The following is a 115343-nucleotide window of genomic DNA, read 5'->3' as shown; positions in this document are numbered from 1 at the left end:
TAATACGTCGGTTTTCTTTAAGCCTTCGTAATGGAGTGCAGCTTCAAACCTTTCAAGTAATTTTTCTTCAATTCGAAAATGAATATCTTTTCGCTTTGTCACTGAAATCTCTCCCCTTTGTATCGGTTAGTGAGACTATAACACGCCTGAAAAATTTGTGTAAATCATTTGTGTACACAAATGGAGGAGATGAAAAAATTGTTTGAATGTGAGTTTAAACTATTGACGATTTAACCGTTTTCATATATTCTTAAATTAAGAAATATTCAAATAATTAAAAGAAATGAGAGAGTCACATGCTTCTTCAAGGAACACATCGAATTGGTCGTATGGCCATGCTGTTGGCACTTGCGGATGAGAATGAAAGCCCTGTATTATCTATCCCAAAAGGTTGGAAGTATTGTACGGGGAAAGTGGGTTCGATGAATTCGCAAAAGGTTGTCGCAGCAATGGAAACAGCGGCTAAGAGCAACCAAGTTATTGAAACAGACGTTTACAGAGAAACACATGCACTTTATCACGCAATTATGGAAGCTTTGTACGGAGTGACGAGAGGTCAAATTCAGTTAGCAGACGTTCTTCGTACAGTGGGACTTCGCTTTGCGATTGTGCGCGGTACACCATACGACGGAAAAAAAGAGGGCGAATGGGTTGCTGTTGCATTATATGGAACGATTGGTGCACCTGTAAAAGGATCTGAGCATGAGGCGATTGGTTTAGGAATTAATCACATATGATTTGCCCATAGTCTATTAGTTAGAAGGGGGCCTTACTTTTTTAGGACAGAAGTCTGTCTTAAAAAGATAAGGTCCCCTTTTGCCTTTTTAAGGAGGAAAAACAATGATTACGTTAACAGGACACACATTGACAATTGAAGAAATGAAGAGGTTGTTACTTGAAGGAGAAGGTGTAACAGCTTGTCCAACTAGTATGCAAAAGGTGGCGGAGTGCCGCGAAGTAGTTGAGAAAATTGTAGAGGACGGAAAAGTCGTTTACGGTATTACAACTGGATTTGGAAAGTTTAGTGATGTGCTAATTCAAAAAGATGATGTAAAGGCACTTCAACATAATTTAATTCAGTCACATGCATGTGGGATAGGCGAGCCATTCCCTGAAGAAGTATCACGCGGTATGTTAATTTTACGAGCAAACACGATGCTTAAAGGAGTATCTGGTGTTAGACCGCTCGTTGTAAATATGCTTCTTGAGTTTGTAAATCGTAAAATTCACCCAGTTGTTCCACAACAAGGCTCACTTGGTGCGAGTGGCGATTTAGCACCTTTATCTCATCTTGCGCTCGTATTATTAGGTGAAGGTGAAGTGTTCTATAAAGGAAAACGCGTTCATGCAATGGTCGCTCTTACAGAAGAAGGTCTTGAGCCAATTGAACTTGAAGCGAAAGAAGGTCTAGCGTTAATTAATGGCACGCAGGCGATGACAGCGCAAGGAGTTCTTTCTTATATAGAAGCAGAAGCAACGGCTTATCAAGCTGAATTAATTGCATCTATGACAATTGAAGGTTTACAAGGCATTATTGATGCATTTGATGAAAATGTTCATAAAGCACGTGGTTATAAAGAGCAAGTGGAAGTAGCGAGCAGAATTCGTGACATCCTTCATGATAGTAAATTAACAACAAAACAAGGAGAACTACGTGTGCAGGATGCATATTCACTTCGCTGTATTCCGCAAGTACACGGTGCTTCTTGGCAAGTTTTAAATTATGTGAAAGAAAAATTAGAAATTGAAATGAATGCAGCAACGGATAATCCGCTAATCTTTGATGGCGGGGAAAAAGTAATTTCAGGTGGTAATTTCCACGGTCAACCAATTGCATTTGCGATGGACTTCTTAAAAGTAGGGATGGCAGAACTTGCAAATATTTCAGAGCGTCGTATTGAGCGTTTAGTGAATCCGCAATTAAACGATTTACCACCATTTTTAAGTCCAGAACCAGGACTTCAGTCTGGTGCAATGATTATGCAATATGCTGCAGCGTCACTAGTTTCTGAAAATAAAACGTTAGCACATCCGGCGAGTGTTGATTCAATCCCGTCATCAGCTAACCAAGAAGATCACGTAAGTATGGGAACAATCGCTTCACGCCATGCACATCAAATTATTCAAAACGTAAGACGTGTTCTTTCAATTGAGATGATTTGTGCGATGCAAGCTGCAGAATATCGCGGTATTGAAAACATGAGTACAGTGACGAAAAGTTTCTATCATCAAGGTCGTCAGCAAGTGCCTTCTATTACAAATGACCGTATATTCTCAACGGATATTGAAAATATTGCGCATTGGTTAAAAACGAATTATTCGATCAAAGAAAGATTAGATGTAAACGCAGCACTATAAAATGAGAAAAGGGAGAGATTGAAATGGAAAAAGTTAAACAAACAATTCGCGCGCCAAGAGGTACGGAGTTACAAACGAAAGGGTGGGTGCAAGAAGCTGCACTTCGTATGTTAATGAACAATTTAGATCCGGAAGTTGCTGAAAAGCCAGAAGAATTAGTTGTATATGGTGGGATCGGCCGTGCAGCTCGTAACTGGGAAAGCTACAATGCAATTGTAGATTCATTAAAAACGTTAGAAAGCGATGAAACTTTACTTGTTCAATCAGGAAAACCAGTTGCAATCTTTAAATCACATGAAGATGCACCTCGCGTTCTTTTAGCGAACTCAAACTTAGTACCGAAGTGGGCGAACTGGAATCACTTCCGTGAACTAGAGAAAAAAGGTCTTATGATGTATGGACAAATGACAGCAGGTAGCTGGATTTACATTGGAACACAAGGTATTTTACAAGGAACATATGAAACGTTTGGTGAAGCGGCACGTCAACATTTCGGTGGTTCATTAAAAGGTACATTAACACTTACTGCTGGTTTAGGTGGTATGGGAGGTGCACAACCTCTTGCTGTAACGATGAATGGCGGTGTTGTTATCGCTATTGATGTTGATAAGCGCAGCATTGATCGTCGTATTGAAAAGAGATACTGTGATATGTATACAGAATCATTAGAAGAAGCATTAACGGTTGCGAACGAGTATAAAGAGAAGAAAGAACCGATTTCTATTGGTTTATTAGGAAATGCGGCAGAGATTTTACCAGAGCTAGTGAAGCGTAATATTACGCCAGATTTAGTTACAGATCAAACATCTGCTCATGATCCATTAAACGGTTATATTCCAGTAGGTTACACGTTAGAAGAAGCAGCAAAACTTCGTGAAGAAGATCCGGAGCGCTACGTACAATTATCAAAAGAAAGCATGACAAAACATGTAGAAGCCATGCTTGCTATGCAAGCAAAAGGCGCAATTACATTTGATTACGGAAATAACATTCGCCAAGTTGCTTTTGATGAAGGTTTGAAAAATGCATTCGATTTCCCAGGATTCGTTCCAGCATTTATCCGTCCATTATTCTGCGAAGGAAAAGGACCATTCCGCTGGGTAGCACTTTCTGGTGACCCAGAAGATATTTATAAAACAGACGAAGTAATTTTACGTGAGTTTGCTGATAATGAGCATTTATGTAACTGGATCCGTATGGCTCGTCAGCAAGTTGAGTTCCAAGGTCTTCCGTCACGTATTTGTTGGCTTGGTTACGGTGAGCGCGCGAAATTTGGTCGCATTATTAATGAAATGGTTGCAAATGGTGAATTATCAGCACCAATCGTTATCGGTCGTGACCATTTAGATTGCGGATCAGTAGCATCTCCAAACCGTGAAACAGAAGCGATGAAAGATGGTAGTGATGCAGTAGCTGACTGGCCAATTTTGAATGCATTAATTAACAGTGTAAACGGTGCAAGCTGGGTATCTGTTCACCACGGTGGCGGCGTTGGTATGGGTTATTCACTTCACGCTGGAATGGTTATCGTTGCAGATGGAACAGAAGCAGCAGCAAAACGTATTGAGCGCGTATTAACTTCTGACCCTGGTATGGGTGTTGTTCGTCACGTGGATGCAGGGTATGACTTAGCTGTGGAAACTGCGAAAGAAAAAGGCGTTAACATTCCAATGATGAAATAAGGAGGAGAAAAACATGCTGGACACTTTACTAATAAATATCGGTCAATTACTAACAATGGATCAAGAAGATGGCTTGTTAAGACGGGAAGCGATGAACACGCTTCCTGTTATCGAAAACGGTGCGGTTGGAATTGAAAATGGTGTAATCACTTTCGTTGGGACAGCAGAAGAAGCAAAAGGACTTCAGGCAAAAGAAGTTATTGATTGTGGCGGGAAAATGGTTTCTCCTGGTCTTGTTGATCCGCATACCCACCTTGTATTTGGTGGATCTCGTGAAAATGAAATCGCGCTAAAATTACAAGGAGTTCCATACTTAGAAATTTTAGAACAAGGCGGAGGTATTCTTTCAACTGTAAATGCAACGAAACAATCGTCGAAAGAAGAGCTTGTTCAAAAGGCGAAATTCCATTTAGACCGTATGCTATCTTTCGGAGTTACAACTGTAGAAGCGAAGAGTGGTTACGGATTAGATGATGAGACGGAATGGAAACAATTAGAGGCAACGGCACAATTACAAAAAGAACATCCAATTGATTTAGTTTCCACATTTTTAGGTGCTCATGCAGTTCCAAAAGAGTATAAAGGTAGATCGAAAGAATTTTTACAATGGATGTTAGATTTATTACCAGAAATGAAAGAGAAGCAATTAGCGGAATTCGTTGATATTTTCTGTGAAACAGGTGTGTTCTCTGTTGAAGAGTCAAAAGAGTTTTTATTAAAAGCGAAAGAGCTTGGATTTGATGTGAAAATTCATGCGGATGAAATTGACCCTCTTGGTGGTGCGGAAGCAGCGGCTGAAATTGGTGCAGCATCAGCGGACCATTTAGTTGGTGCTTCTGATAAAGGAATTGAAATGCTTGCAAACTCTAATACAGTAGCGACTTTATTACCAGGAACAACTTTCTATTTAAATAAAGAAAGCTTTGCACGCGGCCGAAAAATGATTGATGAAGGTGTTGCAGTTGCGTTAGCTACAGACTTTAACCCGGGCAGCTGTCCAACGGAAAACATTCAGCTTATTATGAGCATCGCAATGCTGAAGTTGAAAATGACACCAGAAGAAGTTTGGAATGCGGTAACAGTTAACTCTTCTTACGCAATTAATCGTGGCGATGTAGCTGGGAAAATTAGAGTAGGTCGCAAGGCAGATCTAGTGCTATGGGATGCTTACAATTATGCTTACGTACCGTATCATTACGGCGTAAGTCATGTAAATACAGTATGGAAGAATGGTAATATCGCATATACAAGAGGTGAACAATCGTGGAGCACGGCCACTATTTAAAGAAAAATGCCAAGTTTATCGATCGTGAAGTGACAAAATGGAGTGAAATGATTAAAGATTGGGAGGAAGGCGTGGAAATATTCGGTGCGGCCTTAATTGGAGCACCCCTTTCTAAACCATCTATTAGTCATTCAGGAGCAAGTTTTGCTCCAAAAACAATTCGTGCGATGTTAGATGCATATAGCACGTACGCAATTACAGAAGAACATGATATGAAAGAAAGTGTCTTATATGATTGCGGAGATATTACGATGCATGTGACGGATATAAAAGAAAGTCATAACCGAATTGCGAAAACAGTTGGTCATGTAACGAAAGTAAATCCGAACATGATACCAATCGTTCTTGGTGGGGATCATTCGATTAGTTTTCCGAGTATAACAGGATTTGCAAATAGTAAAGGGAAGGTCGGTATTATTCAATTTGATGCCCATCATGATTTGCGCAACTTAGAAGATGGTGGTCCGTCAAATGGTACACCGTTCCGTAGTTTACTAGAAAATGGTGTTATTACAGGAAAACAACTCGTTCAAATCGGTATTCGTAATTTTTCAAATGCACGAGCGTACCATGAATATGCAAAAGAACATGGCGTGACAGTGTATACAATGAAAGATGTACGAGAGCGAGAAATAAAAGATATTATGACGGAAAGTATCGAAGTATTAAGAAAGCAAGGCGTGACTTCTATTTATATTTCTCTTGATATGGATGTACTAGATCAAGCATTTGCGCCAGGTTGTCCAGCGATTGGTCCTGGGGGAATGGATAGCGCGACTTTACTGGATGCGATTGAATTTCTTGGCAAAGAACCTCTCGTTCAAGGGATGGATATTGTAGAAATTGATCCAACTCTTGATTTCAGAGATATGACGAGCCGAGTAGCTGCGCAAGTGATTATGAGTTTTCTTTTAGCGAGAGAGACAGTCCGTAAGCAGGTTAGTATATAGGCGTGAAATTAATAGGGAATGTTTAACGATTCCGTATAAAAAACACATTACTACTTATATGTAGTAATGTGTTTTTATGTAAAAAGAGAAGGTGAAATTAGAATGTATATATGGGTGGAAAAGTTAATAAGATTGCGGGTTTTTAGTGATGTTTTACGAATTTATTTTCTTAGTTCGAAAGGATTGACATGAAAAATAATTTTATGATAAAATAAAAACTTTGCTAAAAAAGTAATTGTGTGATAAGATTGAGAAGGTTACCATATATGGAGGTGGATTATTTGTTTCAAATTGGCGATAACATTGTTTATCCAATGCACGGAGCAGGTATAATTAAGGCCATAGAAGAGAAGGAAATCGCAGGAGAAAAACAACAGTATTATGTTATAAAAATGTCGGGTAGTAATATGGAATTAATGATTCCTGCAGGGAGAATATTGAGCTCAAATATACGGCCAGTCACGGATATAACGGCGATAGCACACATATTGGATGTTTTTCAACATGGAGAATCAGATAGATTACTTACGTGGAAACAAAGGTATAAATTGAACACTGATAAAATAAAGACGGGTAAAATACAAGAAGGTGCTGAAGTTGTACGTGATTTATTACGTATGCAGAAAGAAAAAGCCCTTAATGCAAGCGAAAAGAAAATGTTAGATAATGCACACGAATTTTTGATTAGTGAACTAGGATTAATTGAAGGTATCACAGAAAGTCAAATAAAAAGCTTTTGTTAAGATTCATTACAAATAATGTATTAGATCCCAAAAAAGGTTTTGAATTTTTTGGGAACATAATTATAGAAAATTAATCATTTCAAAGACATTCAACTCTTTCAAACCACTTTTAGAGCATTAACCTCTTTTGTTATTACTACAATCAACTCCATTTTTATTTTTTAATTCTTTATGAATTTTCGAAGTTTAATTACACACTTCGATAGAATAGTTACTTGATTTTTGCAATCCTGATTCACACTGGCACGGACGAGGAGCCGTAAGGATGAAAGAGAGGTAGGGCTTTCATTGTTTTAGGTTTATAAGTTATTATTTTTAGAAGAATACTGAACCACTCTCACTTCTGCTGCTAAGGAATTTTTTATATGTGAAGAGATAATAATTGTTTATTTTCTTTATATAAAAGAGATAAACGAATTGTTAGCCATATATGGTCAATTCAAAAAGGTTTCCTGCCTAGGAAATCTTTTTTTTATTTGTATCATTCTATTTTTTAATATTCGAATGTTCGATGGTAAAGGCGTATAAATTGACGTTACTATCTAAAAGTAAGTATGATGCGATTATAGTAAGAATTTTTTAGGGGGAAGAAAAATGACAAGTTCAAATAATAAAGCAGCAAGTATTTATGAAGGAACAAATATAAACGCTGGGGGATCTTTTGAAAATATTGAAGAAACAAAGTTGTTTAATCCGATTCAAATTGGATCTTGGTCTCTTCGTAATCGCATAGCAATGGCACCGATGACGAGATGTTTCGCAAATCATGAAACGGGAGTAGTTGGTACTGATGTAGTTGAGTACTATAGAAAGCGTGCAGCTGATGGAGTTGGATTAATTATTACAGAGGGAATCGTCATTAGCCCAAGAGCAAAAGGTAATCCGGGAGTACCAGGGATTTATACACAAGAACAAATCGACTCGTGGAAGCCTGTTACAGAAGCAGTACATAAAGAAGGCGGAACGATTATTGCTCAAATATGGCATGTTGGCCGTATGAGTCATCACGAGATAATTGGTGGACAAATGCCGCAAGCACCGTCTGCTATCGCTGCAGAGGGAAATGTTCCCCGTTTTCGTAAACCATTTGATACGCCAGAAGCAATGACGTTAGAAGAAATACAAGCAGTGATTGGTCAATACGCACAAGCTGCAAAGAATGCAATCGAAGCTGGGTTTGATGGAGTAGAAATTCACGGTGCACATGGATATTTAATTGATCAATTTACTTATGAGTTTGCAAATAAGCGTACTGATAAATACGGCGGAGACTTAAAGGAGAGGTTAACGTTTATGAAAGAAGTAACGGCGGCTGTAATAGAAGCTGTTGGAGCTAATAAAACACTTCTTCGTTTCTCTGCTTTCAAAGGTGATAATCCTACTTATATGTGGGAAAACCCTGAGCTTGCAATTGAAACGTTTGTAAATATGTTCAAAGAAGTTGGATTAACGATGATTCACCCTTCAACGATGAATTATACGGCAGTTATTGCTGACGGAAAGAATTTTCATCAATTAGTAAGAAAATATTGGGATGGTACGATCGTAGGAGTAGGGAATTTAAATCCGAAAGAGGCTGAAGAAGCGTTGCAAGAAGGAATAATTGATGTAGCGGCATTTGGAAGACCTTTAATTGCTAATCCAGATTTTGTTCATCGAATTAAAAATGCTGAAAGTTTAGTTGAATATGATGCGAAAGAGCATCTTGCTACATTAGTTTGAATAAAGATAAAAGGAGAACACATCGAGTGTTCTCCTTTTATTATGGATTTTCATAGGAGGAAGCGGGATGAGTGAAACGCTACTCGTTATTATTAGTATATTGCTCTTATTAATGCTACTATTAATCATTTTTTTTATTATTACATTTTTTATTAAAAAACGGACGCATCATTCTATATTAAAGCTACATCCATACTTAGGAAGGATGCGTTATTTACTTGAAAAGATAGGACCGGAATTTAGACAATATTGGTTTGATCATGATACGGATGGAAAGCCTTTTTCACGTTATGATTTTCAAAGTGTAATGTTTTTAGCAAAGTACCGTTCTGAAATACTTGGCTTTGGATCAAAACGAGATTTTGATACATCTGGTTACTATATTGCTAATACATTATTTCCGATATTAACAGAAGAATTAAGTGTGAATGTAGCGCAAGAACGTGAAGGAAAAAAGTATGTGATTCATAAAGAAGGGTTATTTTCACGAAGAGAAAAATTGACAGCGGATACAACGAATCTTTGGTTATATGAAGAAGATGATGCGGTTATCGTCGGTGAAAATCGTAAATATCCATGGAAACTGTATGGCATGTTTGGAGCATCGGCAACTTCTTACGGTGCGATTGGCGAAAATTATATTTTAGCGAGTGGGTTTGGCGCGAAGATGGCTGGCGGTTCGTGGATTAATACGGGAGAAGGTGGTGTAATACCAGAACATTTACATACAGGTGCAAATATCGTTGCGCAAATTGGTCCAGGATTATTTGGTTACCGTGATGAGGATGGTAAGTTTTCAATGGAGAAATTTATGGAGAAAGCAAAAGAAAGAAATATTAAAGCATTCGAATTGAAATTTGGGCAAGGTGCGAAAATACGTGGTGGTCATCTAGAGGGACAAAAAGTAAATGAGAAAATTGCTTCTGTTCGAAATGTACGAGAAGGAGAAACGATTAATTCACCGAATCGATTTTCATTTTTAAATAATGCAGCAGATACACTTTATTTTATTCAGCAGTTGCAAGAAAACGGCGGTAAACCTGTCGGTATGAAAATTGTAATTGGACAGCAGGAGCCGTTGGAAGATTTATTCAAATCGATGAAAGAGTTAAATATCTATCCAGATTTCATTACAATAGATGGTTCAGAAGGTGGATCAGGTGCGACGTATAAATCGATGGCAGATAGTATGGGGATGCCGCTTATTCCAGCGTTACTGACATGTATTGATACAGCGAATCATTATGGTGTTCGGGACAAATTCAAAGTGTTTGCCTCGGGGAAATTAATTACACCAGATAAAGTGGCAATTGCTTTAGCTATTGGTGCAGATGCTATAAATTCAGCACGTGGGTTTATGATGGCAAGTGGCTGTATTATGGCGCTCCAATGTAATTCGGGGCAATGTCCGTCTGGTGTGGCGACGACGAATCCTCATTATCAAAAAGCGTTAGATCCGTATGAGAAGAAATGGCGCGTAATGAATTATGTTGTTAGTATGAGATATAGTTTGTTCTCACTTGCGGCAGCAGCGGGGGTAAAGAGCCCGCGTCATTTAACGAGAGAGCATATTGTGTTTAAAGATGAGGTGGGGCGGATAGTTCCTCTTTCAGAATTGTTTCCTACTAGTAAATAGAAGATAAGCTATGTTTAATAGACTAAAAGTCATACATTTGTATGGCTTTTTTCTTTTAAAATTCAACTAATAAACGAATGAAAATAAGGTGTGAAAAAACGTCTTTTTATTTTCTGAATATTTTTACTTTAATTTATTTTGAAACCCGGGTAATCCACTGGGATAAAGGCGTTTATGAAGGTTTTCACATGCAGTAAAAAACACCTGTTTACTTGAAAGAACAAAAAATGTTTGTTAAGGTAGGGAACCATAAGCGAAAACAAGAAAATAGAAAAAGTCATTTTTCGAAATTTTGAATGGCTTATGTAACTAAGGGAGAGATTTGGTGAAGATTGAGATTATGGTTTCGCTTGCTATTTATATGGCAGGTATGTTGTATATCGGTTATTGGTCTTATAAGAAGACATCCGATTTATCAGATTATATGTTAGGCGGAAGGGGACTCGGTCCAGCAGTTACAGCTTTATCAGCTGGTGCTTCTGACATGAGTGGTTGGATGCTAATGGGATTACCTGGTGCGATGTATGCGACAGGGTTATCAAGTGTGTGGATTGCGATAGGTTTATTAATAGGTGCTTATGCAAACTATTTAATTCTTGCCCCGCGTTTGCGAACGTATACAGAAGTGGCTAATGATTCAATTACGATTCCAGACTTTTTAGAGAATCGATTTAAAGATCGTACGAAAATACTTCGTTTTGTCTCCGCTATCGTCATTTTAGTATTTTTCACATTTTATGCGTCGGCTGGTTTAGTATCAGGTGGACGTTTGTTTGAAAATTCTTTCAACCTTGATTATAAAATTGGTTTATTTGTAACTGTCGGTGTCGTAGTTGCTTATACACTATTCGGTGGTTTTTTAGCAGTAAGTTGGACCGACTTTGTGCAAGGGTGTATTATGTTTATTGCTCTCGTATTAGTACCAATTGTTGCTTTTACAGATGTCGGTGGTGTAACAGAGACATACAATACGATTAAGCAAGTTGATGCATCGCATTTAGATATGTTTAAAGGGACCACAATTCTTGGTATTATTTCCTTTTTAGCATGGGGTCTTGGGTATTTTGGTCAACCACATATTATTGTCCGCTTTATGGCAATTACCTCTATTAAAGATTTGAAAACTTCTCGTAGAATCGGTATCGGTTGGATGGCGATTTCCATTATAGGTGCAATGCTTACTGGCTTGGTTGGTATCGCCTACTATGCTAAAAATAATGGGACATTACAAGACCCAGAAATGGTCTTTGTAACATTCTCAAACATTTTATTCCATCCGTACATTACCGGGTTTTTATTGTCAGCTATATTAGCTTCTATAATGAGTAGTATTTCCTCGCAATTACTTGTTATTTCAAGTGCAGTAACGGAAGATTTCTATAAAACATTTTTCCGTCGTAACGCAAGTGATAAAGAACTTGTATTTATCGGTAGACTGTCAGTTTTAGTAGTAGCTATGATCGCAGTTGTTTTAGCGTATCATCCAAGTGATACAATTTTAACACTCGTCGGTTATGCTTGGGCAGGATTTGGTTCAGCATTCGGACCTGCCATTTTATTAAGTTTATATTGGAAAAGAACGAACAAATGGGGCGTTCTTGCTGGGATGATTGTTGGTGCAGTAGTTGTAATTACTTGGGTACAAATTCCAAGTTTAAAAGCGACTATGTATGAAATGGTACCTGGATTCTTCTGTAGCTTATTAGCTGTGATTGTTGTAAGTTTAGTAACGAAAGAACCAGTTAAAGCAATTCATCTTGAATTTAATGAGATGGAAGCAGTGCTGGAAGAAGAAACGAAATGATTTGAAAAGGGAGTAAACGGTGAATAGCGTTTACTCCCTTTTCATTTTAAATGAAATAAGTAACTTGTTGACAAAGAAAAGTAAGTAACTTATAATAAGTGTTAAGTTTGAGGTAAATGATATTCTAAATCACGTTTTATCCCACTTTAATGGGCAGTAAAACCCCCACTGATTATGGTATTAAAGTGAGTAAATGTTTTTTGGAAACTATCTTGAAATCGAGATAATTTCGATAAGTTAAACGTTAATGTGTAATTTTATAATTAATATCTCGAATTCAAGATAAAATTATCATGACGGATTTTACTTTCTAGTATGGACAAAATGAATAATGAATTTTAATGTAAATTAATTTTTATAATGAATTAAAAAGGAGTGGACGAAATGGAAAAGAAAACAATGGGGATACATCACATTACAGCAATTGTAGGACATCCACAAGAAAATGTAGATTTTTATGCTGGTGTATTAGGTTTACGTTTAGTGAAACAAACAGTAAATTTTGATGATCCGGGTACGTACCATCTTTATTTTGGTAATGAAGGAGGAAAGCCTGGAACAATTATTACGTTTTTCCCATGGGCAGGTGCTCGTCAAGGAGTTATTGGTGACGGTCAAGTAGGGATCACTTCTTATGTTGTACCAAAAGGTGCAATGGAGTTTTGGGAGAATAGATTAGAAAAATTCGATGTTTCATATACAAAAATGACTCGATTTGGAGAGCAGTATTTAGAATTTGATGATCCACATGGTTTGCATATAGAATTAGTAGAAAGAGAAGAGGGTGAATTAAATAATTGGACTTTTGGAGAAGTTACGCCAGAAGTAGCAATTAAAGGATTTGGTGGTGCGGTTCTATTATCGGCACAGCCTCAAAAAACTGCTGAACTGTTAGAACATATTATGGGTCTTGAGAAAATTGGAGAAGAAGGCGAATTTGTTCGATTCCGTTCTTCTGCTAAGATTGGAAATATTATCGACTTGAGGTTATCAACAATCGGTCGTGGCCAAATGGGCGTTGGTACAGTGCATCATATTGCTTGGAGAGCGAGTGACGACGCTGATCAGCTAGACTGGAAAGAGCATGTGTCCCGTTTTGGATACCACGTAACTCCTGTACAAGATCGTAATTATTTTAACGCAATTTATTTTAGAGAACATGGTGAAATTTTATTTGAAATTGCAACAGATCCTCCTGGTTTCGCTCATGATGAATCGTTAGAGACGATGGGTGAGGAATTAAAATTACCGGAACAATATGAACAGCATAGAAAACAGATTGAACAAACGCTTTTGCCGTTTGAAGTGAGACATTTAGATTAAAGTGATTGAAAGGGGAAAAGGATTATGATGAAACATGTTTTTCAAAAAGGAAAAGATACGTCAAAACCAGTGTTGTTATTACTTCATGGTACAGGAGGAAACGAATTAGATTTATTACCACTTGCAGAAATAGTTGATCCGGAAGCATCTGTATTAAGTGTTAGAGGAAATGTATTAGAAAATGGCATGCCACGTTTCTTCCGTAGATTGGCAGAAGGCATTTTTGATGAAGAAGATTTGATTTTCCGTACGAAGGAATTAAATGAGTTTTTAGATGAAGCTTCAAAAGCATATGAATTTGATAGAAATAACATTGTAGCTATCGGGTATTCAAATGGAGCAAACATTGCGGCAAGCTTATTATTCCATTACGAAAATGCATTAAAAGGTGCTGTGCTTCATCACCCAATGGTGCCTAGAAGAGGAACACAATTGCCTAATTTAGCTGGGAAATCCGTGTTTATTGCTGCTGGGACAAATGATCCAATTTGTTCATCTTCTGAGTCAGAGGAATTGAAGCTACTATTAGAAAATGCAAACGCTAATGTAACAATGCATTGGGAAAATAGAGGACATCAATTAACGATGGGTGAAGTAGAAAAAGCAAAAGAATGGTATGGAAAAACAGTTCTATAAGTATAAATAATAAAAGAAGCATCTGCTAATCGTGAGCAGATGCTTCTTTTATTATTTAAGACTGGATTGCAAGGTGGGGTGAAGAAAGTGGTAGGTGAATATCGACGACCGTACCTTTATTTAATTCACTTGAAATGTGTAATTTACCATGATGTTCTTCAATTATTTTGTAACACATCATTAATCCTAGCCCTGTGCCTTTTTCTTTTAAACTATAAAACGGTTCGCCTAAACGGGAGATACGATCTTCTGGGATACCGCAACCTTCATCGATAATCCGTATTAAGATGAAATTCCCCTCTAATGGTTTTGTTTGGATGAAAATATTTCCGCCATTTGGCATTGCTTCAATCGCATTTTTTAATATATTTATAAAAACTTGTTTTAATTGGTTACCGTCACATTGAATGTCATATACGTAATCAAAATGATCCATAATGATATGAACGCTATGCATAATTGCGGTTGGTAAAATAAATGTAACTACCTCTTCAATTAAAGTTTGTATGTTACAAGTTTGGATTGCTAATACTTGTGGTTTAGACATCGCCATAAATTGACTCGTGATAGATTCCATCTGTGAAATTTCACTTAACATAACATCGATATACCACTTCTGCTCCTCATTTATTTCAGGGAGTAGCAATGTTAGAAAACCTTTTAGAGAAGTGAGTGGATTTCGAATTTCATGAGCGATTCCAGCTGTCAGTTGTCCGACTACTGCGAGCTTTTCAGATTTTCGTAATAACTTTTCCGTTTCCTTTAGCTCAGTAATATCTCTTCCCATTACGATAAGACCTTTACGGGAGCCGTCAGGGTGATAGAGAGGAACTTTCGATATACTTAAGATTAGGTCGAAATCATCTCTATGAATAATAAATTCTTCACCATGAAGAATTTGTCTTTGTTGCCATGCTAATTCATCGACTTCTTCACAATGTAAAAAAGCTTCTCGGTACGCTTCATTATATTGAATGAGTTCACTATCTTTTTTTCCGTGGTAAGGTACATGATGGAAATTGAAGCAAGAAAGTGCGTAGTCATTTGCCTCAAGCCAGCGCCCTTCATGATCTTTAAATATAACAAACGCAGGCATGGAGTTTACTAATGTACGTAACCTCTTCTCACTTTCTTTAAGCTTTTTCTCAATTCTTTCTGATTTTTCAAGAGGCTTCATAATGGCATATACGCCAGTTAGACGATTTTGGACAAAAATAGGAACTAGTTTTGTCACGACATCTAATAAGAATCCATCTTTATGATAAATAGATAAAATATACTCTTGTTGATTATCCGCTTCCGTATTCTTTATATTTTGTAATACTTGCTCAGAAATATGAGCTTCTAAAATCGAGGTAATGCTTTTCCGCTCTAACTCTGAAGAAGTGTAACCTAGTATTCTTTCGGCAGAAGGATTAGTGTGTATAATAATTCCCTCTAAATTTAATGAAATAATACCATCAGGGTTGTGTTCGAACAGAGATGCGTACATTTCTGTTAATGAACAATCTTGTATATGGTTGCGTAAACGTCTAGAAATGTTCGGATGACGTTTTCTTTGAGTTGATGAATATTTTTTACGACTCATAATAGTTCCTCCGTACAAATAGCATCTAAAAAGATTTGTCTATTCATAACTATAATATAGATGTAATGTGTATTTCTATAAAAAATGGAAGTTATAGAATAAATTTTGTTTTCTTTATTTTTCGCAAAGTGAATGTAGGGTAGTAATAAGGGGAGCTTATATTGTTTTATAAACCTTTTGTAAGTTACAGGAGTAGGTTTTCCTTATAATATTAGGATAGAGGAGGGGGAGAGAAAATGAAAAATTATATTCAAGGGATCGATCATGTACAAGTAGCTGCGCCTGTAGGGTGTGAAGAAGAAGCACGAGAATTTTATGGTGAAAAAATAGGTATGGAGGAAATTCCGAAGCCAGAGGAATTAAAGAAACGTGGTGGATGTTGGTTTAAGTGTGGAAATCAAGAGATTCATATCGGAGTTGAGCAAAACTTCAAGCCAGCAAAAAAGGCGCATCCAGCTTTTTATGTTTTAAAAATTGATGAATTTAAACAAGAGTTAATAAAGCAAGGTATGGAAGTAATAGATGACCATGCACGTCCAGATGTAATTAGATTTTACGTATCAGATCCGTTCGGAAATCGAATTGAATTTATGGAAAATAAAAACTAGGTGGAAATCCACCTAGTTTTTTAACCTTTTCTAAACAATCCTAATACTTCAACCGTTTCGGTAATGTTAACGAATGCATGAGGGTCAATTTCAGAAATTGTTAATTTCATACTTGCTAATTCTTCTCGAGAAACAACGGTCATAAGTACACGTTTCTTTTCGCTAGAATAAGCACCTTCGCCATCAAGTAATGTAATGCCACGTACAACAGTTGAAAGAAGTTGTTTTTTCATTTTTTCCGCTTCATTTGTTACAATCATAAGTGTAACCTTTCGATGTTTCGTATGAATAGCATCGATAACTTTACCAGTTACATAAATGGAAAGTAAGCTTGTAAGGGCAACATCCCAAGTGAAGAAGAATCCTGCAATAATAACAACGACTGCATTTAAAATAATAAGGAATCCACCAAGTTTAATGTCTCTTTTGCGAGACAACAACATACCGATAATATCAAATCCACCAGTTGATCCATTACAGTTAAAAACAAGACCGATACCAGCTCCGGCAATGACACCACCAAAGATGGAAGATAAAAGTGGATCTGTTGCTACGACTTTTACTGGAACGTAGTATAATGCAACAGATAATACAATAACAGAGACAATCGTGTTAAAAATTACTTTTTTTCCAAGGCCTATGTATCCTAAAATAAGGATAGGTAAGTTTAATACAAAGTTAATAATACCTGTGTTTACAGGAGTTACAATCCCTAAAATAATAGCAATTCCGCCAATTCCACTACTTAAAATTTTGTGGGGGATAAGGAAAAGATTAAAGGCAATCGCAATAATAATAGAACCAATAATAACACCAAGAAATCTGACCATCTCTTTCCCGTCCTTCACTAAAAAATTCATATTATTTCAAGATTATATATGATATTGAAAGTTTTGGGTAAAAACAGTTTATTTCGGTAAATTTGATTAATCAAAAGAATTTGAGTATTTTATCATTTGAAAGGGGATACAGTTGTGAAGATAAAAACATATCAACAGAAAAGCCCGTTGAAGCAAGAATGTGAGGATTCTTATTTTTGTAATGAAGAAAATAAGATATATGGTGTATGTGACGGTGCAACACCTCTCGTCCCGTTTCGTGATGAACAGGGACATAATGGAGCATACATCGCTTCGCATTTATTTGCAAGTTATTTTGCTTCATTACGTGAAAATCATAGTTTACCAGTTGCAGTTGCAAAAGCAAATGAAGCATTGCAAAGAAAAATGTTAGAATATAAGGTAGATACGAGAAAAAAAGAGCATTTGTGGTGCACATGTATTGCGGCAGTTCAAATAGGTGGAGAGAAAATTGAATACGCACAGTTAGGGGACTGTATGATTGTCGCAATACTTCGAAATGGAACAATACAAGTATTAACGAAAGACACAGTTGAAGGAATTAGCAAACGAGCAAAAAAGAAGAGAGAAGAAGATCGTAAACAAGGGTTATCTGTACTAGAAGAACATGTTTTTCAAGATGTGCGAGAACAGTTAAAATATAATCGTTATCTTGCAAATATGCAGGGCGGGTATTCCGTTGCAAACGGAATGAAAGAAGCGATACATTATTTACAGCATGGTGAATTACATATAGATGAAGTGAGCGGCATTTTTATTTGTTCAGACGGATTATTCCACCCAGATTGGTCGCTCGAACAAGCTGTTGCATATATAAGAAAGAATAGTATAAGTGAATATGTAGCAATTATCGAAAAGCTAGAAGGAGAAAAGAGAATAAGACCAGATGATAAAACAATGATGATGATTGATTTTTAAGGGAGGATGTTCAAATGGAAATTAAATGTGTTAATTTAACCTTTCAAGATGAATTAGTTCCTTTAGAAAAAGTGAATAAACTGATTATCCACCATACATCCGAAGATGGATGGGATGTATATCAAACACATGAGTTTCATCAAAAAGTAAGAGGATGGAGCGGGATTGGTTACAATTATTTTATTGAAGAAGATGGAACCATAGTTGAAGGACGAGGTTTACATATTGGAGCACATGCGAAAGATAATAATAGGGATACAATTGGAATATGTATGACAGGTAATTTTGATAAATACGATCCAACTCCTGCACAAATGAATGCATTATATTCTTTATGTAAAATGTTTATGAAGCAGTTTGCTATAAAGAAAGAAAATATACTTGGTCATAGAGAGCTAGAAGGGGTTACAAAAACTTGTCCTGGAAAGCGTTTTTCTATGGTAGAGTTAAGAAACGTACTATCATAAATATAGAGGAGTAACAAATGATGATGAATATAAAAATACCAAATGATAAAAAAGAAGAGCTAGTAGCACAAATTCAGCAATTTTTCGTTGAAGAAGATTTAGATGAAATTGGACGCTTCCAAGCAGAGCGTTTAATAGAAGAAATGATTAAATTAGTAGGACCATTTGCATACAATCAAGCAATTGGAGATGCTAGAAAGCTTGTAATAGAGAAATTATCTAATATTGAAGAAGACTTGTATGTGTTAGAGAAGAATGAAGGGAAATAAAAAAGACTAGAAATTCTAGTCTTTTTTTATTTGATTGATAGAAAAAACATGGAGAAAACACGGGAAGGACATTGAAAATACACCTTTTGTTTTTAGAATATTCTTAGTTTTAAAATACTTCAGAAAGGGAGAGCGTAATGAGATTAACGCCAAGAGAAATTGATAAACTGCTAGTAGTTGTTGCGGCTGATTTAGCTTATCGACGAAAGGAGAGGGGGCTTAAGTTAAACTATCCAGAAAGTATCGCTATTATTACGTATGAAATTTTGGAAGGAGCAAGAGATGGTAAAAATGTGGCGGAATTAATGGAGCTTGGAAAAAATATTTTAAGTGCTGAAGATGTTATGGATGGTATTGCAGACATGATATCAGATATTCAAGTCGAGGCAACTTTTCCTGATGGAACAAAATTAGTAACTATTCATCAACCAATTCATTAAAGGAAGTGAATGTTATGATTCCAGGGCAATATATTCTTGCGAAAGAAGACATAGTATGTAATGGAGATAAAAAAGTAACGAAAGTTAAGGTGTTAAATCAGGGAGATAGACCTATTCAAATTGGATCTCATTACCATTTTTATGAAGTGAATGAGGCATTAAAATTCGATCGTAGTGTAGTAATTGGACAACACTTAAATATTCCAGCGGGTACAGCTGTAAGATTTGAACCTGGAGATGAAAAAACGATTGAATTAGTTCCATATTCCGGGGAACAAAAAGTGTATGGATTTAAAAATAAAGTGGATGGCGATATTCAATCTTACACAAAAAGAGGGAGATAGCATGAGTTTTAAGATGTCACGTAAACAATATGCTGATTTATACGGTCCAACTACAGGAGATTCTATTCGTTTAGCGGATACACAATTATTCGCACACATTGAGCGAAATGCCACTGTATATGGTGATGAAGCTGTCTTTGGCGGAGGAAAATCAATTAGGGATGGTATGGGACAAAATTCACAACTTACAAGGGAACAGGGGGTTGTGGATGTTGTTATTACGAATGCAATTATTATTGATTATACGGGAATATATAAAGCGGATATTGGTATAAAAGATGGGAAAATTTCAGCAATTGGTAAGAGTGGTAATCCTTCGGTTATGGATAATATTGATATCATCATTGGAACATCGACGGAAGTAATTTCTGGTGAGCGAAAAATCGTTACAGCTGGAGGTATCGATACACATGTACATTTCATATCCCCACAACAAATTGATACAGCATTAGCTTCAGGTATAACAACTTTAATTGGTGGGGGAACAGGACCGGCAGAAGGGACTAAGGCAACTACAATAACACCTGGATCTTGGAACTTAAGAAAAATGCTAGAAGCAGCAGAAGCTTTTCCAATAAACCTTGGATTTTTAGGGAAAGGAAATAGTTCAAGTCTACCTGCCTTGGAAGAACAAATATTTGCAGGGGCTATCGGATTGAAAATTCATGAAGATTGGGGAGCGACTTCTTCCGCAATTAATCACTCGTTACAGATTGCTGATAAATATGATATTCAAGTCGCTATTCATACCGATACGTTAAATGAATGTGGTTTTGTGGAAGAAACGATAAAAGCTATTGATAATCGTGTTATTCATACGTACCATACTGAAGGGGCTGGAGGTGGGCATGCACCAGATATTATAAAGATTGCTGCACTAAATAATATTTTACCATCTTCAACGAACCCGACCTTGCCATATACAGTGAATACGCTGGATGAACATTTAGATATGCTTATGGTATGTCATCATTTAAAAGCCAATATTCCAGAAGATGTAATGTTTGCAGATTCAAGAATTCGAAAAGAAACAATTGCGGCAGAGGATATTTTGCAAGATTTAGGGGTTTTCAGCATGATTAGCTCTGACTCACAGGCGATGGGAAGGGTTGGAGAGGTTATTATTCGCAATTGGCAAACCGCCGATAAAATGAAAAAGCAGATTGGTAGTTTAGAGGGAGATAAAGAATATAACGATAATAATAGAATTCAACGCTATATAGCGAAGTATACAATTAATCCAGCTATTACACATGGGATTTCAGAATATGTCGGCTCTATTGAAGTAGGAAAGTACGCTGACCTTGTAATATGGGATCCGCAATTTTTTGGTGTTAAGCCAGATATGGTTTTGAAAAACGGGATGGTGGTGATGGCATTAATGGGAGACGAGAATGCTTCGATTCCTACACCACAACCATATTATGAAAAAAAGATGTTTGGTGCATATGGAAAAGCAGTACAGTCCAGTTCGATTACATTTGTATCGAAAGTAGCTTATGAGAATAATATTAAAGACAAATTAGGTTTAAATAAAGTTGTATTACCTGTTAAAAATACGAGAGAGATTTCGAAGCAAGATATGAAGCTAAATAATGCAACACCAGAAATTGAAGTGGATCCGCAGACATATGAAGTTAAAGTTGGTGGAAAAGTAATCACGTGTGAAGCAGTAGATGTACTACCTATGGCTCAAAGATATTTTTTATTTTGATATAACGGGGGAGATAAAATGATTATTGAAAAAATTAATAACAACGTATGCAATATGGATGATTTTTCAAATACAAAAAAGCATCTTGATAAAATATTGATTTCTAGTGAGCTTTTACTGAAGAGGGTTCAGAAACTATATTCAGAATCTGGTTTTGAAATTGGGGTGTCTTTAGGTAGTGGAGAAACATTAAAGAACGGTGATATTTTATATGAAGATGAAAATCGAATTGTATATATTGAAGTATTACCAGAAGAAGTAATTGTAATTACTCCAACATCAATAAAAGAAATGGGAATCATTGCTCATAACTTAGGCAATAGACATTTACCAGCACAATTCGATGAAGGGTGCATGATTTTGGCGAATGACTACTTAGTAGAAGATTTACTTAAAAAGGAAGGTGTTCCTTATCAAAAAGAAAATAGAGTATTACCAAAACCGTTCAAGCATGCTTCACACAAACATATTTAACCTACTTAACCTACTCCAAATTAGTGATTCTAACTTCCCAACAGGAAGTTTTAGTCACTCTTTTGGATTAGAAACGTTTATTCAAGAGGGACAAGTTACAAATAAAGCCGGATTTTTCAAATGGATGAATCGATATATAAAAGTGCAATTAACATACACGGACGGCTTAATTTGCAAATATACTTACGAAGCAATTAAGAATAATGAGGGAGAACAAATTACATTTTTAGATGATTTAATAACAGCACAAACATTGCCTTTTGAATGTAGAAAAGCAAATAGAATGATTAGTAAAAGTACTTCTAAATTATTGTGTGAATTGTTTTCATTTGTAAATTTAAATATATATAAAGAAAATATTATAGGTAATAAATTACAAGGTCATCCGAGTATCGTATATGGAATATTAGGAGCGGAATTGAAAATGACAATAGAAGAAACCCTCTTAGTTTTCTTATACTCAAGTGTTGGAAGTATAATTCAAAACGGTGTGAGAGCCATTCCTCTTGGACAAACAGACGGTCAAAAACTATTACAAGAATGTCATGGATTAATCTGTGAATCTATTGATAGAATTCAAATACTTTCATTAGATGATTTTGGATTGAATGATCCTGAATTCGAAATAAATCAAATGCAACATGAAGATGTAAATGTAAGGGTCTTCATGTCATAGGGAGGAAAAATAAAATGATAAAGCCTATTAAAATTGGTATCGGTGGCCCGGTAGGTGCTGGGAAAACAATGTTAGTTGAAAAGTTAACAAAACATCTAAATACAGATTATGAAATTGCAGCAATTACAAACGATATTTATACGAAAGAAGATGCAAAGATTTTATTGAAAACAGGTGTTTTACCAGAAGATAGAATTATTGGTGTAGAGACAGGAGGGTGTCCACATACAGCAATTCGAGAGGACGCTTCTATGAATTTTGAAGCAATTGAAGAACTCATGATTAGACATAATAATTTAGATATTATTTTTATTGAAAGTGGGGGTGATAATTTAGCTGCCACATTTAGTCCGGAGCTAGTGGATTTTTCAATTTATATTATTGATGTGGCGCAGGGAGAAAAGATTCCACGGAAAGGTGGGCAAGGAATGATTAAATCTGATGTATTTGTAATTAATAAAACGGATTTGGCACCTTATGTAGGGGCAGATCTTGGAGTTATGGAGCAGGATACAAAACATTACCGACATAATAAACCATACTTTTTTACAAATTTGAAGGATGAGGAAGGTTTACAAGAATTAATAAATTGGATGCGACAAAACATTATGTTAGAAGGATTGAAAAAATGAAATCTCCTACAGGTGTCTTAAACATTGATGTGATGGAAAAGAGAGATAAAACCGTACCTATTAAGGTTTATCATAAAGATGCCTTAAAAGTAACGCAGCCGATATATTTGGACAAGTATGGTAGAGCATATTACTATATTATGAATTCTGGTGGAGGCTATTTAAAAGGAGATTTCTATTCTATAAATATAAATGTTGGTAAAGATGCGAAAACATATATAACAAGCCAATCCGCAACGAAAGTTTACAAGACTCCAAATAGTTATGCTTTGCAAGAATTGAATTTTTATATTGGTCAGAATGCTGCTATGGAATATCTACCAGACCCGTTAATTATGTACAAGGACGCAGCATATAAGCAAAAAACAAATATATATATGCAAAATAATTCTACATTGATTTTATGTGATTCAGTTACGCCTGGCTGGTCGCCGAATATGGAGAAGTTCACATACCAATATTTTGATTCGCTAACAAAAATATATATGGAAAATAAACTTGTAGTATATGATCATTTATTGCTAAACCCTTTTAAAGAGTCATTAGATCAAATGGGAATATTAAATCAATATTCCCATTATGGTACTTTCATAGTTATTAATGAGAACGTTACAAATGACTTAATTGCAGCATTAAAAACATCGTTTTCTAACACTAACAATATGAAGATTGGAATAGCTTCTACGACATGTAAAGGCTTTGTCATACGCATACTTAGTCATAATACAGAGGATATGGAGTCTATATTTTTTCAGTGTCATCGTTTTGTTAGAGAAAATTGTCTGCATGAAGAATTAACATCCTATCGAAAATATTAAGTAGGAGAAGGGGATACTATGACTAATGTGGGATTATTATTTGTTGGTGCAGTTCTATTTATGAATTCACTAGCAGCTTTTAAACTCATTGATAGCAAAAGTGTAGGGTACTTTAATTTATTTGTAGGGGCACTACAAACTTTGACACCATTATATTTATTATTTACAGGAAGTCAATCCGATGAGTGGACTATCCTATCTAATGGAACTATCTTTTTATTTGGTTTTACTTATTTATATGTTGGTCTTACAAATATACTAAAACTTGATTCTTCAGGTGTAGGTTACTATTCTCTTTGGGTTGCTATCATTGCAACGGTTATGGGAATAGTGAATCAATTACATGAGAGTGGAGGCCTACAAAGTACAATAATTTGGTTCTTTTGGGCATTCCTTTGGTTTTTATTTTTCCTGCAAGATGGGTTGAAAAAGAAGATTCATATTTATGTAGGAATTGTATGCTTCGTTGAATCTTGGATTACTGCAACAGTACCAGCTCTGTTAACACTTACAAATCATACAGATGTGTTAAATAATTTTGTAATTATTTTAGCGACTATTATAACGATCGTAGTTTTTATTATGGCACTTTTCGTTTTCAAAAGTATTCAATTTAAAGTAGAAAGGGCTAGTAACTATGTGGAAAAGTGAACTGAAGAAGGCAACTAAATTTTTTGTTATTATTATATTTCTTCATGTGCTTGGGATTCTCTTATTATTACCAGCACTGTATAAAGGTAATAGCATAATTGGAATGGCTATTATTGCATATTCTTTAGGATTGCGTCATGCGTTTGATAGTGATCATATTGTCGCAATTGATAATACTGTTCGGAAATTAATTGAAAAAGGTAAAAACTCACAGGGGGTGGGATTTTACTTCTCATTAGGACACTCTACAGTAGTATTTGTGATGATTGTATTAATTGCTTTAATTGGAAAAACGGCAAAACATGGAATGGAGAGTTTTTCTACTATAGGCGGTATTATTGGTACAATCGTTTCTAGCACATTCCTTATTATTATCGGTCTTACCAATCTGTTGTATCTTATTAAAGTGTTACGGAGCCAAGAAGATAAGCAACCAGAAAACTTAGGGTTTATATATCGTTTCGCACAACGTTTATTTAGTTTTATTAATAGTCAGAAGCAATTGTATATGATCGGTTTTTTATTTGGGCTCGGTTTTGATACAGCAAGTGAAATTGGATTAATTGCTCTTTCTACAGTAACTGCAACAAGTCAATCTATTCCACTTGTAAGTATATTTGCTTTCCCCATTTTATTTGCTGCAGGAATGTCATTGATGGATACATTAGATAGTACATTCATGAATACGAATTATAAGTGGGCAATGGAAAATAATCGAATAAGAAATTCGTATAATGTATTAATTACCTTAATATCTGTTATAACGGCTTTTTTAATAGGGGGATATCAACTATTATCTTTGCTTATTGAAAGCTATAATTTACAGGGACCGTTTTGGAATCTCATACAGGTAGTTAATTTTGATTATTTGGGTATATGTCTTGTTGTATTCTTTATTATTTCTCTTATTGTTTTTGTTGTATGGAATAGAAATGCCTTTAAAGAGCCACTTACAAAAAGTATAGAGAAATAAAAATATATCATATGTTATGTGGTTCATTATGTATATAAAGTAAAACACGTTAGATGAAAATACATCTAACGTGTTTTTATTATTTATGCTCTTTATATTCATGTACTTTTTCTTTCACATTGCCAACCGTATCTTTAGCAGTGCCTTTTACTTTATCCCATTTTCCTTCAGCTTGTAATTTTTTATTGTCAGTTACTTTCCCGACAACTTCTTTTACTTCGCCTTTTACTTTATCAATAGCACCTTCTACTTTTTCTTTTAAACCATGGTCATGTTTAGTCATACATTTCTCCTCCTTGTAGTTTGATTAGAGTTCTCTTTTCATATTGCAAGTTGAATGATGTATCTAGTAATAGCTTAACAAATATAGTTTGAATATTCAAATGATTAATGGTATAGAAAAGGAATTGTCATAGAATGTATAAGATTGTAATGGAAGGAGAAGGAATGTTAATTACATGTCTTTTGCAGTCCATATTGATTTTGTATAAGCAATTTTCATATGGGCACGTTCCATATTATTTTGACTGCTGCTACCGAATTTTGCTTGTCCGACTATTAAATGACAATTGGATTCAATAGCTGTCTCAATTCGTTTTTGAATTAAGGCAGTATGACAGCCTTTACGCTGAAATTCTGGCAAAGTAGCAGAAGCAGCTAATGAAGCAATCCCATTATTTATGTACAGAACACCAATGCCTGCAGGGGTATTTTGAACTTCAGCTATGAAAAAATGCCATCCTGGTTTATTATAAAGAATTTCGTTATTTTGGCGCACACCATCTTTTGTAAAGGATGGCATGTTAAATCCACGCACATATATGTCTGCAAAAATATGAAATTCATTTTCTTTTAGTTGGCGTACTGAAATGTTAGAAGGAAGAAGGGATGGATCTTTTCTCGGTATACTATATAAAGCGGTATGGAAGCTAGATTGATAAAAACCTTTTTCAGATAAGTAATGAAATAGTTCAGCTGTACCTTGAGCGGGTGTAATTTCAAAACGACAAGGGATTTGTAGTGATTGATAATAAGAGATAATTTCATCTAACTCATCTGTATTTGTAAATGTAATACCTTTTACCGTATTAAAAGCCGGACCAGCAATTACTTTTGATGAAAAAGCAGTGGCACTACCGAACTTTTTCATTTGTACTTGCATTGGATTTTCGTTTATTGCTTGTAATAGCGTTAATCTAGAAGAGAGCATATGTATTTCTGCGTTTTCAATTTCTTGAGCTGTATTAAACGTCATAATCGTACTCATAAAGTTCCTCCGTCAATAAATATATTTCATAGTACATATACGATGTTTATTCTGAGATTCCTGTTGAAATGTAAGAGAATAAGAGGTTTTTTGGAAGGGAAATGGAAGTGAACTGTCGAAGGGAGTAGAAACAGATTAAAGGTGGTGCTCTCATGAAACAGAAAGACGTGCAGACATGCTCTAATTGTGGTTCTCAAAATATAGGAGAAGGTGAGTTTGTCGGTTATGCACAAATACGGAAAAAGGAGACGATGTTCACATCTTCACCGGTAGATGCTTATATTTGTACAGATTGCGGGAATGTCCTTTTATTAAAAGTACGACATTATGAAAAGTTTAAGCAGAAGCCGTTATGATTATTGAGAAGTGGTTTTATTAGAGAAATTAATAGGAGTAATATTTTATATATATATGAATACGCCTTATATAAAGAGATGACAACATATACTGTGTGGGATGCTTATTAATCGTTGCACAACATGCAAAAATGTATAGAAGAAATTGTGAATTAATATGAGAAAGAAAATTAGCCCTTCTTGGAATATTTCATATCGAAAACTCCTTTAAATGAATAAGGGAGTTTTTATTTTTTTATAACAGTAATTACCTTTAATTGTTATAATTGGTTATTGAGGGAGAATGATTTATTAACGCCACAATCTTAGAAGAAAAATAGCTAAATCGTATATAAAACCGCTATATAACACAATCGCAACCGTAAGTTGACAAAGTGCAACCACAGGAAGATAGAGATAAGTGCAATGTTTACATACAATTTAGGTAAGAAAACAAAGGGGGACACACATATGGGATTTGGTGAAAAGCTTTTTAAATTAAGAAAGGAAAAGGGCCTTTCTCAAGAAGCATTAGCTGAAAAATTAAACACAACAAGGCAAGCCGTGAGTAAATGGGAAAACGGTCAAGGTTTTCCTGAAACTGAAAAGTTAATAATGATTGGAAATGTATTTGAAGTATCACTCGACTATTTATTAAAAGAAACTGCTGAGCAAAGTAATGAAAATGTGGATGGCTATTATGTAAGTCAGGAAATGGCAGAAGGGTATATAGTGTACGGGCAAAAGATTTCAAAATATATAGCGTTAGGGTTTAGTTTACTTATTTTGTCTACAATTCCGTATTTATTATTTAAAGAAAATGCAACAATGTCGACATTCCTTGTCATTATCATTGCTGTCCTTGGAATTGGAGCAATGATGGTACCTGTAACGATAGAAGAGAGTCGATACAATGTATTGAAAAAGGAAGAACTACTATTTGATCAAAACTTTCTAAAAGAATTGACAAACAGATATGCGATTATTAAGAAAAAGTATGCAGCAGTAATAATCATTGGATTTTGTTTTATAGCTGCAGGCGCAATCCCGTTTTTGTTTGAGAAAAAGCATATCACTTCAGGAGAATTAGTACAGTATTATCCGTACTGTGTTGTACTTATTGCAATTGGAGTCTATCTTTTTGTTCGTGTGTTAGGAGTATTAGAGGTGTATCGAATTTTAGTAGAAAATAAAGAATATAGTAATCGTCTTATTTTTAAACTGAAAAAGAAAGTGAGAGAAAAAGTGGATAATTTTTAATAGGAAAAAACATACTTTTATGAAAAATTAAGATAGGAGTGTAATGATGTCAAATCTTCTAGAAATTGAAAATTTAAGTAAATCATTTGGAAACAAAGTTGTTTTAAGAGATGTTTCTTTCAATGTGCCGTCTGGATCAATTGTTGGATTCATTGGTGACAATGGGGCAGGGAAATCAACAACTTTTAAAACAGTACTACAATTAATTTCTAAAGATAGTGGTACAGTCAAAATATTTGGTAAAGAAAATATAAATAAAGATGCCAAGAATAAGGGGAAGATTGGAGTCGTATTTGATGCTATGAATCTCCCGGCTCATCTTACAATAAAACAACTAAATAAGGTTTTTGAAAAGATGTTTGACTCTTGGGATAGAGAAAATTTTTACCGATTAGTTCATTCTTTCTCTTTACCTACTTATGAAAAAGTAGGTAGGTTTTCCCGTGGAATGTCGATGAAACTATCTATAGCTGTTGCATTATCACATAATGCCAAATTATTAATTCTAGATGAAGCGACGGGAGGTCTTGATCCTTCATCTAGGGAGCAGGTGTTAGAGGAATTAAAAAGTTTTGTGAATAAAAGTAATGGTGGTATATTACTTTCTTCACATATTATGAGTGATGTAGAAAAAATAGCTAGTCACCTTATTGTGATAAAAGATGGAGAAATTTTATTGAATGAAGAAAAGGATAAGGTTTTAGACAATTATGCCATTGTAGATGTTGATGAGGAACAACTAACTTTAATCAACAAAGATATAGTTGTGGTGAAAAGGAATAATGGTTCTTATTTCAATGTACTTGTATCAGATGTGCATAAACTACCAAATGGGATTGCTCATAGAACCATTTCGATAGAAGAAATAAGTGTTTTATTAACAAGGAGTGAAAAATAAATGAAAGGTTTATTATTGACAAACTATTATCTAGTGTATCGAACTTTCTTTACGTTCATGGGAATAGCGATATTAGGATCGGGATTTGTTTTTTATTTTGGTAATGCTTCAATGTACCGTTTAATTGCTACATTCATTATCTTATTTGCTGCAATTCCTGCACTTGAAGTTATTAAGTATGAGAGTAAGTCGGGTTATGAAAAATATGTACTTACTTTACCGGTTACTAGAAATAACATTGTGCAAAGTCACTACCTTTTCTATTTTATAGTTGTAATTATTGGTACTTTATTATCGTATAGCATATTTTACGTACATGCTTCAGTTTCAGATACGCTAATTGATGATGATATATTTAAGAGTGTTTCTTTAGGGACGTTCATCATCCTTAATGCCGGAGCAATAGCCTATCCACTCCTCTATATTTTTGGAGCAGAAAAATCTGATGCTATTACAATTGGAGGCGCATGTGGGGGACTTGTTATTTATTTTGGATTACAAAGTGTAATTGGCTATTTAATAGGACAATTTCCAATATCAAATTTAAATTTATCTGTATACGTTTCAATTCTATATACAATATTTGGCGTTATCATATATATCTTTTCTTTTGTTATTTCGGTATTTATATATCGTAAGAAGGAATTTTAGTATATTTTCTCTTAGTATTTTCTGAATTATTTCCAAAGAAATAATTCAGAAAATACAGAAAAATGTCGTAATTATTTACGAGAGTCTGTTATAATAAACGAAAAATGAAAACGCTTTAAAGGGGGATATAACCAATATGATGATGAATGTACCGCTAACAATTAGTTCTATGATGGAAAGAGCAGAAAAATTGTTTTCAAAGAAAGAAATTGTTTCACGGACACATGATACAATTACGACGTTAACGTATAAGCAGTTAGGTGAAAGGACGAGAAGGCTTTCCAGTGCGTTAAAAAAGTTAGGAATTAAGGAAGGCGAGCGTATAGGAACGTTAGCGTGGAATCATCATCGACATGTGGAAGCGTATTTTGCTATTCCAGGTATTGCTTCTGTTTTGCACACAATTAATATTCGTTTATCTCCTCAACATATTTCATATATTATTCAGCACGCAGAAGATCGCATTCTACTTATAGATGAAGATCTCGTACCGCTCGTTGAAAATATTCAATCACAACTATCAGCTGTACAAGCTTACATTATTATGACTGATAAAGATGAACTTCCAAATACTACGCTAGAACCTGTATATCATTATGAAAAGCTATTAGAAGAAGGCGATCCAAATTTCCAATTTGTAAAAGATATTGATGAAAACACACCTGCTGGTATGTGTTATACGTCGGCGACTACAGGAAATCCAAAAGGTGTTGTATATACGCATCGTAGTACTGTATTGCATTGTATGGCACTTGGTTTAGCGGATACAGCTGCTTTATCGGAAAGTGATGCAGCAATGGCGATTGTACCGATGTTCCATGTGAATGCTTGGGGACTTCCTTTCGCTGCTACGTGGTTTGGATCAAAACAAGTTCTTCCAGGACCGATGTTTACACCAAAAATTTTATTAGAAATGATCCAATCTGAAAAAGTGACGTTAGCTGCTGGTGTGCCGACAATTTGGCTCGGTGTATTACAAGAGTTAGAAAATAATAGTTACGATTTATCTAGTATGACGAGAATACTATGTGGTGGTGCAGCTGCACCGAAAAGTGTTATTAAAGCATTTGAACAGAAACATAATGTTCCTTTCATCCATGCATATGGTATGACGGAAACGAGCCCACTCGTAACACTTGCGCGTTTAAAAAGTTATGAAACAGAATTATCGTATGAAGAGCAATTAGAAATTCGATCAAAACAAGGGTATCTTGTACCTGGTGTAGAGATGAAAGTAGTCGGTACAAATGGTGAAGTGAAGTGGGATGGTACAGAGATGGGAGAACTTTGTTTACGAGCACCATGGATCGCTGAAAGCTATTATAACGATGAGCGTACTGTCGAAGGTTTTCGTGATGGATGGTTATATACAGGAGATGTTGTCACAGTCGATGAGGAAGGTTGCGTGAAAATTGTTGACCGTACGAAAGATGTTATTAAAAGTGGGGGAGAATGGATTTCCTCAGTGGACCTTGAAAATGCTTTAATGGCACATGATGCTATATTTGAAGCAGCTGTCGTTGCCGTTCCTCATCCGCAGTGGCAAGAGCGACCAGTTGCCTGCGTTGTTCAAAAGAAAAATAGTACAGTAACAAAAGAAGAAATATATGCGTTTTTAAAACCGCAGTTTGCAAAGTGGTGGTTGCCAGACGATATTGTATTTATGGAAGAAATACCGAAAACATCTGTTGGGAAGTTTTTAAAACAAGCGCTTCGGAAAGAACTTGAGCATTTGCGTAAAGGGGAATAATGGAATTCATATTTGTAAACCTATTATGAAAACAAGTTGACAAATTCTAGATAGAAATATAATATAACTTCTATAATATGTTATCCGAAAATTATTTTCAGTTTACAAATGGGAGAAGCAAATATGAATACAAAAAACTTAGTTTTCGTCGCTTTATTTAGTTCTATTATGGGAGTGTTAGGGTTAATACCTCCGATTGCTCTTTCTATTACACCAGTTCCAATTACATTACAATCACTTGGTGTTATGCTTGCTGGTGGGCTGTTAGGATCACGTCTTGGTGCATTAAGTCAACTTGTTTTCTTACTTATAGTAGGAGTTGGAGCACCATTACTTGCTGGTGGACGCGGTGGTCTTAGTGTATTTGTTGGGCCAAGTGCAGGATATTTACTTGGTTATATTGCTGGAGCGTTTGTCATTGGTTATTTAATTGAGTGTTTACGTGAAGTTTCTATAATAAAAGTATTATGCATTAATATAATTGGTGGTATTTTCGTAGTTTATGTATTTGGTATTATTGTACAAGCTTTCGTAATGGATATTTCTATATGGCAGACGATGAAAGTAAGTGCTGTGTTCTTACCAGGGGATTGTATAAAAGCAATTATTGCAGCAGTTCTTGTAACAAAATTACACCGTTCATTGAAACATATTATTACGCCTGCTTTAAAGAGTGGGAAATATACAAATGCGGGATGAAAAAGAGAAGAAACACGCTCATTGCGTGTTTCTTTTTATTATTTTTAAGAGAAAGGACGTCTCATATGGGGATTACAAAAGAATATAAAAAGCATGCTTCCTTACAACCGAATAAAATAGCAATAAAGGAAAATGATCGAGTTTTAACATATAAAGAGTGGTTTGAGTCAGTGTGTAAAGTAGCAAGCTGGTTGGATGAAAAAAAGTCAAAGAATAAAACGATAGCAATTGTATTAGAAAATCGTATCGAGTTTTTACAACTATTTGCTGGTGCTGCTATGGCCGGATGGGTTTGTGTGCCATTAGATATAAAATGGAAAAAGGATGAGCTAAAGGAAAGACTAGTAATCAGTAATCCGGATATGATTGTGACGGAACGATATAAGTTGAATGATATATCGGGAGAGGAAGGAAGAGTAATAGAAATTGATGAGTGGAAAAGAATGATAGAGAACAAACTGCCTGCATATTATCCTGTAGAAAATGTACAACATGCTCCTTTTTATATGGGGTTTACATCAGGATCGACTGGAAAGGCAAAAGCATTTTTACGTGCACAACAATCGTGGATTCATAGCTTTGATTGTAATGTACATGACTTTCATATGAAAAAGGAAGATTCTATTTTAATAGCTGGAACGCTCGTTCATTCTCTTTTTTTATACGGGGCAATAAGTGCATTATATATAGGACAAACGGTGCATATTATGAGAAAGTTTATTCCAAATCAAGTGTTGGATAAGTTAGAAACGGAAAAAAATTCGGTCATGTATACAGTTCCGACAATGCTAGAATCTTTATATAAAGAAAAAAGAGTAATAGAAAATACATTGAAAATTATTTCGTCAGGAGCGAAATGGGAAGCTGAGGCGAAAGAAAAAATAAAGAGTATATTTCCTTATGCGCAAAAATATGAATTTTACGGTGCATCGGAACTAAGTTTTGTAACAGCATTAGTTGATGAAGAGAGTGAAAGAAGGCCAAATTCAGTAGGGAAACCTTGTCACAATGTGCAAGTTCGAATATGTAATGGAGCAGGTGAAGAAGTACAGAAAGGTGAGGTAGGAACTGTTTATGTGAAAAGTGATCAGTTTTTTATGGGTTACATATTAAGTGGGATTGTAGTTCCAGAATTGAATGTAGATGGCTGGATGACAGTGCGAGATGTAGGCTATGAAGATGAAGAAGGCTTTATATATATTGTAGGTAGAGAAAAGAATATGATTTTATTTGGAGGAATTAATATTTTTCCAGAAGAAATAGAAAGTGTATTACATGAACATCCAGCTGTAGATGAAATAGTTATAGTTGGTGTGAATGATAGTTATTGGGGTGAAAAGCCTGTCGCCATCGTCAAAGGAAGTGCTACGAGGCAACAATTAAAGAGTTTTTGCTTACAACGATTATCCTCGTTTAAAATACCGAAAGAATGGCATTTTGTAGATGAAATACCTTATACAAATAGTGGAAAGATTGCTCGTATGGTAGCAAAAAGTATGATTGAAAAACGGGAGAAAATATATGAATAGGGCAGTTATTGTAGAGGCGAAAAGAACACCCATTGGCAAGGAGAATGGGATGTTAAAAGATTATGAAGTTCAGCAATTAGCAGCACCACTCCTTACGTTTTTAAGTAAAGGGATTGAGAGAGAAATAGACGATGTTATATTAGGGAATGTTGTGGGACCAGGAGGGAATATTGCGAGATTATCTGCTTTAGAAGCAGGACTTGGTTATCATATTCCGGGAGTAACAATTGATCGGCAATGTGGTGCCGGATTGGAAGCGATTCGCACCGCATGTCATTTCATTCAAGGCGGGGCAGGTAATTGTTATATTGCAGGAGGAGTAGAGAGTACAAGTACGTCACCTTTTCAAAATAGAGCGCGATTCTCACCGGAAACAATTGGCGATCCTAGTATGGGGGTAGCGGCTGAATATGTTGCAGAACGTGATAACATTACGAGAGAAATGCAAGACGAGTATGCTTGCCTCAGTTATAAACGAACACTGCAAGCGTTAGAAAAAGGATATATACATGATGAAATAACGTCTTTTAATGGATTATTAGATGAATCTATAAAGCTAGAAATGAATTATGAACGAATGATTAAAAGAACAAAACCTGCATTTTTACAAAATGGTACAGTAACGGCAGGGAATTCATGTGGTGTAAATGATGGGGCATGTGCAGTTCTTGTAATGGAAGAGCGGCAAGCTCGAAAATTAGGATACAAGCCTGTTCTTCGTTTTGTTCGCAGTGCTGTAGTTGGAGTAGATCCCAACCTTCCGGGGACTGGTCCAATATTTGCGGTGAACAAATTACTAAACGAAATGAATATGAAAGTAGAGGACATTGATTATTTTGAAATAAATGAAGCATTTGCTTCAAAAGTTGTTGCTTGTGCAAAGACGTTACAAATTCCGTACGAGAAATTAAATGTAAATGGTGGTGCAATTGCGCTCGGTCATCCGTACGGTGCATCTGGGGCTATGCTTGTAACACGTTTGTTTTATCAAGCGCAAAGAGAGTATATGAAGTATGGAATTACGACGTTAGGAATTGGGGGCGGAATAGGGCTTGCTTTATTATTTGAGAAAGTAGAAGACTAGAAAGGAACTAGTTTTCTACTTTTTGAGGAACATAAGCATTGCTACCAGGTTTTGCTTTTATTTCATTCCAAGCAGCGATAACATCAGCTTTTGTTTTCCCTTTGTTATTTGGATCTTCGAAAAAGTCGCGAGTAAAGCGATTGTATTCAAACTGCGGGCTGATAGTTGTTTTATAAGTAGGATCTTTTTTTCGTTCGTTCTCTTCATACCAAAACGTTATCGCGTCTTCATATGTTTTGCCAACATTTTCTTTAAAAAACTTTTGAAGAGCTACTGTAAAGCGGAAGTTTGCTCCGATTTTTTCTTTGAAAAAAGCACGAACACCTTCGCTACAGCGGTGATTGTTAGTAATAATTGTTTGAAGAGAAAGGTCTTTATAAGGGAGGGAAGCTTTACTCACCTTTTGAACAGAGCTGTTTTTTAATATTTTACCAGTATGTAAATAATGTGAGATACGCTCGGTTATTTCAATCTTAGAGCCACTAGCTGGCAAACCATGCTCACGACAAAATGTTTGGAGTTCTGCTTTTAACCAATAATAGTTTTGGAAATCTTCAAGTGATATAAACTTTGTTAAAGGTGGACGCATGAATGTAACAACTTCTTTCTTCCATAATTTTCTTTAATTATAAAACGTATGTTCTTTTTGTGGAAGGATTAATTTGTAAATATAACGGGAAGAGGAGATTATATATGGAAAATGTAATGCAAGTTCGTGTAACTGGAATTTTAATTGAAGATGAAAAGTTATTGCTAGTAAACCAAAAAGTAGCTAATCGCAATTGGTCTTTACCTGGGGGAAGGGTAGAGAATAGTGAAACGTTAGAAGTAGCGATGATTCGAGAAATGAGAGAAGAAACAGGGTTAGAAGTTAAAATTAAGAAGCTACTCTATGTTTGTGATAAACCAGATGTTAGGCCATCTTTATTACATATTACGTTTCTGCTTGAAAGGATCGAGGGAGAAATTACGCTACCTTCTAATGAGTTTGATCATAATCCAATTCATGATGTGCAAATGGTACCGATTAACGAATTAAGTCATTATGGTTTTTCGGAAACTTTTATAAAATTGGTAAATGAAGGGTTTGCAAATGCAGGGAGTTATCAAGGCTTGAAACAAAATGTAGGCCTGTAAATATAGTTGAAGGATAGCCGTTAGCTATCCTTCATAAACATGTTTTACACTGCTGACTGTAAAGAAGAAACAAGTTGATTTAAAAACTCATCCCCAGTCATAACCGCTTTTCCGCCGCCGCGCGCACTCTTTTTATTTCCGCCGCCTTTTCCTTCGATTGTAGGAAGTGCCTTTTTTAACAGAGCATTCATATCGAGCGTGACTGTTTTTCCGCAAGCAAGGATGCATTGTAGTTTGTCATCATTTTCAATGACAAAGTATGTAATGGCGTGCTCTTGTTGTTCTGTAATAATAGCAGAAAGCTTTGAGACTTCTTGCATAGAACGATTTGTAAACATTTTAGAAATAAGTATGCCAGCATGTATTTCGGTAGGGTGTTGAAGTAGTTCGTTTGCCTCTGCATATAATAATTTTTCAGTCATTGTTTGTATTGTTTTTTCGTTTTCTTTTTGAGAAGTAAGCAGTTGTGCTACTTTTGCTGAAATATCACTTTCGCTACTGTTTAATTGTTTGGAAACATCCTTCATAATTTGTTGCTGTTGCCCCACAAGTTTTAGTGTGCGCCAGCCAGCGATAAACATTAGTCGTATGCCACCTTTATTGCGTTCCCAGCTAAGAACTTGAATAGGACCTACTTCACCAGTACGTTTCGGGTGTGTTCCGCCACAGCCGTTATAATCAAAGTTTTCGATCATAACAACGCGTATATTTTCAGTCATAGTCGGTTCTTTACGAAGGGGTAACGTTTTCGCTTCTTTTAAGTTCATCCACTCTATACGGATTGGATGGTTTTCAAAAACTATATTGTTTGCAATTTGTACTGCTTTTTCAACTGTTTCTGTATGCAGATTTTCTGTTTCTAAATCAATTGTTACCGTTTCTCTACCAAGATGGAATCCAATCGTAGGTATGTTAAAATGATCCCAAAAAGCAGCAGATAAAATGTGTTGAGCTGCATGTTGTTGCATATGATCAAAACGACGCTCCCAATTAATTTTACCTTCTACTTCTTCTGTATGTAATTGTTCTGTAATGAAGTGGCGGATTTCTTCATCGACTTCTTCAACATCGAGTACAGCAATACCATTTAAAGTTCCAGTGTCATGTGGTTGTCCGCCGCCTGTCGGATAAAATGCCGTTTCGTTTAAAACAACGTATAAGTTACCGTCTTTATCATAATCTTGCTTTATAACTTTTGTAGTAAAGTCTTGTTTATAAGCGTCAGTGTAATATAATTTTTGCTCCAATTTTCTTTCCCCTTTCGTGTTCACTAGTTTCATTGTAAAGCAATCGAAATTAGTTTCCTAATATTTCAGAAGAAAGAAGCTTTTTTTAGAATTTTCTTGCTATAATAAGAAAAAGAAAATGCGGGGGTGGAATGAATATGTTATATGAAAATGGCGTAGATAAACTGCTTAGTTTAAGCAAAAATATTTCTGAATTGTATCGAGAATTAAATGAAATGACCCGGATTTTAACGGATTGTAATCGAGAAAGTGTGAAGTTTGATCGGTTATATGTAAAAGAGGTAATGTGGAAGAAAGAAGATGTAATCGAGAAATATGACCAGCTGCTTGTGCAACTTTGTATAAATGAATGCTTTGATCTAAAAAGTGTTATTACAGGAGAATATAAGTATACATATGAAGAAGTAGAAAACATCGTTTTACAATTTAATGAAAAGTATAATGTAGCAATTTTAATTAAAGATGTTTGTAAAGAATTACAGTTTACATATGGCATAGATATGGATATAACGAGAACAGCTCGGGTATCAACAACTCAAGTATAAAAAGGGAAAAGAGAGCAGATCCTTTGCTTTCTTTTTTTATGTGATAACAGGGAGAGTAGGTTTTTAAGATGAAGGGGAAGTTACAAAATATTCATCCGTTAGGAATGACAATTATAATAGGGACTTTATTTGCGAGGTTCGCCACGTCAATGAGTATCCCTTTTTTAGCGATTTATTTAACGACTGTTAAAGGTGTATCAGCTGGAATGACTGGTGCTATTATTGGAACGAGTGCACTTGTTGGTGTTTTTGCTAGTTTTATCGGAGGGAATTTATCAGATCGATTTGGCCGGAAAATGATTATGCTCTGGTCCATGATTGTTTGGATGTTTGTGTTTATAGGTTTTTCACTTGCAGATCATGTTTTAAGTTTCTTTTTATTAAACGCTTTAAATGGATTATGTAGGTCGTTTTTTGAGCCAACATCAAGAGCATTATTATCAGATTTAACAAAGCCTGAGTATCGGTTACTCGTCTATAACTTGCGATATGGTGCAATAAATGTTGGAGTTGCAATTGGACCAATTGTTGGACTACAGATTGGAAGTGCAAAATCAACAATTCCTTTTTTAGTAGCAGCTGGGGTATATATTCTATATACAGCTATACTAGCGTTCCAATTTAAGAAGTATCCAATGGAAAAAAAGAAAGTGAGTACAGAAAAACCTGTTACAATGCTAAATGCAATGCGTATATTGCGAAAAGATATAGTATTTTTAGTTGCTTTAGTCGGTATTATTTTGAGTAATTGTGGTTTTTCACATTTGACGACGACGGTATCTCAATATTTTGCAAATGCACATATATTCCAGGATGGAGTGAAAGTATTTTCATATATGTTAGCTTTAAATGCGATTGTTGTAGTCGTAATTCAATACCCTGTTATTCAAATATGTAAAAAGTATACACCGTTAGTATCCATTATGGTTGGAACTTTATTTGTGAGCGGAGGATTGTTTGGATTTGGAATAATAGAATCTACGCTAGGTGCTGCCATTTGCACAATTATTTTTACAATTGGAGAAGTCTTAATGTTTTCAATGACGGATGTATTTATTGATGATATTGCTGTCGCGCATCTAAAAGGAACATATTTCGGGGCGATGGGCTTTTCGGGAATTGGAGCAGTAATTGGTCCGTGGTTTGGGGGCGTACTTCTCGATTATTACGGGTACCAAAATGGGTTTGTAGTATTTTCAGCGCTAGCTATATTTTCAACTGTAGCGTTTCCAGTGCTGTTAGTTACGAAAAGTTTATTGAAAAAAAGATATGATGGAAATTCTAATATAGAATTACATGCGAAATAAAATAAGCCCCAGTCACCTGCTGGGGCTTATTTTTGTATTTATCCCGCTATTAACGGGCAGTAAAACTCCTGTTGGTTAAAGTTTTACTTTATTTTAATTCTCAATTTGAAAAAGAACTTTTTCCTCATGTTTATGAGCAACTTCATTTTTGGAAATATGAATGGCTAAATATCCATTCTCTAAGCAGGCTAGCATCTTTTTATAAATAATATTATCGGGTAAAGGAATGATTCTCTGCAAAGAAATATTTTTATGAAGTATGCAAATGTTTAGGCCTGTCTTCATCTTTTTAATGACTACATTTTGTTCTTTTACATTTGGTACATCTGTTTCCAAAATGTATTCTTGTTCCGTTTCACAAAGGTCAATATGAATTTGATTTGGGAAACTAAAGTTGCTACAAGAATCAGAACAAAACTGATCCATCCATTCTTCGAAACCATCAACATGAAAAAGACAATCCTTCTTTTTCTTGCCCATGTAAGACACCCTCCGTAAAATCTCAATTCATACTATGTTATGCATGAATGAAGTAGGGGTGAAGAATAAATGGAAAAATATAAACATTGTATGTGGAAAAGGTAGCTAGTGTGCATTTTGTGTTTTACATATCATGATGTGCATGATGTTTTTGGCGTGAATGGTTACGGTTTTTTACTTTATGAGATCCGCTTAATGGTTCGGGTTGTCCTTTTTTTTCTTTCGCTTCACGATTGTTTTTGCTCATTGTCTGTGACACCTCCTCTTTCTTTTTAGAATGAGAGAAGTTTGCAAATTTATACGAGAATGTTTTTAGAAAAAAAGGTAAAGATAAGTGGGACTAACTATTATGGAAAGGGGATTGTATAATGCCATATCATAAAGATAAGCAACAAGCTTTTCAAGCAGCGCAGCAAGGCGTTACACAAGCAGAAAATGCATTTAACAACATTGTGAAAAATGATCCAAACTACGGTCATGATTTAAAAGAATTACGCCAAGAGGTTCAGGAAGCATATGAACAAATTCAAAATGCACTAGAGGTAGCTTCAGAAACACAACGTCCACAACTTGAGCAATATGAAAGTAATCTCCAAAACATTATGCGAAATGTAGATCAATTAGAAAAGTAAATGAGATTGTTGGTATTCGACAATCTCTTACTTTAATGAATATTATGCTAAAACAGAAAGTTTTTTTAGTAATTTTTTCTTTACTATGCGCAGTACATATATTTCAAGTGGAAAAAGTGGAAGCGAAAATGTTGCTCAGAAAAGAGCTAGAACCAACTGGCTATGTAACGTGGGAAGTACCTAATAATGAAAAGGTTATTGCCATTACATTTGATGATGGACCAGATCCAACTTATACAACACAAGTTTTACATTTATTACGTCAATATAAAGCGGAAGCAACATTTTTTATGATCGGATTTCGAGTTCAGCGAAATCCATATTTAGTAAAACAAGTGTTGAAAGAGGGACATGAAATTGGAAATCATACGATGAATCATTTATATGCGAATAGTTCATCAGATGAAAAATTAAAAAAAGATATTTTAGATGGAAAGAAATATTTTGAAAAATGGGTAAAAGAACCTTTGTTATTCCGTCCACCTGGTGGATATATTAACGATGCTGTATTTAAAACAGCGAAAGAAGCTGGGTATCAAACTGTACTATGGTCATGGCACCAAGACCCACGTGATTGGGCAAATCCAGGTGTTGAATCCATTGTAAATCATGTAGTGAAAAATGCTAAAAGCGGAGATATTGTATTGTTACATGATGGAGGAAATGATCGTAGTCAAACAGTAGCAGCGCTAGCAAAAATTTTACCGGAGCTTCAAAAGCAAGGCTATCGATTTGTAAAGGTTTCGGAATTGTTACGTTATAAACATTAGAAAAAATCCCAAAAGGTGAATGTTCCTTTTGGGATTTTTCGTTACTGGTTCTTTTTGCGTTTCTTATTATTTTGTCGTTCTGCAGGAGTTAAGTTTTCATTTGCAAACTCTTCGTTATAACCAGCACCTTGTCCTTGTGCAGATGCCGCATTCATTCCTGAAATAGTATGATTTGCTTTTCTTTTACCCATTTTATTTCACCTCTATAACTTTTTTTGTAAGTTGAATGATGAGCAGTTCATAGTATGTATGAACTGTAAGTAAAGCGCTAATAGAGCACTTTACTTTATGGTAATAGTATTCATAAGGAGCATGAACACTATTCAAATTTAGAAACATAAAGAAAACTTATGATAATCTATAAGTTTCTTATTATTTACTTATTTAGAAAGTTGTAATAAGATATTATCGTAAGGTATTGAAAAGTTTGTCTACATTTTATATTCAGACAACTTAGTCACGTTTAACAGGGGGGAAACATAATGGTCAAACATAATCCATTTCAATCACGCGCAACTTTTGAAGTAGATGGAAAAACGTATCATTATTATGATTTGAAAGCGCTTGAAAACGCAGGGGTTGGCAACGTATCTCAATTACCATATTCCGTGAAAGTTTTACTTGAGTCAGTACTTCGTCAAGTAGACGGACGTGTAATTACAGAAGAGCATGTTACAAATTTAGCGAAATGGGGAACGAAAGATGTGCAAGATATCGATGTTCCATTTAAACCATCTCGTGTAATTTTACAAGATTTCACTGGTGTTCCAGCTGTTGTTGATTTGGCTTCGCTTCGTAAAGCAATGGCAGACATGGGTGGGGATCCTGATAAAATTAATCCAGAAATTACTGTAGACCTTGTAATTGATCACTCTGTACAGGTTGATAGAGCGGGTACGGCAGACGCGCTTGCATTCAACATGGACTTAGAGTTTAAACGTAATGAAGAACGTTATAAATTTTTAAGCTGGGCACAAAAATCATTTGATAACTATCGTGCAGTTCCACCAGCTACAGGTATTGTACACCAAGTAAACCTTGAATATTTAGCACCAGTTGTTCACGCTGTGAAAAATGAGGAAGGTGACTTAGTTGCATATCCAGATTCATTAGTTGGAACAGACTCACATACAACAATGATTAACGGTATCGGTGTTCTTGGATGGGGCGTTGGTGGTATTGAAGCAGAAGCAGGAATGCTTGGACAGCCTTCATACTTCCCAGTACCTGAAGTAATCGGTGTGAAATTAACTGGTACACTTCCAAGTGGTACTACAGCAACTGACGTTGCATTAAAAGTAACGCAAGTATTACGTCAAAAAGGTGTAGTTGGTAAATTCGTTGAGTTCTTCGGTAATGGACTAAAGAGCATGCCTTTAGCTGACCGTGCAACAATTTCAAACATGGCACCAGAATACGGCGCAACTTGTGGATTCTTCCCAATCGATGATATTTCATTAGAATACTTACGTTTAACAGGTAGAGATGAAGAGCAAATTCGAGTTGTTGAAGAATACTGTAAAGCAAACGGTTTATTCTATACAGCAGACAGCAAAGATCCAATTTACACTGATCTTGTTGAAATTGATTTAAATACAATTGAATCTAACCTTTCTGGACCGAAACGCCCACAAGATTTAATTCCACTTTCAGATATGAAAGATGCGTTCCACAAAGCTGTTGTAGCACCAGTTGGAACACAAGGACTTGGATTTAATGAGCAAGAGTTCGATAAAGAGGTGAAGGTTACATTAGAAGATAAAGAAGTAACGATGAAAACAGGTGCAATTGCAATCGCTGCAATTACAAGCTGTACAAATACATCAAACCCGTACGTATTAATTGGAGCAGGTCTAGTTGCGAAGAAAGCAATTGAAAAAGGACTTAAAGTACCTGAATACGTAAAAACATCATTAGCACCAGGATCTAAAGTTGTTACAGAGTACTTAGATAAGTCTGGTTTAACAACATATTTAGATCAATTAGGTTTCCAAACAGTTGGTTACGGCTGTACGACTTGTATCGGTAACTCTGGTCCATTAGCGCCAGAATTAGAAGAAGCAATCGCAGCAAACGACTTATTAGTAACATCTGTTTTATCTGGTAACCGTAACTTTGAAGGTCGTATTCATCCACTTGTAAAAGCGAACTACTTAGCATCACCACCACTTGTTGTGGCATATGCACTTGCAGGTACTGTTGATATTGACCTGAAAAATGATGAAATCGGTAAAGATGCAAATGGCAATGCTGTTTACTTCAACGATATTTGGCCATCAGCTAAAGAAATTGAAGATGTAGTTCAAAGCGTTGTTACATCTGAACTGTTCAAAAAAGAATATGCACAAGTATTTAATAGCAATGAGCGTTGGAATGAAATCCAAACTTCAAACGAAGCTTTATATACTTGGGATAATGATTCAACATACATTCAAAATCCACCATTCTTTGAAGGTTTATCTAAAGAGCCAGGTGAAGTTGAAACGTTATCAGGCTTACGCGTAGTTGGTAAATTTGGTGACTCTGTAACGACAGACCATATTTCACCAGCAGGTTCAATCGGTAAGCATACACCAGCTGGACGCTACTTATTAGAAAACGGCGTACAACCAGTTGACTTTAACTCTTACGGTTCTCGTCGTGGTAACCATGAAGTGATGATGCGTGGTACATTCGCGAACATCCGTATTAAAAACCAAATTGCACCAGGCACAGAAGGCGGATATACAACATACTGGCCAACTGGTGAAGTAACATCAATCTATGATGCTGCTATGAAATATAAAGAAGACGGCACAGGCCTTCTAGTTGTTGCAGGTAAAGATTACGGTATGGGAAGTTCTCGTGACTGGGCTGCAAAAGGTACAAACTTATTAGGTATTAAAGCAGTAATCGCAGAAAGCTTCGAGCGTATTCACCGCAGTAACTTAGTGTTAATGGGCGTATTACCGCTTCAATTTAAAGATGGTGAAAGCGCTGAAACATTAGGTCTTGTTGGTAACGAGTCATTTGAAATTCAAATCGACAAAACAGTTAAACCACGCGATCTTGTAAAAGTAGTTGCAACTGATGCAGATGGCAACGAAAAACAATTTGAAGTAGTAGCTCGTTTCGATAGTGAAGTTGAAATTGACTACTACCGTCACGGTGGTATCTTACAAATGGTTCTTCGTGAGAAAATTGAAGAGTCTAAAGTGTCAAACTAAACAATTGAAATGAATGATAAGGAAGCTAACAACTGTTAGCTTCCTTATTTTATCCGACTTTAATGGGCAGTAAGACCCCCACCTCAAAATGCAGCGAAAGCAAAGAAGTTAGGTGGGGGGCGGGCTGCCCATAAAAGTCCGATTGGTGAGGGCTGATAATCAGTGGGGGATGAAGAAAACCCCCACTGATTAAAGTTTCACTTTATGGAAAGGGATGAAACCATTTGGTTTCATCCCTTTCTTTTTACTATAAAAATGGAGGGGATATTATGAAAGAATATAAAAGAATTTTGTTACCGTTACAGAAAGAAAAAATATTAGTAATAGCAGCTGTATGCAGTGGGATTTTTGCAGCTATTTTAAATCTATCTCGTCCACTATTCATGGGACTAATTGTAGATAACCTAATTCAACGAGAGCTGAAGGGAGCGTATCTTTACATTACTTTGTTTACAGTTAGCCGCTTGTTGATGTGGGTGAACAATCTTTCATTTGATTATGTAAGCTCAAAAGCAAGTCAACGAATATTGCAAAAGAAGCGTATAGATGTATTGCGCCATTTTTTCTTATTACCATTTGAAGAGAGTGAGAAAATCAAACAAGGAGAGTTAGAAACGTTAGTTGTGTCTGATATTCCAAACTGGGTCAGATTATATGGTTCTATATTAATAGAATATATACATGCCATTGCACAATTTATAGGTGCGTTCATAGCACTACAACATATAGATATACAGTTTATATTGTGGGTAACTCCGTTTTTATTTTTAAGTGCAACGGTTCCGATATTGATGGGGAAAAAGGTAAGAAATATTGCAAGTATTGCTCAAAACAATCAGTCAACTGTTGTAGAGATGGTGTCACAGTTTGTAAAAGGAGTACAAGATTTGCGTAGTTTACAAAAAGAAAAGTGGGCCATTCGCTTATTTAAGAGAGTAACAGCACAATCTTATAAAACAGAAGTAAAGAAGACGATGATGCAACATTGCATTGGGGTAGTTGGAACGGTGATTGAAACAGGAGCATATATCGTTGTTCTCATTATAGGTGTGCAAAAAATAATGAAGGGGGAAATAGAAGTTGGTTCACTTGTTGCAGTGTTAGCGACAATTGAAATGCTCTTTTTCCCTGTCCGTTATGTGGGCGATTTATTAATGATGACACAAGTTGCAATTGCTTCGGCAAATAGAGTTTTTTCCTTTTTAGATAAGCGAGTGGCAAATAGTAATGTAGAAAGAGCGATGGGGATGACATTAACAAATGTTTCATTTCAGGAGAATGATGAAGAGAAATGCAGAATTTATAATATTGATTTGCAAATTAAACCTGGTGAACTCATTATGATTGTAGGAGAAAGTGGTGCAGGAAAAACAACGCTTTTAAAATTAATGGCAGGCTTGTATAAACCATCTAACGGTAGCGTTGCTTATTATGGAAATGAGGCTCGATTGACTACAGTGTGGCAAGAACCACGTTTTTTTCGGACGACAGTAAAAGAGAATATGTATTTCGGTGAAGAGTATATAGAACACCAGTTAGAAAAAAATATTGAACTTGTAAATGGAACATCAATTATTAGGGACTTGCCTGAAGGGATTCAAACTGTATTACATAAAAGTGGTGAAGAGTTTTCGGGAGGAGAAAGGAAACGTCTTGCATTATTGCGAGCAACTGTTTCAAATCCAAATCTTATTATTTTAGATGAACCGACTGCCGGATTAGATCCGAGCAATCAAGAAATTGTTTGGAATATGATAGAAGGGCTGGGAGGCGAGGTCACGAGAATTGTGGCGACACATGATGTAGAGAAAGTAATACTAGCAGATCGCGTTGTCATCATGAAAGAAGGAAGTATTGTAGCATGTGGAAGTCCTGAAAAATTAATAAATAGTCATTCATTTTTTAAGAGATGTGAATAAAGATAAGAACAATGCTCTTATCTTTATTCAGCGTCATTTATTTGATACTCGATAGATTCTGAATGATTCAGATCGACGTTAAAAGTAGCTGTCATAAGGAAAGTTGCAATTCCAAGAATTAAGAAAAGGACGAATGAGACTAGAGAAACGTAGAGACAAATACGCCCTACTTTCTTTTTTTCAAGATCGTTACTAAAGAGTGAAATGATCCATGTAATAATACCGATTGGGTATAAAAGAAAACTAAGAATATATAATGTTATTTTTTCGAATGAATTCATAAAAAATCCCCCTTTTGTTGAAGTTTATATAACTACGAAAGTAAAAAGGTGAATAGGTCCATAAGAAAATAAACAACACTGCATTTATTTTTCTAATTATATGATAAAAAGGAAAAAAATGCACTTTAAATAAGAATATTCTAATTATTTCGACTGTGAATATTTCCAAGCTTGTCCGTATAAGCTAAAATAAGGTATATAGTATTTGAGTGATTAAGTTATAAGAAGATAAATACGTTAGGGTGATATAACATGTGGCGGAAGCTTACGATTATTGTAGTATTACTTTGTTTAGCGGGATATGCAGCTTATGAACAGTTTGGTAAAAACGATCAGGCGGTCCAAGGGGAGCGCACAAAAAGTGAAGCTGCTATGAAAGAAATGATTGCAAGTAATGGTATTGAAATAGGGAAGAGTGCGCCAGACTTTGAATTAACGAAGTTAGATGGAACGAATGTAAAGTTATCAGATTTAAAAGGAAAGAAAGTGATTTTAAACTTTTGGGCAACGTGGTGTGGGCCTTGCCAGCAAGAAATGCCAGATATGGAGGCTTTCTATAAAGAGCATAAAGAAAATGTAGAAATTTTAGCAATAAATTATACGCCTTCAGAAAAAGGCGGGGGGATAGAAAAGGTAAGTAATTTTGCAAAGGAAAAAGGAATTACTTTTCCTATTTTATTGGACAAGAACATTGATGTAACAACAGCGTATAAAGTCATTACGATCCCAACTTCGTATTTTATAGATACAAAAGGTGTCATTCAAGATAAGTTTATTGGACCGATGACACAAAAAGAAATGGAGAAACGGATTGCTAAATTAAAATAACAGTGAAAAGGTAGAGATGGAATATAATCATTTCTGCCTTTTCTTTTTCACGTAGTGAAAGCTTCATGATATGATGAAAGAAATATAAACGTTGAGAGATAAAGGAGTGTATTTGGAGTGGGGAATATATCCTTACCGTTAGATTATGTTGTAATTGACTTTGAAACAACAGGATTTAACCCTTATAATGATAAAATTATTCAAGTCGCAGCAGTGAAATATCGTAATCATGAACTAGTAGATCAATTTGTTTCCTATGTGAATCCAGAGCGTTCAATTCCGGACCGAATAACGAGTTTAACAGGTATTACAAATTATCGTGTTTCGGATGCACCGACGATTGAAGAAGTGTTACCTTTATTTTTAGCATTTTTACATACAAATGTAATTGTCGCTCATAATGCATCTTTTGATATGCGCTTTTTGAAAAGTAATGTGAATATGCTTGGTTTACCGGAACCGAAAAATAAAGTGATTGATACTGTATTTTTAGCGAAGAAATATATGAAACACGCTCCTAATCATAAACTTGAAACGTTAAAGCGAATGCTTGGAATTCGTTTAAGTTCTCATAATGCATTTGATGATTGTATTACTTGTGCAGCAGTTTATCAAAAATGTGCCTCTATTGAAGAAGAGGCGAAAAGGAAATCGAATACAGAAGTACTTGATGAAACAGCAGTATATGAAGCGGTAAAAGAGATACTTGTACGAAATAAACGTGATATTGAATGGATTCGTTGCATGAATGTAGGAAGCTATTTAGATATAAAAGCTTTTTATCCAGTTATGAGATTAAAGGTAAAAGGGCGAAAGAAATACGTATTAACAGACATATTAGAAGATGATGTGAAAGAAATATGTACGAGTTTAGCCTGTGAATCGGCGTTAAAAAGTGAAGTTGGTAACACGAGAATTATGCTTAATAGCTTAGAGGACGTCCTGAAATTAGAAAGTTATATTTTAGAACAGTATGATTTTGTATTGCAAGCGCTGCATGATTATAAACAAAGTGAAATGAATGCAGATGAAAAACTAAAAGAATATTTGAATATTATGGTGTAATAAACTCCGTGTACATTTTACTGTACACGGAGTTTTTTTAGGAGTACTAAAACATAAAATTTTCTTGCAAATCTGATTAAATAGTTTTTCCTTTGCTCATACTATGTAATAAGAAAGCGAAGGAGAGAGGGTGAACAGCATGAGAAGAAGTCGCCGTAAATCGTTTGACGAGCTTGTGAAAGAAAATAAACAACAATTATTAAGCGATCGCGATGCAATCGATCGCATTGAAGAGCGTATTGAAAAACGTTATGAAATGAAACTTTTTAAGCAAGCTGAATAATTCTTAACACTAGTACGATACTACTGTTAAGGAGGCGATAGTAATGGGTAATCCGAAAAAGAATTCAAAAGACTTTGCACCGAATCATATTGGAACACAATCAAAAAAAGCTGGTGGCAATAAAGGAAAGCAAATGCAAGACCAAACGGGCAAACAACCGATTGTTGATAACGGTTAAAGAAAAGGAGAATATTGTATTCTCCTTTTTTATGTATAAATTTGAGGGAAGATAGGTAATTTAAGATGGTGTGTATATACAATATTAGGAGGAAAGTACATGCCAAATCCAGATAATCGAAGTGATAACGCTGAAAAGTTACAAGAAATGGTGCAAAATACAATTGATAACTTTAATGAAGCAAAAGAAACAGCGGAGCTTTCTAATGAAAAAGACCGTTCTGCTATTGAAGCAAAAAATCAAAGACGTTTAGAAAGTATTGACTCATTAAAAAGTGAAATCAAAGATGAATCTTAACAGAATGTACAGAAAGGGCTGACTTTTGTCAGCCCTTTTTCGTAATCGTAAAGTTTTCAACGAGTAAACGCCAATTTTGTGGAAATGGCAAGCCGATCTTCCAATAACTAATACCGCCAATGCCTTGTTCTTTCATTAAATTGAATTTACTTTGAATAGATCTCGCATCTTCAAACCAAACTTCGTGTTGTACACCGTTTTCGTCAAAGTAATTGAAATGTGGAGCTTGAGCTGTGAAATCATAGCGGATAGGAACATTGTATTTACGAGCAAGTGCAACAGCTGCAACAGAGCTAACTGCTTTTGCTGGTGGGTTTCCTTGTTTGAACGGAAGTTTCCAATCGAATCCGTATAAGTTTTGCCCCATCATAATTTTTTGTGGAGGCATTTGAGATTTTGCGTATTGAAGTACTTCTTTTACAGGACCGATAGGAGAGATTGCCATCGGTGGTCCGCCCTGCCATCCCCAGTCATATGTCATAATGACGACGAAATCAACAATTTGTCCTTGTGCTTTATAATCGTGAGCTTCGAAAAATTTTCCTTTTTGATTGGAACTTGTTTTTGGTACAAGCGTTGTACTTAATGTGTATCCGTTAGGTAAGCGTGTTTTCACATTTCGTAAAAAACGATTATACGCTTCGCGATCTTCGGGTGCAACACTCTCAAAATCGAAATGAATATCTCGCATACCGTACTTCTCAGCAGTTTGCAAAATATTTGTAATAAATTTGTTTTGGATTGTTGCGTCCCGTAAAATAACGGATGTTAGATCGGCACTGAAATTTCCGTTTTCGATGTTCGTAATAACGAGCATAGGGATGGTATTACCTTGCGTTGCAATATTAGCGATTTTAGCTGTTTCAGTTGGTTCTTTTAACGTACCATCTCTTTTTGCCTCGAAGCTGAAGTAAGCTAAGTATGTTAAAAATGGATTAATAGCACGTGTAGCATTAACTAAACTTTCTTTAATAGGTATAGTGGAAGGTTGTAAATAAGCGATGGATTCTACTGCACGTTTCGTCCCTTTCGGTATATATAATTGCTGTCCAACGTGGAGAATGGATTTTAAAGATAAGTTATTCACTTTAGCTAAACTAGCGAGAGGAACGTTATATGTTTGAGAGATTCGATATAAGCTATCGCCAGGCTGTACATAATAATTATTCCCTTTCGTATTCACGATCAGTGCCTGACCAACAACGAGTGTTTCAGCTGGATTTAATCCATTGTCTTTTACTATCTCGTCAGGTGTTGATCCATATTTTGATGCCAAGCTATATACGCTATCACCGCTACGAACCGTTACAATTTGAATCATATGCTTGCTCCTTTCGGTAAAAGATTCACTGTTTTTATTTTATTTTTGATTTCACTGTATTATGATTAAATGTATGCAAGGTAGCAGAAGTGAAAGAAGGCGAATATATATGTTTGTAGCAGAACATGAAGTTGAAATCCGTTATGCGGAAACAGATCAAATGGGTGTTGTTTACCATTCAAACTATTTGGTGTGGCTTGAATTAGGTCGCACGAAACTTATACAAGATTTAGGGTTTTCATATGTTGAAATGGAGAAAGAAGGAATTATTTCTCCTGTGTTAGATTTGCAAATTTCTTATCGTAAAGCAATGCGTTACGGGGAAAAAGCAATTGTAAAAACGTGGGTTGATACAGTGAGCCCGCTTCGCGTTGTATATGGATATGAAATATATAATGGTGAAGGTGAACTTTGTATTACGGCAAGTACGACAAATATTTGTGCGAAAAAAGAAGGGTTCAGGCCCGTATCATTTAAAAAGTTCTATCCAGAGTGGTATGCGAAATATGAGGAAATTAAGAAAAAATAAAAAAGCGTGGCGGAAGCCACGTTTTTTTATTTTTCATAATTAAATTGCGGGAAATCATCACCGTCGTTAAATGTAACAGATAAATTATGTCCATCGAAGAACCATTCATCATCGCTTTCAATAAAGAAGTTAATACCTTCTTCTTGAATTTGAACAGCAGGATGTGCAGGATCATCTTTACGAATACCTAAAGAAAGTCCTTTTTGCACAGTACTACAACCGCCATATTGTACGAAAAGGCGCAGTGTTTCACCCGATTGTAAGTTTAATTCGTTTTTATACCATTGTGCTGCTTCTTTTGTTACGGAAAGATTCATGTATAGTTCCTCCAAATTATGTTGCTTTTTCTTTAGTATAAAAAATAACGCAAAAAGACGCTATTAATATGCTTCACGTTTTCTTTTTGCGTTATGTGGGTTACGATCTTATTTTTGCTTTTTTGAAAAGTTTGCTTTCGGTTCAGTTTTATTTATAATTCGTCCAATATTTGCACGGTGTTTATAAATAACCATACCTGCTAATAAACACATCGCAATAATGAAGATTTTATCCCCGCTAACAATTGATGCGATAACGGCAACGACAGCTGTTACCATAGAAGAAAGTGATACGTATCTTGTTGTAAATAAAAGGCTGAAAAAGACAACAGCTAAAATTGCAAAAACAACTGGTGAGTAGCATAATAGCACGCCAGCAGAAGTTGCAACTGCTTTACCACCACGGAATTTCGCGAAAATCGGATACACATGTCCAAGAACAGCTGCTAATCCGAACCATAGTGGATGAATGTCTAACGCGAAAATAATCGGTAGACTCGTTGCTAATGTACCTTTTAAAATGTCAGCAATTGTAACGATAAAACCTGCTTTTTTCCCTAGTGTGCGGAATGTATTGGTTCCGCCTAAATTACCGCTTCCGTGCTCACGAATGTCAATTCCATAACCAATCTTTCCAACGACTAGTGCAAATGGAATCGAGCCAAGTAAGTAGGCAACGATAAATAAAAGATATGTAGTAACCATAAGTTCAGTCTCCTTTATTCAAATGTGTTGATAAAGGGTAAAAAGAGTTTTTCCCGTATATTGTACCATACATTTGTAAAGAGCACATTTCTTTTTTGTAAATGAAAAATTCATTATTTCGTGCAAAAAATTTCACAGGAATGTTACATTTCTCACAGAAACACTAAGACTATATGTAGTAACATTTTAATCAAAAGACAACAACATATTGGTGGAGGGTTATAAATGTTACAAAATAATACACGTGGAGAAGAAGAATTAATGAAAGTGTTTGAGACAATAGTCCACGGAAATGAACAAGATTTAATGCAAGAAAATGCAAATGTAGATGGCCGCTCTCCGATGGGAGTAATGGGAACGTTCGCATCTGAGAGTGCGAAATATTACGCTGTTGAAAATTTATTGTCAGATCAAGTGAAAAAAGCGATAAATGAAAATATATTATATCCACATGATTTAGATTTTTATGCGACAGGAACGACAACTTGTTCACAAATTCCGTTAGCGCAAATGCTTGCGAATGGTTTTCATACCGGACATGGACATATGAGACAACCGCAAGACATTAAAAGTGCATTAGCTCTTTCATCTATTATTTTTCAAGCGAATCAAAATATGCAGCATGGTGGTCAATCGTTTGCACTCTTTGATGTCGATTTAGCTCCATATGTGAGAAAAACAGTAGAGAGACATAAGAAACGATTACAGTCATATCCGCTTACGAAAGAACAAATAGAAGAATTTGCGTGGAAAGAAACAGAAAATGATACGTATCAGGCTTGTGAAGCTTTCATTCATAATTCAAATAGTATGCATAGTAGGGGCGGGGGGCAAGTACCGTTTATTTCTATTAATTATGGAACAGACACATCGAAAGAAGGAAGACTTTTAATTAAACAACTTTTAAAAGCGACACAAGCTGGTCTTGGTAAAGGGGAAACACCAATTTTTCCTATTCAAATTTTTAAAATGAAAAAAGGTGTGAATTTTGAAGAATGCGATCCGAACTATGATTTATTTGAATTAGCGTTAGAGACAACGGCTGAACGATTATTCCCTAACTTTTCATTTTTAGATGCGCCATTTAATGCTGTGCATTATGATGGAAGACCGGAAAGTGAAGTATGTTACATGGGATGTCGTACTCGTGTTATGTCTAACATACATGGAGAAGAAACGGCGATTGGAAGAGGGAATTTATCATTTACGTCCATTAACTTAGTGAAATTAGCACTCATTAGTGGTTCACAAGAAGCGTTTTTTGAAGCGTTAAATTATTACTTAGATGTAGGAATCCAGCAATTATTAGAGAGATTTGAGTATCAATGTACGAAACGAGCAAGAGATTTTCGATTTTTATATTCACAAGGTGTATGGCGCGGTGGAGAAAAGTTACAGCCTGAAGATTCTGTAGCATCGATTTTAAAGCAAGGGACGTTAAGTCTTGGTTTTATTGGTCTTGCGGAGTGTTTAGTAGCTTTAACAGGAAAGCATCACGGAGAAGATGAAGAATCATGGAAACTCGGATATGAAATTATTTCCTTTATGAGAGATAGAATGGATAAAGCGACAGAAGAACATGAACTGAATTTCTCAGTCATTGCAACTCCTGCAGAAGGGTTATCAGGGAAGTTTGTGAAAAAGGATAGGGAAGAATTTGGCGTGATTAGCGGTATAACGAACCATAATTATTATACGAATTCATTCCATATCCCAGTTTACTATGACATTCAGGCGATAAATAAAATTCGTTTAGAAGGCCCGTTCCACGCTCTATGTAACGGGGGACATATTACGTATATTGAACTAGATGGAGCAGCAATGCATAACAAAAAGGCATTAAAACAAATTGTACAAGCGATGGCAGAGAATGGCGTTGGATACGGTTCAATTAATCACCCTGTTGACCGTTGTAAGTGCTGTAGTTATCACGGAGTTATTGGAAATGAATGTCCGAGCTGCGGAAATGAAGATGAGGCTAACATAGAAAGAATTCGCCGTATAACAGGTTATCTTGTAGGAGATATGTCGAAGTGGAATAGTGCGAAACGTAGTGAAGAGATGGATCGGGTGAAGCATAAATGAAAGTGATGAACATCATTCATGATAGTGTAGTAGATGGAGAAGGGTTGCGGACAGTCGTGTTTTTTGCGGGCTGTCCGCATCGTTGTTTCGGCTGCCATAATCCGAAATCGTGGAATATTTGTAATGGAACTGAAATGACAGTAGAAGAAATTGTGAAAGAGATTGCAAGTAATCCATTAACTGATGTAACATTTTCAGGTGGAGATCCATTTTTTCAAGCTGCTGAAGTGAAACAAGTAGCAAGAGCAGTGAAAGATTTGAAAAAAAATTTATGGATGTATACAGGTTATACGTTAGAAGAGATACAGAGTTCTCAAAATAATGATATGATAGAGTTGTTACATTATGGGGATGTTTTAGTCGATGGAAGATTTGAAATCGAGAAAAAAGATTTAACACTTCCATTTCGCGGAAGCTCCAATCAACGTATTATTCGATTGAAAGAGTAAAAAGGCGGGATAGATTATATGAATAAAACAGTATTACTTGTTGAAGATGAAAGAAGATTACGTGAAATTGTTAGCGATTATTTTCGCAATGAAGGCTTTGAAGTAATCGAAGCAGAAGACGGAAAAAAAGCGTTAGAATTATTTGCAGAGCATGAAATTGATTTAATTATGTTAGATATTATGTTACCAGAAATAGATGGATGGTCTGTTTGTAGACGAATTAGAAAAGAATCAGCAGTACCAATTATTATGTTAACAGCACGTTCGGATGAGGATGATACATTACTAGGGTTCGAATTAGGTGCAGATGAGTATGTAACGAAACCTTTCAGCCCGAAAGTGTTAGTAGCTCGCGCGAAGACGTTACTGAAACGTGCGGATGGCGTGGTAGGGGTAGCAGAAGAAAATGCTATGTCTTTAGCTGGAATAGAAGTGAATCGTCTATCTAGAACTGTTTTAGTAGATGGAGAAGAAATTATTTTGACACATAAAGAATTTGAACTTCTCGTTTATTTAATGGAGAACAAAGGAATTGTGTTATCACGTCAACATTTATTAGATCAGTTATGGGGATATGACTATTACGGTGATGACCGAACGGTTGATACTCATATTAAAAAACTACGAAATAAGCTAGGAGATAAAGCGAAGCATATTGGTACTGTTATTCGAGTAGGTTATAAGTTTGAAGAATAATCGTAACGGATTGTGTACTTTAGCCTAGGGAAATGTCGATTTTATATCCTCTTTGGCAGGCAGAATGTACAAAAAATACATTTCTTGTCTACAATGTTAGATAAGAGTATTTTTTTAATTGGATTTCACGATGAGTTCACAAGAAGGACACAAAACGTGACTATACTGAAAATACGAATTCACCAGAGAGGGGAAGTAAACATGGGATATTACGACGGACCAAATTTAAATGAAGAGCATAGTGAAACGAGAGAAGTGAGAAAATCAGGAAGTAAAAAAGGTTATTTTTTCACAGGTTTAGTCGGAGCTGTAGTTGGGGCTGTTTCAATTAGTTTTGCAGCACCATATATGCCATGGGCTCAAAATAATGGAGCGGCGGTATCATCATTTAGTTCAGATTCGAAAGTAGAAGGTACTGTAGTTCCTGTTGTCAATAAAGCAAAAAATGAGACTGATTTACCTGGGATGATTGAAGGCGCGAAAGATGTTGTTGTAGGTGTTATTAATATGCAACAAAGCATTGATCCATTTGCAATGCAACCGACAGGTCAAGAACAACAAGCCGGTTCAGGGTCAGGTGTGATTTATAAAAAAGCAGGAAATAAAGCATATATTGTAACAAACAACCACGTAGTAGATGGAGCAAATAAACTTGCTGTAAAACTAAGTGATGGTAAAAAAGTAGATGCAAAGCTTGTAGGGAAAGACCCTTGGTTAGATTTAGCGGTTGTAGAAATTGATGGATCTAATGTAAATAAAGTTGCCACTTTAGGTGATTCAAGTAAAATCCGTGCGGGTGAAAAAGCAATTGCGATCGGTAACCCACTAGGGTTTGATGGAAGTGTAACGGAAGGTATAATCAGTAGTAAAGAACGTGAAATTCCAGTTGATATTGATGGGGACAAACGTCCAGATTGGCAAGCACAAGTTATTCAAACAGATGCAGCGATCAATCCAGGTAATAGTGGTGGTGCGTTATTTAACCAAAACGGTGAAATAATTGGGATTAATTCAAGTAAAATTGCACAACAAGAAGTTGAAGGAATTGGATTTGCTATTCCAATTAATATCGCAAAGCCAGTTATTGAATCACTTGAAAAAGACGGAGTAGTGAAACGTCCAGCCCTTGGAGTAGGTGTTGTTTCATTAGAAGATGTGCAAGCTTATGCAGTAAATCAATTGAAAGTACCGAAAGACGTAACAAACGGTGTTGTATTAGGTAAAATTTACCCAATATCACCGGCCGAAAAAGCTGGTTTAGAGCAATATGATATTGTAGTAGCATTAGATAATCAAAAAGTAGAGAATGCTCTTCAATTCCGTAAATATTTATATGAAAAGAAAAAAGTAGGCGAGAAAGTGGAAGTTACATTCTATCGTAACGGTCAAAAAATGACGAAAACAGCTACTTTAGCAGATAACTCAGCTACAAAGAATCAATAATCGGAATAAAAGAAAGTCTCTTTCATATTGAAAGAGACTTTCTTTATCGGCTATACTAAAGGAATAGGAGGGATTAATTATGATGATTGAAAACCCAACTCGTACGGAAATTGGTGAAGTATTAAAGAAAAGCAAAACAATTGCGGTTGTTGGATTATCAGATAAGCCAGAACGTACATCGTATATGGTGTCAAAAGCAATGCAAGATGCTGGGTATCGCATTATTCCAGTAAACCCAACAGTAGATGAAGTGCTTGGAGAAAAGGCAGTTGCTTCACTAAAAGATATTAAGGAACATGTTGACATTGTAAATGTATTCCGCCGTTCAGAATTTTTAATGGATGTTGCAAAAGAATTTGTGGAGATTGATGCAGATGTTTTTTGGGCACAATTAGGAGTACAAGATGAAGATACATATCAACTTTTAAAAGAAAAAGACTATACTGTAATAATGGATCGTTGCATAAAAGTAGAACATGCAATGACAAAATAGTATAGATTGTAAAGTTAGAAAGATTGCTTCAGCCCTTATTATAGATAAGTAGGGCCGATGAACGAGGTGTTCATCATGAGATTTTTTAAAGGCTGTTTTTGGGGATTGTTACTTGTAATCCCGTTTTGGATCTTGATCATTTGGATCATAATAAAGGTTTGGAATATGTAATCTTGGCATACATATCCATTTCTCGTTGACAAACGATTATTTTTCTGAAATAGTAGCCTAGAGGAATCCTTGTGAAAAAACAAGGATTTTTCTATTGAAAATGGTATATAAAAGAGATAAGATAACTTGCCAAAACTATAGTCGAGGCGTTATTCTATAATAGAAACATATGTTCTGATTTTGGATTAGGAAAGGGGCAAGGAGTTTGGCGAAGCATCAGTTCCAATATAATGAAGATGCGATTCAAGTGTTAGAAGGACTTGAAGCCGTTCGAAAACGCCCGGGTATGTATATCGGGAGCACGGACAGCCGTGGATTGCATCATTTAGTATACGAAATAGTAGATAACTCCGTTGATGAAGCGTTAGCGGGATTTGGCGACGAAATTTCTGTCGTAATACATAAAGATAATAGTATTAGCGTTATTGATAAAGGGCGAGGAATGCCTACGGGAATGCATAAACTTGGGAAACCGACACCTGAAGTTATTTTAACTGTACTTCATGCAGGCGGTAAGTTTGGTCAAGGTGGCTATAAAACAAGCGGTGGTTTACACGGTGTTGGGGCATCAGTTGTAAACGCCTTATCAGAATGGTTAGTCGTAACGATTAAGCGTGACGGAAATATTTATGAACAACGCTTTGAAAATGGTGGTGTTCCTGTAACGACGCTTGAAAAAATCGGAAAGACAAAAGAATCTGGTACGACAATGCATTTTAAACCAGATACAACAATTTTCAGTACAACAAATTATAACTATGAAACTTTATGTGAAAGATTACGCGAATCTGCATTTTTATTAAAAGGGATGAAAATCTCAATAAAAGATGAACGAAATGATTTAGAAGATGTGTTTCATTATGAAACAGGAATTGAAGCTTTCGTTTCATACTTAAACGAAGAGAAAGATTCGATTCATCCAGTTGTATATTTCTCTGGTGAACAAAATGGAATTGAGGCAGAGCTAGCATTTCAATTTAACGATGGCTACTCAGAAAATATTCTATCGTTTGTAAATAACGTACGTACAAAAGATGGTGGAACACATGAAGCTGGATTTAAGACAGCAATGACGCGTGTGTTTAATGAGTATGCTCGTAAAGTTTCGCTATTAAAAGAAAAAGATAAAAACTTAGAAGGTACAGATATTCGTGAAGGTGTAGCGGCTATCGTTTCTGTACGTGTACCAGAAGAAGTACTTCAGTTTGAAGGACAAACGAAGGGGAAACTAGGTACAAGTGAAGCTCGTTCTTCAATTGATGCCATTGTATCAGAGCATTTAGCTTACTTTTTAGAAGAAAACCCGGACGTAGCTACACTTCTTGTGAGAAAAGCAATTAAAGCAGCGCAAGCACGTGAAGCCGCTCGTAAAGCGAGAGAAGAAGCGCGTACTGGTAAAAAGAAAAAGAAATCAGAAGGTACATTAAGTGGTAAATTAACACCCGCACAATCACGTAATCCGCAGAAAAATGAACTGTACCTAGTAGAGGGTGACTCTGCCGGTGGTTCTGCGAAACAAGGACGAGATCGACGTTTCCAAGCGGTATTACCATTACGTGGTAAAGTAATTAATACAGAAAAAGCAAAGCTTGCTGATATCTTTAAAAATGAAGAGATTAATACAATCATTTATGCAATTGGCGGCGGTGTAGGCAATGAATTTGATGTGGAAGACATTAACTACGATAAAGTTGTCATTATGACCGATGCTGATACAGACGGGGCGCATATTCAAGTATTGTTATTAACATTCTTCTACAGATATATGAAACCACTTATCGAAGCTGGTAAAGTGTTTATCGCACTTCCTCCTTTATACAAAGTAAGTAAAGGAAAAGGAAAAAGTGAAGTAATTGAATACGCATGGTCAGATGATGAATTAGATGAAGTAACGAAAAAAGTTGGAAAAGGTTACATGTTACAGCGTTATAAAGGACTTGGCGAAATGAATGCGGATCAATTATGGGAAACAACGATGAATCCTGAAACGCGTACATTAATTCGCGTGAAAATTGATGATGCAGCGAGGGCAGAGCGCCGCGTTACAACATTAATGGGTGATAAAGTAGAACCGCGTCGTAAATGGATTGAGCGCAATGTACAGTTTGGTATGCAAGAAGAAGGAAATATTTTAGAAAATGAAATGATTATGGAGACGGAGGTGGAATAACATGCAAGCAGAGAAGTTTCATGACCTCCCGCTTGAAGACGTGTTAGGTGATCGCTTTGCACGTTATAGTAAATATATTATTCAAGATCGCGCACTTCCAGATGCGCGTGACGGCTTAAAACCAGTACAAAGACGTATTTTATATTCTATGTATGTAGAAGGAAACGTGCACGATAAAGCGTTCCGTAAGTCAGCTAAAACAGTCGGTAACGTTATTGGTAATTATCATCCGCATGGTGATTCCTCTGTATATGAGGCGATGGTACGTTTAAGCCAAACTTGGAAAGTACGTAATGTTTTAGTTGAGATGCATGGTAATAACGGTAGTGTTGACGGGGATCCAGCAGCAGCAATGCGTTATACGGAAGCCCGATTATCACCAATTGCATCTGAGTTATTACGTGATCTTGATAAAGAAACAGTAGAATTCGTATCCAACTTTGATGATACGAGTGAAGAACCGGTTGTTTTACCAGCAGCGTTCCCGAACTTATTAGTGAACGGATCTACAGGGATTTCCGCTGGTTATGCAACAGAAATTCCTCCGCATCATCTTGGAGAAGTTATTGACGCTACAATGATGCGTATTGATAAACCGAATAGTACTGTTGATGATTTATTAACAGTTATGAAAGGACCTGATTTCCCAACAGGTGGTATTATTCAAGGGATTGACGGTATTAAAAAGGCGTATGAAACAGGTAAAGGTAAAATTATTATTCGCGGGAAAGCAGAAGTTGAAACGGTTCGTGGTGGGAAACAGCAAATCGTAATTACTGAAATTCCATACGAAGTAAATAAAGCAAACCTTGTTAAGAAAATGGATGAGTTACGTCTAGATAAAAAATTAGATGGCATTGCTGAAGTGCGTGATGAGACAGATCGTACAGGTCTTCGCATTGTCGTAGAATTAAAAAAAGAAGCAAATTCTGAAGGTATTTTAAATTATTTATATAAAAATACAGATTTACAAATACCATATAACTTTAATATGGTAGCGATTAATAATCGCCGTCCAACGCTTATGACATTACCGAAAATTTTGGATGCATATATTGGACATCAAAAAGAAGTTGTTACGAGACGTTCGCAATATGAATTACGAAAGGCAGAAAATCGTCAACATATTGTGGAAGGTTTAAAGAAAGCATTATCGATTTTAGACCAAGTTATTGAAACGATTCGAGCTTCAAAAGATAAGCGTAATGCAAAAGATAATTTAAGTGCGAAATTTGGATTTACAGAAGCGCAAGCGGAAGCAATTGTATCCTTGCAATTATATCGTTTAACGAATACAGATATTACAGCACTACAACAAGAGGCAGATGAGCTTAATAAGAAAATTATTGAGCTACAGGCAATTTTACAAAGTGAAAAAAGATTACTTCAAGTAATTAAAACAGATTTAAAGAGAGTTAAGAAAACATATAGTGATGATCGACGCGCGATTATTGAAGATCAAATCGAGGAAATTAAAATCGATGTAGAAGTGATGATCCCACAAGAAGATGTCATCGTTACTGTAACGAAAGAAGGATATGTGAAACGTACTGGATGGCGCTCACATAATGCCTCAAACGGCAAAGACTTCGGTATGAAAGAGGGTGACATCTTACTTGAACGATTCGATACGAATACGACAGAGACAGTCCTCTTATTTACGAATAAAGGAAACTATATATATTTGCCAGTATACGAAATGCCAGATATTCGTTGGAAAGATTTAGGTCAGCACGTTGCTAATATCGTTTCACTCGACCGGGATGAAACCATTATTTGGGCAACTGTCGTACCGAACTTTGAGGAAGAAAAGCGATTTATCGTATTTGTAACAAAGAATGGTATGATTAAGAAGACAGAATTAAACCAATATAAAGTACAGCGTTACTCAAGAGCGTTCGTTGCTGTAAACTTGAAAAAAGATGATGAAGTTGTTGATATATTTGCGACAGATGGAACGAGTGATATCGTTCTTGCTACACACGGTGCATATGCACTTATTTTCCATGAAGATGAAGTAAGTCCAGTCGGTGTAAGAGCCGCTGGTGTGAAAGCAATTAATTTAAAAGAAGATGACTATGTTGCTGCTGGTAAGCCATTAAATGGTGACAAAGATCAACTTATTCTCGTAACGCAGCGTGGTGCTGTAAAACGCCTAAAAGCATCAGAAATTGAGAAATCAACGAGGGCGAAGCGAGGTCTTGTTATTTTCAAAGAGTTAAAACGTAATCCATACCGCATTGTCGGTATTGAAATCGTTAGAGACGATGAACTAGTTTACATGAAGACAGAGAAACATATAGTAGAAGAAATTGATCCGAAAGCGTATCGAAATAAGGACAGGTATAGTAACGGTAGTTTAGTACTAGATGTTAATGATACTGGTGAAGTTATTGAAACGTGGACGAAAAAACGACCGGAATAAAAAAAGCATCTTGCCATAAATAATGGCAAGATGCTTTTTTCTAGGCAATTTATTATGTAAATTATAATAATCTTGTTATAATAACTGAATGAAATCGTTCTCATAAAGTGAAACTTTAATCAGTGGGGGTCTTACTGCCCACAAATAGCGGGATAAATGGAGGGGCAACATGAAAAAAATAGGTGTAGGGATTGTAGGGTTTGGATTTTCTAGTACAACATTTCACATCCCATTATTACAAACGATAGAAGAATACGATATTCGTGCCATATTATCTTCAAAAGAAGAGGTAGTAAAAGAAACATTACCGAGTGCTAACGTCGTTAGTACAATTGATGAATTGGTGAAGCGAGCTGATATTGACTTAGTCGTCATTACTTCACCAAATACAACTCATTTTCCATATGTAAAAGAAGCAATATTAAACGGTAAGCATGTTGTTGTAGAAAAACCATTTGTTGTTTCAATTGAAGAAGGGGAAGAGCTTATTTCATTAGCAAAGAAACATAATGTGGTATTAAGTGTATATCATAATCGCCGTTTTGATAATGATTTCTTAACGATAAAGAAATTATTAGAAGAGGATAGAATAGGGAATCTATACGCATATGAAGCGCATTTTGATCGTTTCCGTCCACATGTACGTGATCGCTGGAGAGAAAAGAACTTACCAGGATCAGGAATATTATATGATTTAGGATCGCATTTAATTGACCAAGCATTATCATTATTTGGGAAACCAAATGCGATAAGTGCAGATGTAATTAAGCAGCGACCAGGTGCAGAGGTGGATGATTATTTCCACATAGTACTTCACTACGGAGTTAAACGTGTCATTTTACGTAGTAGCAGTTATGTGAAAAAGGCAGGTCCACACTTTACAATGCATGGAGATAAAGGTTCTATCGTGAAATACGGTATGGATTCACAGGAAGAACAATTAAAAAATGGAATGAAGCCAGGCGATAGCGGTTATGGAGTAGACGCTGAAGAGAATTTTGTTACTCTACAAACAGAAGAAGAGTTAGTACGTATTCCAACAGAAGTCGGCTGTTATGACATGTACTATAAAGGTGTAAGAGATAGCATTATAAATGGTGAGAAACCACCTGTAACAGCACAAGAAGGTTTAGAAGTTATTCGACTTATTCAATTAGCGGTTGAAAGTAATGAAACGGGTAGAGTTATCACTGTAAAATAAAAAGACACGAATTTCGTGTCTTTTTTATTAGGAATATGAAAAATTATTTAGTTTAATCGCTTATCATACATTAACTGGATTTGGATGCCGTAAGGATCTTCAATAATACCATATGCTTCACTAAATACATTTTTTTCTAGTGGAGAGATTACCTTCACATTCTTATAGGAAATTAAATTATTATAAAATCTTTGTATTTCTTCTAAATTAGCGCTTTGAATGCAAAGTGACATGTTATTTCCAATGTTATAACCTTCGTTAGGATTCATTGTATCTTCTGCTATCATTAGCTTTGTATTCCCAATTTGTAAAACAGAGTGAGCAATATGATCTTTATTTTCACTTGTAATTTTGAAAGAACTATCTCTTTTCGCCAGTTCTTCATACGTAACAACCATTAACTTTTTGGCTTCTAAATTACGTATATAAAAATGAATTGCCTCCTTTGCTTGCCCATTCATTGAAAGAAAAATAGCTATTTCTAATGTCATAAATTTATAACTCCTTTATTAGTTAATAATTATAATATAGACTAAAAAGGTTTCAATACATGACACCTTTCGAGGAGGGAAATATGAAAAAAACGGAACGAATAAATGATATGCTTATTTTCTTAAATAATAAAAGATATTTTAATTTAAAAGATTTAATGGTTAGATATGATATTTCTAAAAGTACCGCGTTGCGAGATATTCAATCATTAGAAGAAATAGGTGTACCAATATATTCTGAACTAGGCAGAAATGGAAGTTATAAAATTATAGAAAATAGTGTGTTGTCACCAATTTATTTTAGTGTGGATGAAATGTATGCATTATATTTTTCAATTCTTACATTAAATGGATACAAGACAAAACCATTCAATATAGAAAGTATTGCGCTTGAAAATAAATTTAAACATGTCTTACCTGATAATGTGCGTAAAAATATTGCAATTATGGAACGAACGCTTTCTTTTGAAGTAACAAATCATAGTAATTTTAGTCCGTTCTTAAAAGAAATTTTGCAGGGGATTTTTGCTGAGCGAGTTTATCATTTAACATATTTAAAAAAAGATGTGGAGAAAGCCTTGATTGCACAATTTATTCGAATAGAATCTAAATTTGGCCAGTGGTATGCTAAAATCTTTAATTTTGAGACAAATAATGTTCAAATAATTAGATGTGATAAAATTCTTTCTATTGTGGAAACAAGTAATACGAAGCCAAAAAATCTTGAGGAATTATTAAATTATCTTGCTACTTTTCACAGAAAACCTGATGCAATTGATTTTATTGTCATTGTTAATCAAAGAGGAAAAGACATTTTTGATAAAGAGAATTATCCTTCCATGAGGATACAAAAAGAAAATGAACATTATATTATAACAGGCTATTTCAATAAACAAGAAGTTGATTTTATCTCGAACTATTTTCTGAATTTCGGTGAAACGATTATCTCAATTCAGCCTGTTATGCTAAAAGAGTTAATCTATAATAAGGTGTTATCTATAAAGCAGCATTTCACTTCTTTAAGATAAAGTTAGTTTTAGCCATTTATTTGACATGAAAAAGCCCTTGAGATTTAAATATCAAAGGGCTTTTTGTTGATTTTATTTGTTCTTTAGATACAATTATTTTTCTGGGACGGACAGTCCATAAAAGAACATCGTAACGATATCTTGTATATGTTTTTCACGATCTCTTTCAAGAAGTTGTGCTCCGAAATCATCCCCTAATTTAGTGAACATTTGAATGTAAAGTAACATCATTTCTTTAGTAAGGTGGGGATTAATTTCATTTTTTTGCTGTGCTTGTTCTAATATTTCTAAATACCAAGGCAAGATTTTTTCGTTTTGATAACTATAAATAAACTTTCGGAGCTCTTCATCTCTTTGCATCATTTGTAGTAACATATCCGGCTGAAATAACCCACCAGTATTCATTTTTCTTACAATCATTTTTTGCATCATATCATGAAAAGGTAATTTTTCCGCTGCAAGATCTTTATAATATTGAAATTCAGATATAATAAATTCTTGTATAAGCTCTCGAAATAACGCATCTTTACTTCCGAAATGATTATAAATGGTAACTTGAGAAACGTTTGCTTCTTTTGCAATATGTTCTATTTTCACTTCATTAAATCCGCGTTCTGAAAATAATAAGAAGGCTGCCTCTTTAATAGCACGTTTTTTCTTTTCTTTCACTTTTTCAAAGCCGTTCAATGCAATCACCTCAATTAAAATATACAAGAAAAAATAATAGAAAACAATAATTTTGAAATATGGACATACAAATATTTCAAAAAGTTGTTGCGAATATGAAAGAGGAGGAGTACAATAATTTTGAAATATCACATATTAAATATTTCAAAAAATGAGGTGGAATTATGATTTCAGTTCAAAATGTCACAAAAAAATTTTCAAATGGAAAAGGTTTGTTTCATATTACATTTGAAGTGAAAGAAGGGGAAGTATTCGGTTACTTAGGACCAAATGGTGCCGGGAAATCCACAACAATTCGTAATTTAATGGGGTTTATAAAACCGACAGATGGTAAAGCGACAATTTTTGGATTGGATTGTTGGAATGAAGCAGCGAAAATTCAAAGAGAAGTTGGCTATCTACCAGGAGAAATCTCTTTTATTGAAGGAATGAACGGATTAGAGTTTTTGAAGTTAATGCAAGGAATGCGTGGGCTAAAGGATACGAAAAGACGAGATGAATTAATAGAACGTCTTCAATTTGATGTGAAAACACCAATTCGAAAAATGTCTAAAGGAATGAAGCAAAAAGTAGGGATTGTCGCTGCATTTATGCATGATCCAGAGGTGTTAATTTTAGATGAACCGACATCAGGACTTGATCCACTTATGCAGCAAGTGTTTATAGATTTAATAGTAGAGGAAAAGCAAAGAGGAAAAACAATTCTTATGTCTTCACATATTTTCACTGAAATTGAGCGTACATGTGACCGAGTAGCGATTATTAAAGATGGGCGCCTTGTAACGGTTGAAAATATTCATGATTTACAAAGTATGAGACGACAGGTGATAGATGTAACTGTATCATCAGAGGAAGAGATTGCCTCTCTCGCGCAATGTAATTTACAATTTGAAGCGGTGAAAGGTAGAGCGGCATCTATTATTGTACAAGGAAACTATCAAACTGTTTTACAAATACTTTCAAACTATAATGTAACGGCACTTCAAACGAGAGCAATGGATTTAGAACATTTATTTATGCATTATTACGATAAGAAAGAAGGGGTAAAGCATGAATAAGCAATTGTTTTTAGCTAGTTTGAAAGAAGCGCACAAAAGTATTTTAAGTTATGCTATGGGTGCTGCACTTTATTTATGGTTGTTAATTTGGATATTCCCTTCAATGGTATCAGCGAAAGGTTTAAATGAATTAATAAGCGCTATGCCTGATAGTGTGAAAAAAATTGTTGGCATGGAAAGTCCGATTCAAAACGTAATGGATTTTTTAGCTGGTGAGTACTATAGTCTATTGTTTATTATCATATTAACAATTTTTTGCGTTACAGTTGCAACACATTTAATTGCCCGGCATGTAGATAAAGGGGCGATGGCATATTTATTAGCGACACCTGTATCTAGAGTGAAAATTGCAATCACGCAAGCCTCTGTTCTCATATTAGGACTACTAATTATTGTAGTTGTTACGTATGTAGCGGGCATAGTAGGTGCGGAATGGTTTTTACAAGATAATAATTTAAATAAAGAATTATTCCTGAAGATAAATATAGTCGGAGGGCTCATATTTTTAGTCGTTAGTGCTTATTCATTTTTCTTTTCTTGTATATGTAATGATGAAAGAAAAGCACTTAGCTACTCAGCAAGTTTAACTATTTTATTTTTTGTACTAAATATGGTAGGTAAATTAAGTGATAAGTTAGAGTGGATGAAAAGTCTATCGTTATTTACACTGTTTCGTCCAAAAGAAATTGCGGAAGGAACGTATAATATATGGCCAGTAAGTATAGGTTTAGCTGCGGGAGCGCTTTGTATTTTTATAGTAGCGATTGTATTGTTTAAGAAGAGGGATTTACCGTTGTAGAGTAGAAAGTCCACTATATGAGTGGACTTTTTTTGATGAGGAGGAAACGAATGAGTTGCAGCTATATGTAAATGATGTAGAAAAGTCATTATTGTTTTATAAAAAAATAATTGCTTTAAAGTTGTCGATCCAAATGGATATCTCCTCAGAGTTACGTATAAAAAAAGGTAAACATGAAAAATGTTTACCTTTTTTTATGGAAATATTCAAAAAAATGAACCTTTTTCTAGGCTCATCCGTCTAATACATGTAAAGTTAAATTTGAAGTGAGGATGAAACAGGAGGAGCAATTGTGAAAGTAATCCCTTTATATAAAATGATTGTAAAAGAAGAAACCGATGTTTCTTTAGCAAAAAAAGGTGATCATGAAGCATTTATGAGGCTTATACATACAGAAAAAGTAAAGATGTATCGTATTGCAAAGGCTATGTTACGTGATGAGACAAATATAGAGGATGCGATACAAACAACAATTTTAAAAGCCTATGAAAATATAAAAAAATTAAAGAAAGAAGAGTTTTTTCAAACTTGGTTGATTCGAATTTTAATGAATGAATGTAATAACATTATTAGAACGTATAAAAAGATAATTGTGACAGAAGAGAATGATTACAATATGAGTGCGTGCGATCAGTATGAAGATATAGATTTGTGTAATGCGATTCAATCGTTACATGAAGAGTTAAGAGCTGTTACGGTGCTTTATTATTATGAAGATATGAATCAAGAGAGTATAGCGAAGCTTTTAGAAGTACCAAAAGGAACAGTGAAATCGAGATTGGCACGTGCGAGGGAACAACTACAGAAACGATTAAAGATGGAATAGGGGGTGCAAAAGATGGCTGATGACAAATTATTTGATGAGAAATTAAAAAAGAGAATAAAAGAAGAGAGTGTTATAGTGCCACCAGAGTTAAATGAAAAGATTAATCGTACACTACATAATCTCCCGGTAAAAAAGAAAGGTTACAGAGTTTATATGATGGCTATAAGTGCTGCGGTTCTAGCACTTTCAATTGTGTCTATGTCGGAGTTTTCTGATCAAATTTTTGCTCAAAAAGGCGGAGTGTTTGAATATGTAAAGAAAAAGGCATTTTCTGATTACGAAAACGAAGAGGAAATAAAAGCGAATGCAAATTATCCAGATAAAGAAAAGATTCATGAAAAGATGCTAGATTCCATTGATCATTTTAATAATATTTCAGGACAATTTGAGGAATATTCTAGTTCTTCAAGAATTGCTACAACATACAAATATGCGATTGATACGGAGCAACAAAGAGGTATCTCTTCGAAAGAAGATAAACTAGCGAAAAAACGAACCATTATATATAACGAGGGTAAGAAAAAAGAGTTTGATGACGAGAAGTATACATACAAAGAAACAAAATGGAGCCCGAAAGAAAGAAACTATGAACTATTAAAATTAAATCCTACGGAAAGGTTATTGAGAAAATCAGGTGAGAAAAAAAGATATGATGATGAATATGTGGGATTCGCAAAGTATAGTATTCAATCCGAATTTGCCGATCTATTAATTCGATATAAAGATTGGAATTATAAAGAAACGAAGTATCTTGGACTTGATTGCTACAAAATAGAAGGGACAATAAATATAGAAATGCCTGTAAGTACATCTGAAGATTTAAGAGGGAAATTTGAAATGGTTGTAGAGAAAAATACAGGGATTATGCTAAAATTCCTTAGTTTCCACGAAGGTATGATTCAATATTCGATTACGACTGAATGGATACAAATAAACAAAGGGTTGAAAGAGAATGCATTTCAAAAGGATAGCGCTAAGTATGAAAAATTGAAAAATATATTAGATGAATAGAAAACGGAGGAAACGATATGGAGAATACCTCTTCTTCAAGAGAACAGAAAAATAAACGAAAATATAAAAAGACAACGATAATAAGTGTATTGTTAGCAATATTACTATTTTGCGGATTTGGATATGGTACTTACGTATATATGAAAACTTCTAATCTCGTACAAAAATCAAATGTTAATTTAGCACGTGGTGAAAAATCAAATTTACGTGAGGAAACTGTAAAACCGATTACGAATAATGTTTCACTTTTAATTATGGGAATTGATGAAAATCAAGAACGACAAAAGGAGTATAATGGTGCATTTCATACAGATGCACTACTGTTAGCTACTTTTAATAAAGATGATAAGACTGTGAAATTAACGAGTATACCACGTGATACATACACATATGTTCCGGTTGAAAAGAAAAAAGATAAAATAACGCATGCATATGGAAGTGGTTTCGTTAAAAATGGTAAAGATGGAGGGCCGCAAGCTTCAGTGGAAGCGGTAGAAAAGTTATTACAAGTGCCTGTTGATTATTTTGTAAAGTTTAATTTTAATTCATTTACTAAAATTGTTGATGGATTAGATGGGATTGAAGTAGATGTCCCAGTTGAATTTACGGAGCAAAATAGTAAAGATGAACCTGACGCGATCCATTTGAAAAAAGGACTACAAAAATTAACAGGGGAAGAAGCACTTGCCTTAGCAAGAACTCGCCATATTGATAGTGATGCAATGAGAGGACAGCGCCAACAACTTGTTATTGAGGCGATTTTAAGTAAATTAAAAAGTGTAGGATCAATTACGAAGCTAGAAAAAATAGTCGAGGCGGTTGATGGTGATTTTAAAACAAATTTAGCAATGGATGATATTTTATCTTTTTATAAATACGGTTTAAATTGTTCGATTGAAAAAATTCAATTAGCAGGTGATGATTTATACTTACCTAATGGTCCAAATGGGCAACGTGTATATTATTATAATCCTAATAAAAAAGATTTGCAGAGTTTGAGTAATACGCTTAGAACACATTTAGGATTAAGTGAAAAACAGATTGAGGAAAATTAAAGCAGATGTAATGTCTGCTTTTTTATTACGTTTAATAGTATGTACTTTATTCATTAATGTTATATACTATTTTTAAATTTAAGATAATAGTGTAACATAAAATTGTAGTTTAAGTTACATAACAGGGGGGCTATTACATAGAATATATCATTAGCAATTATTGAAAAAGTATGGGAGAAATGAAAGAAGCAGGGGAGTATCAAAAATGAGAATCGTAAAGAATTTAACATTTCAAGTTATTGTGGCCATTATTTGTGGTATTGCAGTAGGATCTATTTGGCCGAGTGTTGGACAAGAGATGAAGCCAATTGGTGAAACGTTCATCAATATGATTAAAATGGTCATTGCACCGATTATCTTTTTAACAATTGTGCTTGGTATTGCAAGTATGGGAAGTATGAAAAAGGTAGGTCGTGTTGGTGGTAAGGCATTATTATATTTTGAAATTGTTACAACTGCGGCTTTAATTATTGGTATCATCATAGCGAATGTTGTACGTCCCGGAGATGGATTAGATCCCTCAAAGCTAAAGGGCGGAGATGTTTCGCAATATGTACAAAGCGGGCAAGAAATGAAGTGGGTGGATTTCTTTTTACATATTGTACCGTCTAACATGTTTGAAGCATTTGCAAAAGGTGATATTTTACAAGTGCTGTTCTTCTCCATTTTATTCGGTGCTGGGTTAACGATGTTAGGGAAAAATGGACAACCGGTAATCGATTTTTTTGAAAGGTTATCGAAAGTATTTTTTAACATTTTATCAATTGTAATGAAATTAGCACCGATTGGAGCATTCGGCGGGATGGCGTTTACAATTGGCAAATATGGTTTAAGTACACTTATTCCACTTGGTAAATTAATGATTTGTGTATATGCGACAATGGCATTATTTGTTTTTATTGTTTTAAATTTTATTTGTAAACTGTACAAATTTAGTTTGTGGAAATATTTAGCTCACATTAAAGAAGAGTTACTCATTGTTCTCGGGACATCATCATCAGAATCAGTATTACCGCGAATGATGACAAAGATGGAAGACTTCGGATGTTCGAAGCCGGTAGTAGGTTTAGTCATTCCGACGGGATACTCTTTTAATTTAGATGGAACGACAATTTATTTATCGATGGCTACTATATTTTTAGCACAAGTCTTTCACGTCGATCTTTCACTAGGTCAACAATTAACGATAATAGCTATTTTGTTAGTTACATCTAAAGGAGAAGCCGCGGTAACAGGTGGAGGCTTTATTGTACTAGCGTCTACTTTATCTGCCATGAATGTTATTCCATTAGAAGGGTTAGCGCTATTACTTGGTGTAGATCGTTTCATGTCAGAAGCACGTGCTATCGTCAATTTAATTGGTAACGGTATTGCGACTGTAGTTGTTGCAAAAAGTGAAAATGAATTTGATGAAGAGAAGTATACGAGAGTAATAGAGGAAATGAAAAAAGAGAAAATGGTCGGATAAAAAAGTCAGCAAAGCTGACTTTTTTATTTTTGTAGAAAAGAGGTTTGTTACGATATACATTATTTATTAACAATAATTTACAGGTGTTTTATAGTGGAAGGGTATAAAGACTATTAAATCAATACATAAGATTCAATAAGATATAGTGTTTCGAAAGATTATGGAATTTTTATGAATATTACTGTAATAAAATAATTTTTTAAAAATTTTCAATAATAACACTTTACAAAACTCAAAAAATTAGTAGAATAATAGTTAATAAGAATCTTCTGATAAATATATAAAGAAAAACAGAATTATCAGAAAATTCTTAAATGAGAGCGTTTAGAATTAGGGAGGGTACAGAAAGTGAAAAAGAAAAAAATGAAAAAACTAACAGCAGTTGTAGCACCAGTTTTAGCAATGAGTATGGCATTAACAGCATGTTCTACATCAGGTGGAGATAAGAAGACAAGCACAAATTCTAGCTCAGGCGGAGATAGCAAATCAGAAGAAAAATTAGCGGCGAAACAAGTACTAAATCGTACTGAAACAAATGAGATTCCAACAATGGATACTTCTAAAAATACAGATACATTAGGTTCTCAAATTTTAGGGAACACGATGGAAGGTTTATATCGATTAGATAAAGATAACAAACCAATCCCAGCTGCGGCAGAATCAAGCACGAAGAGTGAGGATGGTAAAAAATATACATTCAAATTACGTAAAGATGCAAAATGGTCAAATGGTGATCCTGTAACAGCGAAAGATTTCGTATTTGCATGGCAACGTCTATTAGATCCAAAAACAGCTGCTGAGTATGCATTTATCGCATTCCCAATTAAAAATGCAGAAGCGGTTAATAAAGGGGAAAAACCTGTAACGGAACTAGGAGTAAAGGCAGTAGACGACCTTACTTTAGAAGTTGAATTAGAACAAGCAGTACCATACTTCTTAAACTTAGTAGCATTCCCATCGTACTATCCGTTAAATGAGAAATTCGTAAAAGAAAAAGGGGATAAATACGGTTTAGAGTCTGATACAACAGTATATAACGGACCATTCGTACTTACTGATTGGAAACATGAACAAGGCTGGAAACTGAAGAAAAACGATCAATATTGGGATAAAAAGACTGTAAAACTAGATGAAATTAACTATAGTGTAGTAAAAGAAGTAGCTACAAGAGTAAATTTATATGATACAAATGCAATTGATTTTGCACTTCTATCAGGAGAATTCGTTGATAAATATAGAAATAATAAGGAAGAGTTTGGGACTTATTCACAAGTAAGTACTTACTTTATTCGTATGAACCAAAAACGTGGCGGACAAGATACACCATTAAAGAGTCAAAAGTTACGTGAAGCAATCGCGCTTTCAATCGATAAAAAGAATTTAGCAAATGTTATTTTAAATGATGGATCTAAACCTGCGGACTTCTTAGTACCAAAAGGATTAGCAACTGGACCAGACGGTAAAGACTTCCAAGAAACATTTAAAAATGGTATTAAACCAGATGCGAAAAAAGCAGCAGCTGCATGGGAAGAAGCGAAAAAAGAGCTTGGAAAAGACCAAGTTACAATTGAGTTATTAAACTATGACACTGGTAATGCGAAAAAAGTTGGAGAATATGTTAAAGATCAAATCGAGAAGAATTTAAAAGGTGTAACAGTCAATATTAAACTTCAACCGTTCAAGCAAAAACTGAAATTAGAAACAGAGCAAGATTATGATATTTCATATGGCGGTTGGAATCCAGATTATGCGGATCCAATGACATTCTTAGATATGTTTGAGTCTAAGCATTCTCATAACCAAATGAGTTTCTCTGATCCGAAGTATGATGATATGATCAAAAAAGCTGGTGGAGAATTAATGGGTGACGCGAAGAAACGTTGGGAAGAGCTAGGGAAAGCTGAGAAATTACTTCTTGAGAAAGATGTAGCAATTGTGCCTTTATACCAACGTGGTGATGCATACGTTCAAAAACAAAATGTGAAGGGCATCGTTCACCATAACATTAGTCCGGAGTATAGCTTCAAATGGACATATATCACTGATGGGAAATAATTTTAAACAGTGATACTATAAATATAAGTTTCTTAGCTTATTTTGTAGTGTGAATCTCATTGTTCACAATAGAAAGATAAAATGATAGGGCATTCCAAAAGTAGACTATTGACTTTTGGAATGCTCTTTTATTATGAGATTAAATGTAAATGAACCGATAGATATAGATAATTTGTATAGTAACAACTGTGAAAAATGTCTTTTACTATTACAAAGAAATAATTTTTAGAATATTTTAAAAATAACTTTACAAAACCAGAAAAATTAGTAGAATATTAATTAATAAGAATTTTCTGATAACTAGTTATTAGAAAATCTCTCAAAATGAGTTTCGTACATATAATTGGGGAGGGTATAAAAATGAAGAAAAAGATGAAAAAGTTCACGGCAGTTGTAGCGCCAGTTTTAGCAATGAGTATGGCGTTAACAGCGTGTTCTGGATCTGGTGGGGAGAAGAAAACAACTACGACGTCTAGTGGTGGTGGGGACGAGAAAAAATCCGAAATTAAATACGCAGCGAAGCAAGTGTTAAATCGTACAGAAAACCAAGAAATTCCGACGATGGATACTTCTAAATCTACTGATACGTTAGGGGCACAAATTTTAGGAAATACGATGGAAGGATTATATCGTCTTGATAAAGATAATAAGCCAATCCCAGCTGCAGCGGAATCTAGTACGAAGAGCGAGGATGGCAAAAAATATACATTTAAATTACGGAAAGATGCAAAATGGTCAAATGGTGATCCAGTAACAGCGAAAGATTTCGTATATGCATGGCAGCGCTTACTGGATAAAAATACAGCAGCAGAATATGCGTTTATTGCTTACTATATTAAAAATGCAGAAGCAATTAATAAAGGTGAAAAACCTCTAACAGATTTAGGAGCAAAAGCGGTAGATGATTATACGCTAGAAGTAGAATTAGAAAAGCCAGTACCGTATTTCTTAAACTTAGTAGCATTCCCATCATACTACCCGTTAAATGAGAAGTTTGTAAAAGAAAAAGGTGATAAGTACGGTTTAGAAGCAGATACAACGTTGTATAACGGGCCGTTCGTTATGTCTTCATGGAAACATGAACAAGGATGGCAGCTAAAGAAAAATGATAAGTATTGGGATAATAAGACTGTAAAATTAGAAGAAATTAACTATAGTGTAGTAAAAGAAGTTGCGACGAAAGTAAACTTATATGATACAGGATCAATTGATTTCACACTACTATCAGGAGAATTCGTAGATAAATATAAATCGAACAAAGATGAGTACGGTGAGTATTCAGAAGCAAGTACATTCTTCTTACGTTTAAATCAAAAGCGTAACGGACAAGATACACCGTTAAAGAGCAAAAAGCTTCGTGAAGCAATTGCATTATCAGTTGATAAAAAAGGATTGGCAAATGTAATTCTAAATAATGGATCAAAAGCAACAGACCAATTGGTTCCAAAAGGGCTTGCAACAGGACCAGATGGTAAAGATTATCAAGATACATTTAAAAATGGTCTGAAATATAATCCGAAAAAAGGAGCAGCAGCGTGGGAAGAAGCGAAAAAAGAGCTTGGAAAAGATCAAGTTACAATTGAATTACTAAGCTATGATGATGGAACTGCGAAAAAGATTGCTGATTATGTTAAAGATCAAATTGAGAAAAATTTAAAAGGTGTAACGATTAATACGAAAATTCAGCCATTCAAGCAAAAATTAAAATTAGAGACTGCACAAGATTATGAAATCTCTTATGCAGGTTGGAGTCCAGACTATGCGGATCCAATGACATTTATTGATATGTTTGAATCGAAGAGTCCATATAACCAAATGAGTTATTCAAATGCAAAATACGACGAAATGGTACAAAAAGCAGGTAATGAATTAATGGGTGATGCGAAGAAGCGTTGGGAAACGTTAGGGAAAGCAGAAAAATTATTCCTTGAAGAAGATGCAGGATTAGTTCCTTTATATCAAACAGGAAGAGCATATGTAATGAAACCAAATGTAAAAGGAATTGTGAAACATAACATCAGTCCAGAATATAGCTTTAAGTGGGCGTATGTAACGGAAGAGAAATAAGAAAAAGAGCGTTTAAAAAATATAGTATTTATTTTTTAAACGCTCTTTTACTATTCAATTAAATTTAAATAAATAGAGAAGAATAAGAAAAGTGGTACTTACATATAGTAGATGTGGGAGAATTCGTATAGTAATAGTTATTATAGTTGTTAGGGTAATTATTCGGAATATTCTCAAAAAACTTTACGAATTAGAAGAAATTAGTAGAATGGTAATTAGTAATAATTTTCCGAAAAATAAAACGAAAGAAATCTCTCAAAGTTAGTTTCGTACATATAAATTGGGGAGGGTACAAAAATGAAGAAAAAGATGAAAAAGTTTACGGCAGTTGTAGCGCCAGTTTTAGCAATGAGTATGGCTTTAACGGCATGTTCTGGATCTTCTGGTGGGGAGAAAAAAACGACTACAACGTCTAATAATGGTGGGGAAGAGAAGAAATCTGATATTAAATATGCAGCAAAGCAAGTGTTAAATCGTACAGAAACGAATGAAATTCCGACAATGGATACTTCCAAAAATACAGATACACTTGGTTCACAAATTTTAGGGAATACAATGGAAGGTTTATATCGCCTTGATAAAGATAATAAGCCAATCCCAGCTGTAGCGGAATCTAGCACAAAAAGCGAGGATGGTAAAAAATATACATTTAAATTACGGAAAGATGCAAAATGGTCAAACGGTGATCCTGTAACAGCGAAAGATTTCGTATTTGCATGGCAACGTCTAGTAGATCCAAAAACAGCTGCTGAGTATGCATTTATTGCATACTATCTTAAAAATGCAGAAGCGATAAATCAAGGAAAAGCAGAAGTTTCGACATTAGGTGTAAAAGCGGTAGATGATTATACGCTTGAAGTAGAACTAGAAAGACCTGTACCATATTTCTTGAACTTAATGGCATTTGCTTCATACTATCCATTAAATGAAAAGTTTGTAAAGGAAAAAGGAAATAAATTTGGTTTAGAGTCTGATACAACGCTTTATAATGGTCCATTTGTGCTTACTGATTGGAAACATGAGCAAGGCTGGAAATTAAAGAAAAATGATCAGTATTGGGACAAAAAGACTGTAAAATTAGATGAAATTAACTATAGTGTAGTAAAAGAAGGGGCTACTCGAGTGAATTTATATGATACAGGTGCAATTGACTTCGCGCTTCTATCAGGTGAATTTGTTGATAAGTATAGAAATAATAAAGAAGAGTTTGGCGCATATTCGGAAACAAGTACGTTTTACTTACGTTTAAATCAAAAACGTGGTGGGCAAGATACACCATTAAAGAGCAAAAAACTACGTGAAGCAATTGCATTATCTATTGATAAGAAAGCTTTAACGAATGTTATTTTAAATGATGGTTCAAAACCAGTGGATTACTTAGTACCAAAAGGTTTAGCGAGTGGACCAGACGGTAAAGATTTCGCAGAAACGTTTAAGAATGGTTTAAAACAAGACTCCAAAAAGGCAGCGGCAGCCTGGGAAGAAGCGAAAAAAGAACTAGGAAAAGATCAAGTGACGATAGAGTTATTAAATTATGATACTGGTAATGCGAAAAAAGTTGGGGAGTATGTAAAAGATCAAGTTGAAAAAAACCTAAAAGGCGTGACAGTAAATATTAAACTGCAACCATTTAAGCAAAAACTAAAATTAGAATCAGACCAAGATTATGATTTTTCATATGGTGGCTGGAATCCAGATTATGCGGATCCAATGACATATCTTGATATGTTTGAAACAAAAAATTCGCAAAACCAGATGAGCTACTCAAATTCAAAATATGATGACATTATTAATAAAAGTAAGACAGAATGGATGGCTGATGCAAAAAAACGTTGGACAGAGTTAGGGAAGGCTGAAAAAATATTACTTGAAGACGATGTAGCGCTTGTACCATTATATCAAAATGCTAGATCATATGTAATGAAACCAAATATAAAGGGAATCGTGAAACATAATATTAGTCCGGAATATAGTTTCAAATGGGCGTATGTAGAAGAGAAATAAAAAAGATAAGAGCATTTTCAAGTTGCGGTATTAGAGCACTTGAAAATGCTTTTTCTATGCACTTTTATTTCTTCCTTGAATATATAAAATGAAAAAGGGAGAATCCCATGAAACGAAACACATACATCGATTTCTTAGCTTATTACGGAATAGGGAGTGCTCATCCAGGTGGTTTTACGTTAACAAAACAATTGCTAGCACAACTGCCCCTTAGACAGGGAGCGAATGTCCTAGAGATAGGTTGCGGCACGGGAAAAACCGCAGCATATATGGCAAAAAATTTTGGATATAAAGTAACAGCGGTGGAAAAGAATGAAATTATGATTCAAAAGGCGAAAGATAGATGGTCGTTTGAAGGATTAGATATACAATTAATTGAAGAAAATGTAGAGAATTTACCGTGTTTGAATAACTCATTTGAATTGGTACTCGGAGAATCGATACTTGCTTTTACAGAGAAAGAAAGGGTTATTTCGGAGTGCTATCGTGTACTACAGAAAGACGGTAAGCTTGTTGTCATTGAAATGATTATTGATAGGCATATTGATAAGGGTGAGGAAGAGAAAATCGCTCAATTATACGGGATGAAAGAGCTATTAACTGAGAGTGAGTGGGTACAATTATTTCAGAAAGCAAATTTTAAGCGGGTTACTATTGCTGGCGGTGGTACAATTGCAGAAACAATCACTGCTTATATAGAAGAGCCGGAATGGAATGTATCACAATTTATTCCGAATGAGTTATATGAGGCATGGGTGCAACATGAAAATATAAGGCTTATGTACCAACACATTTTAGGGCATCGTATTTTTATATGTGAAAAATGAAGAAAAAGAGTTGGCTAAAAATAGTCAACTCTTTACTTATATTAAATGAAAAATAATGCAGCTAATGTAATTCCGAAGATAAAACCAAATCCGAGTTCAACACCCCAGCCGCAACCGCCGCCCCAGCCACAACCGCCGCCATCACAATTACCACAACCTCGACCACCACAACCGCAACCACTGAATCCACCGCCGCAACCGAATCCACAGCTGTCACATCTACTAAGGCCACCGCAAAGGTCACAGCCACCGTTTGCATATGCGTCATAGTATCCGAATCCTGTATCAAAAGATGAATGCTGTTGCATGGGCTCAATCCATACGGAATCTTTTGTCACATCGATTATTTTACCTAAATGAATACGACCATCAATGTCTTCAATTCGAACAACTTTACCGAAATAACGTCGGCACGTATCATAACATTTTTGTCTATGCATGTTTCTTCTCCTTCCGCATTACAGTAATACGATATGTAAAGGGGACAAGTGCGGCTTGTACGAATGCCCTATCTATCATAATTGTTATAGGAAAGGGGAAATATAGGAAGAGGATATATAAGGAGGAAAAGGCATGAAATCTACAAATCAGTTTCAGACATACGAAGTATCATGGGAAGAGTTTATTGAAGCATTGCGAGAGGAAATGAAGAAACAAGTAGGGGCAGATATTATTGATACAGTAGTTTGCAATTTAGAAGACGGTTTTGAAGTGTATACATATGTGCAAGGGGATTTGGATTTTGAATATAAGGAAGCACTGGAAAGGAAATACGGGAGCGATGCAAAAACTCCTAATGTGCTAACGATTATGTTATTAGCTAGTATTTATAGTACAAGTGAAGAGAATATACGTTTGCATGCGGATCATAAAGATAATCCAATTGTTGAAGTGTATGTGAAGAAATGAAACACGCTGTGAAAGGCGTGTTTTTTAATTGTTCCGCTATTTGTGGGCAGTAAGCCCCTCACCTCAAAATTCAGCGGAAGCAAAGAAGTTAGGTAGAGGATTAACTGCCCGTAAAAGCCCGATTGGTGAGGGCTAATAATCAGTGGGAAATGAACAAAACTCCCACTGATTCAAGTTTCACTTTATATGATAAAATATTAGAAAATTAAGAAAGAAGGTGAAGGATTGGGAATTAAACATCTTAATTTAACAGTTACAGATGTAACAGCAGCTAGAGAGTTTTTAGAGAAGTATTTTGGTCTAATTTGTAGTGGAACAAGGGGAAATGGCTTTGCAGTTATGCGTGATAATGATGGATTTATATTAACGTTAATGAAAGGGAAAGACGTACATTATCCAAAAACATTTCATGTAGGATTTCCACAAGAAAGTGAAGAGCAAGTAGATAAGATAAATCAAAGATTGAAGGAAGATGGATTTTTGGTTGAGGCTCCTAAACGTGCACATGCGTATACGTTTTATGTGGAAGCACCTGGTGGATTTACAATAGAAGTGATGTGTTAATTCAAAAATCAAACTTTTTGTTATGTGTTTTTAAAATAAAAAGTAGGAAAAGTCTGTTTTAAGTGTAGAGCTTAAACAGGCTTTTTTACTTATAGTATCGGATAGAAAACGCTAGAAGGAATCATATTCAGCTTTTATAACTGTTTACATAATAAAGTTATGCTGTGTTCGTTGTCCTAAAATACAAGTCATATATCTTGTATCCTCTCATAAATTTAAACATAGGAATTTGTCTACAAAGGTGGCGAAGCCTCATCATGAAAATTCGAATTTGTGCCACATTCATGTTGTTTCTATTTATATGGTTACATCCTTTTTGGACTTTTGCAAAAGGAGAGGAGGCAAAGGAAAGGGTCGTTTCACTTGTATATGATGATTCGGGCAGCATGAGAAATAACGATCGCTGGAAATATGCCAATTATGCTTTGCAAAGTTTAGTTGCGCTATTAGATGAAAAAGATAAATTTTCTTACGTTCCAATGAGCAAGCCGAATGATCCATTAAACATTTCGTTAACGAAGGATAAGAGACAAACGGAAATTGAGGGAATTGGAGCGTGGAAAACGTATTTAAATACTCCGTTTAGCGCAGTAGAAACGGCGATGCAATCTATAAAAAAGGAAGCAGATATAGATGGGAAACGTGAATTTTGGCTTATTGTCTTAACTGACGGGGCATTTAATGATTTAGAGAAAGATAAGATTGGCGGAAAAGAACAAATTACACAAAAGTTAGCACAGTTTAAGAAAGAAATGGATGCAAAAAAGATATCGTTACATCCAATTTTAATTACGATGGAAGAGGATTTAGGACAGCAAGAAAAGGCACAACTAAATACGTTTAAAGAAATATGGAAAAAAGAGATAAATGGAGTTACGATGCCATCTAGTGGAGAGGATGGTATTGTAAAAAGCGTCAATCAAGTGGCGGCATTAGTTGCAAATCGTGATCCGTTCTCCTCTGTTGAATCGATTGTGAAAACGAAAGTGGTAGGAAAGAAAGTAGAGATTACAACACCATTTCCGTTAAAACGTATGACGCTTGTGCGACAATCGCCTTCTTTGTCTAATTATCAGGTCACACAAATTTCTAAACCATTACAATTACAATCTTCTTTTTCCATACATGCACCAGGTGAAGCGAAATTGTTCGGAAATATAGTTCATATCAGTACGGAAAATGAAGAAGTTATTAAACCAGGAACGTATACGATAGAAGTGGATCGAGATATTGAGAAAGAAGGGTTACAAGTACTAGTCGAACCGGCGCTTAATTATACTGTTTCTACTTATGACAAAGAGGATAAGGATAGAAAAAATGTTGAGGAAATGTATGAAGGTGTGACAGCTGTTATTGAAGCAAAACCTACTGAGTTGCCAGTTCAGTCTTCTTACTTTCAGGCAGAAGTAGAAATAGGCGGAAAGCAATATGCGATGAAGTGGGACGATAAAAGACATGTATTTTATTACGAAACGAAGCTTACTAAAGGATTAGTACGCGGGAAAGTTCATATGAACATAAAAGGATTTTACAGACAGACGAAAGAATTTAAAATCGAAACAACGAAAAAGCCTGAATTATCTCTTCGAACTGTCACGAAAGATTATGAAGAAAAAGTAACGAATTTAGAGAGTAGTAAACCATTTATTATACAACCACAGTTAGATGATAAGCCGATGACAGAAGAGGCTGTAAAAAAACTATTAAAATCTACTGGTGTCACATCTAAACAATCCATCAACTATGAAATAAAACAACATGGTAATCAAATTTATATTTATCCTCGACCTCATTACTCCGACACGTTCAATTTTACAGATACCGGCACCGTAGAAGCTACCATCGTAGTGCAGGATTCAAAGTTACAAGAAGTAAAGAAAAACATAAAACTCCACATTCAAGATGCACCGTTTTATGAAAAGTATGCGCTTATTTTTAAGTTTGTTATTCCTATCACTTTATTACTGTTAATAGTAGGAATAATCGTTTTAGGATGGATTGTCCGTCCGAGATTTCACCGTAAAGCACTATTGTATTACGAATGGGATCAAGAGGTAGCGAAAGATTGGTTATATCAATCTGAGCCAGAATTACTGAAAAATAAATGGTGGAAGCATTATTTTGGTATTCCGTTTAGGGCAGAAAGAAAGACTGTGCAATCCGTTACGTTTATAGCGAAGAAAGGATCAAAATCGATATTTGTAGCGAAAGAGTCACAAGTAGTAGGAATGATTATTGATGGGATGTTTATAACAGAGGATGAGGTTGGAATGGAACATAAGACACTATATCCAAATGAACTTTTAGTAATTGATAGAGGATATGGTAAGGAGATTTACAAATACGAGTGTGAATAGTAGGTGGGGAGAAGAGGAGAATGTTATCTTTCCCTCCTCTTTTCAAACAAGCAAGAATAGGAAGGTGGTTCACATGACGTTACAAGTTCCAACGATATTAATTGGTTTAGGTGGAATCGGTAGTACTGTGACACATCAAATATATGAAAGACTGCCTGAGGAGCGTCGAAAAAAGGTAGCAATGCACGTATTTGATACAGATGTGAATACATTGAGTAAATTTGATCATATTCGAAAGTTTAAGACGCAAACGAGTTCGAGCAAAACGCCTAGGGAGTATATTGCAGGAGATCCAACGATTCCAGAATGGTTTCCGATGGACCCGACTATACTTGATAAACCACTGACAGAAGGGGCAGGACAGTTACGCGTTATTTCCCGTTTAGCGTTACGTGCTGCGATGAAAGAAGATAAACTCACGTCCTTTTGGCAAGAAATTGAGAAGATTTTTCCAGTTACGAGCGATCAAACAGAATATGGAGTGCGTGTCATTATCGTAACATCACTAGCGGGCGGAACAGGTTCAGGAATGTTTCTACAAATTGCATTATATTTACGTGAAATGCTTCGGAAAAAACTGCAGCATCACAACATTTTAATACGCGGTGCATTTCTAATGCCGGATGTGTTAGTGAAGACGAGAACGGTTAGTGCGAAAGAGTTTGAAACGGTGCAAGCAAATGGCTATGCCTCGTTAAAAGAATTACATGCTATTACGCTTGGCTCTACTGGAGAATTATCAAAACGCGGCGGGGTTACGATTGAATTAGAGTATCGACCGGATCAAGTAGATGAGGACGGAAGAACGAATCATACAATTAAACAACACCATTTACCGTACAATTATTGTTTCTTATATGATTACGAAAATTTACATGGACACCATCTGCACAATTTATCAGATTATATGGAGCAAATGGCAAATACGATTTATTTACAGTTATTTAGTCCGATGTCCGCAAATCATTTTGCACAGGAAGATAATCAAATTCAGCAATTAGCAGAATCAAGTGGGAAAGGACGATATTGCGGAGCAGGAACGGCAAAGATTATTTATCCGTATGAGCATGTGTTAAAATATTGTGCTTTAAAATGGGCCGTGCAAGGTTTAGATGAATCGTGGCTTCATTTAGATCAATTGTTTCAAGAGAAAAAGCATAGATATGACCAAGATGTAAAACGTGGTATGCAGCGTGAAAAGCCAGAGCGCGGGAAAAGTTATTTAGAAGATTTAGAACATCTTGCTACTCGTCCAGAGCAGGCTCATATTTTCTATAGACAAATGTACAATGAAACGCGTGAAGGAGCAGAAGGCGGTAAGGTTGGTGTTGCGAAATCTAAACTGTTTTTAGAAGCTGTAGAAAGCTATGTACAGCGTACGGTACAAAAAGACGAGGAATTAAATCGTCTGCAGCATGAGTGTAAAATTTCGGCTGCGAAACTGAAAATGATGGAACAAATGAAAGGTGAAGTAGCAAGGGTCGATCATGCGGTTCGTTTATATGCGTATGCGATTCCGAGCCGTGTACATGAACATGTAACGACACTTTTATATGACATGATTGAATCAGACCGTTTTTCACCGAGTGGTTCTGAAGGCCAGTCATATCAATTAAATACATGGTTTTTAAAGAAAACAGATCCAGTTCATCCAGTAGCAGCTCGTTTTATGTTGTATGAAATTCGAAAGCAGTTAGTGGAAAAAATGAATCGACTACATGAAAATAATGAACAAAAGCGTAATTTAATTCAAAACTACGATAAGAAATTTAATGTGAGTAACATTGATGGAACGGTAACAGCTGTACGCCGAGTAGAAATTGCGCAACAACAAGGTTGGTTCGGAAAAATGATTAATAACCAGCAGCGTTTATTTAAAAAGGAATTTGAAGATATTGTAACGCAGTACGTACACAAATTAAACGAATACCGTAAAGAAATGCTATTAGAACTCGTTTATCAATCGCTATATCAAGCAGTTAATAAAATGATTCAATATTGGGAAAGGTTTTTTGATAATTTACATGAAACACGTGAAAATTTATTGTTCGAAATTCAAAAACGAAGCAAAGAATTTGAAGGGAAAACAAACCCAACGAATGTATACGTATTAGCGGAAGAGAAGTTACAAGAAAAGATATGGCAAGATATGCAACAACATTTAAATTTAGGTGTATTACCGAAAGATATATCAGCAGAAATTTATATGAGCTTATACGGGGAATATTGCCGGGATGCGAAAACAGAAGAGATTCAATCGAAAAAGGTAGAAGACTTTTATCGTGAGCACATACTAAGTTATTGCTATGATGAATTACAAATACGCTATCGCGATAAATTAGAGCTGAATATCGTTGAGGCATTACGAAAAGAAGCGGATTATAAGAATCGTGATCGTGATGAATATGTTCGTGAAAAAATTGAAGACTTGTTCCATTTAGCAAGTCCATTCGTGCCGAAAGTTTCTCATCATAGGGAATTACAATACTGGGGTATACATCCATCTTTAAAGAAAGAACTGCAAGAGGAATTAATGCAAGAAATGTTTAAAGAAAAAGATACAGTAAATGAAGCTTTCTCGCCATTTGAAGTCATTTGTTATCGTGCACATTACGGTTTATCACTACAAGACTTTCCTAAGCTTTCGTCTGGACATATTGCAAATGGATTTATGAATGATAAAGGTGATTATTTTCAGTCGTACTATCGCCGTGTAAACAAGTTGAATAGTAAAAAATCTAGTTTAACACCGCATTTAGATAAGTATTGGCACTTACCAGCATTCATGCCAGACTTAAATGCAACGCAAACGAAGTTAGATTATGATAAATGTAATCGAGCTCTTCTATACGCGTATATGTATCGCTGGATAAGTTTAGTTGCTGTTGATGGTCAGTTCGTGTATCAATATAACGGTGTTGGACGTAGCTTCTTAATTCAGTCGATGGGTAAAAATATTTCAAGTGAAAGTTATAAATTACACAGAGCATTGCTTCATAACCCATTTATTTATGAAAACATTTTGTCCAGATTTGAAGAAGAACAAGAAAAGGCGATGATACAAGGTGGACATTTATATACGCATCCATTTGTATTAGGTGCTCAAGATATTAGATGGCTACGTAAAGAGCATGTCCATAATATTTTAGATATGATTTTAATGTATGACCGTGAAGCGAAATATGATCCAACGTTAGAAGAAACTTCTGATGAATTATTAAGACTGTTCCTTGATGAAATTGAGTTATATTTCCAAAACTATTACGGTACAGGTGCCGATATGGTTGCCAAGAAAGAGAAAGAAATGTTTATTAAACAATTGTGGGATCGTTCGTACGCGAAAGGATATGTAGATCCAAATAGTGCTCCTTATAAAAAGTGGCAAAATTTATTAAGCGTTCATGATGAAGAAGAAACGCCAAAAACGAATGTATAATGAATGAAAAGGGAATCCTTAAAAGTGGCAATACAACTTTAGAAAAGAGGGATTCCGATGCCGTTTTTAGGAAGTGTATATCAAATATTTGGATTGTATCCAGAAATTTATTATGGAATGATTTCAGCTGAGCTTGCAGAGCAGCAAAGATTGGAAGAAGTGGAAAACGAAGAACCAGAAACAGAAGTGTAACTGTATAAGAAGCTTCAAAATAAAGATGATAACACGCTACTTGTTCTTTAAACGTATAAGAACGAGTAGCGTGTTTTTGCTATTTAATAATCCCATTTTCTAAAATTTTAATAGTAGGTGCTACTTTTACGTTAGCTTTTGAAAAGGCACTCGGCCAATCGTCTTCAACTCTTTTCCATTTTTCATATTGAAACGCTCTCGCATAATCACCAAATCCGAATGGATCAAGCTGCTGTTTTTGAATGTTGTGGATTAAATCGTTCAAATCTTTGTTTAGTTGTTTTGTAATAAGAGAAGTTAATTTCTTTCTATCTTTGTCTATATCCATATTGAATGTAAGTTCAGATACAGCGATTTTTAAATTCATTTTAACATTAAATTTGAAGCGGTTATCGCTATAGTCTGTATGGATATCACGATTCATGCTAAGAACATTTATTGTTACGAAATCGCCGCCATCGGTATCTTTTAAATCACTATTACTTTCAACTGAAGTAGAAGGGATTTTTAATGTAAGCGAAACCGGTGTATTCGCTTTCTTTTGTAACAAAAGAAGAAGGGCGCTTTCATAACGATTTAATGACATTTTATAAATTCCGCGAGAAGTTAATAGCGCGGAACCGGTAACGATAACATCTTTTTTACCTTTTGTTATTTCTGAAATAGCAGGTGTTATACCTTTATTAAACGTTTGCCTGTGAAATTCATGGAATGTTGTAAAAACGGTCCGATTGTACAGTTTGTTCGTATTAATTAAATCTGTTAAATACTCGGGAAGGGCAGGCTTGTCTTTAAAGTTATTATATATAACTGAAGAAATTGGACCGTCTACTGCAACCATACGCATGTTTCCAGTGTTTTTAGGATCACGATACCAAACATCAAGGTAAGGCATAGCCCCTTCTTGTTTTAAAAAATTTGTGCTAAATAAAATGAGCTGTAATTTTTCTGTAGATACTAAACCGCCACTTGAACTATTAAACGTTGCTTTTGCTTCTCGAGGTGTACGTACTTTCGCTTCATGTGTTTCGTACTTTTTTTCTACGTCTTCATTAAAAATAGGATTTACGTGGTACACAATTAATTTTCCTTTTGCTTTTGCGTCAAAGCCGTAAATTAATGAAATCGATTGTTTTTCTAAGTCGAGTCGATCTCCACAGCCTGTTAAAAAGGTTATGAGAAAGTAAAGTATAGTGAAATGAATAAAGCGCCTCATTTAAACTCTTCTCCTTTTCCAATGCTGATAAAGTGTCATGTATAAGAGAAATACGACTGGGAATAGAAAAACGATAAAATAACTGGCAGTTCCCCAAAAGTCTCGCAACGCATTTATTTGGTAAGAGGAAGGGATATAAAAGAATAAGACAACAATACACCCGAATAATAAAAACCAAATAGGTAAGGAACTCCCTTTTTTGTTAAGTAATTGATTGATTCCATCTGAAGCAGTAAATATGTAAGGAATGCAAGAATCAAAAATAATGAAGAGATAAAAAGATAAAAAGATAATTTCAAACCGCTCAAGAAACGAAAAGTGAAATGGTGTAACAAGAGAAAGGGTGGGCCATAAAAACTTTGTTATACCATCTGGACTAAAATAAACGAAAGAAACGAACGTGACTTGAAGATAAAGAAATAGTGTAATTAAATTTGCGATAACAATCCCTTTTTTAGCAGAGGATTTGTTATTCAAATAAGGATAAAGGACAAACGCAAACTCAAATCCAAGAAATGCAATAATAGTTGATTTTACGGTGTTTAAAACTGGTATCCAGCCCTCTTTAAGAAGAGGGAGAAGGTATATCCAATGCCCATCTTTAAGAGGGATAAACAATAGTAAAGGCATCCACAGTGTGAAAAACACAGTGAAAACAGCATAGCGACTTATAATAAGAACGCCTTTACATGCGAGCATAAGCATGGGAATAGATAGTAAAATCATAATTAAAAACATTGGAGTTCTAGGTAAAATCCAAATGTGAATAACGTATAAGAGGGAAAAAATTAAGGAAATAGCTGCAAGGACAGCATATAAAATCCAAAAAATCATTCCTGCTCTTCCTAGCCACTTCCCAAGATAACGAGTTAGCACATCGAGTAAAGTATATCCAGGATGCTTTTCCATGATTTTTACAATAGACAGACTGACTAAAGTAGTGATAGCGCATCCAATAATAATAGACATCCAGCCATCTGTATTCGCCCCTTGTGCAACTTCACGTGGAAGTGTAAGGACACCGAATCCTACTTGAACACCACTAATCGTTAAAATGTATTGAAATAAACTAATCTCCCTCTTTGCACGCTTTGTCACTTATCTTCCTCCGTTCCTTCTATATCGCTTTGTCGATTCTCTTGTTTTAAGTTAAGGGATAGTGGGCGTTTCTTCATTATTTTCCATGGTAAACGTATAAGAATATCTTTTAAATCCGAAGCAAATAACGGAGAAAACGGACTACCATAAGGAACACCGAGAGATTCCATAGAAAGTATATGAATAATAATGATTGCCATCCCAACCATAATACCAATGACACCAAATAAAGAGGCAATTATCATCATTGGGAATCGAAGAAGGCGAATTCCTGCAGACATTTCTAGGTTAGGGATGATGAAAGAAGCGACTGCAGTAATAGATACGACGATAACCATAACATTACTTACTATTCCTGCTTGAACTGCAGCTTGTCCAATAACAATTCCTCCTACGACACCAATGGTTTGTCCAACGGGTCCAGGAAGCCGAACTGCAGCTTCGCGGAGCATTTCAAGTACTAATTCCATCAAAAGTGCTTCTAATATAGGAGGAAAAGGAATTTTAGCTCGAGATTCTCCAATCGTTAACAATAATTTAAGTGGAATCACTTCATAATGAAAGGAAATCATAGCAATATAAAGAGCAGGAGCAAAAATTGCAATAAATAATCCAGTGAAACGAAGTAATCGTATAAAAGATGGAATCATTGGTCTGAAGCTGTAATCATCTATCGTCTGAAAAAAAGCTGAAAAAGTCATTGGTCCTATTAATACGCCTGGTGAACGATCTACAACAACAGCAATTCGCCCATCCAGAATATGATGTGCTGTTGTGTCAGGGCGTTCAGTTATTGATAATTGCGGAAAGAGAGTATAGGAATTATCTTCAACAAATCCTTCTAATTCTCCGGTAGTAAGAATGGCATCTACTTTGATTGATTCGATGCGGCAGGCCATCTCTTGTACAACATCTTCGTTTGCAATGTCTGCTAAGTACAGCAAAAAAACTTTTGAAGTAGCTCGTTCACCAACAGTGAATTCCTTTACTTTCAATTCGCGATTTGGAATATATCGACGAATAAGTGCAAGGCTGTCGCTTGCTACTTCATTAAATCCTTCGTGTGAGCTTTTTATGGCGCTTTCTGTTGTAGGTTCTTCAATGCTCCTTTTTGGTGCCGCTTGCGTATCAAGCTCTAAAGCGGATAGTTGCCCGTTTATAAATAAAATACTTTTGCCGTGCAAAAGAGATTGTTCAATGTCTGTCCACTGTTGAACTTTTTTAATATTTCCGATAGAAACAGAGGCTTCCCAAAAATCGTCTTCATTCCACTCTTTAAATAAGAGAGGACGAAGGATGTTTACGTTAATAACAGTTTTGTCTACAAGTCCTTCCATATATATAAGTGCAGCTTCCTGTCCGTTTTTTAATGGAAAAGTGCGTGTTATTAATTCTGGAATACCGCTAAACAGTTTGGACAAATGCTTTAAATTAAGGGAAAGGGAAGAAGAGATAAGTTTATTTAATGTATGATCAGCTTGCTCTTGGGTAGAAAAAGATTTTTCACCACGAATCCATTTATTAAAAGACCCCATTTGTTTGCTTACTCCTTGTTATGTTTTATCCCGATTGGTGAGGGTTGATTAAAGTTTCACTTTATATGGGTTATTATGGATAGTTCCAAGCTCACATATGCGTAGTTTAAATTTTATATTGTATATTTTTAACTTTAACGCTATAATTATAGTGTTAAAGATGGAATCGTGATATGACCTGTTATGAATCTATCGTTTTATTTATGAATAAATGGATTGGTATTTTAGCAAGATGTGCTAATAAACTACTCCACCATGATAATAACGTGCCGAAATGTGGCGCGTATATTTTCGTGGTGGAGTTTTTTTATTCTCAAAAAGGGGGAAAGACCATGAATAACAACATGGTTCATATTACAATTGACGGAAAAAAGTATACAGCGGAGCCCGGTTCAACGATATTGGGTGTTATAAATGAGAACGGGATTGAACATCCGCAAATTTGTTACGTGCCAGAAGTAGATCCTATTCAAACATGTGACACTTGTATTGTAGAAGTTGACGGAAAGTTAATGCGCTCTTGTTCGACAGTAGCGACAGAAGGTATGAACATTGAACGTAACTCTACTCGTGCGAAAGAAGCACAAACAGAGGCGATGGATCGGTTATTAGAAAATCATTTATTATACTGTACAGTATGTGACAACAACAATGGGAACTGTAAACTGCATAATACAGCAGAATTAATGGAAATCGAACATCAAAAATATCCTTATGAACCGAAAGTAGATGTAAGTGAAGTTGATATGACGCATCCGTTTTATCGCTATGACCCGAATCAATGTATTGCATGTGGTCAATGCGTTGAGGTGTGTCAAAACTTACAAGTAAATGAAACGTTATCGATAGACTGGGAAGCGGAGCGACCACGAGTGATTTGGGATGAAGGAGTAAATATTAATGATTCTTCATGCGTGAGCTGTGGTCAATGTGTAACGATTTGCCCTTGTAACGCTTTAATGGAAAAAACGATGCTTGGTGAAGCTGGATTTATGACGGGATTAAAACCAGATATTCTTGAACCAATGGTAGATTTAATTAAAGAAGTTGAGCCTGGATATAGCGGTATTTTTGCGGTATCAGAAGTGGAAGCGGCCATGCGTGATACTCGCACGAAGAAAACGAAAACAGTATGTACATTTTGTGGTGTAGGGTGTTCATTTGAAGTGTGGACGAAAGGACGTAAAATTCTTAAAGTACAACCTTCTTCTGATGCGCCAGTTAACGCAATTTCTACTTGTGTAAAAGGAAAATTTGGTTGGGACTTCGTAAATTCTAAAGAACGAATTACGAAACCTTTAATTCGTAAAAATGGAACGTTTGTTGAATCTACATGGGAAGAAGCATTGAATGTAGTTGCAAGTAAATTAGGTGCGATTAAAGAAGAGTACGGAAAAGATGCTATCGGTTTTATTTCTTCATCTAAAATTACGAATGAAGACAATTATGTGATTCAAAAATTAGCTCGACAAGTATTTGAAACGAATAATATTGATAACTGCTCACGTTATTGTCAATCACCAGCGACAGACGGATTATTCCGGACAATTGGTATGGGCGGAGATGCTGGAACGATTAAAGATATTGCACAATCTGGTCTTGTTATTATTGTAGGTTGTAATCCGACAGAAGGTCATCCTGTTTTAGCTACACGTATTAAACGTGCACATAAATTACACGGACAAAAATTAATTGTGGCTGATCTTCGTAAAACAGAAATGGCAGAGCGTTCAGATGTCTTTATTAGTCCAAAACAAGGAACAGATCAAGTATGGTTAATGGCTGTTACGAAATATATGATTGATCAAGGCTGGCATGATCAACGATTTATTGATGAGAATGTAAATTTCTTTGAAGATTTCAAAGAGAGCCTTACAGCATATACACTTGAATATGCAGAAGAAATGACTGGTATTTCAAAAGAAACACTGATTCAAATGGCTGAAATGATTCGTGATGCAGATGGTACATGTATCCTTTGGGGAATGGGGGTAACGCAAAATACAGGTGGATCTGATACTTCCGCTGCGATTTCAAACTTACTACTTGCAACAGGTAATTATCGTCGTCCAGGCGCTGGTGCATATCCGCTTCGAGGTCATAATAACGTACAAGGTGCTTGTGATATGGGTACTTTACCAGGATGGCTTCCTGGATATCAGCACGTTACGAACGATATGGAACGTGCGAAATTTGAAATGGCTTACGGAGTGAAAATTAATAGTGAACCAGGTCTGAATAATATTGAAATGCTTCACGCGATTGACGAAGGGAAAATGAAAGCTATGTATCTTGTTGGAGAAGACATGGCTCTTGTAGACTCTAATGCAAATCATGTACATGAAGTATTATCAAGCCTTGATTTCTTCGTTGTGCAAGATGTTTTCTTATCTAAAACGGCTCAATATGCAGATGTTGTATTACCAGCAGCGCCATCTCTTGAAAAAGAAGGTACTTTCACAAATACAGAGCGTCGTGTTCAAAGACTATATCAAGTTCTTCCTACGCTTGGAGATGCGAAGCCAGACTGGTGGATCGTGCAGGAAGTTGCGAATAAATTAGGTGCAAACTGGAATTATAGCCATCCAAGTGAAATCTTTGCTGAAATGGCAAGTTTATCACCACTATTCTCACAAGCAAACTATGAAGTACTGGAAGGATGGAATAGTTTCCATTGGGGAAGTTTTGACGGCACGAATACACCATTACTTTTCCAAGATGGATTTAACTTCCCAGATAAAAAAGCTCGTTTTGCGATTGCTGACTGGGTGCGCCCAGCTGAATTCCCAGCTGAGTTCGACCTTCATATTAATAATGGTCGTATGCTTGAGCACTTCCATGAAGGGAATATGACAAATAAATCAACAGGTATTCAAACGAAAGTGCCTGGCGTTTTCGTTGAAGTTTCTCCAGCACTTGCAAAAGAACGTGGAGTAAAAACTGGTTCATTAGTCCGTCTTGTCTCTCCGTTTGGAGCGTTAAAATTACGTGCACTTGTAACAAATCGTGTAAAAGCGAATGAGTTATATTTACCGATGAACTCTACAGATAATGAAACAGCAATTAATTTCTTAACAGGTCCTGCCGTTGATACGCGTACGAACACACCTGCTTATAAACAGACGAAAGTGCGTATGGAAGTGCTGGAAATTGAGGGTGAAAATCCGATGCCAAAAGCGAATCCGCGTAATAAAAAACGTCACCCTCAAGCTGGCATTGAGGTACATCGTAAGTGGGCACGTCCAGGGTATGTGCATTTAACGGATAAGTAGGAGGAGAAAAATATGGCTGCACCTATAAAAATGATTCAAAAACAAGAATTAACTGAGGAAGAAATAAAACAGAAAAAATTAGATGATTTAAAAGAGCTTCTAGCTAATAATGAAGACGCTCTAAATCAAATGTTTAACATAGTAGGGGAATTGAATGATATTGGCATGTTAGAAGCAGCTAATTCTATGCTAAAGGCGAAAGAACCAATCGCAAAAATTGTTCTTGGCCAAGTGACTCGTGAGCCTGTTACAAATTTAATTAATAATATGATGGGGGCTGCAGGTGCTCTAACAGAACTTGATCCGGAACTTACGAAAAAGCTTATAGGTAGCTTATTAGTAGGGCTAGAAGAAGGTAATGAACATCTAGAGAGTAATAAAAAAGTAGGGGTATTCGATCTTATGAAAGTATTGAAAGATCCAGACATTAACCGTGCTATCGGATTTGGGCTTCATTTCTTAAAAGGTATGGGTAAAGGGTTAAAAGACGAGTAACCTTCACGAGGTGAATCCTTTCGCCCAAATGTTTGTACGAAATAGTTTGGGCGGAAGGCTCATTTTGGTAAAATATATAATAAAGTAAAATGAGGCTTTTGGGAGGTATAATGGTATGTCAAAAAAAGTACATGAATTTAATGATATGATTCGAAAACTTCGAAAGGAACTTTTCGGAAAAGGGCCAGAACGAATTCATACTGTTTTTGCTGAAAATATGGCGATTGCGACTCTTTACGGAAACTTAACACCTACTGAGAAATTCATTTCAAGTACGATGGACGGTGCGGAAATGGTTCATATGGCTAGAACGAAAATGATTCAAGAAGTGTATGCTGCGAATTCCCGTGAACATTTGGAGGAACTTGTTGGAGCGAAATTAGTGAATTTGTTTTCAGATATGAAAGTAGAAGAAGATATTGCAGTTTCGGTATTTGTTTTTGATAAAAATATAACGTGAGAGAAGGATACTGATCGTGAAACCGATACAGGTAGAAAGAGAAATCTTTCGTTATGAACAAGGGGCGTTTAAGCATATAGAGGACAGCATTGTAACAGAGTTTCCAGTCACGATTAAAATGAACGGACAGGAGTTTGTTACAATGGTTAGTACTCCAGAATATATAGAAGATATGGTAATAGGCTTCCTAGCATCTGAAGGAATTATTCGGAAATATGAAGATATTGATGACATATGGGTACAAGAGAAAGAAGGATTTGTACATGTCACGACGACAAAAGTAAATCCGTATTACGAACAAATGCAAAATAAACGCTATATTACTTCATGCTGTGGCATGAGTAGACAAGGGTTTGTTTTTGCAAATGATGCATTAAGCGCAAAGAAAATGAATGGCGTTCATGTACAGGTTGCTGCAGAAGACTGTTTTCGATTAATGAAAGAAATGCAGCAATCTGCAGAGACATTTCATCATACAGGCGGCGTTCATAATGCATCTTTGTGCAATGTGAATGGTATTATTTTAAGCCGAATGGATATCGGTAGACATAATGCGTTAGATAAAATTTACGGTTATTGCTTAAAAAATAATATTTCTATAAGAGATAAAATCATTGTTTTTAGTGGTCGTATTTCTTCGGAAATACTATTGAAGGTTGCAAAAATTGGTTGTGAAATTATACTGTCAAAATCAGCTCCAACTGAGTTGGCTTTACAGCTAGCTGAAGAATTAGGTATTACTACGATAGGGTTTATTCGGAATGAATCCTTAAATGTATATACGCATCCGGAGCGTGTTTTAAATATAAAATAAGTAAAAGCGAGGCAATAAATATGAAATCTGTCACATTAGACAAACTACAACGTCCGTTAAAGGATTTACGTATTTCAGTTACTGATCGCTGTAATTTTCGCTGTCGATATTGTATGCCAGAAGAAATATTTGGTCCGGATTACTCGTTTTTGTCTAATGATAAAATTTTATCTTTTGATGAAATTGAAAGGATAACGCGTATTTTCGTTTCTTTAGGTGTTAGAAAATTACGGATTACAGGCGGAGAACCGTTACTTCGAAGAGGTCTTCCGCAGCTTATCGAGCGCCTGAATAAAATAAATGGTGTGGAGGATATCGGTTTAACAACTAATGGATCGTTACTTAAAAAGTTTGCTCCTGATTTATATAAGGCGGGTTTATCACGTGTGACAGTTAGTTTAGATTCCTTAGAAGAAGAGCGGTTTTTCTATTTGAATGGTAATAGAAGCAAAGTACAAAGGGTTCTGGAAGGAATACAAGCTGCAGCTGAAGTCGGTATGAAAATTAAAATAAACATGGTCGTTCAAAAGGGGAAAAACGAACAGGATATCTTGCAGATGGCGCAATACTTTAAGGAAAATAAACATATTCTTCGTTTTATTGAGTATATGGACGTTGGAAATTATAACGGTTGGGATTTAAAAGAGGTTGTCTCTAAACAAGAAATAGTAGATACGATTCATCAAGTTATGCCATTAGAACGAATAGAAGCGAATTATACAGGAGAGGTTGCGACTCGCTATCGTTATATTGGAAGTGATGAAGAAATAGGTATTATTTCATCAGTAACAGACTCCTTCTGCTCCTCATGTACGAGAGCTCGTATTTCTGCAGAAGGAAAATTATATACTTGTTTATTCGCTTCTAAAGGAAATGATTTGAAAGAACTGCTTCGATCAGAATACACTGACGAGGAAATAACAGATGTTGTACGCGATATATGGAACAACCGAGAAGATCGTTATTCAGATGAACGCTTAAGTCATACAAGTAAAAAAAGAGCACCTAAAATTGAAATGTCACATATTGGTGGTTGATATATATAAGTGACACTATGATGCAGTATATACAAAATGGAAGATGTGCAACGTTTGTAGATTTTCTATTTTATAGTAAAAGTGATGATTGATCTCTCTGTAAAAGATGTGCAGAGAAATTAAGCAGCATTCAAAAACCTTTATTTTGAGGAGGTTTTTTGAAGCTGCTTTTTTATTTGGAGAAAATGGAGGAATTAGTAATGGCATTTCATAAACCGGAACAAATTGCTGAGCTTGTAATTGAGGCCGGTGTTCAAAAAGTAAGTCAGACCTTGCCAGCAATGCTTATTCTCGGTTTTTTAGGAGGAGCGTTTATTTCGCTAGGTTTTTTACTTAACATTCGCGTTTTAGGTAATTTGCCTGAGCGCTGGGGGAGTTTAGTGAATGTTTTAGGAGGAGCGGTTTTTCCTGTTGGACTCATGCTCGTCGTATTAGCAGGAGGAGAATTAATTACCGGAAATATGATGTCACTATCTATGGCGCTATATGCAAAGAAAATTACATTGGTTAGTGTGCTAAATAACTGGATTTGGATTACTTTCATGAATTTTGTAGGAGCTATTTTCGTAGCGTATTGTTTCGGTCATCTTGGCGGATTAACAGAGGGAGATTATTTAAATAAAACGGTAGCGATAGCAGAAGGAAAGTTACATGAATCATTTGGGAGAACTTTAATTTTAGCAATTGGGTGTAATTGGCTCGTTTGTTTGGCGCTTTGGCTCGCTTATGGGACGAGTGATTTTGTCGGAAAAATAATCGGAATTTGGATTCCAATTATGGCATTTGTAGTGATTGGATTTCAGCAAGTGGTAGCAAATATGTTTGTCATCTCAGCAGTTATTTTTGCAGGTCATCTGACATGGATGGATCTTGCTAAAAATTTTGTTCCTGTCTTTATCGGAAATGTAATTGGCGGAGCTGGTTTTGTTGGATTTGCGTACTTTGCTTGTTATCAAAAACAACATTCTAATATGAAATAGAGTTCGTGAGAGGAAGGGTATGTAATGGCTGAGCGGTATTCACGACAACATTTGTTTAAACCAATTGGGAGTAGAGGGCAAGAAAAAATTCGAAATAAACATGTGTTAATTGTAGGAGTAGGCGCATTAGGAAGTGCAAGTGCCGAAAGTTTCGTACGTGCAGGTATTGGCAAGTTGACGATTATAGATCGTGATTACGTTGAATGGAGTAATTTACAAAGGCAACAATTGTACTCTGAACAAGATGCAAGAGAGAAATTGCCAAAAGCAATCGCTGCTAAAAATCGGCTAGAAAAACTTAATGCGGAAGTACAAATACATGCTTTCGTAATGGATGCATGTGTAGAAAACTTGGAAGGGCTATTAGAAAATGTCGATGTAATCATTGATGCAACAGATAATTTCGATATCCGATTTATAATAAATGACTTATCACAAAAACATAATATCCCGTGGGTATATGGTTCTTGCGTTGGCTCGTACGGTATGAGTTATACAATTATTCCCCAAGAGACACCGTGTTTACATTGTGTGCTGAAGAACGTTCCAGTTACAGGTGTGACGTGTGATACAGCTGGAATTATTAGCCCGACTGTACAAATCGTCGCAGCATATCAAGTGGCGGAAGCACTCAAAATTTTAGTAGAAGATTTTGCAGCTATTAGAAAAACATTTTTCATGTTTGATATATGGAGTAATCAAAACCATTTTATAAAACTAGGGAAAATAAAAACAGACGCTTGTCTCTCATGTGGTTTGAATCGAACTTATCCTTATTTATCATATGAAAACCAAACGAAGATAGCTGCTTTATGCGGAAGAAATACAGTTCAAATTAGACCAGTAGACAATAGAAAATACAATTTTGATGATATAGAAAAAGTATTAAAAAAAGTGGGGGAAGTAGATCGGAATCCGTATTTACTATCTTGCCAATTAGATGAGTACCGCATCGTTGTTTTTCGGGATGGTCGTGTTTTTATTCATGGCACAAATGATATTTCGAAAGCGAAACAACTATATTATCGCGTATTTGGCTAATAGAAAGGGTTGTCAACAATGGAAAGAAGAGTACCAATCACAGTTGAAGAGGCTGTTCGTAAAGTGATGGGATTTGCTCATAACGGCTTAAAGGAGCTACTACCTATTGAATTAGCTTATGGACGTATATTAGCAGAGGATTTAGTAGCTGACCATGATGTGCCGTCATTTAATCGTTCACCGTATGACGGGTTTGCTATTAGAGCAAAAGATACGGATTTAGCAAGTTATGAAACTCCAAGTGTATTTGAAGTAGTGGGTGAAATCGGTGCAGGATCGCTATTCGATGAGAAAGTAGGTCCATTTCAAGCAGTTCGAATTATGACAGGAGCGCAAATTCCGAATGGGTGTGATGCGGTTGTTATGTTAGAGCTAACTCGTCAATATGAGGAGGATGGCAACAAATATATGGAAGTGAAGCGATCATTCAAAACGGGCGACAATATTTCTTTTCAAGGTGAAGATGCTCGTAGAGGCACGGTTCTTGCAAAGAAAGGGTCATACATTCATCCAGGTATTTCAGCTCTTCTTGCTACGTTTGGGTATAGCGAGGTACCGGTGGCTAGAAAGCCTGTAATTGGACTATTAGCGACTGGAAGTGAATTACTGGACGTAAACGATTCATTACAGCCAGGGAAAATCCGAAACAGTAATACGTATATGATATTGTCTCAAATTCGAAGAGCGGGCGGAAGAGTAAAATATTTTGGGAAGTTTAGCGATGATTTTCATACATGTTTCAAAGCTGTAAAAGAAGCGCTTGGCCAAGTAGATATGCTCATTACAACAGGCGGTGTATCAGTAGGGGATTACGATTATTTACCAGCTATATATGAAGAGTTAGGTGCATCTGTTCTTTTCAATAAAGTTGCAATGAGGCCAGGAAGTGTTACGACTGTAGCACAATTAAATGGCAAGTTATTATTTGGTTTATCAGGAAATCCATCTGCTTGTTACGTAGGGTTTGAATTATTTGTAAGACCTTGTATTCGGACGTATATGTTTAGTGAAAAAGCACATGTAAAGAGAGAAAAAGCGTTATTAGGAGAAGACTTTCTAAAGCCAAATCCATTTACAAGATTTGTACGAGCGAAACTGACATATAACGAAGGTCAGTTAATTGCTTGTCCTTCAGGATTTGATAAATCTAGCTCGGTCTCTTCATTAGCAGAATCGAATATTTTTATCGTATTACCAGGTGGGACAAGAGGATATAAAAAAGATATGTTTGTGGATGTTCTTTTATTGGAAGATAACGAAGGTAGTGAATGGCCTTGGACATTTCGCAAAGTGAGAGGTGGTTCCAATGGGACAAGTGCTATTTGAGATTGTTGATATACCGATTGTAGTTGAAGAAGTAACGAATAAAGTTGCAAGAAGAGAGGCAGGTGCGATTACAACTTTTATTGGTACAGTGAGAGAATTAACAAAAGGAAAACGAACGCTACATTTAGAGTATGAAGCATATAAACCGATGGCAGTAAAGCAACTTATGAGAATTGGTGAAGAAATTAGTGAAAGATGGCCGGATGCAAAAGTAGCAATTACTCACCGAGTAGGCCGGCTAGAAATAATGGATATTGCGGTAGTCATTGCAGTTTCATCACCGCATCGCAAAGTAGCTTATGAAGCGAATGAATACGCAATTGAACGTATAAAGCGAATCGTCCCAATATGGAAAAAAGAATTTTGGGAAGATGGGACGATGTGGATTGGCGATCAACTTGAAAATACACCATATCCAGCAGGAAAACCGAAGAAGGAAGAATGAGAAAATGATTACAATTTTACTGTTTGCAAATTTGCGTGAGGAAGTCGGATTAGATCGATTCGTAATTTCAGAAAAAGAAGAAATGACAGTGCAGCAATTAAAAGAATGGCTCAAAGCAAACTATAGTTTACAATCGCTTGATAGAGTGATGGTGGCTGTTAATGAAGAGTTTGTAACGAATGAAGAGATGATACAAGCTGGAGATATCGTCGCATTTATCCCGCCTGTTAGTGGTGGATAATAAGTGTTTCTTGCAACGACAAGAAGATGTTGTATATAAAGTGAAACTTTAATCAGTGGGGGGGTTCTTCATCCCCCACTGATTAGTAGTTAAAGTCGGATAAATTAGAATACGAGAAGGGATGAGTTTTATGATTACTCAAGAACAAATAATGAATGCGTTAAAACATGTAGAGGATCCAGAATTACACAAAAGTATTGTAGAGTTAAACATGGTTAGAAATATACAAATGAATGGAACAGAGGTTAAACTTGAAGTAGTGCTAACGATTCAAGGTTGTCCGTTAAAAGCAAAAATTCAACAAGATATTGAAGAATCACTTCACGCAATTGGTGCCTCTAAAGTAGATTTGACATTCGGTTCTATGACAAGTGAAGAACGTGCAGCTTTAACAGAGAAGTTAAAGAAAAATAGTAGAACAGAAACTGGTATGCCGAGCATGCTTCGTCCTGATTCAGGAGTACGTTTTATTACTGTAACGAGCGGAAAAGGTGGAGTCGGAAAATCAACTGTAACAATTAATCTTGCAACAGCTTTAGCTCGTATGGGCAAAAAAGTGGGGATATTAGATGCAGATATATATGGTTTTAGCATTCCAGCTATGATGGAAACGAATCAAAAACCAACGATGATTGATCAAACAGTAATTCCAGTTATTAGTCACGGTGTTAAAATCATGTCGATGGGATTTTTTACAGAAGGAAATAATCCGGTTATGTGGCGCGGACCGATGTTAAATAAATGGATTCAAAATTTCCTTGCGAATACGCACTGGGGAGAATTAGATTATTTACTTCTTGATTTACCACCTGGTACAGGAGATGTTGCTATTGATGTTGCAGCAATGATTCCGCAGGCGAAAGAAATTATTGTTACAACACCACATAATGTAGCTTCATTCGTAGCATCTAGAGTAGGCGTAATGGCAAAACATACGAAACACGAGATTTTAGGGATTGTGGAAAACATGGCTTATTATGAAGAACAAGATGGATCGAAAAATTATCTGTTTGGAAAAGGCGGCGGCGAAATGTTAGCAGAACAATTGCAAACAGAAGTAATCGCACAAGTACCTTTTGCAAAACGTGAAGAAAATAGCGGTTCATCTGTATATGATGAAGATTCTCTTGTTGGAGAAGTGTTTACATCGTTAGCAGAAGATATTATTTATAAAGGATAGAGGAGGAATTTTTTATGGCGTGTAATATCGATCATTCTATTGAAGATGTAATGAATAAACTTGAAAGTCAAAAGATTTTTTTATCTGAAGATATTTTTAAAGGGTTAAAAAAATTTTTGCAAGGTAATCACTCACAAGAAATGTTAAATGATGTATTTCACCTTTTAAAAAAGTATGACTTAGTAAGTGAAGAAGAAAGAGAGGCGAGAAATACTCAATTATTGCTGATTATAAAATAAATACACTTTGGCTTTTGTTTTGCAACAGGAGGGGTAAATGTAATGGATATGAAAAAGATGATTGAAATGATAGAAGCAACAAAAGTGACTAAAGAAGAATTATCGATTTCTACTTTACATCAAGAGCTTGTGAAGTTATATAGTGAAAAAAATGTTGCTCATTATACGGAGCTATTAAAGTATATTTTATCATTATCCGTGCAGCTAAACCTACATCTTGTATTGAAATATTTTGGCGTGCGACCGATTATTGCTGTAGACGAGCGTATGCAATTTCAAGAGATATTTAAATGTTTAGCTAAGAAAGATGATAATGAGGAATGGTTTCTAAATTTCGTTTCTTTATATGTGGGGCTAATCGTAGTTCTTCATTTTGATGAAAAAGAGATTGAGAGAAGTTTTTTCGATGCTATGGTAGTGGGTGAAGGGAATGAAATATAAGATCTTGCCCATAACATCTTTCTGTTTAATTGGCTATGTAAATATGAAGGTAACTAATCAATAAAAAGCGTTCTTCAGTTGTTTCCATCATTTTTTCATGTTACCATTAAGCGAATTTTTCATAGGGAGAGAAAGCGATGAAATGGATTTATTTTATTATTATTAACGTTATAGCTTTTAGCCTTATGGGGCTTGATAAACGAAAAGCGAAGAAGAAACAGTGGAGAACGCCAGAAAGTACGTTGTTTTTATCAGCAGCAGCTGGGGGAGCAGTTGGAGCTTGGATTGGTATGTATATGTTTCATCATAAAACTCATAAAAAGAAATTTGTTTTCGGCATACCGTTACTTGTTGTAATAACGGTATGTTTATTATTCGTTGTATGAGAAATGTCGAAAGAAATGCAGATTGATTATTGGTAAAGTGAGCACGTGGGAACGTATAATGGAGAAAAAATGAGAAGAGGAGAAAAAGGAAGATGGGGAATCAATCAGCAGAGCAAAAAAAAGGGATTATATATGCGGCTGGTGCGTATACGATGTGGGGAATACTACCAATCTATTGGAAATGGGTTGAGGAAGTCCCAGCAGATGAAATATTAGCACACCGCATCGTTTGGGCGTTCGTGTTTATGTTAATCGTATTAGGTGTTACGAAGAGATTTCGTCAGTTTATTGGAGAGTTCATGAATCTTTTTAAACGACCTAAATTATTAATGTCATTAACAATAGCTTCAGTCTTGATTAGCGGAAACTGGTTTGTCTACATATGGGCCGTTAATCATAATCATGTCATTGAAGCAAGTCTTGGCTATTATATTAATCCGCTTATTAGTATTTTACTTGGTACAGTCGTTTTAAAGGAAAAGTTAAACTTTTGGCAATACGTTGCAGTTGGTTTAGCTGGAGTAGGAGTTATTATTTTAACAGTACGTTTCGGGGCTATTCCATGGGTTTCTTTATCACTTGCCCTTTCATTTGGATTATATGGATTAACAAAAAAATTGTTAAACTATGATGCGACAATTGGACTTACGATGGAAACGATGTTAGTGACACCGTTTGCGATTATTTATCTAGTAATGACAGGAGTACATGGTTTCGGCTCATTTGGCTCTATCTCAATGTTATCGACATTACTATTAATAGGAGCGGGCATTGTTACAGCATTGCCACTTTTTTATTTTGCAAAAGGAGCCCAACTTATTCCACTTTATATGGTAGGTTTTTTACAATATATTGCGCCAACAATTAGTTTGATTTTAGGTGTATTCGTATTTGGTGAACATTTCACATCTACTCATATGATTGCATTTTTCTGTATATGGGTTGCATTAGTTGTATTCTCGGTAGCGAAAACAAAGTTCTTAGTGCAGAAACAACCGAAATTTATAAAAAATAAATCAGCAAAAGTATCGTAATGCGTAGTATTTTCTACGCATTTTTCTTTATACTGATACTATAGGATTTCCATTATAGCTAGTAGGGAGCTGAGAACGTGGAAACAATTTTACATAACGATCCGCTTATGGCCGCTGTAATTTCATGGTTTTTAGCACAATTAACGAAAGTAGTCTTTAAATTATTCAAAACGGGTGAATTTGATTTTGCAAAGTTTTTCGCTTCAGGTGGGATGCCAAGTTCTCATGCTTCAACTGTTACAGCACTGGCGACAGGTGTTGGCGTTGTGGAAGGTGTGGAAAGTACTTTATTTGCAATTGCTGCTATTTTTGCCATTATAGTTATGTATGACGCTTCAGGAGTAAGGCTGGCAGTAAGTAAACAGGCGAAAATATTGAATGAGTTTTTTCACGGTAGACAAACAGAATATAAGAAGTTAAATGAGCTTGTCGGGCATACGCCGTATGAAGTAGTAGTTGGTGCTTTATTAGGGATTATTGTCGGAGTAGGATATTGTTTATGAGCAGAGCATCTTATATGTTCTGCTTTTCTTTGTATTCATACATATTCAGCTGCTTTCTTGAATATCGTTATACGGATTTCGAAAGGGTGGGTGAGTAACTTGTTATTATATGAAAAAGCGCATGAAGAAATAGCGAGAAGAGCAACTGCACTTCAAACGATGCAACGGCAAGATGGTACGTGGCGATTTTGTTTTGAAGGAGCTCCATTAACAGATTGCCATATGATTTTTTTATTAAAATTATTAGGTAGAGATAAAGAGATAGAACCGTTTGTAAAAAGGTTAGCATCACTTCAAACAAATGAAGGAACGTGGAAATTGTATGAAGATGAAGTGGGAGGTAATTTATCAGCTACCATTCAATCTTATGCGGCCTTGCTAGCATCGAAAAAATATACAAAAGAAGATGCGAATATGAAGCGAGCGGAAAGTTTTATTAAGGAACGCGGAGGCGTGGCGCGTGCTCATTTTATGACGAAGTTTTTATTAGCAATTCATGGAGAATATGAATATCCTTCACTCTTTCATTTACCAACACCAATCATGTTTCTACAGAATGATTCCCCCCTCAGTATATTTGAATTGAGTAGCTCAGCACGTATCCATTTAATTCCGATGATGGTGTGTTTAAATAAAAGATTTCGAGTAGGGAAAAAGTTATTGCCAAATTTAAATCACATTGCGGGCGGGGGCGGAGAATGGTTTCGGGAGGATCGGTCTCCGTTGTTTCAAACGTTATTAAGTGATGTAAAACAAATTATCTCGTATCCACTCTCGTTACATCATAAAGGATATGAGGAAGTCGAACGTTTCATGAAAGAGCGTATTGATGAAAATGGAACGTTATATAGTTACGCAACTGCCTCGTTTTATATGATTTATGCTTTACTTGCGTTAGGGCATTCTCTTCAATCATCACTGATTCAAAAGGCTATAGCTGGGATAACATCTTATATATGGAAGATGGAAAGAGGGAGTCACTTGCAAAACTCTCCTTCGACCGTATGGGATACAGCTTTACTCAGCTATGCGTTACAAGAGGCCCACGTTCCGAAAGATCACAAGATGATTCAACAGACAATAACATATTTATTGAAAAAACAGCATACAAAAAAAGCTGATTGGAGCGTACATGCTCTCGCACTTACTCCAGGTGGTTGGGGTTTTTCGGATGTAAATACGACAATTCCAGATGTCGATGATACAACAGCTGTGCTAAGAGCGTTGGCAAGGAGTAGAGGAAACGAAAATATAGATAATGCTTGGAAGAAAGGGGTCAATTGGATTAAAGGATTACAAAATAATGATGGTGGCTGGGGAGCGTTTGAAAAAGGTGTGACGAGCAAATTATTAGCGAATTTACCAATCGAAAATGCAAGTGATATGATTACGGATCCTTCCACACCAGATATTACAGGAAGAGTGTTAGAGCTTTTCGGGACATATACGCAAAATGAATTACCTAAGAAACAAAAACAAAGTGCGATAAATTGGTTAATGAATGTACAAGAGAGAAATGGATCCTGGTATGGGAAATGGGGGATTTGTTATATATATGGTACGTGGGCTGTTATGACTGGTTTACGGTCACTCGGAATTCCATCTAACAATCCATCATTGAAACGAGCAGCTTTATGGCTTGAACATATACAGCATGAAGATGGTGGATGGGGAGAATCATGCCAAAGTAGTGTGGAGAAAAGATTCGTTACTTTACCATTTAGTACACCATCTCAAACAGCATGGGCGTTAGATGCTCTCATTTCTTACTATGATAAAGAAACACCAACTATTCGAAAAGGCGTTTCATATTTGCTTGCGAATCCTTATGTGAATGAAAAATATCCTACTGGAACAGGTTTACCTGGTGGGTTTTATATTCGTTATCATAGCTATGCCCAAATTTATCCGCTACTTACTTTGGCACATTATACAAAAAAATATCAAAAATAAACCGAGAGATGTTTCTCGGTTTATTTTGTTGGGTAGTAGGTCCCTGTTGAAAAGAATAAGGTTGTGCTTTCCTTATTTTTCTGTTGACTGGCGTTTTTGACGTGCATCAGCGGCATTTGCACGTGCGTTCGCTTCTAAGTCATCGTGATCAGCGAGTTCACGAGAGAACTCAACATCAATGCCATCAGTAGCTTTGTTTTGTTTGAAATTTTTTTTGTTCATTCGACACAATCTCCTTACACTTTATCCCGCTTTAATGGGCAGTAAGACCCCCACCTCAAAATTCAGCGAAAGTAAAGAAGTTAGGTAGGGGATCAACTGCCCATAAAAGTCCGATTGGTGAGGGCTAATAATCAGTGGGGGATGGAGAAAACCCCCACTGATTAAAGTTTCACTTTATGCGGCGTTGCAAAGTTAGTTTGACACAAATAGACTTTTTTATACAAAGAGGAATTGGAAAGTAAAAAGCCGAAATATACAGTATAAGTAATAGAAATGGGGGATAGGAATGGAGTTTTTAAATGGGAAAACAGCTGTTGTAACAGGAGCTGCACAGGGAATTGGAAAAGAGATTGCACGGGTGTATGCAAAGCTAGGGGCGAAAGTATTAATTAGCGACGTAAATGAAGAGAAGCTACAAAAAACGACACGTGAGTTATCGGACGAAGGATATGAAGTGTGCTCATATCGATGTGATGTGAGTAATCAAAATGAAGCGAAGTCGTTAATTGAATATGCGGTTCAAAAATTTGGTACATTACATATTTTGGTGAACAATGCTGGAATTACAAGAGATGCAATGTTACATAAAATGGAGAAGTCTGCTTGGGAACAAGTATTACAAGTGAACTTAACTGGTGTTTTTTATTGTATGCAACCAGCTCTCCTTTACATGAGACAACAAGGGTATGGACGTATTATTAATATATCTTCAATTAGTAGAGAAGGAAACATAGGTCAAGCAAACTATGCAGCTACGAAGGCAGGCGTTGTAGGTTTAACGAAAACGGCAGCGAAAGAAGTTGGGAATTTTGGTATTACGTGTAATGCGATTTGTCCAGGATTTATGGATACAGATATGACAAAAACGATACCAGATAAAGTGAAAGAAAAGATGGTCGGCGCGATTCCAGTTGGTAGAATTGGAACGCCAGAAGATATTGCGAACGCAGCAGCCTTTTTAGCATCAGAATACGCATCCTATATTACAGGAGAAGTATTGAATGTGAGCGGAGGACTGCAAGTTTAAAGACATACATAATAAAAGAACCTGACCGGATAGGTCAGGTTCTTTCTCATTAATTTAAGTTAAGCCAAACGCTCTTCACTTCTGTATAGTTATTTAATGCGTAAGATCCCATTTCACGACCAAGACCGGATTGTTTAAATCCTCCAAATGGAGATGCTGCATCAAAGACGTTATAACAGTTTACCCATACTGTACCAGCACGTACTTTACTTGCAACGTAGTGTGCTGTTTTAACATTTTCTGTCCACACACCAGCCGCTAAGCCAAATTGTGATTTATTTGCACGTTCAATTACTTCATCAATATCGTTAAACGGTATTGCAGAAATAACCGGACCGAAAATTTCTTCTTTTGCAATCGTCATTTCATCATTTACGTCAGCGAATACTGTAGGAGAAACGAAGTAGCCTCGATCGAATGGATTACTTCCTCCACAAAGTACTTCAGCGCCTTCTTCAATCCCTTTTTCGATGTAGCCCATTACACGTTTTTGTTGTTCTTCGGAAACGAGAGGGCCGATTGTAGTTTCTGGACTTAAGCCAGCACCTTGATTTAATTTTTTAGAGTAAAGGACAAGGTCAGCCATGACATTATCATACATTTTCTTCGGAACAAATAAACGTGATCCAGCAGAGCATACTTGTCCTTGGTTAAACATAACACCAGAAAGTGCACCAGGAATCGCGCGAGATAAATCAGCATCTGGCAAGATGATATTTGGTGATTTACCGCCTAACTCAAGTGTAACGCGCTTTAATGTTTCAGATGCTTGGCGCATAATTTGCTTACCGACTGGAGTAGAACCAGTAAATGCAATTTTATCAACGAGTGGATGATTAACAAGAGCTTGTCCAGCTGATTCACCGAATCCAGGAACGATATTAATAACACCTTTCGGGAATCCAGCTTCTTCAATTAATTCAGCTAAGTATAAGGCAGATAGTGGAGTTTGTTCTGCAGGTTTTAAAACGATTGTACATCCTGTAGCAAGCGCTGCTCCCATTTTCCACATTGCCATAAGAAGCGGGAAGTTCCAAGGGATAATTTGACCAACGACACCAACAGCTTCATGGCGTGTATAGTTAAAGTAATCACCGGAAACAGGGATTGTTTGACCAACGATTTTCGTCGCCCAGCCGGCATAATAGCGCATATGTTCAATTGCGAGTGGTATGTCTGCTGCCATTGTTTCACGGATTGGCTTTCCGTTATCTAGCGTTTCAAGCTGTGCAAGCTCTTCTTTATGTTCTTCCATTAAATCAGCTAACTTGTACATAAGCCGGCTTCGCTCAGCAGTGCTCATGCGAGACCAAGGACCTTCGTCAAAAGCCATGCGAGCTGCAACGACAGCTTTATGAATATCTTCGCGACCAGCTTCAGAAACGACGGCAAGTGTTTCGCCAGTTGCTGGGTTAGGTGTGTTAAATGTTTTACCGGAAGCGCTTTCAATAAAGGATCCATTCACATATAACTTTTTTGTACCTTGAAGAAACTTTTCTACCTTTTCATGAAGATTTACAGCTAGTTGACTCATTGTATAACCCCCTTGAAAATATAATGTAAACGCAGTACGAGACGGCGTTTATTCCGAAATCAAGGATGTGGAAACTAGATGGAAAGCCTCTAATTAAAATCATAATTAACAAATACTGAAAATTCAAATTTCATTTGTGTTACAATTGTAAAAAATATGTAATGTAAGAAAGTCTTCTATATGATTATAAAAAATCCTGCTTGTTTTTGCTTTCTAGTAGGAAAAACTAGAAGAACAATGGTACAATAATACATCGTGAGAGGAGGGAGAAAAATGAAGAATTATCATGATGATCCACGCTTTCGAATCGCCCATAGAGAAGCGTTAATTGGTCTTGGACTTGCTATTATCAATTTTATAATATGGTACGGATTTGCTTATGGGCTTGGTAGTAAAAATCCAAGTGAATATACATATGTATTTGGTTTTCCAGCATGGTTTTTTTATAGCTGTATCGTTGGTTTTATCGTTATGGTTATTTTACTTAGTTTAGTTGTTCGTTTTGTATTTCAAGATATTTCACTCGATGAGGAAGAAAAAAGTGAGGAATAATAGATGAATTGGTATGTAATCATTCCAATGATAATTTCGTTTATCGTTGTATTTTTAATTGGTGTATATGCTTCAAGACGTGTACAAGCGACTGCCCATAATAAGTTTTTGCAAGAATATTTTTTAGGTGGGCGTGAGCTCGGTGGTTTATTATTAGCAATGACAATGATTGCTACGTACGGTAGTGCTAGTAGCTTTATTGGTGGCCCTGGTATAGCATACAATATGGGGCTTGGATGGGTATTGTTATCTGCGATTCAAGTTGTAACAGGGTATATCGTTTTAACAGTTATCGGTAAAAAGTTTGCCATTATTGCTAGGAAGATGGAAGCTATTACTCTTATCGATTATTTAAAGGGAAGATACAATAATAAAGCAGTTGTCATACTTTCTGCGTTATGTATTATTATCTTTTTATTTTCAGCAACAGTAGCTCAGTGGGTCGGCGGTGGCCGATTAATTGAGTCGCTAACGGGTCTTTCTTATACAACAGCACTATTTTTATTTACTTTTTCTGTACTTGTGTACGTATTAATTGGTGGATTTCGTGCAGTTGCTTTATCAGATACGTTATTAGGTATCATTATGTTAGTTGGGACGACAATCATTTTAATCGCTACTGTCGTTGCCGGTGGTGGAATTGAAAAGATTATGCAGGAACTTGTTCAAATCAATCCGAATTTAATTACACCATTCGGAGCGGATGGAAGCTTAACGAAATCATATGTGACATCATTTTGGATTTTAATTGGAATTGGCGTTGTTGGTTTACCGCAAATTAGTGTGCGTGCCATGTCTTATAAAAATTCAAAAGCGATGCATCAAGCGTTAATAATTGGGACGATTGTTGTGGGTACCATTATGATTGGTATGCATTTAACGGGTGTGTTCGCACGAGTCGTACTTCCAGGTATAACAGTACCAGATAAAGTAATGCCGCTACTCGCGATGGAAGTGTTGCCACCGTGGCTAGCTGGGGTTTTCTTAGCTGCACCAATGGCAGCCATTATGTCTACAGTAAACTCGTTATTGCTACTTGTAAGTTCATCAATCATTAAAGATATATACGTGAATTACATAAATAAAGATGCGACAGATAGTACGATTAGAAAAGGAAGTTTATGGATTACTGCTATCGTAGGGCTGCTCGTTTATGCAGCAGCAATTAAACCACCAGATTTTTTAATATGGTTAAATTTATTTTCTTTCGGTGGATTAGAAGCAGCATTCATTTGGCCGATCGTATTAGGGTTATATTGGAGAAAAGGAAATGCAACAGGAGCGCTTGCGTCTATTGTAGTTGGAGTAGGGTCATATATGTGTATCCATCTTTTCTACCCAAATCCGTTCGGTATACATACGGTTGTCTTCCCGATTTGCTTAGCGTTTATCGCTTACATCATTGGAAGTATGAGTGCTGTGAAAAAAACAGCATAGGTTATATGAAAAACGTAGTCCTTATAGGACTGCGTTTTTTCGTATGAATTTGTTCTTTTTTATTCTGTATATCAATGACTATTCATAAATTAATAACAATTGAGGGGGATGGAGTTGAGGTCGATGAAAAAAGTATTATTTTTAGGAGACCCGGGAATTGATGACTCTTTAGCAATTATGTATGGATTGTTGCATCCTGATATTGATATTGTCGGCGTAGTAACGGGATATGGAAATGTAACGCAAGAAAAGGCGACGAGTAATGCAGCATATTTATTACAGTTAGCAGGAAGGGAAGATATACCGGTTATTAATGGTGCGAAGATTCCTTTATCAGGAGATATTACAACATACTATCCGGAAATTCACGGGGCAGAAGGTTTAGGACCAATTCGTCCTCCGAAAAATCTTTCTCCAAATATAAAGCCTTTTTGTGTGTTTTTTGATATTCTTGAAAAATATAAAGGAGAATTAATTATAGTTGATGCTGGCAGGTCAACGACACTTGCGACAGCGTTTATTTTAGAAAAGCCGATGATGAAGTTTGTGAAAGAATATTATATAATGGGCGGTGCTTTTTTAATGCCTGGAAATGTGACACCAGTCGCAGAGGCAAATTTTCATGGTGATCCCATTGCGTCACAATTAGTTATGCAAAATGCTAAGAATGTGACATTAGTGCCACTTAACGTTACATCTGAAGCTATTATTACGCCGGAAATGGTAAAATATATTACAAAACACTCTAAAACGAGTTTCAATAAGTTGATCGAGCCGATATTTACGTATTATTATAAAGCATATAAAAAGTTAAACCCGAAAATAACAGGTAGTCCAGTACATGACGTCGTTACAATGATGGTTGCGGCAAATCCGTCCCTTTTGGATTATGTATATCGCCGAGTCGATGTAGATACAGTTGGAATTGCAAAAGGAGAGAGTATTGCTGATTTCCGGCCTCAACCTGACTCAAAAGCATTAAAGAATTGGGTGCGAATTGGTTGGTCGTTACATTATAAAAAATTCCTCGAAGATTTCGTTAAAATTATGACGTAGACATAATGGGAGAATACAAGTTAAAATAATGGAGATGATTACTAAAATAATCATCTCCATTATTTTGTTTGTAAGAGATAGATAGAGAAGAGTTACACAATAGGAGAGGAATTTTATTTGAAAAAAACTATAGTATGCGCAGTGATTGTGGGTATTTTCGTTTTGCTAATATCGGGTAACTTTTTAGTGAAAAAAGTGTGGAGTTCAAATAATGATGATGCACAGTATATTGCATCCTTTATTGAAGAACATAAAGATGAAAAAAATAGTGCGCTTCTAGTAAAGAGAAATGATAAAGTTGTTTATTCTGTCAATCCTAACGTTGTGTTGCCAGTTGCTAGTACAATGAAATTAATTGTGGCGCTTGAATATACGAAACAAGTTACGGAAGGGAAAATTGATTCGTCTAGTTTTGTTTCCATTAATGACGTGAATCGTTATTATGTACCGAATACAGATGGTGGTGCACAAGATAGATGGCAAAGATATTTGGAGAAGACAGGCAAGATAACTGAAGGAGCGGTTTCTTTAGAAGAAGTGGCAAAAGGAATGGTTAAGTTTAGTTCGAATGCGAATGCTGAATATTTAATGGAAGTGTTAGGATTAGATAATATTAATCGGAATTTACAAAGTTTATCGCTTCCAGCACATCAGCCGCTATTTCCAATCGTTTCATCTTTATACATTCCAGGATATTTGCATAAAGAATTACATGTTCCGAAATATAAAATAGAGAAAAAGTTAAAAGAAATGTCTCAAGAGCAATATCGTGAATATGCAATGATTATTCATGAACGCTTAAAAAAGAAGGGGCCATTATTACAGAAGGAAATTCCTCTTTATTTAGAGGAACGTTACGATAAAATTTGGTCAGATCGATTGCCAGCTGCTTCTGCAAACGATTATATGGTACTGCTTCAAAAGGCAAATCATAAAGGTGGCCTAACAGAAGCTGAAGAAAAAGTATGGGCGAATATCGTTGAAACAGATATGAGCGCTAAGAAATATCGTAAAACATTTAGACATGCAGGCCAAAAAAATGGTTATACGCCATGGACAGTTACAAAGGCAGTTTATGCAATGGATAAACGCGGGAACTGTACAGAAATAGTGTTCTTAGCAAATAATTTAAATGAGGACGACAGTGCAGAAATACGGAAACATTTAGCAAACTTACATTTCCAAGTGTTGCAAAGTGATAAGTATGATGCGACTTTTATTAAGTAAACTCGGTGCAGAGGCGCCGAGTTTATTTTTATATACAAGCACTTTTTTGCTATCTCTGGGTATGATGGGTAGTAATACTTAGGTGAAAGGGGAAAAGGTGATGAAACAAAATAAAGAAGAGTTTATAAAGAGTGAAGGCGCTGATTTCCCTGGGAAAACATATGTGGATTGTGTATTACAACATGTATTTAATTTTCAACGAAATTACTTATTGAAAGATATGTTTCAAGTGCATAAAGCGCATATTACAATGCTGATGGAAGAAAATTTAATGAAAAAGGAAGAAGGTAAAGTTATATTACACGCATTAAAAAAGGTAGAGGGAATGCCAGAAGAGCAATTGCTCTATACAGAGCAGCATGAAGATCTCTTTTTTTTAGTGGAACATTTAATTTCTCAAGAAGCAAAAAGCGATTTTGTAAGTAATATGCATATTGGTAGAAGTAGAAATGATATGGGTGTAACGATGTATCGCATGAGTTTAAGACGGTATGTATTACGATTAATGGAACATCATTTGTTATTGCAGGAAAGTATGCTGCAACTTGCTTCTGATCATAAGGAAACGATTATGCCAGCTTATACACATACACAACCAGCACAGCCAACGACATTTGGTCATTATACGTTAGCGATTTATGATACGATGCAGAGAGATTTAGAACGCATGAAAAAAACGTACAAACTTTTAAATCAGTCGCCAATGGGAGCCGCTGCGCTTTCTACAACAAGTTTCCAAATTAAACGAGAGCGAGTTGCCGATTTACTTGGGTTTACAAATGTAATTGAGAACTCATATGATGCTGTTGCTGGAGCGGATTATTTATTAGAAGTTAGCTCTTTACTTATGGTAATGATGACGAATACGAGCAGATGGATCCATGACTTCTTACTATTAGCGACGAAAGAATATGATGGTATTACTGTGGCGAAGCCATATGTGCAAATTAGTAGTATTATGCCGCAAAAGCGAAATCCAGTTTCTATTGAACACGCCCGTGCAATTACGAGTAGTGCTTTAGGAGAAGCATTTACAGTATTTCAAATGATTCATAATACACCATTTGGTGATATTGTGGATACAGAGGATGACTTGCAGCCGTATTTATATAAAGGGATTGGAAAGACTATTCGTGTTTTTTCTATTATGAATGCAGTTATTCGAACGATGAAAGTAGAGGAAGAAACGTTGAAAAATCGTTCCTATAAACATGCAATTACGATAACTGATTTCGCAGATGCTTTAACAAAAAACTATGACATTCCATTTCGGCATGCGCATCATGCAGCGAGTGCTATTGCAAATATGTTATTGGAGCAGAAAAAGGAGCTTCATGAATTACATTTGAAAGATGTGAATATGTACTTACAAGAAAAATTTAATATAACTTTATTAGAAAAAGAGTGGAAAGAAATTATATCGCCAGAAGCTTTTATACAAAAAAGAAATGTATACGGTGGGCCAAGTAAAAAAGAAATGGAGCGCATGATTAACAATCGAAAAGAGTCATTTCGACAAGAAGAAGAGGTATTTGAAAAGGAAAAACAGAGAATTTTACAAGCTGAAAATAATTTGAATACGTTAGCTTCGAATATTATTGAATCGTAAAAGAGGAATTTAGTGAATTAATCGCCAATACCTTAATAAAACTATAAATAGAGAGAAGAGATTGTCGATGATTCAATTGCATGTATATGAAGAGATTGTTAATTTTAAAGAAGAGGTTACACCATTTCTAGAAAAGAATGAGCAGGAAAATAATCTCATATTAGGCGTATTACAAATGGTCCACCAACCGATATTTATGGGGATAGCGAAACAAGGAGAAGAAATTGCGGTTGTATTTCTTCAAACAGAAGAGAAGAAACAAATCATTGTTGCAACTTCTGAAATTTCGGGAGTAGCTATCAAGGAGCTTGCAAAAGAGTTAACGAAAATATATCCGGATATTCCTGGGTTAATTGGTGATAAGAAAGTTGTACAGCACTTAGCAGAAGAGATTGCGGTGTTAGAAAATAAGAAAACGAATGTGGTAATGGAGCAAGGGGTATATGAGTTGAAAGAAGTGAAGAAGAAACCGAGCGAGGATGGGTTTTTTCGAGAAGTAAGTAGTGATGAACTAACATTAATAGAAGAGTGGATATATCAATTTTGTGAAGATGTGAATCTTCCTACTACGAAAGAAGAAGCAAAACAAACGGCACATACATTAATTACTAATCATCGTTTATTTGGTCTAGAAGTAGACGGGAAACTTGTTTCTGTAGCAGCAAAAACACGTCCAACTAAAAATAATATAACAGTTAATTTCGTATATACACCTAAAGAAGCAAGGAAAAAGGGATACGCATCTAATTGTGTAGCGGCACTTAGTCAACGTATGTTAGATGAAGGGTACAAGACGACTACGTTATATACTGATCTAGCGAATCCGACATCGAATAAAATTTATCAAGAAATCGGTTATGAGCAAATTGCGGAGTCTGTACTCATATTTTTAGAGAAGTAGAACAAAAAGGCGTGCTAAAATAGC

115 protein-coding genes (1 of these 115 running past the window's edge) are annotated in these 115343 nt (G+C 35.6%); 93 read left to right on the top strand and 22 right to left on the bottom strand.

Annotated elements, in window-relative coordinates; all coding sequences use genetic code 11:
- A protein-coding gene (locus MR083_RS04175; protein ID WP_000166753.1) for a class I SAM-dependent methyltransferase crosses the window boundary here: on the bottom strand, positions 1 to 102 show its 5' end (the start). Its footprint begins 846 nt before the window's first position; only the first 102 of its 948 coding nucleotides appear in the window; the start codon lies at positions 100 to 102; the stop codon falls past the left edge of the window.
- Positions 103 to 296: 194 nt separating this feature from the next.
- Here MR083_RS04175 and hutP point away from each other — a divergent pair, with 194 nt between their 5' ends.
- From hutP to MR083_RS04120, 11 genes are all read left to right on the top strand, one after another.
- A complete protein-coding gene (gene hutP, locus MR083_RS04170; RefSeq protein ID WP_000926516.1) occupies positions 297 to 737 on the top strand; it encodes a hut operon transcriptional regulator HutP in 441 nt (146 codons plus the stop codon).
- Positions 738 to 840: 103 nt separating this feature from the next.
- Positions 841 to 2358 carry a histidine ammonia-lyase gene (gene hutH / locus MR083_RS04165; RefSeq protein ID WP_000631849.1) on the top strand — a complete coding sequence of 506 codons (1518 nt, stop codon included), beginning with the start codon at positions 841 to 843 and terminating at the stop codon, positions 2356 to 2358.
- Positions 2359 to 2381: 23 nt separating this feature from the next.
- Entirely contained in the window at positions 2382 to 4040 is a 1659-nt protein-coding gene (hutU, locus tag MR083_RS04160; RefSeq protein ID WP_000416709.1) for a urocanate hydratase, read from the top strand.
- A gap of 13 nt (positions 4041 to 4053) precedes the next feature.
- The gene (gene hutI / locus MR083_RS04155) at positions 4054 to 5325 is read left to right on the top strand and encodes an imidazolonepropionase (RefSeq protein WP_000887535.1); all 1272 of its coding nucleotides are present in this window, start codon (positions 4054 to 4056) and stop codon (positions 5323 to 5325) included.
- A complete protein-coding gene (gene hutG, locus MR083_RS04150; protein ID WP_000399842.1) occupies positions 5304 to 6275 on the top strand; it encodes a formimidoylglutamase in 972 nt (323 codons plus the stop codon). Before hutI ends, hutG begins: the two co-directional genes overlap by 22 nt.
- A gap of 281 nt (positions 6276 to 6556) precedes the next feature.
- Positions 6557 to 7018 (top strand): CarD family transcriptional regulator, encoded by a 462-nt coding sequence (locus tag MR083_RS04145; protein ID WP_205689052.1) that lies wholly within the window; start codon positions 6557 to 6559, stop codon positions 7016 to 7018.
- A gap of 594 nt (positions 7019 to 7612) precedes the next feature.
- A complete protein-coding gene (locus tag MR083_RS04140; protein WP_000204411.1) occupies positions 7613 to 8740 on the top strand; it encodes an alkene reductase in 1128 nt (375 codons plus the stop codon).
- A gap of 67 nt (positions 8741 to 8807) precedes the next feature.
- Positions 8808 to 10376, top strand: coding sequence for an FMN-binding glutamate synthase family protein (locus tag MR083_RS04135; protein WP_000005191.1), 1569 nt, complete (start codon positions 8808 to 8810; stop codon positions 10374 to 10376).
- Between the two features lie 325 nt (positions 10377 to 10701).
- Positions 10702 to 12180 (top strand): sodium/proline symporter PutP, encoded by a 1479-nt coding sequence (gene putP, locus MR083_RS04130; protein ID WP_000687612.1) that lies wholly within the window; start codon positions 10702 to 10704, stop codon positions 12178 to 12180.
- Between the two features lie 384 nt (positions 12181 to 12564).
- Positions 12565 to 13503 (top strand): ring-cleaving dioxygenase, encoded by a 939-nt coding sequence (locus tag MR083_RS04125; RefSeq protein ID WP_242268605.1) that lies wholly within the window; start codon positions 12565 to 12567, stop codon positions 13501 to 13503.
- A gap of 24 nt (positions 13504 to 13527) precedes the next feature.
- Positions 13528 to 14139: an alpha/beta hydrolase gene (locus MR083_RS04120; protein ID WP_000975490.1), complete on the top strand. Its 612-nt coding sequence runs from the start codon at positions 13528 to 13530 to the stop codon at positions 14137 to 14139.
- A gap of 55 nt (positions 14140 to 14194) precedes the next feature.
- On the opposite strand, the gene MR083_RS04115 is transcribed toward MR083_RS04120, so the two are convergent.
- Complete coding sequence (locus MR083_RS04115) at positions 14195 to 15727, bottom strand: BA3702 family sensor histidine kinase (RefSeq protein ID WP_000087685.1); 1533 nt, start codon at positions 15725 to 15727, stop codon at positions 14195 to 14197.
- 236 nt (positions 15728 to 15963) lie between these two features.
- On the opposite strand from MR083_RS04115, the gene MR083_RS04110 reads away from it, so the two are divergent.
- Positions 15964 to 16335: a VOC family protein gene (locus MR083_RS04110; RefSeq protein ID WP_000800774.1), complete on the top strand. Its 372-nt coding sequence runs from the start codon at positions 15964 to 15966 to the stop codon at positions 16333 to 16335.
- 20 nt (positions 16336 to 16355) lie between these two features.
- Here the strand turns inward: MR083_RS04110 and MR083_RS04105 are convergent, their stop codons facing one another.
- On the bottom strand, positions 16356 to 17165 hold the full coding sequence (locus tag MR083_RS04105; protein ID WP_000251336.1) for a YitT family protein: 810 nt from the start codon (positions 17163 to 17165) through the stop codon (positions 16356 to 16358).
- Positions 17166 to 17291: 126 nt separating this feature from the next.
- On the opposite strand from MR083_RS04105, the gene MR083_RS04100 reads away from it, so the two are divergent.
- The 12 genes from MR083_RS04100 (at position 17292) to MR083_RS04045 (ending at position 25571) form a co-directional block, all read left to right on the top strand.
- Positions 17292 to 18113 carry a protein phosphatase 2C domain-containing protein gene (locus MR083_RS04100; RefSeq protein WP_041184503.1) on the top strand — a complete coding sequence of 274 codons (822 nt, stop codon included), beginning with the start codon at positions 17292 to 17294 and terminating at the stop codon, positions 18111 to 18113.
- 14 nt (positions 18114 to 18127) lie between these two features.
- Complete coding sequence (locus tag MR083_RS04095) at positions 18128 to 18580, top strand: peptidoglycan recognition protein family protein (protein WP_000402972.1); 453 nt, start codon at positions 18128 to 18130, stop codon at positions 18578 to 18580.
- Between the two features lie 17 nt (positions 18581 to 18597).
- Positions 18598 to 18849: a DUF2164 domain-containing protein gene (locus MR083_RS04090; protein WP_041184504.1), complete on the top strand. Its 252-nt coding sequence runs from the start codon at positions 18598 to 18600 to the stop codon at positions 18847 to 18849.
- A gap of 137 nt (positions 18850 to 18986) precedes the next feature.
- Positions 18987 to 19289 carry an urease subunit gamma gene (locus MR083_RS04085; protein WP_001241327.1) on the top strand — a complete coding sequence of 101 codons (303 nt, stop codon included), beginning with the start codon at positions 18987 to 18989 and terminating at the stop codon, positions 19287 to 19289.
- A gap of 14 nt (positions 19290 to 19303) precedes the next feature.
- Positions 19304 to 19633, top strand: a complete 330-nt coding sequence (locus tag MR083_RS04080) for an urease subunit beta (protein ID WP_000612159.1) — start codon at positions 19304 to 19306, stop codon at positions 19631 to 19633.
- A gap of 1 nt (position 19634) precedes the next feature.
- Positions 19635 to 21347 (top strand): urease subunit alpha, encoded by a 1713-nt coding sequence (gene ureC / locus MR083_RS04075; protein ID WP_242268603.1) that lies wholly within the window; start codon positions 19635 to 19637, stop codon positions 21345 to 21347.
- Between the two features lie 18 nt (positions 21348 to 21365).
- Entirely contained in the window at positions 21366 to 21821 is a 456-nt protein-coding gene (locus MR083_RS04070) for an urease accessory protein UreE (RefSeq protein WP_000582801.1), read from the top strand.
- The gene (locus MR083_RS04065; protein ID WP_000903409.1) at positions 21799 to 22497 is read left to right on the top strand and encodes an urease accessory protein UreF; all 699 of its coding nucleotides are present in this window, start codon (positions 21799 to 21801) and stop codon (positions 22495 to 22497) included. The genes MR083_RS04070 and MR083_RS04065 overlap by 23 nt, the downstream gene beginning before the upstream one ends.
- A gap of 14 nt (positions 22498 to 22511) precedes the next feature.
- Entirely contained in the window at positions 22512 to 23129 is a 618-nt protein-coding gene (ureG, locus tag MR083_RS04060) for an urease accessory protein UreG (RefSeq protein WP_000594924.1), read from the top strand.
- Positions 23126 to 23947, top strand: a complete 822-nt coding sequence (locus MR083_RS04055) for an urease accessory protein UreD (RefSeq protein WP_000841917.1) — start codon at positions 23126 to 23128, stop codon at positions 23945 to 23947. Before ureG ends, MR083_RS04055 begins: the two co-directional genes overlap by 4 nt.
- Positions 23948 to 23965: 18 nt before the next feature.
- Positions 23966 to 24598, top strand: a complete 633-nt coding sequence (locus tag MR083_RS04050; RefSeq protein ID WP_000185992.1) for an AmiS/UreI family transporter — start codon at positions 23966 to 23968, stop codon at positions 24596 to 24598.
- A complete protein-coding gene (locus MR083_RS04045) occupies positions 24585 to 25571 on the top strand; it encodes a HoxN/HupN/NixA family nickel/cobalt transporter (RefSeq protein WP_000265975.1) in 987 nt (328 codons plus the stop codon). The genes MR083_RS04050 and MR083_RS04045 overlap by 14 nt, the downstream gene beginning before the upstream one ends.
- Before the next feature lie 79 nt (positions 25572 to 25650).
- Here the strand turns inward: MR083_RS04045 and MR083_RS04040 are convergent, their stop codons facing one another.
- On the bottom strand, positions 25651 to 25854 hold the full coding sequence (locus MR083_RS04040) for a CsbD family protein (RefSeq protein ID WP_000160408.1): 204 nt from the start codon (positions 25852 to 25854) through the stop codon (positions 25651 to 25653).
- Positions 25855 to 26025: 171 nt separating this feature from the next.
- Positions 26026 to 26838, bottom strand: a complete 813-nt coding sequence (locus MR083_RS04035; protein WP_000104260.1) for a GNAT family N-acetyltransferase — start codon at positions 26836 to 26838, stop codon at positions 26026 to 26028.
- A 152-nt stretch (positions 26839 to 26990) separates the two neighbouring features.
- Between MR083_RS04035 and MR083_RS04030 the strand changes: the two genes are divergently transcribed.
- From MR083_RS04030 to MR083_RS03995, 8 genes are all read left to right on the top strand, one after another.
- Positions 26991 to 27194: a hypothetical protein gene (locus tag MR083_RS04030; RefSeq protein WP_000810212.1), complete on the top strand. Its 204-nt coding sequence runs from the start codon at positions 26991 to 26993 to the stop codon at positions 27192 to 27194.
- A gap of 450 nt (positions 27195 to 27644) precedes the next feature.
- Positions 27645 to 28433, top strand: coding sequence for a helix-turn-helix domain-containing protein (locus MR083_RS04025; protein WP_000505618.1), 789 nt, complete (start codon positions 27645 to 27647; stop codon positions 28431 to 28433).
- Between the two features lie 46 nt (positions 28434 to 28479).
- Positions 28480 to 29331, top strand: a complete 852-nt coding sequence (locus MR083_RS04020; RefSeq protein WP_000067336.1) for an ABC transporter ATP-binding protein — start codon at positions 28480 to 28482, stop codon at positions 29329 to 29331.
- Positions 29332 to 29982 carry an ABC-2 transporter permease gene (locus tag MR083_RS04015; protein ID WP_242268601.1) on the top strand — a complete coding sequence of 217 codons (651 nt, stop codon included), beginning with the start codon at positions 29332 to 29334 and terminating at the stop codon, positions 29980 to 29982.
- 136 nt (positions 29983 to 30118) lie between these two features.
- Complete coding sequence (locus MR083_RS04010; RefSeq protein ID WP_000980170.1) at positions 30119 to 31732, top strand: long-chain fatty acid--CoA ligase; 1614 nt, start codon at positions 30119 to 30121, stop codon at positions 31730 to 31732.
- A 123-nt stretch (positions 31733 to 31855) separates the two neighbouring features.
- Positions 31856 to 32431: a biotin transporter BioY gene (locus MR083_RS04005; protein WP_242268599.1), complete on the top strand. Its 576-nt coding sequence runs from the start codon at positions 31856 to 31858 to the stop codon at positions 32429 to 32431.
- Positions 32432 to 32496: 65 nt separating this feature from the next.
- Positions 32497 to 33960 carry an acyl-CoA synthetase gene (locus tag MR083_RS04000; RefSeq protein ID WP_000513147.1) on the top strand — a complete coding sequence of 488 codons (1464 nt, stop codon included), beginning with the start codon at positions 32497 to 32499 and terminating at the stop codon, positions 33958 to 33960.
- Entirely contained in the window at positions 33953 to 35044 is a 1092-nt protein-coding gene (locus MR083_RS03995) for an acetyl-CoA C-acyltransferase (protein WP_242268598.1), read from the top strand. The genes MR083_RS04000 and MR083_RS03995 overlap by 8 nt, the downstream gene beginning before the upstream one ends.
- A gap of 7 nt (positions 35045 to 35051) precedes the next feature.
- On the opposite strand, the gene MR083_RS03990 is transcribed toward MR083_RS03995, so the two are convergent.
- The gene (locus MR083_RS03990; protein ID WP_001247724.1) at positions 35052 to 35633 is read right to left on the bottom strand and encodes a DUF6434 domain-containing protein; all 582 of its coding nucleotides are present in this window, start codon (positions 35631 to 35633) and stop codon (positions 35052 to 35054) included.
- Positions 35634 to 35737: 104 nt separating this feature from the next.
- On the opposite strand from MR083_RS03990, the gene MR083_RS03985 reads away from it, so the two are divergent.
- The gene (locus MR083_RS03985; protein WP_000432556.1) at positions 35738 to 36181 is read left to right on the top strand and encodes an NUDIX hydrolase; all 444 of its coding nucleotides are present in this window, start codon (positions 35738 to 35740) and stop codon (positions 36179 to 36181) included.
- Positions 36182 to 36225: 44 nt separating this feature from the next.
- On the opposite strand, the gene MR083_RS03980 is transcribed toward MR083_RS03985, so the two are convergent.
- Positions 36226 to 37428 carry an alanyl-tRNA editing protein gene (locus MR083_RS03980; RefSeq protein WP_153044251.1) on the bottom strand — a complete coding sequence of 401 codons (1203 nt, stop codon included), beginning with the start codon at positions 37426 to 37428 and terminating at the stop codon, positions 36226 to 36228.
- A 137-nt stretch (positions 37429 to 37565) separates the two neighbouring features.
- On the opposite strand from MR083_RS03980, the gene MR083_RS03975 reads away from it, so the two are divergent.
- Together MR083_RS03975 and MR083_RS03970 are read left to right on the top strand one after the other, a co-directional pair.
- Positions 37566 to 37973, top strand: coding sequence for a hypothetical protein (locus MR083_RS03975; RefSeq protein WP_000965146.1), 408 nt, complete (start codon positions 37566 to 37568; stop codon positions 37971 to 37973).
- Positions 37974 to 38041: 68 nt separating this feature from the next.
- On the top strand, positions 38042 to 39280 hold the full coding sequence (locus MR083_RS03970) for an MDR family MFS transporter (RefSeq protein WP_000676820.1): 1239 nt from the start codon (positions 38042 to 38044) through the stop codon (positions 39278 to 39280).
- Positions 39281 to 39373: 93 nt separating this feature from the next.
- On the opposite strand, the gene MR083_RS03965 is transcribed toward MR083_RS03970, so the two are convergent.
- Together MR083_RS03965 and MR083_RS03960 are read right to left on the bottom strand one after the other, a co-directional pair.
- On the bottom strand, positions 39374 to 39760 hold the full coding sequence (locus MR083_RS03965) for an Hsp20/alpha crystallin family protein (RefSeq protein WP_000516732.1): 387 nt from the start codon (positions 39758 to 39760) through the stop codon (positions 39374 to 39376).
- A 124-nt stretch (positions 39761 to 39884) separates the two neighbouring features.
- Entirely contained in the window at positions 39885 to 40007 is a 123-nt protein-coding gene (locus MR083_RS03960; RefSeq protein WP_000042141.1) for a small acid-soluble spore protein P, read from the bottom strand.
- Positions 40008 to 40128: 121 nt separating this feature from the next.
- Here MR083_RS03960 and MR083_RS03955 point away from each other — a divergent pair, with 121 nt between their 5' ends.
- Together MR083_RS03955 and pdaB are read left to right on the top strand one after the other, a co-directional pair.
- Entirely contained in the window at positions 40129 to 40392 is a 264-nt protein-coding gene (locus MR083_RS03955; RefSeq protein WP_001146297.1) for a hypothetical protein, read from the top strand.
- A 44-nt stretch (positions 40393 to 40436) separates the two neighbouring features.
- On the top strand, positions 40437 to 41162 hold the full coding sequence (gene pdaB, locus MR083_RS03950) for a polysaccharide deacetylase family sporulation protein PdaB (RefSeq protein ID WP_116733340.1): 726 nt from the start codon (positions 40437 to 40439) through the stop codon (positions 41160 to 41162).
- Between the two features lie 41 nt (positions 41163 to 41203).
- Here the strand turns inward: pdaB and sspO are convergent, their stop codons facing one another.
- Positions 41204 to 41353 carry an acid-soluble spore protein SspO gene (sspO, locus tag MR083_RS03945; protein WP_000518052.1) on the bottom strand — a complete coding sequence of 50 codons (150 nt, stop codon included), beginning with the start codon at positions 41351 to 41353 and terminating at the stop codon, positions 41204 to 41206.
- Positions 41354 to 41644: 291 nt separating this feature from the next.
- On the opposite strand from sspO, the gene acnA reads away from it, so the two are divergent.
- Both acnA and MR083_RS03935 read left to right on the top strand, forming a co-directional pair.
- Entirely contained in the window at positions 41645 to 44368 is a 2724-nt protein-coding gene (gene acnA, locus MR083_RS03940) for an aconitate hydratase AcnA (RefSeq protein ID WP_000238580.1), read from the top strand.
- A 269-nt stretch (positions 44369 to 44637) separates the two neighbouring features.
- Positions 44638 to 46287: an ABC transporter ATP-binding protein gene (locus MR083_RS03935; protein WP_000666358.1), complete on the top strand. Its 1650-nt coding sequence runs from the start codon at positions 44638 to 44640 to the stop codon at positions 46285 to 46287.
- Between the two features lie 23 nt (positions 46288 to 46310).
- On the opposite strand, the gene MR083_RS03930 is transcribed toward MR083_RS03935, so the two are convergent.
- Positions 46311 to 46568, bottom strand: a complete 258-nt coding sequence (locus MR083_RS03930) for a hypothetical protein (protein ID WP_001083879.1) — start codon at positions 46566 to 46568, stop codon at positions 46311 to 46313.
- Between the two features lie 252 nt (positions 46569 to 46820).
- Here MR083_RS03930 and MR083_RS03925 point away from each other — a divergent pair, with 252 nt between their 5' ends.
- The 5 genes from MR083_RS03925 (at position 46821) to tlp (ending at position 49219) form a co-directional block, all read left to right on the top strand.
- A complete protein-coding gene (locus MR083_RS03925; protein WP_000269068.1) occupies positions 46821 to 47396 on the top strand; it encodes a TlpA family protein disulfide reductase in 576 nt (191 codons plus the stop codon).
- 117 nt (positions 47397 to 47513) lie between these two features.
- Positions 47514 to 48461 (top strand): 3'-5' exonuclease, encoded by a 948-nt coding sequence (locus MR083_RS03920; RefSeq protein WP_242268595.1) that lies wholly within the window; start codon positions 47514 to 47516, stop codon positions 48459 to 48461.
- A 139-nt stretch (positions 48462 to 48600) separates the two neighbouring features.
- Positions 48601 to 48744: an FbpB family small basic protein gene (locus MR083_RS03915; protein ID WP_001254697.1), complete on the top strand. Its 144-nt coding sequence runs from the start codon at positions 48601 to 48603 to the stop codon at positions 48742 to 48744.
- 43 nt (positions 48745 to 48787) lie between these two features.
- The gene (gene sspN, locus MR083_RS03910) at positions 48788 to 48922 is read left to right on the top strand and encodes an acid-soluble spore protein SspN (protein WP_000527987.1); all 135 of its coding nucleotides are present in this window, start codon (positions 48788 to 48790) and stop codon (positions 48920 to 48922) included.
- A gap of 99 nt (positions 48923 to 49021) precedes the next feature.
- A complete protein-coding gene (tlp, locus tag MR083_RS03905) occupies positions 49022 to 49219 on the top strand; it encodes a small acid-soluble spore protein Tlp (RefSeq protein WP_001133509.1) in 198 nt (65 codons plus the stop codon).
- 28 nt (positions 49220 to 49247) lie between these two features.
- Here tlp and MR083_RS03900 read toward each other — a convergent pair whose 3' ends face one another.
- Positions 49248 to 50540: a glycoside hydrolase family 18 protein gene (locus MR083_RS03900; protein WP_000614837.1), complete on the bottom strand. Its 1293-nt coding sequence runs from the start codon at positions 50538 to 50540 to the stop codon at positions 49248 to 49250.
- A 109-nt stretch (positions 50541 to 50649) separates the two neighbouring features.
- Here MR083_RS03900 and MR083_RS03895 point away from each other — a divergent pair, with 109 nt between their 5' ends.
- Positions 50650 to 51069 (top strand): acyl-CoA thioesterase, encoded by a 420-nt coding sequence (locus tag MR083_RS03895; protein WP_000495815.1) that lies wholly within the window; start codon positions 50650 to 50652, stop codon positions 51067 to 51069.
- A gap of 26 nt (positions 51070 to 51095) precedes the next feature.
- On the opposite strand, the gene MR083_RS03890 is transcribed toward MR083_RS03895, so the two are convergent.
- Positions 51096 to 51386 (bottom strand): HesB/YadR/YfhF family protein, encoded by a 291-nt coding sequence (locus MR083_RS03890; protein WP_001054446.1) that lies wholly within the window; start codon positions 51384 to 51386, stop codon positions 51096 to 51098.
- Positions 51387 to 51494: 108 nt separating this feature from the next.
- Entirely contained in the window at positions 51495 to 52091 is a 597-nt protein-coding gene (gene plsY, locus MR083_RS03885) for a glycerol-3-phosphate 1-O-acyltransferase PlsY (protein ID WP_000258965.1), read from the bottom strand.
- Between the two features lie 225 nt (positions 52092 to 52316).
- Here plsY and MR083_RS03880 point away from each other — a divergent pair, with 225 nt between their 5' ends.
- From MR083_RS03880 to MR083_RS03845, 8 genes are all read left to right on the top strand, one after another.
- Positions 52317 to 54176 (top strand): anaerobic ribonucleoside triphosphate reductase, encoded by a 1860-nt coding sequence (locus tag MR083_RS03880; protein WP_000940077.1) that lies wholly within the window; start codon positions 52317 to 52319, stop codon positions 54174 to 54176.
- Positions 54173 to 54625: an anaerobic ribonucleoside-triphosphate reductase activating protein gene (gene nrdG, locus MR083_RS03875; protein ID WP_000867064.1), complete on the top strand. Its 453-nt coding sequence runs from the start codon at positions 54173 to 54175 to the stop codon at positions 54623 to 54625. The genes MR083_RS03880 and nrdG overlap by 4 nt, the downstream gene beginning before the upstream one ends.
- Positions 54626 to 54643: 18 nt before the next feature.
- The gene (locus tag MR083_RS03870) at positions 54644 to 55321 is read left to right on the top strand and encodes a response regulator transcription factor (RefSeq protein ID WP_001044683.1); all 678 of its coding nucleotides are present in this window, start codon (positions 54644 to 54646) and stop codon (positions 55319 to 55321) included.
- A 201-nt stretch (positions 55322 to 55522) separates the two neighbouring features.
- Complete coding sequence (locus MR083_RS03865; RefSeq protein WP_000542636.1) at positions 55523 to 56764, top strand: S1C family serine protease; 1242 nt, start codon at positions 55523 to 55525, stop codon at positions 56762 to 56764.
- 79 nt (positions 56765 to 56843) lie between these two features.
- Positions 56844 to 57257 (top strand): CoA-binding protein, encoded by a 414-nt coding sequence (locus MR083_RS03860; RefSeq protein WP_000972424.1) that lies wholly within the window; start codon positions 56844 to 56846, stop codon positions 57255 to 57257.
- Between the two features lie 376 nt (positions 57258 to 57633).
- Complete coding sequence (gene parE, locus MR083_RS03855; protein ID WP_001062200.1) at positions 57634 to 59598, top strand: DNA topoisomerase IV subunit B; 1965 nt, start codon at positions 57634 to 57636, stop codon at positions 59596 to 59598.
- 1 nt (position 59599) lies between these two features.
- Positions 59600 to 62023: a DNA topoisomerase IV subunit A gene (gene parC, locus MR083_RS03850; protein WP_001147473.1), complete on the top strand. Its 2424-nt coding sequence runs from the start codon at positions 59600 to 59602 to the stop codon at positions 62021 to 62023.
- Positions 62024 to 62192: 169 nt separating this feature from the next.
- Positions 62193 to 63224: an oxidoreductase gene (locus MR083_RS03845; RefSeq protein WP_000719733.1), complete on the top strand. Its 1032-nt coding sequence runs from the start codon at positions 62193 to 62195 to the stop codon at positions 63222 to 63224.
- A gap of 47 nt (positions 63225 to 63271) precedes the next feature.
- Here the strand turns inward: MR083_RS03845 and MR083_RS03840 are convergent, their stop codons facing one another.
- Positions 63272 to 63715, bottom strand: coding sequence for a VOC family protein (locus MR083_RS03840; protein WP_000171334.1), 444 nt, complete (start codon positions 63713 to 63715; stop codon positions 63272 to 63274).
- A gap of 59 nt (positions 63716 to 63774) precedes the next feature.
- Between MR083_RS03840 and MR083_RS03835 the strand changes: the two genes are divergently transcribed.
- A complete protein-coding gene (locus tag MR083_RS03835; RefSeq protein WP_029141175.1) occupies positions 63775 to 64743 on the top strand; it encodes a helix-turn-helix transcriptional regulator in 969 nt (322 codons plus the stop codon).
- Between the two features lie 93 nt (positions 64744 to 64836).
- Here the strand turns inward: MR083_RS03835 and MR083_RS03830 are convergent, their stop codons facing one another.
- Positions 64837 to 65439 (bottom strand): TetR/AcrR family transcriptional regulator, encoded by a 603-nt coding sequence (locus MR083_RS03830; protein WP_226990212.1) that lies wholly within the window; start codon positions 65437 to 65439, stop codon positions 64837 to 64839.
- Between the two features lie 155 nt (positions 65440 to 65594).
- Here MR083_RS03830 and MR083_RS03825 point away from each other — a divergent pair, with 155 nt between their 5' ends.
- From MR083_RS03825 to MR083_RS03780, 10 genes are all read left to right on the top strand, one after another.
- Positions 65595 to 66488 carry an ABC transporter ATP-binding protein gene (locus MR083_RS03825; RefSeq protein ID WP_000626589.1) on the top strand — a complete coding sequence of 298 codons (894 nt, stop codon included), beginning with the start codon at positions 65595 to 65597 and terminating at the stop codon, positions 66486 to 66488.
- On the top strand, positions 66481 to 67287 hold the full coding sequence (locus MR083_RS03820; protein WP_242268593.1) for an ABC transporter permease subunit: 807 nt from the start codon (positions 66481 to 66483) through the stop codon (positions 67285 to 67287). Before MR083_RS03825 ends, MR083_RS03820 begins: the two co-directional genes overlap by 8 nt.
- A 292-nt stretch (positions 67288 to 67579) precedes the next feature.
- Positions 67580 to 68113 carry a sigma-70 family RNA polymerase sigma factor gene (locus tag MR083_RS03815; RefSeq protein ID WP_000864742.1) on the top strand — a complete coding sequence of 178 codons (534 nt, stop codon included), beginning with the start codon at positions 67580 to 67582 and terminating at the stop codon, positions 68111 to 68113.
- Positions 68114 to 68125: 12 nt separating this feature from the next.
- Positions 68126 to 69124 (top strand): anti-sigma factor, encoded by a 999-nt coding sequence (locus tag MR083_RS03810; RefSeq protein ID WP_242268591.1) that lies wholly within the window; start codon positions 68126 to 68128, stop codon positions 69122 to 69124.
- Positions 69125 to 69141: 17 nt separating this feature from the next.
- Entirely contained in the window at positions 69142 to 70179 is a 1038-nt protein-coding gene (locus tag MR083_RS03805) for an LCP family protein (RefSeq protein ID WP_000432319.1), read from the top strand.
- A gap of 205 nt (positions 70180 to 70384) precedes the next feature.
- On the top strand, positions 70385 to 71647 hold the full coding sequence (locus MR083_RS03800) for a dicarboxylate/amino acid:cation symporter (protein WP_242268590.1): 1263 nt from the start codon (positions 70385 to 70387) through the stop codon (positions 71645 to 71647).
- A gap of 348 nt (positions 71648 to 71995) precedes the next feature.
- Positions 71996 to 73702 carry a peptide ABC transporter substrate-binding protein gene (locus MR083_RS03795; RefSeq protein WP_000727516.1) on the top strand — a complete coding sequence of 569 codons (1707 nt, stop codon included), beginning with the start codon at positions 71996 to 71998 and terminating at the stop codon, positions 73700 to 73702.
- Between the two features lie 360 nt (positions 73703 to 74062).
- Positions 74063 to 75769 (top strand): peptide ABC transporter substrate-binding protein, encoded by a 1707-nt coding sequence (locus MR083_RS03790; protein ID WP_242268589.1) that lies wholly within the window; start codon positions 74063 to 74065, stop codon positions 75767 to 75769.
- Positions 75770 to 76066: 297 nt separating this feature from the next.
- Positions 76067 to 77773: a peptide ABC transporter substrate-binding protein gene (locus MR083_RS03785; RefSeq protein ID WP_000728468.1), complete on the top strand. Its 1707-nt coding sequence runs from the start codon at positions 76067 to 76069 to the stop codon at positions 77771 to 77773.
- Between the two features lie 107 nt (positions 77774 to 77880).
- Complete coding sequence (locus MR083_RS03780; protein WP_000828280.1) at positions 77881 to 78600, top strand: class I SAM-dependent methyltransferase; 720 nt, start codon at positions 77881 to 77883, stop codon at positions 78598 to 78600.
- A 41-nt stretch (positions 78601 to 78641) separates the two neighbouring features.
- Here the strand turns inward: MR083_RS03780 and MR083_RS03775 are convergent, their stop codons facing one another.
- The gene (locus MR083_RS03775; RefSeq protein ID WP_000554981.1) at positions 78642 to 79040 is read right to left on the bottom strand and encodes a hypothetical protein; all 399 of its coding nucleotides are present in this window, start codon (positions 79038 to 79040) and stop codon (positions 78642 to 78644) included.
- A 133-nt stretch (positions 79041 to 79173) separates the two neighbouring features.
- Between MR083_RS03775 and MR083_RS03770 the strand changes: the two genes are divergently transcribed.
- The 5 genes from MR083_RS03770 (at position 79174) to MR083_RS03750 (ending at position 86058) form a co-directional block, all read left to right on the top strand.
- On the top strand, positions 79174 to 79509 hold the full coding sequence (locus MR083_RS03770; protein WP_242268588.1) for a hypothetical protein: 336 nt from the start codon (positions 79174 to 79176) through the stop codon (positions 79507 to 79509).
- A gap of 225 nt (positions 79510 to 79734) precedes the next feature.
- On the top strand, positions 79735 to 80073 hold the full coding sequence (locus MR083_RS03765) for a VOC family protein (RefSeq protein ID WP_242268587.1): 339 nt from the start codon (positions 79735 to 79737) through the stop codon (positions 80071 to 80073).
- A gap of 257 nt (positions 80074 to 80330) precedes the next feature.
- Positions 80331 to 82430 (top strand): vWA domain-containing protein, encoded by a 2100-nt coding sequence (locus tag MR083_RS03760; RefSeq protein WP_000702086.1) that lies wholly within the window; start codon positions 80331 to 80333, stop codon positions 82428 to 82430.
- A gap of 73 nt (positions 82431 to 82503) precedes the next feature.
- Positions 82504 to 85866, top strand: coding sequence for a tubulin-like doman-containing protein (locus tag MR083_RS03755; RefSeq protein ID WP_000175139.1), 3363 nt, complete (start codon positions 82504 to 82506; stop codon positions 85864 to 85866).
- Between the two features lie 57 nt (positions 85867 to 85923).
- Positions 85924 to 86058 (top strand): hypothetical protein, encoded by a 135-nt coding sequence (locus MR083_RS03750; protein WP_001116176.1) that lies wholly within the window; start codon positions 85924 to 85926, stop codon positions 86056 to 86058.
- A gap of 79 nt (positions 86059 to 86137) precedes the next feature.
- Here the strand turns inward: MR083_RS03750 and gerSC are convergent, their stop codons facing one another.
- The 3 genes from gerSC to gerSA are packed head-to-tail and all read right to left on the bottom strand — an operon-like array spanning position 86138 to position 89907.
- The gene (gerSC, locus tag MR083_RS03745; protein WP_242268585.1) at positions 86138 to 87274 is read right to left on the bottom strand and encodes a spore germination protein GerSC; all 1137 of its coding nucleotides are present in this window, start codon (positions 87272 to 87274) and stop codon (positions 86138 to 86140) included.
- Positions 87275 to 88372, bottom strand: coding sequence for an endospore germination permease (locus tag MR083_RS03740; RefSeq protein ID WP_242268583.1), 1098 nt, complete (start codon positions 88370 to 88372; stop codon positions 87275 to 87277).
- Positions 88369 to 89907, bottom strand: coding sequence for a spore germination protein GerSA (gene gerSA, locus MR083_RS03735; protein ID WP_242268581.1), 1539 nt, complete (start codon positions 89905 to 89907; stop codon positions 88369 to 88371). The genes MR083_RS03740 and gerSA overlap by 4 nt, the downstream gene beginning before the upstream one ends.
- Positions 89908 to 90239: 332 nt before the next feature.
- Here gerSA and fdhF point away from each other — a divergent pair, with 332 nt between their 5' ends.
- The 17 genes from fdhF (at position 90240) to MR083_RS03650 (ending at position 105754) form a co-directional block, all read left to right on the top strand.
- The gene (fdhF, locus tag MR083_RS03730) at positions 90240 to 93179 is read left to right on the top strand and encodes a formate dehydrogenase subunit alpha (protein ID WP_242268579.1); all 2940 of its coding nucleotides are present in this window, start codon (positions 90240 to 90242) and stop codon (positions 93177 to 93179) included.
- A 12-nt stretch (positions 93180 to 93191) separates the two neighbouring features.
- Complete coding sequence (locus tag MR083_RS03725; protein WP_000729887.1) at positions 93192 to 93674, top strand: helical membrane plugin domain-containing protein; 483 nt, start codon at positions 93192 to 93194, stop codon at positions 93672 to 93674.
- A gap of 115 nt (positions 93675 to 93789) precedes the next feature.
- Complete coding sequence (locus MR083_RS03720; protein WP_000039582.1) at positions 93790 to 94134, top strand: Na-translocating system protein MpsC family protein; 345 nt, start codon at positions 93790 to 93792, stop codon at positions 94132 to 94134.
- A gap of 16 nt (positions 94135 to 94150) precedes the next feature.
- Positions 94151 to 94948 carry a formate dehydrogenase accessory sulfurtransferase FdhD gene (fdhD, locus tag MR083_RS03715; RefSeq protein ID WP_000802679.1) on the top strand — a complete coding sequence of 266 codons (798 nt, stop codon included), beginning with the start codon at positions 94151 to 94153 and terminating at the stop codon, positions 94946 to 94948.
- A gap of 20 nt (positions 94949 to 94968) precedes the next feature.
- Positions 94969 to 95985 (top strand): GTP 3',8-cyclase MoaA, encoded by a 1017-nt coding sequence (gene moaA, locus MR083_RS03710; RefSeq protein ID WP_242268577.1) that lies wholly within the window; start codon positions 94969 to 94971, stop codon positions 95983 to 95985.
- A 200-nt stretch (positions 95986 to 96185) separates the two neighbouring features.
- Positions 96186 to 96965 carry a formate channel gene (locus MR083_RS03705; RefSeq protein ID WP_000864003.1) on the top strand — a complete coding sequence of 260 codons (780 nt, stop codon included), beginning with the start codon at positions 96186 to 96188 and terminating at the stop codon, positions 96963 to 96965.
- 24 nt (positions 96966 to 96989) lie between these two features.
- The gene (locus MR083_RS03700) at positions 96990 to 98006 is read left to right on the top strand and encodes a molybdopterin-synthase adenylyltransferase MoeB (RefSeq protein ID WP_000840941.1); all 1017 of its coding nucleotides are present in this window, start codon (positions 96990 to 96992) and stop codon (positions 98004 to 98006) included.
- Between the two features lie 18 nt (positions 98007 to 98024).
- On the top strand, positions 98025 to 99332 hold the full coding sequence (gene moeA / locus MR083_RS03695; protein ID WP_000442211.1) for a molybdopterin molybdotransferase MoeA: 1308 nt from the start codon (positions 98025 to 98027) through the stop codon (positions 99330 to 99332).
- Positions 99313 to 99777 (top strand): molybdopterin synthase catalytic subunit MoaE, encoded by a 465-nt coding sequence (gene moaE / locus MR083_RS03690; RefSeq protein WP_000531876.1) that lies wholly within the window; start codon positions 99313 to 99315, stop codon positions 99775 to 99777. The genes moeA and moaE overlap by 20 nt, the downstream gene beginning before the upstream one ends.
- Positions 99778 to 99781: 4 nt before the next feature.
- On the top strand, positions 99782 to 100018 hold the full coding sequence (gene moaD, locus MR083_RS03685) for a molybdopterin converting factor subunit 1 (RefSeq protein WP_000628475.1): 237 nt from the start codon (positions 99782 to 99784) through the stop codon (positions 100016 to 100018).
- A 130-nt stretch (positions 100019 to 100148) separates the two neighbouring features.
- Entirely contained in the window at positions 100149 to 101198 is a 1050-nt protein-coding gene (locus MR083_RS03680) for a P-loop NTPase (RefSeq protein ID WP_000632625.1), read from the top strand.
- Positions 101199 to 101212: 14 nt separating this feature from the next.
- On the top strand, positions 101213 to 101437 hold the full coding sequence (locus tag MR083_RS03675) for a hypothetical protein (protein WP_000752372.1): 225 nt from the start codon (positions 101213 to 101215) through the stop codon (positions 101435 to 101437).
- Between the two features lie 42 nt (positions 101438 to 101479).
- The gene (locus tag MR083_RS03670; RefSeq protein WP_000367286.1) at positions 101480 to 101878 is read left to right on the top strand and encodes a hypothetical protein; all 399 of its coding nucleotides are present in this window, start codon (positions 101480 to 101482) and stop codon (positions 101876 to 101878) included.
- 137 nt (positions 101879 to 102015) lie between these two features.
- Positions 102016 to 102264, top strand: a complete 249-nt coding sequence (locus tag MR083_RS03665) for a DUF1294 domain-containing protein (protein WP_000871327.1) — start codon at positions 102016 to 102018, stop codon at positions 102262 to 102264.
- Positions 102265 to 102356: 92 nt separating this feature from the next.
- On the top strand, positions 102357 to 103298 hold the full coding sequence (rarD, locus tag MR083_RS03660; RefSeq protein WP_000528116.1) for an EamA family transporter RarD: 942 nt from the start codon (positions 102357 to 102359) through the stop codon (positions 103296 to 103298).
- Between the two features lie 77 nt (positions 103299 to 103375).
- Positions 103376 to 103801, top strand: coding sequence for a divergent PAP2 family protein (locus tag MR083_RS03655; protein WP_000447815.1), 426 nt, complete (start codon positions 103376 to 103378; stop codon positions 103799 to 103801).
- A 99-nt stretch (positions 103802 to 103900) separates the two neighbouring features.
- Positions 103901 to 105754, top strand: a complete 1854-nt coding sequence (locus tag MR083_RS03650; protein WP_242268576.1) for a terpene cyclase/mutase family protein — start codon at positions 103901 to 103903, stop codon at positions 105752 to 105754.
- A 72-nt stretch (positions 105755 to 105826) separates the two neighbouring features.
- Here the strand turns inward: MR083_RS03650 and MR083_RS03645 are convergent, their stop codons facing one another.
- Positions 105827 to 105976 (bottom strand): YfhD family protein, encoded by a 150-nt coding sequence (locus MR083_RS03645; RefSeq protein WP_001035807.1) that lies wholly within the window; start codon positions 105974 to 105976, stop codon positions 105827 to 105829.
- A gap of 286 nt (positions 105977 to 106262) precedes the next feature.
- Between MR083_RS03645 and fabG the strand changes: the two genes are divergently transcribed.
- Positions 106263 to 107003, top strand: coding sequence for a 3-oxoacyl-ACP reductase FabG (gene fabG, locus MR083_RS03640; protein WP_000395028.1), 741 nt, complete (start codon positions 106263 to 106265; stop codon positions 107001 to 107003).
- A gap of 49 nt (positions 107004 to 107052) precedes the next feature.
- Here fabG and dhaS read toward each other — a convergent pair whose 3' ends face one another.
- The gene (dhaS, locus tag MR083_RS03635; RefSeq protein ID WP_000080292.1) at positions 107053 to 108537 is read right to left on the bottom strand and encodes an aldehyde dehydrogenase DhaS; all 1485 of its coding nucleotides are present in this window, start codon (positions 108535 to 108537) and stop codon (positions 107053 to 107055) included.
- A 273-nt stretch (positions 108538 to 108810) separates the two neighbouring features.
- Between dhaS and MR083_RS03630 the strand changes: the two genes are divergently transcribed.
- The 6 genes from MR083_RS03630 to MR083_RS03605 all read left to right on the top strand — a co-directional run bounded on the left by MR083_RS03630 (position 108811) and on the right by MR083_RS03605 (position 115319).
- Complete coding sequence (locus tag MR083_RS03630; RefSeq protein WP_000800722.1) at positions 108811 to 109089, top strand: YhdT family protein; 279 nt, start codon at positions 108811 to 108813, stop codon at positions 109087 to 109089.
- A gap of 3 nt (positions 109090 to 109092) precedes the next feature.
- Complete coding sequence (panF, locus tag MR083_RS03625) at positions 109093 to 110526, top strand: sodium/pantothenate symporter (RefSeq protein ID WP_001104831.1); 1434 nt, start codon at positions 109093 to 109095, stop codon at positions 110524 to 110526.
- Between the two features lie 114 nt (positions 110527 to 110640).
- Positions 110641 to 111582: a nucleoside hydrolase gene (locus MR083_RS03620; protein ID WP_306470986.1), complete on the top strand. Its 942-nt coding sequence runs from the start codon at positions 110641 to 110643 to the stop codon at positions 111580 to 111582.
- A 117-nt stretch (positions 111583 to 111699) separates the two neighbouring features.
- The gene (locus tag MR083_RS03615) at positions 111700 to 112809 is read left to right on the top strand and encodes a serine hydrolase (protein ID WP_000751370.1); all 1110 of its coding nucleotides are present in this window, start codon (positions 111700 to 111702) and stop codon (positions 112807 to 112809) included.
- A gap of 100 nt (positions 112810 to 112909) precedes the next feature.
- Positions 112910 to 114418, top strand: a complete 1509-nt coding sequence (gene argH, locus MR083_RS03610) for an argininosuccinate lyase (RefSeq protein WP_046647784.1) — start codon at positions 112910 to 112912, stop codon at positions 114416 to 114418.
- A 67-nt stretch (positions 114419 to 114485) separates the two neighbouring features.
- Positions 114486 to 115319, top strand: coding sequence for a GNAT family N-acetyltransferase (locus MR083_RS03605; RefSeq protein WP_000615396.1), 834 nt, complete (start codon positions 114486 to 114488; stop codon positions 115317 to 115319).
- Positions 115320 to 115343: the final 24 nt, after the last annotated feature.

This window comes from Bacillus cereus group sp. BfR-BA-01408, from assembly GCF_022663305.1.
Lineage (GTDB): Bacteria > Bacillota > Bacilli > Bacillales > Bacillaceae_G > Bacillus_A > Bacillus_A pacificus.
The sequence above is the reverse complement of the archived record's forward strand: the minus strand, read 5'-3'. Positions and strand labels throughout refer to the sequence as shown.

Bases quoted from the DNA above. Each gene is read 5' to 3' on its own strand.
- hutP (WP_000926516.1), top strand. From the start codon at position 297: ATGCTTCTTCAAGGAACACATCGAATTGGTCGTATGGCCATGCTGTTG.
- hutH (WP_000631849.1), top strand. From the start codon at position 841: ATGATTACGTTAACAGGACACACATTGACAATTGAAGAAATGAAGAGG.
- hutU (WP_000416709.1), top strand. From the start codon at position 2,382: ATGGAAAAAGTTAAACAAACAATTCGCGCGCCAAGAGGTACGGAGTTA.
- hutI (WP_000887535.1), top strand. From the start codon at position 4,054: ATGCTGGACACTTTACTAATAAATATCGGTCAATTACTAACAATGGAT.
- MR083_RS04140 (WP_000204411.1), top strand. From the start codon at position 7,613: ATGACAAGTTCAAATAATAAAGCAGCAAGTATTTATGAAGGAACAAAT.
- MR083_RS04135 (WP_000005191.1), top strand. From the start codon at position 8,808: ATGAGTGAAACGCTACTCGTTATTATTAGTATATTGCTCTTATTAATG.
- MR083_RS04125 (WP_242268605.1), top strand. From the start codon at position 12,565: ATGGAAAAGAAAACAATGGGGATACATCACATTACAGCAATTGTAGGA.
- MR083_RS04120 (WP_000975490.1), top strand. From the start codon at position 13,528: ATGATGAAACATGTTTTTCAAAAAGGAAAAGATACGTCAAAACCAGTG.
- MR083_RS04115 (WP_000087685.1), bottom strand. From the start codon at position 15,727: ATGAGTCGTAAAAAATATTCATCAACTCAAAGAAAACGTCATCCGAAC.
- MR083_RS04110 (WP_000800774.1), top strand. From the start codon at position 15,964: ATGAAAAATTATATTCAAGGGATCGATCATGTACAAGTAGCTGCGCCT.
- MR083_RS04105 (WP_000251336.1), bottom strand. From the start codon at position 17,165: ATGGTCAGATTTCTTGGTGTTATTATTGGTTCTATTATTATTGCGATT.
- MR083_RS04095 (WP_000402972.1), top strand. From the start codon at position 18,128: ATGGAAATTAAATGTGTTAATTTAACCTTTCAAGATGAATTAGTTCCT.
- MR083_RS04090 (WP_041184504.1), top strand. From the start codon at position 18,598: ATGATGATGAATATAAAAATACCAAATGATAAAAAAGAAGAGCTAGTA.
- MR083_RS04085 (WP_001241327.1), top strand. From the start codon at position 18,987: ATGAGATTAACGCCAAGAGAAATTGATAAACTGCTAGTAGTTGTTGCG.
- MR083_RS04080 (WP_000612159.1), top strand. From the start codon at position 19,304: ATGATTCCAGGGCAATATATTCTTGCGAAAGAAGACATAGTATGTAAT.
- ureC (WP_242268603.1), top strand. From the start codon at position 19,635: ATGAGTTTTAAGATGTCACGTAAACAATATGCTGATTTATACGGTCCA.
- MR083_RS04070 (WP_000582801.1), top strand. From the start codon at position 21,366: ATGATTATTGAAAAAATTAATAACAACGTATGCAATATGGATGATTTT.
- MR083_RS04065 (WP_000903409.1), top strand. From the start codon at position 21,799: ATGCTTCACACAAACATATTTAACCTACTTAACCTACTCCAAATTAGT.
- ureG (WP_000594924.1), top strand. From the start codon at position 22,512: ATGATAAAGCCTATTAAAATTGGTATCGGTGGCCCGGTAGGTGCTGGG.
- MR083_RS04055 (WP_000841917.1), top strand. From the start codon at position 23,126: ATGAAATCTCCTACAGGTGTCTTAAACATTGATGTGATGGAAAAGAGA.
- MR083_RS04050 (WP_000185992.1), top strand. From the start codon at position 23,966: ATGACTAATGTGGGATTATTATTTGTTGGTGCAGTTCTATTTATGAAT.
- MR083_RS04045 (WP_000265975.1), top strand. From the start codon at position 24,585: ATGTGGAAAAGTGAACTGAAGAAGGCAACTAAATTTTTTGTTATTATT.
- MR083_RS04040 (WP_000160408.1), bottom strand. From the start codon at position 25,854: ATGACTAAACATGACCATGGTTTAAAAGAAAAAGTAGAAGGTGCTATT.
- MR083_RS04035 (WP_000104260.1), bottom strand. From the start codon at position 26,838: ATGAGTACGATTATGACGTTTAATACAGCTCAAGAAATTGAAAACGCA.
- MR083_RS04030 (WP_000810212.1), top strand. From the start codon at position 26,991: ATGAAACAGAAAGACGTGCAGACATGCTCTAATTGTGGTTCTCAAAAT.
- MR083_RS04025 (WP_000505618.1), top strand. From the start codon at position 27,645: ATGGGATTTGGTGAAAAGCTTTTTAAATTAAGAAAGGAAAAGGGCCTT.
- MR083_RS04020 (WP_000067336.1), top strand. From the start codon at position 28,480: ATGTCAAATCTTCTAGAAATTGAAAATTTAAGTAAATCATTTGGAAAC.
- MR083_RS04015 (WP_242268601.1), top strand. From the start codon at position 29,332: ATGAAAGGTTTATTATTGACAAACTATTATCTAGTGTATCGAACTTTC.
- MR083_RS04010 (WP_000980170.1), top strand. From the start codon at position 30,119: ATGATGATGAATGTACCGCTAACAATTAGTTCTATGATGGAAAGAGCA.
- MR083_RS04005 (WP_242268599.1), top strand. From the start codon at position 31,856: ATGAATACAAAAAACTTAGTTTTCGTCGCTTTATTTAGTTCTATTATG.
- MR083_RS04000 (WP_000513147.1), top strand. From the start codon at position 32,497: ATGGGGATTACAAAAGAATATAAAAAGCATGCTTCCTTACAACCGAAT.
- MR083_RS03995 (WP_242268598.1), top strand. From the start codon at position 33,953: ATGAATAGGGCAGTTATTGTAGAGGCGAAAAGAACACCCATTGGCAAG.
- MR083_RS03990 (WP_001247724.1), bottom strand. From the start codon at position 35,633: ATGCGTCCACCTTTAACAAAGTTTATATCACTTGAAGATTTCCAAAAC.
- MR083_RS03985 (WP_000432556.1), top strand. From the start codon at position 35,738: ATGGAAAATGTAATGCAAGTTCGTGTAACTGGAATTTTAATTGAAGAT.
- MR083_RS03975 (WP_000965146.1), top strand. From the start codon at position 37,566: ATGTTATATGAAAATGGCGTAGATAAACTGCTTAGTTTAAGCAAAAAT.
- MR083_RS03970 (WP_000676820.1), top strand. From the start codon at position 38,042: ATGAAGGGGAAGTTACAAAATATTCATCCGTTAGGAATGACAATTATA.
- MR083_RS03965 (WP_000516732.1), bottom strand. From the start codon at position 39,760: ATGGGCAAGAAAAAGAAGGATTGTCTTTTTCATGTTGATGGTTTCGAA.
- MR083_RS03960 (WP_000042141.1), bottom strand. From the start codon at position 40,007: ATGAGCAAAAACAATCGTGAAGCGAAAGAAAAAAAAGGACAACCCGAA.
- MR083_RS03955 (WP_001146297.1), top strand. From the start codon at position 40,129: ATGCCATATCATAAAGATAAGCAACAAGCTTTTCAAGCAGCGCAGCAA.
- pdaB (WP_116733340.1), top strand. From the start codon at position 40,437: ATGCTAAAACAGAAAGTTTTTTTAGTAATTTTTTCTTTACTATGCGCA.
- sspO (WP_000518052.1), bottom strand. From the start codon at position 41,353: ATGGGTAAAAGAAAAGCAAATCATACTATTTCAGGAATGAATGCGGCA.
- acnA (WP_000238580.1), top strand. From the start codon at position 41,645: ATGGTCAAACATAATCCATTTCAATCACGCGCAACTTTTGAAGTAGAT.
- MR083_RS03935 (WP_000666358.1), top strand. From the start codon at position 44,638: ATGAAAGAATATAAAAGAATTTTGTTACCGTTACAGAAAGAAAAAATA.
- MR083_RS03930 (WP_001083879.1), bottom strand. From the start codon at position 46,568: ATGAATTCATTCGAAAAAATAACATTATATATTCTTAGTTTTCTTTTA.
- MR083_RS03925 (WP_000269068.1), top strand. From the start codon at position 46,821: ATGTGGCGGAAGCTTACGATTATTGTAGTATTACTTTGTTTAGCGGGA.
- MR083_RS03915 (WP_001254697.1), top strand. From the start codon at position 48,601: ATGAGAAGAAGTCGCCGTAAATCGTTTGACGAGCTTGTGAAAGAAAAT.
- sspN (WP_000527987.1), top strand. From the start codon at position 48,788: ATGGGTAATCCGAAAAAGAATTCAAAAGACTTTGCACCGAATCATATT.
- tlp (WP_001133509.1), top strand. From the start codon at position 49,022: ATGCCAAATCCAGATAATCGAAGTGATAACGCTGAAAAGTTACAAGAA.
- MR083_RS03900 (WP_000614837.1), bottom strand. From the start codon at position 50,540: ATGATTCAAATTGTAACGGTTCGTAGCGGTGATAGCGTATATAGCTTG.
- MR083_RS03895 (WP_000495815.1), top strand. From the start codon at position 50,650: ATGTTTGTAGCAGAACATGAAGTTGAAATCCGTTATGCGGAAACAGAT.
- MR083_RS03890 (WP_001054446.1), bottom strand. From the start codon at position 51,386: ATGAATCTTTCCGTAACAAAAGAAGCAGCACAATGGTATAAAAACGAA.
- plsY (WP_000258965.1), bottom strand. From the start codon at position 52,091: ATGGTTACTACATATCTTTTATTTATCGTTGCCTACTTACTTGGCTCG.
- MR083_RS03880 (WP_000940077.1), top strand. From the start codon at position 52,317: ATGTTACAAAATAATACACGTGGAGAAGAAGAATTAATGAAAGTGTTT.
- nrdG (WP_000867064.1), top strand. From the start codon at position 54,173: ATGAAAGTGATGAACATCATTCATGATAGTGTAGTAGATGGAGAAGGG.
- MR083_RS03870 (WP_001044683.1), top strand. From the start codon at position 54,644: ATGAATAAAACAGTATTACTTGTTGAAGATGAAAGAAGATTACGTGAA.
- MR083_RS03865 (WP_000542636.1), top strand. From the start codon at position 55,523: ATGGGATATTACGACGGACCAAATTTAAATGAAGAGCATAGTGAAACG.
- MR083_RS03860 (WP_000972424.1), top strand. From the start codon at position 56,844: ATGATGATTGAAAACCCAACTCGTACGGAAATTGGTGAAGTATTAAAG.
- parC (WP_001147473.1), top strand. From the start codon at position 59,600: ATGCAAGCAGAGAAGTTTCATGACCTCCCGCTTGAAGACGTGTTAGGT.
- MR083_RS03845 (WP_000719733.1), top strand. From the start codon at position 62,193: ATGAAAAAAATAGGTGTAGGGATTGTAGGGTTTGGATTTTCTAGTACA.
- MR083_RS03840 (WP_000171334.1), bottom strand. From the start codon at position 63,715: ATGACATTAGAAATAGCTATTTTTCTTTCAATGAATGGGCAAGCAAAG.
- MR083_RS03835 (WP_029141175.1), top strand. From the start codon at position 63,775: ATGACACCTTTCGAGGAGGGAAATATGAAAAAAACGGAACGAATAAAT.
- MR083_RS03825 (WP_000626589.1), top strand. From the start codon at position 65,595: ATGATTTCAGTTCAAAATGTCACAAAAAAATTTTCAAATGGAAAAGGT.
- MR083_RS03820 (WP_242268593.1), top strand. From the start codon at position 66,481: ATGAATAAGCAATTGTTTTTAGCTAGTTTGAAAGAAGCGCACAAAAGT.
- MR083_RS03810 (WP_242268591.1), top strand. From the start codon at position 68,126: ATGGCTGATGACAAATTATTTGATGAGAAATTAAAAAAGAGAATAAAA.
- MR083_RS03805 (WP_000432319.1), top strand. From the start codon at position 69,142: ATGGAGAATACCTCTTCTTCAAGAGAACAGAAAAATAAACGAAAATAT.
- MR083_RS03800 (WP_242268590.1), top strand. From the start codon at position 70,385: ATGAGAATCGTAAAGAATTTAACATTTCAAGTTATTGTGGCCATTATT.
- MR083_RS03790 (WP_242268589.1), top strand. From the start codon at position 74,063: ATGAAGAAAAAGATGAAAAAGTTCACGGCAGTTGTAGCGCCAGTTTTA.
- MR083_RS03785 (WP_000728468.1), top strand. From the start codon at position 76,067: ATGAAGAAAAAGATGAAAAAGTTTACGGCAGTTGTAGCGCCAGTTTTA.
- MR083_RS03780 (WP_000828280.1), top strand. From the start codon at position 77,881: ATGAAACGAAACACATACATCGATTTCTTAGCTTATTACGGAATAGGG.
- MR083_RS03775 (WP_000554981.1), bottom strand. From the start codon at position 79,040: ATGCATAGACAAAAATGTTATGATACGTGCCGACGTTATTTCGGTAAA.
- MR083_RS03770 (WP_242268588.1), top strand. From the start codon at position 79,174: ATGAAATCTACAAATCAGTTTCAGACATACGAAGTATCATGGGAAGAG.
- MR083_RS03760 (WP_000702086.1), top strand. From the start codon at position 80,331: ATGAAAATTCGAATTTGTGCCACATTCATGTTGTTTCTATTTATATGG.
- MR083_RS03755 (WP_000175139.1), top strand. From the start codon at position 82,504: ATGACGTTACAAGTTCCAACGATATTAATTGGTTTAGGTGGAATCGGT.
- MR083_RS03750 (WP_001116176.1), top strand. From the start codon at position 85,924: ATGCCGTTTTTAGGAAGTGTATATCAAATATTTGGATTGTATCCAGAA.
- gerSC (WP_242268585.1), bottom strand. From the start codon at position 87,274: ATGAGGCGCTTTATTCATTTCACTATACTTTACTTTCTCATAACCTTT.
- gerSA (WP_242268581.1), bottom strand. From the start codon at position 89,907: ATGGGGTCTTTTAATAAATGGATTCGTGGTGAAAAATCTTTTTCTACC.
- fdhF (WP_242268579.1), top strand. From the start codon at position 90,240: ATGAATAACAACATGGTTCATATTACAATTGACGGAAAAAAGTATACA.
- MR083_RS03725 (WP_000729887.1), top strand. From the start codon at position 93,192: ATGGCTGCACCTATAAAAATGATTCAAAAACAAGAATTAACTGAGGAA.
- MR083_RS03720 (WP_000039582.1), top strand. From the start codon at position 93,790: ATGTCAAAAAAAGTACATGAATTTAATGATATGATTCGAAAACTTCGA.
- moaA (WP_242268577.1), top strand. From the start codon at position 94,969: ATGAAATCTGTCACATTAGACAAACTACAACGTCCGTTAAAGGATTTA.
- MR083_RS03705 (WP_000864003.1), top strand. From the start codon at position 96,186: ATGGCATTTCATAAACCGGAACAAATTGCTGAGCTTGTAATTGAGGCC.
- MR083_RS03700 (WP_000840941.1), top strand. From the start codon at position 96,990: ATGGCTGAGCGGTATTCACGACAACATTTGTTTAAACCAATTGGGAGT.
- moeA (WP_000442211.1), top strand. From the start codon at position 98,025: ATGGAAAGAAGAGTACCAATCACAGTTGAAGAGGCTGTTCGTAAAGTG.
- moaE (WP_000531876.1), top strand. From the start codon at position 99,313: ATGGGACAAGTGCTATTTGAGATTGTTGATATACCGATTGTAGTTGAA.
- moaD (WP_000628475.1), top strand. From the start codon at position 99,782: ATGATTACAATTTTACTGTTTGCAAATTTGCGTGAGGAAGTCGGATTA.
- MR083_RS03680 (WP_000632625.1), top strand. From the start codon at position 100,149: ATGATTACTCAAGAACAAATAATGAATGCGTTAAAACATGTAGAGGAT.
- MR083_RS03675 (WP_000752372.1), top strand. From the start codon at position 101,213: ATGGCGTGTAATATCGATCATTCTATTGAAGATGTAATGAATAAACTT.
- MR083_RS03670 (WP_000367286.1), top strand. From the start codon at position 101,480: ATGGATATGAAAAAGATGATTGAAATGATAGAAGCAACAAAAGTGACT.
- MR083_RS03665 (WP_000871327.1), top strand. From the start codon at position 102,016: ATGAAATGGATTTATTTTATTATTATTAACGTTATAGCTTTTAGCCTT.
- rarD (WP_000528116.1), top strand. From the start codon at position 102,357: ATGGGGAATCAATCAGCAGAGCAAAAAAAAGGGATTATATATGCGGCT.
- MR083_RS03645 (WP_001035807.1), bottom strand. From the start codon at position 105,976: ATGAACAAAAAAAATTTCAAACAAAACAAAGCTACTGATGGCATTGAT.
- fabG (WP_000395028.1), top strand. From the start codon at position 106,263: ATGGAGTTTTTAAATGGGAAAACAGCTGTTGTAACAGGAGCTGCACAG.
- dhaS (WP_000080292.1), bottom strand. From the start codon at position 108,537: ATGAGTCAACTAGCTGTAAATCTTCATGAAAAGGTAGAAAAGTTTCTT.
- MR083_RS03630 (WP_000800722.1), top strand. From the start codon at position 108,811: ATGAAGAATTATCATGATGATCCACGCTTTCGAATCGCCCATAGAGAA.
- panF (WP_001104831.1), top strand. From the start codon at position 109,093: ATGAATTGGTATGTAATCATTCCAATGATAATTTCGTTTATCGTTGTA.
- argH (WP_046647784.1), top strand. From the start codon at position 112,910: ATGAAACAAAATAAAGAAGAGTTTATAAAGAGTGAAGGCGCTGATTTC.
- MR083_RS03605 (WP_000615396.1), top strand. From the start codon at position 114,486: ATGATTCAATTGCATGTATATGAAGAGATTGTTAATTTTAAAGAAGAG.